Annotated in this window: 104 protein-coding genes and 1 pseudogene (2 of these 105 only partly in view); 70 read left to right on the top strand and 35 right to left on the bottom strand. The window is 73.5% G+C overall.

Going from position 1 to position 112,992, the window contains the following annotated elements; genetic code table 11:
• Positions 1-1,142: the 3' portion of a Wadjet anti-phage system protein JetD domain-containing protein gene (locus SM418_RS07250; protein ID WP_371939879.1), read on the top strand. Its footprint begins 136 nt before the window's first position; the window shows 1,142 of its 1,278 coding nt (coding positions 137-1,278); the start codon falls outside the window, past its left edge; it ends in the stop codon at positions 1,140-1,142.
• Between the two features lie 90 nt (positions 1,143-1,232).
• On the opposite strand, the gene SM418_RS07245 is transcribed toward SM418_RS07250, so the two are convergent.
• The 9 genes from SM418_RS07245 to SM418_RS07205 all read right to left on the bottom strand — a co-directional run bounded on the left by SM418_RS07245 (position 1,233) and on the right by SM418_RS07205 (position 13,204).
• The gene (locus tag SM418_RS07245; RefSeq protein WP_371939878.1) at positions 1,233-2,273 is read right to left on the bottom strand and encodes a beta propeller repeat protein; all 1,041 of its coding nucleotides are present in this window, start codon (positions 2,271-2,273) and stop codon (positions 1,233-1,235) included.
• 132 nt (positions 2,274-2,405) lie between these two features.
• The gene (locus SM418_RS07240) at positions 2,406-3,776 is read right to left on the bottom strand and encodes a phosphotransferase family protein (RefSeq protein ID WP_371939877.1); all 1,371 of its coding nucleotides are present in this window, start codon (positions 3,774-3,776) and stop codon (positions 2,406-2,408) included.
• A gap of 37 nt (positions 3,777-3,813) precedes the next feature.
• On the bottom strand, positions 3,814-4,734 hold the full coding sequence (locus SM418_RS07235) for a DUF7064 domain-containing protein (protein ID WP_371939876.1): 921 nt from the start codon (positions 4,732-4,734) through the stop codon (positions 3,814-3,816).
• 33 nt (positions 4,735-4,767) lie between these two features.
• Positions 4,768-6,423 carry a thiolase C-terminal domain-containing protein gene (locus SM418_RS07230; protein WP_371939875.1) on the bottom strand — a complete coding sequence of 552 codons (1,656 nt, stop codon included), beginning with the start codon at positions 6,421-6,423 and terminating at the stop codon, positions 4,768-4,770.
• Positions 6,424-6,519: 96 nt separating this feature from the next.
• The gene (locus SM418_RS07225; RefSeq protein WP_371939874.1) at positions 6,520-8,043 is read right to left on the bottom strand and encodes a FadR/GntR family transcriptional regulator; all 1,524 of its coding nucleotides are present in this window, start codon (positions 8,041-8,043) and stop codon (positions 6,520-6,522) included.
• 36 nt (positions 8,044-8,079) lie between these two features.
• Positions 8,080-9,534 carry a FadR/GntR family transcriptional regulator gene (locus SM418_RS07220; protein WP_371939873.1) on the bottom strand — a complete coding sequence of 485 codons (1,455 nt, stop codon included), beginning with the start codon at positions 9,532-9,534 and terminating at the stop codon, positions 8,080-8,082.
• 51 nt (positions 9,535-9,585) lie between these two features.
• Positions 9,586-10,308, bottom strand: a complete 723-nt coding sequence (locus SM418_RS07215) for an ABC transporter ATP-binding protein (RefSeq protein ID WP_371939872.1) — start codon at positions 10,306-10,308, stop codon at positions 9,586-9,588.
• A complete protein-coding gene (locus SM418_RS07210; protein WP_371939871.1) occupies positions 10,305-11,168 on the bottom strand; it encodes an ABC transporter ATP-binding protein in 864 nt (287 codons plus the stop codon). The genes SM418_RS07215 and SM418_RS07210 overlap by 4 nt, the downstream gene beginning before the upstream one ends.
• Positions 11,165-13,204 carry an ABC transporter permease gene (locus SM418_RS07205; protein ID WP_371939870.1) on the bottom strand — a complete coding sequence of 680 codons (2,040 nt, stop codon included), beginning with the start codon at positions 13,202-13,204 and terminating at the stop codon, positions 11,165-11,167. The genes SM418_RS07210 and SM418_RS07205 overlap by 4 nt, the downstream gene beginning before the upstream one ends.
• 270 nt (positions 13,205-13,474) lie before the next feature.
• On the opposite strand from SM418_RS07205, the gene SM418_RS07200 reads away from it, so the two are divergent.
• Entirely contained in the window at positions 13,475-14,746 is a 1,272-nt protein-coding gene (locus tag SM418_RS07200) for an ABC transporter substrate-binding protein (protein ID WP_371966049.1), read from the top strand.
• A gap of 24 nt (positions 14,747-14,770) precedes the next feature.
• Here SM418_RS07200 and SM418_RS07195 read toward each other — a convergent pair whose 3' ends face one another.
• The 5 genes from SM418_RS07195 to SM418_RS07175 are packed head-to-tail and all read right to left on the bottom strand — an operon-like array spanning position 14,771 to position 19,784.
• Entirely contained in the window at positions 14,771-14,992 is a 222-nt protein-coding gene (locus SM418_RS07195; protein ID WP_371939868.1) for a hypothetical protein, read from the bottom strand.
• A gap of 10 nt (positions 14,993-15,002) precedes the next feature.
• Entirely contained in the window at positions 15,003-16,148 is a 1,146-nt protein-coding gene (locus SM418_RS07190) for an amidohydrolase family protein (RefSeq protein ID WP_371939867.1), read from the bottom strand.
• A gap of 22 nt (positions 16,149-16,170) precedes the next feature.
• Positions 16,171-17,034: a mycofactocin-coupled SDR family oxidoreductase gene (locus SM418_RS07185; RefSeq protein ID WP_371939866.1), complete on the bottom strand. Its 864-nt coding sequence runs from the start codon at positions 17,032-17,034 to the stop codon at positions 16,171-16,173.
• Positions 17,035-17,084: 50 nt separating this feature from the next.
• Complete coding sequence (locus tag SM418_RS07180) at positions 17,085-18,563, bottom strand: aldehyde dehydrogenase family protein (protein ID WP_371939865.1); 1,479 nt, start codon at positions 18,561-18,563, stop codon at positions 17,085-17,087.
• Positions 18,564-18,593: 30 nt separating this feature from the next.
• A complete protein-coding gene (locus SM418_RS07175; RefSeq protein ID WP_371939864.1) occupies positions 18,594-19,784 on the bottom strand; it encodes a cytochrome P450 in 1,191 nt (396 codons plus the stop codon).
• 163 nt (positions 19,785-19,947) lie between these two features.
• Here SM418_RS07175 and SM418_RS07170 point away from each other — a divergent pair, with 163 nt between their 5' ends.
• Complete coding sequence (locus SM418_RS07170; protein WP_371939863.1) at positions 19,948-21,180, top strand: CaiB/BaiF CoA transferase family protein; 1,233 nt, start codon at positions 19,948-19,950, stop codon at positions 21,178-21,180.
• Between the two features lie 137 nt (positions 21,181-21,317).
• On the opposite strand, the gene SM418_RS07165 is transcribed toward SM418_RS07170, so the two are convergent.
• Positions 21,318-22,082 (bottom strand): crotonase/enoyl-CoA hydratase family protein, encoded by a 765-nt coding sequence (locus SM418_RS07165; protein WP_371939862.1) that lies wholly within the window; start codon positions 22,080-22,082, stop codon positions 21,318-21,320.
• 82 nt (positions 22,083-22,164) lie between these two features.
• Between SM418_RS07165 and SM418_RS07160 the strand changes: the two genes are divergently transcribed.
• Together SM418_RS07160 and SM418_RS07155 are read left to right on the top strand one after the other, a co-directional pair.
• Positions 22,165-23,676: a class I adenylate-forming enzyme family protein gene (locus tag SM418_RS07160; protein WP_371939861.1), complete on the top strand. Its 1,512-nt coding sequence runs from the start codon at positions 22,165-22,167 to the stop codon at positions 23,674-23,676.
• Complete coding sequence (locus tag SM418_RS07155; protein ID WP_371939860.1) at positions 23,664-24,740, top strand: acyl-CoA dehydrogenase family protein; 1,077 nt, start codon at positions 23,664-23,666, stop codon at positions 24,738-24,740. The genes SM418_RS07160 and SM418_RS07155 overlap by 13 nt, the downstream gene beginning before the upstream one ends.
• Positions 24,741-24,747: 7 nt before the next feature.
• Here the strand turns inward: SM418_RS07155 and SM418_RS07150 are convergent, their stop codons facing one another.
• Entirely contained in the window at positions 24,748-25,539 is a 792-nt protein-coding gene (locus tag SM418_RS07150; protein ID WP_371939859.1) for a FadR/GntR family transcriptional regulator, read from the bottom strand.
• A gap of 170 nt (positions 25,540-25,709) precedes the next feature.
• Here SM418_RS07150 and SM418_RS07145 point away from each other — a divergent pair, with 170 nt between their 5' ends.
• From SM418_RS07145 to SM418_RS07090, 12 genes are all read left to right on the top strand, one after another.
• Complete coding sequence (locus SM418_RS07145) at positions 25,710-26,867, top strand: acyl-CoA dehydrogenase family protein (protein ID WP_371939858.1); 1,158 nt, start codon at positions 25,710-25,712, stop codon at positions 26,865-26,867.
• The gene (locus SM418_RS07140) at positions 26,864-27,949 is read left to right on the top strand and encodes an acyl-CoA dehydrogenase family protein (protein WP_371939857.1); all 1,086 of its coding nucleotides are present in this window, start codon (positions 26,864-26,866) and stop codon (positions 27,947-27,949) included. Before SM418_RS07145 ends, SM418_RS07140 begins: the two co-directional genes overlap by 4 nt.
• Positions 27,950-28,014: 65 nt before the next feature.
• On the top strand, positions 28,015-29,205 hold the full coding sequence (locus SM418_RS07135) for an acyl-CoA dehydrogenase family protein (RefSeq protein ID WP_371939856.1): 1,191 nt from the start codon (positions 28,015-28,017) through the stop codon (positions 29,203-29,205).
• Between the two features lie 36 nt (positions 29,206-29,241).
• Positions 29,242-30,765, top strand: a complete 1,524-nt coding sequence (locus SM418_RS07130; RefSeq protein ID WP_371939855.1) for an AMP-binding protein — start codon at positions 29,242-29,244, stop codon at positions 30,763-30,765.
• 82 nt (positions 30,766-30,847) lie between these two features.
• The gene (locus tag SM418_RS07125) at positions 30,848-31,153 is read left to right on the top strand and encodes a hypothetical protein (protein WP_371939854.1); all 306 of its coding nucleotides are present in this window, start codon (positions 30,848-30,850) and stop codon (positions 31,151-31,153) included.
• Between the two features lie 24 nt (positions 31,154-31,177).
• Entirely contained in the window at positions 31,178-32,686 is a 1,509-nt protein-coding gene (locus tag SM418_RS07120; RefSeq protein WP_371939853.1) for a class I adenylate-forming enzyme family protein, read from the top strand.
• Positions 32,687-32,864: 178 nt separating this feature from the next.
• The gene (locus tag SM418_RS07115) at positions 32,865-34,790 is read left to right on the top strand and encodes an AMP-binding protein (RefSeq protein WP_371939852.1); all 1,926 of its coding nucleotides are present in this window, start codon (positions 32,865-32,867) and stop codon (positions 34,788-34,790) included.
• Entirely contained in the window at positions 34,787-36,073 is a 1,287-nt protein-coding gene (locus SM418_RS07110) for an FAS1-like dehydratase domain-containing protein (RefSeq protein ID WP_371939851.1), read from the top strand. Before SM418_RS07115 ends, SM418_RS07110 begins: the two co-directional genes overlap by 4 nt.
• Before the next feature lie 127 nt (positions 36,074-36,200).
• The gene (locus SM418_RS07105) at positions 36,201-36,326 is read left to right on the top strand and encodes a hypothetical protein (RefSeq protein WP_371939850.1); all 126 of its coding nucleotides are present in this window, start codon (positions 36,201-36,203) and stop codon (positions 36,324-36,326) included.
• Positions 36,323-37,138, top strand: a complete 816-nt coding sequence (locus SM418_RS07100) for an enoyl-CoA hydratase/isomerase family protein (RefSeq protein ID WP_371939849.1) — start codon at positions 36,323-36,325, stop codon at positions 37,136-37,138. Before SM418_RS07105 ends, SM418_RS07100 begins: the two co-directional genes overlap by 4 nt.
• A gap of 36 nt (positions 37,139-37,174) precedes the next feature.
• On the top strand, positions 37,175-38,185 hold the full coding sequence (locus tag SM418_RS07095) for a TIGR03617 family F420-dependent LLM class oxidoreductase (protein WP_371939848.1): 1,011 nt from the start codon (positions 37,175-37,177) through the stop codon (positions 38,183-38,185).
• Positions 38,182-39,795, top strand: coding sequence for an AMP-binding protein (locus tag SM418_RS07090; protein WP_371939847.1), 1,614 nt, complete (start codon positions 38,182-38,184; stop codon positions 39,793-39,795). The genes SM418_RS07095 and SM418_RS07090 overlap by 4 nt, the downstream gene beginning before the upstream one ends.
• Positions 39,796-39,886: 91 nt before the next feature.
• On the opposite strand, the gene SM418_RS07085 is transcribed toward SM418_RS07090, so the two are convergent.
• Together SM418_RS07085 and SM418_RS07080 are read right to left on the bottom strand one after the other, a co-directional pair.
• On the bottom strand, positions 39,887-40,645 hold the full coding sequence (locus SM418_RS07085; protein ID WP_371939846.1) for an SDR family NAD(P)-dependent oxidoreductase: 759 nt from the start codon (positions 40,643-40,645) through the stop codon (positions 39,887-39,889).
• 72 nt (positions 40,646-40,717) lie between these two features.
• Positions 40,718-41,491 carry an enoyl-CoA hydratase/isomerase family protein gene (locus SM418_RS07080; RefSeq protein WP_371939845.1) on the bottom strand — a complete coding sequence of 258 codons (774 nt, stop codon included), beginning with the start codon at positions 41,489-41,491 and terminating at the stop codon, positions 40,718-40,720.
• 387 nt (positions 41,492-41,878) lie between these two features.
• Between SM418_RS07080 and prpB the strand changes: the two genes are divergently transcribed.
• From prpB to SM418_RS07065, 3 genes are all read left to right on the top strand, one after another.
• Positions 41,879-42,814, top strand: coding sequence for a methylisocitrate lyase (prpB, locus tag SM418_RS07075; protein ID WP_371939844.1), 936 nt, complete (start codon positions 41,879-41,881; stop codon positions 42,812-42,814).
• Positions 42,815-43,042: 228 nt separating this feature from the next.
• Positions 43,043-43,405: a hypothetical protein gene (locus tag SM418_RS07070; RefSeq protein WP_371939843.1), complete on the top strand. Its 363-nt coding sequence runs from the start codon at positions 43,043-43,045 to the stop codon at positions 43,403-43,405.
• Positions 43,406-43,481: 76 nt separating this feature from the next.
• Positions 43,482-45,116, top strand: a complete 1,635-nt coding sequence (locus SM418_RS07065; RefSeq protein ID WP_371939842.1) for a T6SS phospholipase effector Tle1-like catalytic domain-containing protein — start codon at positions 43,482-43,484, stop codon at positions 45,114-45,116.
• A gap of 102 nt (positions 45,117-45,218) precedes the next feature.
• Here the strand turns inward: SM418_RS07065 and SM418_RS07060 are convergent, their stop codons facing one another.
• Positions 45,219-46,478 (bottom strand): hypothetical protein, encoded by a 1,260-nt coding sequence (locus tag SM418_RS07060; protein WP_371939841.1) that lies wholly within the window; start codon positions 46,476-46,478, stop codon positions 45,219-45,221.
• Between the two features lie 62 nt (positions 46,479-46,540).
• Entirely contained in the window at positions 46,541-47,392 is an 852-nt protein-coding gene (locus tag SM418_RS07055; RefSeq protein WP_371939840.1) for an LLM class F420-dependent oxidoreductase, read from the bottom strand.
• Between the two features lie 95 nt (positions 47,393-47,487).
• Between SM418_RS07055 and SM418_RS07050 the strand changes: the two genes are divergently transcribed.
• From SM418_RS07050 to SM418_RS07040, 3 genes are read left to right on the top strand one after another with little or no spacing between them, the layout of a single operon-like run.
• Complete coding sequence (locus SM418_RS07050) at positions 47,488-48,573, top strand: NAD(P)H-dependent amine dehydrogenase family protein (RefSeq protein ID WP_371939839.1); 1,086 nt, start codon at positions 47,488-47,490, stop codon at positions 48,571-48,573.
• A gap of 27 nt (positions 48,574-48,600) precedes the next feature.
• Positions 48,601-49,338, top strand: a complete 738-nt coding sequence (locus SM418_RS07045) for a glucose 1-dehydrogenase (RefSeq protein WP_371939838.1) — start codon at positions 48,601-48,603, stop codon at positions 49,336-49,338.
• Between the two features lie 44 nt (positions 49,339-49,382).
• Positions 49,383-50,867: an FAD-binding protein gene (locus tag SM418_RS07040; RefSeq protein WP_371939837.1), complete on the top strand. Its 1,485-nt coding sequence runs from the start codon at positions 49,383-49,385 to the stop codon at positions 50,865-50,867.
• 18 nt (positions 50,868-50,885) lie between these two features.
• Here SM418_RS07040 and SM418_RS07035 read toward each other — a convergent pair whose 3' ends face one another.
• From SM418_RS07035 to mftA, 7 genes are all read right to left on the bottom strand, one after another.
• A complete protein-coding gene (locus tag SM418_RS07035; RefSeq protein WP_371939836.1) occupies positions 50,886-52,040 on the bottom strand; it encodes a PP2C family protein-serine/threonine phosphatase in 1,155 nt (384 codons plus the stop codon).
• A 57-nt stretch (positions 52,041-52,097) separates the two neighbouring features.
• Positions 52,098-53,588, bottom strand: coding sequence for a mycofactocin biosynthesis glycosyltransferase MftF (gene mftF / locus SM418_RS07030; protein ID WP_371939835.1), 1,491 nt, complete (start codon positions 53,586-53,588; stop codon positions 52,098-52,100).
• Positions 53,585-54,343, bottom strand: coding sequence for a mycofactocin biosynthesis peptidyl-dipeptidase MftE (gene mftE, locus SM418_RS07025; RefSeq protein ID WP_371939834.1), 759 nt, complete (start codon positions 54,341-54,343; stop codon positions 53,585-53,587). Before mftE ends, mftF begins: the two co-directional genes overlap by 4 nt.
• A 1-nt stretch (position 54,344) precedes the next feature.
• Positions 54,345-55,547, bottom strand: coding sequence for a pre-mycofactocin synthase MftD (gene mftD / locus SM418_RS07020; RefSeq protein WP_371939833.1), 1,203 nt, complete (start codon positions 55,545-55,547; stop codon positions 54,345-54,347).
• A gap of 68 nt (positions 55,548-55,615) precedes the next feature.
• On the bottom strand, positions 55,616-56,863 hold the full coding sequence (gene mftC / locus SM418_RS07015) for a mycofactocin radical SAM maturase (protein WP_371939832.1): 1,248 nt from the start codon (positions 56,861-56,863) through the stop codon (positions 55,616-55,618).
• Entirely contained in the window at positions 56,860-57,135 is a 276-nt protein-coding gene (mftB, locus tag SM418_RS07010; RefSeq protein ID WP_371939831.1) for a mycofactocin biosynthesis chaperone MftB, read from the bottom strand. The genes mftC and mftB overlap by 4 nt, the downstream gene beginning before the upstream one ends.
• A 14-nt stretch (positions 57,136-57,149) precedes the next feature.
• Positions 57,150-57,269 carry a mycofactocin precursor MftA gene (mftA, locus tag SM418_RS07005; protein WP_371939830.1) on the bottom strand — a complete coding sequence of 40 codons (120 nt, stop codon included), beginning with the start codon at positions 57,267-57,269 and terminating at the stop codon, positions 57,150-57,152.
• Between the two features lie 116 nt (positions 57,270-57,385).
• On the opposite strand from mftA, the gene mftG reads away from it, so the two are divergent.
• Positions 57,386-58,936, top strand: a complete 1,551-nt coding sequence (gene mftG, locus SM418_RS07000; protein ID WP_371939829.1) for a mycofactocin dehydrogenase MftG — start codon at positions 57,386-57,388, stop codon at positions 58,934-58,936.
• A 20-nt stretch (positions 58,937-58,956) separates the two neighbouring features.
• On the opposite strand, the gene mftR is transcribed toward mftG, so the two are convergent.
• Complete coding sequence (gene mftR, locus SM418_RS06995) at positions 58,957-59,601, bottom strand: mycofactocin system transcriptional regulator MftR (RefSeq protein WP_371939828.1); 645 nt, start codon at positions 59,599-59,601, stop codon at positions 58,957-58,959.
• 43 nt (positions 59,602-59,644) lie between these two features.
• Between mftR and SM418_RS06990 the strand changes: the two genes are divergently transcribed.
• Positions 59,645-60,871 carry a CoA transferase gene (locus SM418_RS06990; RefSeq protein WP_371939827.1) on the top strand — a complete coding sequence of 409 codons (1,227 nt, stop codon included), beginning with the start codon at positions 59,645-59,647 and terminating at the stop codon, positions 60,869-60,871.
• Positions 60,868-62,271 (top strand): amidohydrolase family protein, encoded by a 1,404-nt coding sequence (locus tag SM418_RS06985; RefSeq protein ID WP_371939826.1) that lies wholly within the window; start codon positions 60,868-60,870, stop codon positions 62,269-62,271. The genes SM418_RS06990 and SM418_RS06985 overlap by 4 nt, the downstream gene beginning before the upstream one ends.
• 153 nt (positions 62,272-62,424) lie before the next feature.
• On the opposite strand, the gene SM418_RS06980 is transcribed toward SM418_RS06985, so the two are convergent.
• Positions 62,425-63,837, bottom strand: a complete 1,413-nt coding sequence (locus tag SM418_RS06980; RefSeq protein WP_371939825.1) for an MFS transporter — start codon at positions 63,835-63,837, stop codon at positions 62,425-62,427.
• 243 nt (positions 63,838-64,080) lie between these two features.
• Here SM418_RS06980 and SM418_RS06975 point away from each other — a divergent pair, with 243 nt between their 5' ends.
• Complete coding sequence (locus SM418_RS06975; RefSeq protein ID WP_371939824.1) at positions 64,081-65,223, top strand: sensor histidine kinase; 1,143 nt, start codon at positions 64,081-64,083, stop codon at positions 65,221-65,223.
• Positions 65,220-65,879, top strand: coding sequence for a response regulator (locus tag SM418_RS06970; RefSeq protein WP_371939823.1), 660 nt, complete (start codon positions 65,220-65,222; stop codon positions 65,877-65,879). Before SM418_RS06975 ends, SM418_RS06970 begins: the two co-directional genes overlap by 4 nt.
• Here SM418_RS06970 and SM418_RS06965 read toward each other — a convergent pair.
• Together SM418_RS06965 and SM418_RS06960 are read right to left on the bottom strand one after the other, a co-directional pair.
• A complete protein-coding gene (locus tag SM418_RS06965; RefSeq protein ID WP_371939822.1) occupies positions 65,843-66,520 on the bottom strand; it encodes an enoyl-CoA hydratase-related protein in 678 nt (225 codons plus the stop codon). The two genes, SM418_RS06970 and SM418_RS06965, sit on opposite strands and share 37 nt — an antisense overlap.
• Positions 66,520-67,668 (bottom strand): acyl-CoA dehydrogenase family protein, encoded by a 1,149-nt coding sequence (locus SM418_RS06960; protein ID WP_371939821.1) that lies wholly within the window; start codon positions 67,666-67,668, stop codon positions 66,520-66,522. Before SM418_RS06960 ends, SM418_RS06965 begins: the two co-directional genes overlap by 1 nt.
• Positions 67,669-67,933: 265 nt before the next feature.
• On the opposite strand from SM418_RS06960, the gene SM418_RS06955 reads away from it, so the two are divergent.
• The 6 genes from SM418_RS06955 (at position 67,934) to SM418_RS06930 (ending at position 74,053) form a co-directional block, all read left to right on the top strand.
• Positions 67,934-69,094 carry an ABC transporter substrate-binding protein gene (locus SM418_RS06955; RefSeq protein ID WP_371939820.1) on the top strand — a complete coding sequence of 387 codons (1,161 nt, stop codon included), beginning with the start codon at positions 67,934-67,936 and terminating at the stop codon, positions 69,092-69,094.
• 74 nt (positions 69,095-69,168) lie between these two features.
• On the top strand, positions 69,169-70,038 hold the full coding sequence (locus SM418_RS06950; RefSeq protein WP_371939819.1) for a branched-chain amino acid ABC transporter permease: 870 nt from the start codon (positions 69,169-69,171) through the stop codon (positions 70,036-70,038).
• A gap of 82 nt (positions 70,039-70,120) precedes the next feature.
• Complete coding sequence (locus SM418_RS06945) at positions 70,121-71,125, top strand: branched-chain amino acid ABC transporter permease (protein ID WP_371939818.1); 1,005 nt, start codon at positions 70,121-70,123, stop codon at positions 71,123-71,125.
• A complete protein-coding gene (locus tag SM418_RS06940; protein WP_371939817.1) occupies positions 71,122-71,895 on the top strand; it encodes an ABC transporter ATP-binding protein in 774 nt (257 codons plus the stop codon). The genes SM418_RS06945 and SM418_RS06940 overlap by 4 nt, the downstream gene beginning before the upstream one ends.
• Positions 71,895-72,623: an ABC transporter ATP-binding protein gene (locus tag SM418_RS06935; protein ID WP_371939816.1), complete on the top strand. Its 729-nt coding sequence runs from the start codon at positions 71,895-71,897 to the stop codon at positions 72,621-72,623. Before SM418_RS06940 ends, SM418_RS06935 begins: the two co-directional genes overlap by 1 nt.
• Positions 72,623-74,053, top strand: a complete 1,431-nt coding sequence (locus tag SM418_RS06930; RefSeq protein WP_371939815.1) for an amidase — start codon at positions 72,623-72,625, stop codon at positions 74,051-74,053. The genes SM418_RS06935 and SM418_RS06930 overlap by 1 nt, the downstream gene beginning before the upstream one ends.
• A gap of 61 nt (positions 74,054-74,114) precedes the next feature.
• On the opposite strand, the gene SM418_RS06925 is transcribed toward SM418_RS06930, so the two are convergent.
• Entirely contained in the window at positions 74,115-75,026 is a 912-nt protein-coding gene (locus SM418_RS06925) for a hypothetical protein (RefSeq protein WP_371939814.1), read from the bottom strand.
• Positions 75,027-75,244: 218 nt separating this feature from the next.
• Between SM418_RS06925 and SM418_RS06920 the strand changes: the two genes are divergently transcribed.
• On the top strand, positions 75,245-76,000 hold the full coding sequence (locus tag SM418_RS06920) for a FadR/GntR family transcriptional regulator (RefSeq protein ID WP_371939813.1): 756 nt from the start codon (positions 75,245-75,247) through the stop codon (positions 75,998-76,000).
• Between the two features lie 77 nt (positions 76,001-76,077).
• Here SM418_RS06920 and SM418_RS06915 read toward each other — a convergent pair whose 3' ends face one another.
• Positions 76,078-76,848 carry an enoyl-CoA hydratase/isomerase family protein gene (locus tag SM418_RS06915; protein WP_371939812.1) on the bottom strand — a complete coding sequence of 257 codons (771 nt, stop codon included), beginning with the start codon at positions 76,846-76,848 and terminating at the stop codon, positions 76,078-76,080.
• A 215-nt stretch (positions 76,849-77,063) separates the two neighbouring features.
• Between SM418_RS06915 and SM418_RS06910 the strand changes: the two genes are divergently transcribed.
• From SM418_RS06910 to SM418_RS06840, 15 genes are all read left to right on the top strand, one after another.
• The gene (locus SM418_RS06910; protein ID WP_371939811.1) at positions 77,064-79,457 is read left to right on the top strand and encodes a thiamine pyrophosphate-binding protein; all 2,394 of its coding nucleotides are present in this window, start codon (positions 77,064-77,066) and stop codon (positions 79,455-79,457) included.
• 191 nt (positions 79,458-79,648) lie between these two features.
• Positions 79,649-80,185, top strand: a complete 537-nt coding sequence (locus SM418_RS06905; protein WP_371939810.1) for a MaoC family dehydratase — start codon at positions 79,649-79,651, stop codon at positions 80,183-80,185.
• On the top strand, positions 80,182-81,216 hold the full coding sequence (locus SM418_RS06900; protein WP_371939809.1) for an LLM class flavin-dependent oxidoreductase: 1,035 nt from the start codon (positions 80,182-80,184) through the stop codon (positions 81,214-81,216). The genes SM418_RS06905 and SM418_RS06900 overlap by 4 nt, the downstream gene beginning before the upstream one ends.
• Positions 81,213-82,463 (top strand): CaiB/BaiF CoA transferase family protein, encoded by a 1,251-nt coding sequence (locus SM418_RS06895; RefSeq protein ID WP_371939808.1) that lies wholly within the window; start codon positions 81,213-81,215, stop codon positions 82,461-82,463. The genes SM418_RS06900 and SM418_RS06895 overlap by 4 nt, the downstream gene beginning before the upstream one ends.
• Positions 82,460-83,845 carry an MmgE/PrpD family protein gene (locus SM418_RS06890; protein ID WP_371939807.1) on the top strand — a complete coding sequence of 462 codons (1,386 nt, stop codon included), beginning with the start codon at positions 82,460-82,462 and terminating at the stop codon, positions 83,843-83,845. The genes SM418_RS06895 and SM418_RS06890 overlap by 4 nt, the downstream gene beginning before the upstream one ends.
• Positions 83,842-85,074: a RidA family protein gene (locus SM418_RS06885; RefSeq protein WP_371939806.1), complete on the top strand. Its 1,233-nt coding sequence runs from the start codon at positions 83,842-83,844 to the stop codon at positions 85,072-85,074. The genes SM418_RS06890 and SM418_RS06885 overlap by 4 nt, the downstream gene beginning before the upstream one ends.
• A complete protein-coding gene (locus SM418_RS06880; RefSeq protein ID WP_371939805.1) occupies positions 85,071-85,571 on the top strand; it encodes an FAS1-like dehydratase domain-containing protein in 501 nt (166 codons plus the stop codon). The genes SM418_RS06885 and SM418_RS06880 overlap by 4 nt, the downstream gene beginning before the upstream one ends.
• Complete coding sequence (locus SM418_RS06875; RefSeq protein ID WP_371939804.1) at positions 85,568-86,023, top strand: MaoC family dehydratase; 456 nt, start codon at positions 85,568-85,570, stop codon at positions 86,021-86,023. Before SM418_RS06880 ends, SM418_RS06875 begins: the two co-directional genes overlap by 4 nt.
• Positions 86,020-87,168, top strand: a complete 1,149-nt coding sequence (locus SM418_RS06870; RefSeq protein WP_371939803.1) for an acetyl-CoA acetyltransferase — start codon at positions 86,020-86,022, stop codon at positions 87,166-87,168. The genes SM418_RS06875 and SM418_RS06870 overlap by 4 nt, the downstream gene beginning before the upstream one ends.
• The gene (locus SM418_RS06865; protein ID WP_371939802.1) at positions 87,165-87,611 is read left to right on the top strand and encodes a Zn-ribbon domain-containing OB-fold protein; all 447 of its coding nucleotides are present in this window, start codon (positions 87,165-87,167) and stop codon (positions 87,609-87,611) included. Before SM418_RS06870 ends, SM418_RS06865 begins: the two co-directional genes overlap by 4 nt.
• On the top strand, positions 87,612-88,772 hold the full coding sequence (locus tag SM418_RS06860; protein WP_371939801.1) for an acyl-CoA dehydrogenase family protein: 1,161 nt from the start codon (positions 87,612-87,614) through the stop codon (positions 88,770-88,772).
• The gene (locus tag SM418_RS06855; RefSeq protein WP_371939800.1) at positions 88,769-89,638 is read left to right on the top strand and encodes an HpcH/HpaI aldolase/citrate lyase family protein; all 870 of its coding nucleotides are present in this window, start codon (positions 88,769-88,771) and stop codon (positions 89,636-89,638) included. The genes SM418_RS06860 and SM418_RS06855 overlap by 4 nt, the downstream gene beginning before the upstream one ends.
• A gap of 46 nt (positions 89,639-89,684) precedes the next feature.
• Complete coding sequence (locus SM418_RS06850) at positions 89,685-91,202, top strand: class I adenylate-forming enzyme family protein (protein WP_371939799.1); 1,518 nt, start codon at positions 89,685-89,687, stop codon at positions 91,200-91,202.
• A 76-nt stretch (positions 91,203-91,278) separates the two neighbouring features.
• Complete coding sequence (locus tag SM418_RS06845) at positions 91,279-92,043, top strand: enoyl-CoA hydratase/isomerase family protein (protein WP_371939798.1); 765 nt, start codon at positions 91,279-91,281, stop codon at positions 92,041-92,043.
• Entirely contained in the window at positions 92,040-92,933 is an 894-nt protein-coding gene (locus SM418_RS06840) for a TIGR03564 family F420-dependent LLM class oxidoreductase (protein ID WP_371939797.1), read from the top strand. The genes SM418_RS06845 and SM418_RS06840 overlap by 4 nt, the downstream gene beginning before the upstream one ends.
• Before the next feature lie 70 nt (positions 92,934-93,003).
• Here SM418_RS06840 and SM418_RS06835 read toward each other — a convergent pair whose 3' ends face one another.
• Both SM418_RS06835 and SM418_RS06830 read right to left on the bottom strand, forming a co-directional pair.
• Positions 93,004-93,606, bottom strand: a complete 603-nt coding sequence (locus tag SM418_RS06835; protein WP_371939796.1) for a cysteine hydrolase family protein — start codon at positions 93,604-93,606, stop codon at positions 93,004-93,006.
• A 14-nt stretch (positions 93,607-93,620) separates the two neighbouring features.
• On the bottom strand, positions 93,621-94,787 hold the full coding sequence (locus tag SM418_RS06830) for an acyl-CoA dehydrogenase family protein (RefSeq protein ID WP_371939795.1): 1,167 nt from the start codon (positions 94,785-94,787) through the stop codon (positions 93,621-93,623).
• Between the two features lie 201 nt (positions 94,788-94,988).
• On the opposite strand from SM418_RS06830, the gene SM418_RS06825 reads away from it, so the two are divergent.
• The 20 genes and pseudogenes from SM418_RS06825 to SM418_RS06730 all read left to right on the top strand — a co-directional run.
• Entirely contained in the window at positions 94,989-95,798 is an 810-nt protein-coding gene (locus tag SM418_RS06825) for an alpha/beta fold hydrolase (protein ID WP_371939794.1), read from the top strand.
• Positions 95,795-96,580 carry an enoyl-CoA hydratase/isomerase family protein gene (locus SM418_RS06820; protein ID WP_371939793.1) on the top strand — a complete coding sequence of 262 codons (786 nt, stop codon included), beginning with the start codon at positions 95,795-95,797 and terminating at the stop codon, positions 96,578-96,580. Before SM418_RS06825 ends, SM418_RS06820 begins: the two co-directional genes overlap by 4 nt.
• Positions 96,577-96,984 (top strand): hypothetical protein, encoded by a 408-nt coding sequence (locus SM418_RS06815; protein ID WP_371939792.1) that lies wholly within the window; start codon positions 96,577-96,579, stop codon positions 96,982-96,984. Before SM418_RS06820 ends, SM418_RS06815 begins: the two co-directional genes overlap by 4 nt.
• 183 nt (positions 96,985-97,167) lie before the next feature.
• A complete protein-coding gene (locus tag SM418_RS06810) occupies positions 97,168-97,860 on the top strand; it encodes a GntR family transcriptional regulator (protein ID WP_371939791.1) in 693 nt (230 codons plus the stop codon).
• Positions 97,857-98,693, top strand: a complete 837-nt coding sequence (locus SM418_RS06805) for an ABC transporter permease (RefSeq protein ID WP_371939790.1) — start codon at positions 97,857-97,859, stop codon at positions 98,691-98,693. Before SM418_RS06810 ends, SM418_RS06805 begins: the two co-directional genes overlap by 4 nt.
• The gene (locus SM418_RS06800; protein WP_371939789.1) at positions 98,690-99,505 is read left to right on the top strand and encodes an ABC transporter ATP-binding protein; all 816 of its coding nucleotides are present in this window, start codon (positions 98,690-98,692) and stop codon (positions 99,503-99,505) included. The genes SM418_RS06805 and SM418_RS06800 overlap by 4 nt, the downstream gene beginning before the upstream one ends.
• The gene (locus SM418_RS06795) at positions 99,502-100,551 is read left to right on the top strand and encodes an ABC transporter substrate-binding protein (RefSeq protein ID WP_371939788.1); all 1,050 of its coding nucleotides are present in this window, start codon (positions 99,502-99,504) and stop codon (positions 100,549-100,551) included. The genes SM418_RS06800 and SM418_RS06795 overlap by 4 nt, the downstream gene beginning before the upstream one ends.
• Positions 100,552-100,720: 169 nt before the next feature.
• Positions 100,721-101,029: pseudogene (locus SM418_RS06790) on the top strand (NAD(P)-binding domain-containing protein); the annotation flags it as partial.
• The gene (locus SM418_RS06785; protein ID WP_371940125.1) at positions 101,021-101,452 is read left to right on the top strand and encodes an NAD-binding protein; all 432 of its coding nucleotides are present in this window, start codon (positions 101,021-101,023) and stop codon (positions 101,450-101,452) included. The pseudogene SM418_RS06790 and the gene SM418_RS06785, both read left to right, overlap by 9 nt.
• The gene (locus SM418_RS06780) at positions 101,449-102,654 is read left to right on the top strand and encodes a mandelate racemase/muconate lactonizing enzyme family protein (RefSeq protein WP_371939787.1); all 1,206 of its coding nucleotides are present in this window, start codon (positions 101,449-101,451) and stop codon (positions 102,652-102,654) included. The genes SM418_RS06785 and SM418_RS06780 overlap by 4 nt, the downstream gene beginning before the upstream one ends.
• Complete coding sequence (locus SM418_RS06775) at positions 102,651-104,072, top strand: aldehyde dehydrogenase family protein (protein ID WP_371939786.1); 1,422 nt, start codon at positions 102,651-102,653, stop codon at positions 104,070-104,072. Before SM418_RS06780 ends, SM418_RS06775 begins: the two co-directional genes overlap by 4 nt.
• Positions 104,073-104,198: 126 nt before the next feature.
• A complete protein-coding gene (locus SM418_RS06770) occupies positions 104,199-105,371 on the top strand; it encodes an LLM class flavin-dependent oxidoreductase (protein ID WP_371939785.1) in 1,173 nt (390 codons plus the stop codon).
• Positions 105,368-105,841, top strand: coding sequence for a flavin reductase family protein (locus SM418_RS06765; RefSeq protein WP_371939784.1), 474 nt, complete (start codon positions 105,368-105,370; stop codon positions 105,839-105,841). Before SM418_RS06770 ends, SM418_RS06765 begins: the two co-directional genes overlap by 4 nt.
• Positions 105,842-105,937: 96 nt before the next feature.
• Complete coding sequence (locus tag SM418_RS06760) at positions 105,938-107,557, top strand: ABC transporter substrate-binding protein (RefSeq protein WP_371939783.1); 1,620 nt, start codon at positions 105,938-105,940, stop codon at positions 107,555-107,557.
• Between the two features lie 11 nt (positions 107,558-107,568).
• Positions 107,569-108,528: an ABC transporter permease gene (locus SM418_RS06755; RefSeq protein WP_371939782.1), complete on the top strand. Its 960-nt coding sequence runs from the start codon at positions 107,569-107,571 to the stop codon at positions 108,526-108,528.
• A complete protein-coding gene (locus SM418_RS06750; protein ID WP_371939781.1) occupies positions 108,525-109,439 on the top strand; it encodes an ABC transporter permease in 915 nt (304 codons plus the stop codon). The genes SM418_RS06755 and SM418_RS06750 overlap by 4 nt, the downstream gene beginning before the upstream one ends.
• Positions 109,436-111,115 (top strand): dipeptide ABC transporter ATP-binding protein, encoded by a 1,680-nt coding sequence (locus tag SM418_RS06745; RefSeq protein WP_371939780.1) that lies wholly within the window; start codon positions 109,436-109,438, stop codon positions 111,113-111,115. The genes SM418_RS06750 and SM418_RS06745 overlap by 4 nt, the downstream gene beginning before the upstream one ends.
• 112 nt (positions 111,116-111,227) lie before the next feature.
• Complete coding sequence (locus tag SM418_RS06740; RefSeq protein ID WP_371939779.1) at positions 111,228-112,268, top strand: LLM class flavin-dependent oxidoreductase; 1,041 nt, start codon at positions 111,228-111,230, stop codon at positions 112,266-112,268.
• A gap of 29 nt (positions 112,269-112,297) precedes the next feature.
• Positions 112,298-112,831 carry an NADPH-dependent FMN reductase gene (locus tag SM418_RS06735; protein WP_371939778.1) on the top strand — a complete coding sequence of 178 codons (534 nt, stop codon included), beginning with the start codon at positions 112,298-112,300 and terminating at the stop codon, positions 112,829-112,831.
• Positions 112,831-112,992 carry the 5' portion of an NtaA/DmoA family FMN-dependent monooxygenase gene (locus tag SM418_RS06730; protein ID WP_371939777.1) on the top strand. Its footprint extends 1,185 nt past the window's final position, so only the first 162 of its 1,347 coding nucleotides appear in the window; it begins with the start codon at positions 112,831-112,833; its stop codon lies beyond the right edge, outside the window. The genes SM418_RS06735 and SM418_RS06730 overlap by 1 nt, the downstream gene beginning before the upstream one ends.

Genomic DNA, 112,992 nt, shown 5'->3' with positions numbered 1-112,992 from the left:
ACCCGGTCACGTTCTCCGTCCCGCTCCGTCCCGGCGTGTCGACCGGTGGTGCGGTGGCGCGGGTCGGGTACCCCGCCTGGTACGCGTGGCGCATGCGCTGGCGTGAGCTCACCGACCGGCAACTCGCGGGCGTCGCGATCGTCCGCAAGCCGATGTCCGTCCAGGGCGTAACGGACGACTACCCCGCCACGCTCGTCGCGGACCTGGACGCCGCCGTCGCCCTCGTCTCCGGAACCGGACCGCCTGCCGTGGACGTCGCCCGCGCCCGGACGCTCGCGTCGTCGCTGCGGTCCGCCGGCGCGGTCGTGACCCCGGCCACCGTCCGGGCCGCCTGCCAGCTCGGAGCCGTCGACGCAGAGGTGCTGCTCAGCGCGGTGACCTGGCTGCGCCGGCACCCGGACGCGAGCGCGTGGACCGCACGTCAGCTCCCGATCCCCGGCATGCACACCAAGTGGCTCGACACCCATGGTGCGCTGCTGCGCGACGTCGCCGGACGCGACGTCCGGGATGAGGTCCGGCCCCGCCCGGCCGTGGTGCACCTGACCTACGTCGACCCCGACCATGCCGGGTCGGGCCGCCGCAGGCATGACGCCTGGACCACCGGCGACACGCACGACATCGCCTACCGGCCGCGGATCGTCCTCGTCGTCGAGAACCGCGACTCCCGGCTCTGGTTCCCGCCGGTGAGGGACACGATCGTCGTCGAGGGCGTCGGCAAGGCGGCCGCGGCCCTGCTCGCGAACGTGCCCTGGATCCGCGCTGCGGACCACGTCGTCTACTGGGGAGACATCGACGCGGACGGATACGCGATCCTCAACGGGTTCCGTGCCGCGCTGGCCGAGCCCGCACCGGACGACGCGCCACCGAAACCGGTCGCCTCGATCCTGATGGACGCCACCGACCTGCACCGCTACGCCCAGCACGGGCTGAACCATGACAAGGCGGGTCGCCCCATCAAGTCGTCCTCGGTGCCCCTGCCGCGCCTCACCGACGCCGAGGCGACCGCGTACGACACCATCGCGACCGCGGGCGTCACCCCGTTCCGCCGGATCGAACAGGAAGCCATACCCCTCGCCGACGCGGCGACCCGGTTGATGGAAGTCACCAAGAGAGCGCATCCGTATCCGGTCCCAAGCCGGTGACCTGTGTGGACGGGTTTCCGGCAAGTGCCGGGGCGGCCAGGCACCACGTGCGGTACCTCTGCGGCGGCCGCCCCGGGCGTCCAGCTCAGCTCACGAGTTGGTGATCGCCGCCGCGTTGCTGTCGCTGGAGCCGACGCCCCACACCGTGGACGTGCCAGGCAGGACGGTGACCCCCTTGACGCGCGTCCCGGACGGGACGGCGGCGAGTTCCCATGCACCGCCGCTGTACCGGTACAGGTTCGGGCTGCTGCCGGTGCCGGCGGCCACCCATGGGGTGCCGGACGCGTCGACCGCGAGGTCGTAGAGCATTTCGGTACCCGTGGGCGCGGGGACGACCGTCCACTCGCCGCCGCTCAAGTGGGCGAGGTAGCCGTTCATGATGACCCAGACCTCGTTCGCGGCCACGGGCACGACCCTGGTGATCCAGTCGTTGACGCCCGCCGGGAGTTCGGGGGGCGTGACGCTCGTCCAGGATGTGCCGTCCCAGTGGGCCAGGCCGGGCAGCGAGTGGTTCCCGAGGTCGGTGTAGCGGTCGCCGACGAGCCAGGCGTCGGTCGCCGTGCGCGCCTGCACATCGTTGATGGAGCGCAGCTCCCCGGGGATCGAGAACGGCGTCCACGCGCTGCCGTCACGCCGGTAGACGGAACCCGGTCCGTTGTACAGCCACGTGCCGGCCGGGCCTGTGCTGACCCGGTCCCCTTCGGCGTGGACCCCGGCCACGCGCTGGAAGGCCGATCCGTCGAACCGCGCGAGGTAGCCGGGCGTGTCCCCCCAGGTTCGGCGGGCGGAAGCCCAGGTCTCGGTGCCGTAGGACGAGATGGTGCCGACCCCTCCGTCTCCCGTCCATCCCTTCAGCGGGTACTCCTTCCAGGAAGAGCCCGTGTACCGCCGCAGGACCGGGTTGCCGTTGTAGGCCTCGCAGTAGTCGAGTCGCGGAATGCAGTAGGCGCCCTGGGAGCCTCCGGCCCACACGCCGCCTGCGCCGTCCGGAGTGACCTCGTCCAGCACTGCGGTCGGCCAGAAGAACGGCAGCGAGACGGCGTGGAAGTCGGTGACGGCCGCCTGCGCCGTCCCGGGCACGGCGAAGAGGGTGGCCGCCACCCCGAGAACGGTGATCATGGATCGCTTCATGGCAGCACTATGGAGCCTCGCAAGCGGATTGCGCCAGTGTTCACTGACATCTTTCTGTCGTGCGCCTCCTGAACCGCCCTCCCTCGGACGCCGCTCGCATACCCTCGGCGTTCGTTGATCAAATCGCCGCTCTCAGGAGAGGGGGTCGTAGTGGCGGTCCGCCAGACGGCCCATGGCCGGAAGGCAGACCTGCGTTTCCCGGAGCACCCACCGATGGAGTACCGGGAGTGCGGTGGGGATCGGCACCGCGCCCTCCCGCAGTGCCGCCGCGAGGGCGGCCTGGCCCGCTGCCACGCTCTCCGGGCGCGAGCCGAGCACGGATTCGAGGTCGTCGAGTTCCCGGCGGCGCTTGGCGTCCGCGAGCCGCTCGCTCTCGCGGAGGTACTTCAGGATGCGTGCCAGGCCCTTGCTGCGCAGGACGACGAAGGGGTCCTCGCTGCGCGGGACGATGATGTCCTTGATCTGGGCGATCGCCGCGTCGTAGAACCGGTCGTTGGCGCCGGGGGAGGGGGCCATCGGCGCCGGACTTTCGAGGGCGGCGCCGATGGCGTCCGCCAGAGCCTCGACGAACAGGCGGCGGTGCAGGGTCGTGTACACGAGGCCGTTGCCCACTTCGCCCAGGGGGTCGGGGTGTCCGGCCCCCCGGTGGGCCAGGATCAGGATGCGCAGTTCGGCCAGGACCCGGTAATAGCGGACGCGGTCCAGGTCCACGGAGCGTCCGGACGCCGCCGCGTAGTCGGCCAGCCGGTCGGGGATGTGGGTGAACGGCTCCTGCACGGCGCGCAGGGTGACCCAGGCGAGGTCGTCGTGGGGATCGCCCAGATGCGCCAGTTCCCAGTCGAGCACGGCGGTGACCCGGCCGTCCTCGTAGAGGAAGTTGCCGGGGCCGGTGTCACCCTGGACGATCACCACGGGGCCGGAGGCGTCGGGGACGTTGCCCCGCACCCAGGCGAGCCCGAGTTCGACGAGCGGGTCGGCGGGGGACGCGGAGGCCCGGTAGAGCGCCTCCCAGCGGTCGATCTCGGCGGTCAGCAGGTCGCGCAGGCCCGCGTCCGGGGCGGTGGGATGGATCCGGCGCGGGTCGACCGCGTGCAGGGCGGCGAGGATGCCCATGAACTCGCGGGCGACGCGGATCCGCTGCTCCTCGTCGCGCAACTGGGAGAACCAGGTCCGGCCGGGGACCCGCTCGGCGAGGATGGCCTGCTCGGTGGGGTGCACGGCATGGATGCGCGGCACCGGGACGGGCGTGTCCTGCAGCGCGAGGAAGAAGCGTGCCTCGTCGTGCAGGGTGAAGGACTCGTCCCCCTTGCCGCGGTCGTAGCGCAGGAACAGCTCCAGCCGTGTCCCGTCCGCGGTCTCCGCGTCGACGAACCAGGCTTCGCGGCGTCCCCCGCCGGGCCGCCGGTCATAGGAGACGATCTTTCCCTGGACGGCGCCGGCCATCCAGTCGACGAGGGCCTGGCTGAGCCCGGTGGCCGGCTCCTCCTCGGGGGACGCGGACATGCCCATCACGCTCCTCGGTTCCATGCGTCGGGGGTGGTCAATCCCGGGGCCATTCCTTCAGCGGCCAGACGTCCTGGTCCTCGCCGTTCAGGGGTCGCCCCTCGACGGTCCAGCGCAGGCAGGTGCACAGGCACAGCGAGGTGGCGCCCGGCAGGAACATCCGGCTCGTGCCGTCCGCGCGGCCCGCCGTGACACGGCCGAGTTCGTCGCGCACCTCCACGGAGATCGCGGTCACCCAGTTCTCGGTGGGGTGGCGTTCGACCTCGCGGCGGCCGTCCACGATGCGCGCCACGCGGCCGTCGCGCCGCACGTAACCGCTGTAGACGTGTTCGGCGCCGGCGCTGTCAGGGGCGGTGTAGGTCAGGAAGCTGAGGTCGGGGGACGCCGCCCAGGTGTAGCCGACCCGGCGGTAGCCGCGCTCGTGCCGCGGCCCCCAGGACCGGTCGCGCATGGCGTGGCAGTCGACGTCGATCCGCTCGCCGTCCAGGACGATGTGGCCGGTGATCCGTCCCGTCTGGTCGTAGTGGGAGGCCTTGGGGTAGGGCGGCTCGCCGCGGCGCAGCGGCACCGGTTCCTCGACGGCGTCGAAGCGGAACCGCGCCTGGACCCGATCGCGGTCGTCGTACCGCAGGTCGTAGGACATGCCGGGCTCCAGCGTCCGCACCGACAGGCCGGTGGGGAAGTCGAGGGTTCCGGGCCCGCGGGGGACCGGCGGCTTGAGATGGCCGAACTGCTGGAAGAACGGCAGGCCCCACGGGGCCGTCGCGGTTCGATCCCACATCCACATGCCGCCGCCCGTCGTCCCCGGGGTGCCGCGGACGGACGCGTACAGCCACCCGCCGAGGTCGCGCTCGGGGACGAAGAAGGAGTACCAGAAGGTCTCCGTCTCGTAGAAGTCGTCGCTCGGGCGGTGCAGGTCGTCGTCGGCGGGGGCGAAGCGGTCCTCGGCGTCGATCACGGTCGGGTGCCTTTCGTGAGGGGGACGGGGGCCTCAGCGGTCCGCGCGCAGCAGCAGGGCGCCCGACGGGACGCCGCCGCCGGCGGTGACGACCGCGACCCGGGCGTCCGGCACCTGCCGGGCCCCGGCCTCGCCGCGCAGTTGCAGCATTGCCTCGCGGACGAATCCGTAGCCGTGCGTCCGCCCGGCGGACAGCTGGCCGCCGTGGGTGTTGAGCGGCAGCCGCCCGCCGAGGGCGATGCCGCGGCCCTCGTCGACGAAGTCCGCGGCGCCGCCGAACTCGCAGAACCCGAGCGCCTCCAGCCACGAGAGGGCGTTGAAGGTGAACCCGTCGTACAGTTCGGCGACGTCGACGTCGTCCGGGCGCAGCGACGTGCGGCTCCACAGGTGGGCCGAGGGGCCGAGCGACTGCGGCAGGTGGGTCAGGGTGTCCTGGTCCCAGCTCAGCCGCTCGGTGATCTGGGTGCCGGCGGCCTCGACCAGCACGGCCGGCCTCGGCCGGTCCGGCGCCGTCTCCACGGCGGAGACGACGACGGCGACCGCTCCGTCCACCGGGACGTCGCAGTCGTACAGCCCGAAGGGGGAGGAGACCATCCGGGCCGCGAGGTAGTCGTCCATGGTCAGCGGGTCGCGGTAGACCGCCTCGGGGTTGCGGGCGGCGTTGCGCCGCGCGTTGATCGCGATCCAGCCGAGCGTCTCCCGGCCGCCCCCGTACCGGTGGAAGTAGTGGGACGCCTGGCAGGCGATCCAGTTCGCCGCCGACGCCGCGCCGAACGGGAGGCGCCACTCCATCATGCCGGTGGCCGGACCCTCCGGGACGGGCCACCGGCCGGAGCGGACCAGGGCCGTGTGGGAGGACTCCCACACCGTCCGGAAGCACAGCACGTGCCGGCACAGGCCGGCGGCGACCGCCAGCATCGCCGAGGTGATCGACCCGATCTGGCCGGGGGTCTCCGACCCTCCGTTGACCCACGTCGGGCGCAGCCGCAGGGCCTCCTCCAGGGCCATGATCCCGCCCTCCGACATGCCCGCGGGGGCCGGGCCGGGGTAGGTGGCCAGGCCGTCGATGTCGGCCGCGGTGAGGCCCGCGTCCTCGATCGCGTTCAGGCAGGCGTCCGCGGTGAGCGACAGGGGGTCGACCATGAGGCGGCGTCCGACCGCCGACTGCCCGACGCCGGTCAGGGCCACCCTGTCCTCGAACTTGCGCGGCGCGGCCATCGGGCGCGGCACGGGACGGCGCGCGGGCGGCCCGGGGACGTGCCCGGCCCGGCCCGGATGGTCCGGGTCCGGTTCGAACAGCGGGACGTGGACCTCGCCGGCCTTCTCGAACAGGACCCTGACCCGCATCCCCACGTGCACGTCGGACGGGTCGCAGTTGACGATGTTCGTGGTGAGGCGCGCCCCCTCGTCCTCGTCCAGGACGACGATCGCGATGACGTAGGGCGGCGGGAAGCCCGGCAGCCACTGCTGGTGGTTCACGGTGAACCCGGCCACCGCGGCCCTGCCGCCGACCGGCGTCATGGCCATCGCCGGGCTCCGGCAGGACCGGCACCGCGGCAGCGGCGGATGCGTGTAGGCCGAGCAGTCGCCGCAGCGGGCGATGCGCAGTTCCCCGTCCCCGCCAGCGGCCCAGAAGTCCGCGCTGGCGAGGGTCGGCTGCGGCACGGGCCGCGCCGTCGGTTGATCCATGGAGAAATTATAGTGCTCACAATTCAGCGAGCTCAAGGGATGATCAGCGAGCATCCGGGATATCCAGAGAATTGAGTGCTCTTAAAGCGCTTACGATCAGGCGGACAGGTGGCGCCTCATCCGGTACTGGGCCAGGCTGGCGTCGCCGTCCAGGATCGCGTCGAGGATCATCGGGTGCCGCGCGCCGCCGCGGTCCCCGCAGCCGCCGGGCGCCCCGGTGCGGCTGGACAGCTCCGTGATGATCCGCAGGAAGAGGGTCAGGACGGGGTTGCCGGCCAGTTCGGCGAGTTCGGCGTGGAAGTCCCGATCGGGCTCGGTGCCCCGTGGCCGCCCCAGCCGGTCGCGCGTCGCCGCCAGCCGCGCGGCGACCTCCGGCTCGTCCCGCCGGGCGGCCAGCTGCGCGACCAGCCCGACCTCGATCGCCTCGCGGACGACGAGCAGGTCGGCGGGCGCGGCGCGGCGGTAGGCCAGGTACAGCGCGGTGGCGTCGATGGCCGCCCTCGGCTCCTGGTGGGTGACGACCAGCCCGCCACCGGGGCCGCGCCGCGACATGGCGACCGAATGGTGCTCCAGCAGCCGGACGGCCGCGCGCAGCACCGCGCGGCTGGTCTCGTACCGCTCCATCAGCTCGGACTCGGATCCGAGAACCGTCCCGGCCTCCATGCGCTCCCGGACGATGTCCTCGTAGATGCGCATCGCGACCACCTCGGCCAGCGTGCGACCGGCGGCCAGACCCACCGGTTCCGGCGCCAGCCGGACCGCCGGCCCCTCGCCGGTCCCGTCTTCGCCGATCGCGTCGCGGAACCACCCGGTCACCTCGTCCAGGTGCTTGATCAGCTCGACCTGGGCGCGTGGCGCATCCCCGGCGACCGTGGCGTCGAGGATGGCGGCATGCCGGTGATGAGAGGTACCGGTGAAGCGGCGGACCTCGCCCTCGGGCATCGGCTGCGCGAGGGCCACGTAGCGGTAGGCGAGCTGCTCCAGAACTTCGATGAACACCTGGAGCACCGGGTTGCGGGTCATCTCGCTCAGCACCGTATGGAACAGCCCGCCCGCCCACTCGGCGGCCCGCGCGGGCGACAGTTCCGCCGCGTGGGTCTCGCGCAGCCTCGCGATGCCGTCCTCGTCGATGCGCTCCGCGGCGAGCCTGCCGAGCACGGGCTCGATGAGGCGGCGGGCGTGCAGCACGTCGCGCAGGTCGGTGCCGAGGTACTCGATGTAGACGACCATCGCCGCCACGGTAGGCTCGGCGTCCGGGGCGCAGACGACCAGCCCGCCGCCGGGGCCCCGCCGCATCCGGGCGACCTGGTGGTGCTCCAGCAGCCGTGCCGCCTCGCGCAGCACGGTGCGGCTCACCCCGTAGCGCTCCCGGAGCACCGGCTCGGAGTCGAGGACCTCCCCGACCGGCCAGCCCTGGGCGATCACCTCGGCCTCGATCCGCCGGGCCACCCGGGAGGCGAGCTTGTCCACGGCGCCGGCCGTGCCCAGCCTGCCCGCGGCGCCCGCCGTCCCGTCCGGGCCCCGGTCGCCGGGCGCGGGGCCCTCGTTCCGGGGGACGCGGACCGGCCGGGGCTCCGCGCGGGGCCCGGGCGGCTCATCCCTGACTTCCGTGGCGTCCACGCTCCGATCTTAGGTAGTCGGCCGGGACGGGAGGCGTCACCAGGCGTGGCATGCGGTGAGATCGCGGCGGACGCGATGCCGCGCCAGGCTCTCGTCCCCCGCGAGGATCGCGGCGACCACCTCCCGGTGCGCGCGCTCCCGCCCGCCCGCCGCGTGCGGCCGCGCGGCGTCGGCGCCCGCCCGCCCCGGCCGCAGCGCGGAAAGGATCCGGAGGAAGAGGGTGAGCACGGGGTTCCCGGCAAGGTGCACCAGTTCGTCGTGGAACGCCGCCGGAGGCTCGCCACGCACGGCGGCCTCCAGCCGCACGGCCGTTTCGGGCTCCCCTCGCCGCGCCGTGACCGGGCCCAGCGCGCCGAGCTCGATCGCCTCGCGGACGGCCCGCAGGTGCTCGGCCCCGGCGCGCCGGTGGCCGAGATAGAGGGCCATGGAGTCGATGCTGGCGGCCGGGTCCGGCGCGGTGACCAGGAGCCCGCCGCCGGGGCCGCGGCGCATCCGGGCGACGCCGTGGTGCTCCAGCAGCCGGACGGCTTCGCGCAGCACCGCGCGGCTGGTGCCGTACCGGTCCAGCAGGTCGGCCTCGGAGCCGAGCAGGGCGCCGACCGGCCAGCCGTCCGCCGCGATCGTGTCCTGGATCCGGGCGGCGACCAGCTCGCTGAGCTTGGCGCCCGGGGCCTCCAGCAGCTGCCACGCGATCGGGCCGTCCGCGCCGGGGCGGTTCTGCTTCAGCCATCCGGCGGCCTCGCGCAGATGCTCGGTCAGCGCGGCGCAGGCCCGCCCCGTGTCGCCGGCGATGACCGCCTCGACGATGACGGCGTGGCTGCGTCCCGCCACCTCCTTGTTGCGCACCGCCTCGGCCTTCGATTTGCGCCGGGCCGTGTGCGCGTACCGGTCGGTGAGCCGGGTGAGGACCTCGGTGAAGGCGAGCAGCGCCGGATTGCCCGACAGCTCGCAGAGCGCGGTGTGGACCGGGTCCTGCGACCAGATGCCCGGCTCGGCGCGCCGCCTCGCCTCCTGCCCGAGCAGGCCCCGCAGCAGCCGGACGCCCTCCTCGGTGAGCCGCTCGGAGGCCAGCACGACGGCGGGGGGCTCCAGCAGCAGCCGGGCGTCGGTGAGGTCGTCGACCGTCGTGCCGACGTAGTCGAGGTAGGTGACCATCGCGCGGGCGGCGGGCGCCACGTCCGGGGCCGTGACGAACAGGCCGCCGCCGGGGCCGCGCCGCATCCGCGCCACCCCGTGGTGCTCCACCAGCCGGACCGCCTCGCGCAGCACGGACTTGCTCACGCCGTGGCGGTCCTGCAGCTCCTGCTCCGAGCCGAGGTTGCGGCCGACCGGCCAGCCCGAGTGGACGATCTCGTCCTCGATCCGTTGTGCCACCCGCGCGCCCAGGGCGCCCGCCCGCACGCCGCTCCGGATCTCGGGCAGGACGGCGGGGACGTGCGAGGGGGCGTCGGCGCCGCCGGTCGGCGGGACTTTCGCAGCGGGCGTCGCCATGGAGTGGGAGCTCCCTCACAGGTGGTCGAATGCGCCCATTTTAGTGACCCGTCAGGCGCCGGCGGCCTCGCCGAGGTAGTGCCGCAGCACCTCGTCTCCGGCCGCGGACGCCGCCCCCTCCCACGCGACGCTCCCGCGCTGCAGGACCAGGCAGCGGTCGGCGAACTCCAGCGCCCGGTGCGCGAACTGCTCGATCATGATGATCGCGACGCCCGCCGCCCGCGCGCGCTCCAGGCTCTCGAACACCACGTCCACCAGCCTGGGGGCGAGGCCGAGCGACAGCTCGTCGGCGATCGCCAGCCGCGGTGTGATCATGAGGGCGCGGGCCAGGCTGAGCATCTGCTGCTCGCCGCCGGAGAGCGTGCCGGCCCGCTGCCGCCGCCGGTCGCCCAGCACCGGGAAGATCGCGAACGCGCGGTCGATCGCGTCCGCGCGCTCCGCCCCGGCCGCGATCAGCGCCATGCGGAGGTTCTCGTGCACGGTCAAGCCCGGGAAGACCCCCCGGCCCTCGGGCAGGTGGACCAGGCCGGACCGGCGGATCGCGTCGGGGGACGCGGACGCGATGTCCCGTCCGGCGAAGGTGATCCGTCCCGTGCTCGCAGGCACCAGCCCGCTCAGCGCCCGGGCGAGCGTGCTCTTCCCGGCGCCGTTCGCGCCGAGCACCGCCAGGGCGCCCTTCGCCGGGACGTCGAAGGACACCCCGGACAGCGCGAGGGCCGGACCGTAGCGGACTTGAAGGTCCCGAACCGACAGCAGGGGCGTGCTGGTGTTCAACGGCTCTCCTCGTCCGGGACGGCACCCTGGGCGGTGCTGATGCTGGGGCTGGTGCGGGACGGTCGCTCGGTCCCGAGGTAGGCGGCGCGCACGGCCGGGTCGGAACGGATCTCCTCGGGCGGACCCGACCGGATCATGGCGCCGAAGTCCAGGACGTAGACCGTCCCGCACATGCCCAGCACCATTTCGACGTCGTGTTCGACGAGCAGCAGGGAGACGCCGTGGTCGGCGTTGACCCGCGCGAGCGTCGCCGCCAGTTCCCCGGTCTCCCGCGTGTCGAGCCCGGACGAGGGCTCGTCCAGCAGCAGGACCTCTGGCCCCGTCGCCAGTGCCCGGGCGACCTCGACCAGCCGGCAGGCGCCGAGGGGAAGCCCCGACACCTCGCGGTTCCGCAGGTCTCCGAGGCGCAGCGCGTCCAGGACCGCGTCGACGCGCTCGTTCTCGGCGGCGCTCGGCCGCCGGAAGCCGCCGCCGGTCACCAGGTCGCGCAGGATCCGGCCCCCGCGGTGGCGGACGCGGTCGGCCAGCACGACATGCTCGCGGACGGTCAGGCCGGAGAACAGTTCGGGGCGCTGGAACGTCCGGGCCAGGCCGCGCCGGGCCCGCGCGCTGGCGGAGGCGCGGGTGACGTCCTCGCCGCCCATCCGCACCTGCCCCGCGTCCGGTCTGAGCAGGCCGGACAGGACGGCGAACAGCGTGCTCTTGCCCGCGCCGTTGGGTCCGACGAGCCCGACCACGGCGCCGGGCGGGACCGTCAGGTCCACGCCGTCCAGGGCGACGAGCCCGCCGAAGCGGACCGTCACCCCGCACGCCTCCAGCCGGGTCGTCATCGTGGAGGATTCGCCGGTCACGGTGCTCACGCGCGCTCCCCGCCGGTCAGTTCGGTTTCTGGCGAAGCCGCACGGCCGCCCGCGGGGTCATCCGCCGGGCGGGACTCGCCGGCCGGCGCCGGTCCGTCCGCTGGTTCGGGCCGGGGCTGGACGGCGTTCCGGCGTGCCCCGCGGTCCAGGACGCTCCGCAGTTGCCGCGCGTGCATCGCGAGGATCCCGTCCGGGTCCTTCGCGACCATGATCGCGCCGAAGCCGAACAGCAGCACCGGCACCTCGGCCCACCCGGTGGGCAGGTAGGTCTGGAAGACCCCCGGCAGGAGGTGGAAGCTCAGGCCCGCCACCAGCGCGGCGGCGGGGGAGCGCGCGCCGACCGTGACGAGGACGGCGAGCCAGACCAGCCCGCCGAAGACGTTGTAGGAGTCCAGCAGCGCGGCCTGGACGTTCATGGCGAGGAAACCGCCGCCGACGGCCGCGATGTAGGTCGCCATCGCCGACACCAGCAGCTTGGTCCGGACGATGCTCAGGCCGAGCGTCCGCGAGCCGTCCTCGCTCCAGCGCACCGCGCTCATCGCCAGCCCCCCGGTCGAACGCCGGAAGTTGGTGAGGAACAGCGCGAGGAGGACGAACGCCGCCAGCGTCAGGTAGGCGAACGCGCGGTTGTCCTCGGCGAAGCCGGGTCGGGGCATCGGCACCCCCTGCCCGTAGTTGTTGAAGCGGTCACGCGTGAACACCAGGGTCTGGACCAGCAGCCCGAACGTCAGCGTGACCAGTGCCACGTAGAGGTCGCCGAGCCGGATGGTGAGCAACCCGATGATCAGGCCGAGGGCGACGACCGGCAGCGCCCCGAGGAGGACGGCCGCCAGCGGGGGCCAGCCGTGGGAGGCCGCCAGTTCCGCCGAGACGAGCGCGCCCAGGCCCGCGAACGTGATCTGGCAGAGCCAGATCATCCCGCCTTCTCCCGTGGCGAGCGTGTACGACAGCAGGACCAGGCTCAGCGCCAGCCCGGTCACGGCGAGCCCGCCCCAGTACTCGTCCAGGACGAGGGGGAGCGCCGCGACCGCGACCACCCCGGCGGCGGCCGCCACCGTCGACGGCGAGCGCGGGCCGGGCCGTGCGCCGGCGCCGCCCGCGCCGCCGTCCTCCACCCGGATCGCCCGGTCCAGCGCCCCGCCCGCCGGCCGGTCCGCGGCCCGCCCGCGCAGCGCGTAGCAGAGCAGGAAGAGCAGCATGAAGCCGAACGGGATGCTCGGCACCACCTGCGCGGACAGCGCGCTCTCCGGATCCAGGTAGCGCTGGGTCACCGTGGTGACCACCCCCATGGCCAGGGCGGCGAGGACGGCGACGGGCAGGCTCGTCAGCCGCGCGGCGACGACGGCCGCGAACGCGGCGGCCATGAGGAAGGTCATTCCGTCGGTCGACAGGCCCGCGGTGGGCGCGACGAGGATCCCGGCGAGCCCGGCCAGGGCGGTGGTCGCGGCCCAGACCCCGAGCGACACGCGCGAGGCGCTGACACCGGACAGGCCGCTGAGGGCGGCCGAGTCGACCAGCGCGCGGATCCTGAGCCCGACGTCGGTGAACCTCAGCACCGCCACGCCCACGATGAGCACGATCGCGAGGCCGAGGTAGTTCACGACCTGGTCCATGGTGACGGTGGCGCCGAACGGGTGGAACACCCGCAGCGGTACGGGGGCGAGTCCTGGGGCGGTCGTGTTGGTCAGCTTGCCGAAGATCAGGTCGACGGCCGGCGGCAGCGCCACCGACACCCCGATCGTGGCGACGATCTTGATCAGCGGGGGGCGCAGCCGGAGGTGGCGGAACAGCAGCCAGTAGAGCAGCGCGCCCAGCAGGGGAGCGAAGACCCCCAGCGAGACCGCCGCCGCGGCCGCGATCGGCCAGCCGTTCTCGGTGTGCAGGAAGTAGTAGAACCGGGCGACGGCGAAGGCCGTCGCCCCGAAGGCGAAGTTGAAGACGCCCGAGGAGACGTAGGTGACGACGAGCGACGCCGAGGCGATCGCATAGATCGCGCCCAGTGCCAGACCGGCGAGGACGTACTGCAGCACGGACACCGCCCAGGGGCTTCGGCCGGACACGGTGGTCGGGCCACGGTGGTGTGATGGCCATCACTGTGGTCCACATACAGTGCACTTAGTTACCCAAGTGCGTCAAGGTGCGCCCGGTGTCCTCCGGCGAGTGCCCTGAGGTCCTCGGGCCACTCGGAGCGGTTTCGTGGTCCGGATGAATCCCCAGGTAACGCTTGCGTTACGGCTCTCGCCATAATTGTGTCCATTAAGTTTACTTAGCTACCTAGGTTAGCTGGCTCGGTGAAAGGGACGACGATGCCAAGACCCACGCCATGGAAGCCGCCGAAGAAGACGCCTCTCGCCCTCGGCGCCTCGGGCGCCGCCTGCGTCCTCCTGCTCGCCGCGACGGCGTGCGGCGGCGAGTCGGACGCCGGCTCGTCCGCCGCGAAGATCGGAGTCCTGACGTCGCTGAGCGGCTCGGCGAGCGCCGGCTTCACCGGCATCGAGGGCGGGGTCAAGGCCCGCCTGGCCGCCTACAAGCAGGAGCCCGGCGCCTGCAAGCGCGACTTCCAGGTCGTGATGGCCGACGACACCTCGACCCCCCAGGGGGCCCTGGCCGCCACCCAGAAGCTCGTCCGCCAGGACAAGGTGTTCGCGGTACTGCCGAACAGCTCGTTCTTCTTCGGCGCCGGCCAGTTCGCAGGCACCCAGGCCAAGGGCACCCCGTTCGTGGGAGCGGGCTTCGACGGGGGCAAGCAATGGCTGAACGGGGACTACCGGAACCTGTTCAACGTCCTCGGCAACGCCGACTACGAGAAGGTCGCCTCCACGATGGGCGCCTACTGGAAGAGCCTCGGCGGTACCAAGGCGGCCACGGTGAGCTTCGACACCGCGAGCTCGTCCGGTGCGGCCTTGGCCAGCGTCCAGTCCGCCGAGAAGGCCGGGTTGGGACGCGGCTATGTCAACGTCAAGGTGCCCTTCGGCAGCAAGGACGTCGGCTCCATCGTGCTCGGCATCAAGAACTCCGGTGCCGATGTGCTGTACCTCCCCGTCACGCCCGAGACCGCGTTCGCCATCGCGGGCGGCCTCGCGCAGGCGGGCGTCAAGATGAAGTCCGTGCTCCTGGCCACCGGCTACGGAGCCGACCTGCTGAAGTCCGAGCCCGCCGTTCAGGCCGCCCAGGGACTCGGCTTCGTGTCTCCCTCCGCGCCCGTCGAGGTGCCGACCGCCGGGGGCAAGGCGATGTCGGAAGGGCTCCAGAAGTACGCCGGGTCGGCGTCCCCGCTCCCGAGCTTCTCCCAGTCCCTCGGCTGGCAGACCGCCGACCTGCTGCTGCACGGGCTGAAGAAGGCGGGCTGCGACGCCACCCAGAAGCAGCTCATCGACGCGCTCCGCGTCAGTAAGGACTGGGACGCGGGCGGCCTGCTGCCGAAGCCGATCGACTTCACCCAGTACGGGACCATCGCCGGCAGCCACGGGCCCGGCAACTGCTTCTACGTCTCGTTCCTGCGCGGCAAGAAGTTCGAGCCGGACCCCAAGGCCAAGCCGGCCTGCGGCACCCTGCTCGACGAGAAGGTGAAGCGCTAGGACTCCGCGACCCGTCCGGCGCCCTCAAGCGCCGGACGGGCCGGAGGGCGCGGCGAAGGGGTGGGCGCGCAGCGCCGCGAGGCGCCGCTCCAGCGCCGCCCGCTCGTCGGCCCGCGGCGGGTCGGCCGCGTCCAGGAGCGCCTCGGTCTCGGCGATCTCGGCGCGGATCCGCTCACCCGCCTCATGGCGGGTGAGCAGGTCCTGGTCCGTCCAGTCGGAGCGCTCCGACTCCGGCGGCCCGCTCATCGGCCGGCCCTCACGCGCCGAAGTCGTAGAGCCGGCGGGTGTTCAGCTCCACGATCTTGTGGACCTCCCCGTCCGGGACGTCGGCGAGCCGCTCGGCCGCGACGGCGCGGCTCTTCGGCCAGTAGGAGTCGGAGTGCGGGTAGTCGCACTCCCACGTGATGTTGTCGATCCCGATGGCGTGCCGCGCCTGGATGCCGAACGAGTCGTCGATGAAGCACCCGTGGAAGTGCTCGGCGAACAGCTCGGAGGGCCGGACGTCCTGGTTGACGTTCTGGTAGAAGCGGTGCCGCTCCCAGGTGGTGTCGATTCGCTCCAGCAGGTAGGGCATCCAGCCGATGCCGCCCTCGGACAGGCCGACCTTCAGCCGCGGATGCTTGTGGAACACCGGCGAGAACAGCAGGTCGGCGGTGGCGTACATCGAGTTGCAGCCGAAGAGGGCGATCATCACGGCCATCGGCGCCTCGGGCGCGGTGATGGGGGCCTGCCCCGAGGTGCCGAAATGCATGGACAGCGGCATGCCGGTCTCCTCGGCGGCCGACAGCACCGGGTCCCAGTGGTCGGTGTGGAAGGAGGGGAGCCCCAGCGGGACGGGGTTCTCCGGAAACGCGATGGCCTTGGCGCCCTTCGCGGCGCACCGGTGGATCTCCGCCACGCACAGCTCGACGTCCCACAGCGGCAGGATGATCAGCGGGATGAAGCGGTCGGGCGCGGTCGCGCACCACTCGTCCAGGATGTAGTCGTTCCACGCCAGGACGCACAGGTGCGCCAGCTCGCGGTCCTCCCCTTCGAGGAACACGGTGCCGGCGAAGCGCGGAAAGGACGGGAAGCACAGGGCTCCCCACACGCCGTCGATGTCCATGTCCGCCAGCCGTGCCCGCGGGTCGTAGCAGCCGGGGATCATCTCGTCGTAGCGGGTCGGGTCGATCCCGAACTCCTCGGGGCGCTTCCCCGCGACCGCGTTGAGGCCGATCGTGGGGTAGAGCCGGTCCTCGTACCGCCACACCTCCGAGGGCGGCCCGCCGCCCGCGCGGGCCTGCTCGACGATGACCGGCCCGCGGTCGCGGAGCGCGGCCGGGAGCCGGTCCGACCACACGTGCGGAGGCTCGATCAGGTGGTCGTCGGTGGACAGCAGCTTCATCCAGGGCTGCAGAGGCATCGGGTGACTCCTCGTATAGGGGTTACAGGGCCGGCGGCTGCTGGGGGCGGCTCTTGACGTAGGCGCCGGCGTCCACCCGCAACTGCATGCCGGTCATGAACCGGGACTCGTCGGAGACCAGGAACAGGACCGTGGCGGCGACGTCCTCGGGCTCGACGTACCCGACCGGCATCGCGTTCATCATGGGGAAGGTGAGGAGCGCGTCCTCCCGGGTGGGGTTCTCCAGGTCCGGGCGGAAGACCCGGTACATCGGGTCGCTGTTGAGCATGTCGGTGTTGGTGTTGGTCGGGTGCACGGCGTTCGCGCGGATGCTGCGCGGCGCCAGCGTCACCGCGAGGTCGTGGACGAACGAGGCGACGCCCCGCTTGGCCCACGAGTAGCCGAGGCCCCCGAAGCCGTTGGCCGGGTTGTCGGTGCTGCCCGGCAGGAGCCCGGCCACTGACCCGGTGGCGACGATCGAACCGCCGTCGGGCAGGTGCGGCAGCGCCGCCTGGACGGCGTGCACGACCCCGTTGAAGTCCACCGCCACGGCGTCCAGGAACGCCTGCGGGTCCTGCGAGCCCAGCGGGCAGATGCCGGCCTGCGCGACGACGGCGTCCAGCCCGCCGAGTTCGGCGACGCCGGCGGCGACGGCGTCCCTCAGCTCGCCGGGCTCCCGCACGTCGGCCTGCCGGGCGACCATGCGGCGGCCCAGCTTCTCCACCTGGCGGACGGTCTCGTCGAGGTCGTCGCGGGTGGCGAGCGCGTAGCCGTTGGTGGGGATGTCGGCGCAGAGGTCCACGCCGATGATGTGCGCGCCCTCCTCGGCGAGCCGGAGCGCGACCGCCCGGCCCTGGCCCCGCGCGGCCCCGGTGATGAACACGACCTTGTCCTGTACACGGCCCATAGCCGTTCCCTTCTCGTCTTGCCCGGACGGGTTCACTGGGTGCCGCAGGCTCAGCCGGACCCCACCGACCAGGCGATGCTCTTGGTCTGCAGGAACTCGTCGAGGCCGTGCTCGCCCCACTCCCGGCCGAGCCCGCTCTGCTTGTAGCCGCCGAAGGCCACGTGCGGCGTGACCCCGCCGCCACCGCCGTTCACCGAGACCAGGCCGGCCCGGACGCGCGTGGCGATGCCGTACGCCCGGACGGGGTCGGCCGCCCACACCGAACCGGCGAGCCCGTAGGGGTTGTCGTTGGCGAGCCGCACGGCCTCGTCGTCGTCGTCGAAGGCGATGACGCTGCCGACCGGCCCGAAGAACTCGGTCCGCGCGATCGTCATGGCGTTGTCGACCCCGGTGAACAGCGTGGGCTCGAAGAAGTAGCCGCGGTCCAGGTGCGCGGGGCGGCGGCCGCCGAACGCGATCCGCGCGCCCTCCTCCTCGCCGGTGCGGACGAGCTTCTCGACCTTGTCGCGCTGCGCCCGGCTGATCAGCGGCCCCATGGCGGTGCCGGGATCGGCCGGGTCGCCCACCGTGATGAACTCCAGCGCGGCGACGGCCTTGCCGACCAGCTCGTCGTACCGGGAGCGGTGCACCAGGGTGCGGGTGAACAGCGAGCAGCCCTGGCCCGTGTTGACGGTGATCCCGGCCAGCATCTCGCCCAGCGCCTTGTCGAGGTCGGCGTCCTCGCACACGATGCTCGCCGACTTGCCGCCGAGTTCGAGCACGACCTTCTTGATGCCGCCGGCGGCCTGGGCGTACACCTGCCGGCCGACGGCGTCGGAGCCGGTGAAGCTGACAAGGTCCACCATCGGGCTGGTGGTGAGCTCGCGCCCGGCATCGATGCCGCCGGTGACGATGTTGAGGACTCCGGCGGGCAGGCCCGCCTCCTCGGCGATCTCCCCGAGCAGTACCACTTCCAGCGGAGCGGAGGGCGCGGGCTTGAGCACCGTCGTGCAGCCCGCGGCCAGCGCGGGCGCGAGCTTCATGACGCTCAGGAAGAGCGGGAAGTTGTACGCCGGGATGAGCGCGGCGACGCCGAACGGCTCGCGCCGCAGGACCCCCTGCCCGATGCCCAGCCCGGGGACGACGGTCGGCGGCATCGGCCGCTCCCACGCGAAACCCGGCATGATCCGCTCGGCCATGTCCCTGAAGTGCGCGATGGGTACGCCGACCTGGAGCGTCTCGGCCAGCATGCGGACCGAGCCCGCTTCGGCGATGTTGAGATCGGTGAGCTCGGCCGCGCGCCGCTCCATGATCTCCGCCATCCGGACCATGATCTGGGCCCGCTCCCGGACGGGCATCGACGGCCACGGGCCTTCGTCGAACGCGCGGCGCGCGGCCCGCACGGCCCGTGCCGCGTCCTCGCGCGTCCCGTCCGGGACGCGGCCGAGGACCTCCTCCGTCGCCGGGTTCACGACGTCGGTCCACGCGTCGCCGGTGCTCTCCGTCCAGCCGCCGTCGATGTAGAGCCGGTGGGTGGGCACTTCGCTCATGAGTCGCCTCCTCCTTGGCGCCGGCGGCGCTCAGACGTCCCAGCGCAGGGGCAGTTCGTTCAGGGCCCACACGCCGCCGGAGTGCTCGGTCGGCTCCCCGGCCAGTTCGTAGTCGGGGATGCGCCGGTGCCACTCGGTCAGCAGCACGGCCAGCTCCTGGCGGGCCAGGTGGGATCCGAGGCAGCGGTGCGGCCCGCCGCCGAAGGACAGGTTCTTGGTGGAGTCGCGGTCCAGGTCGACGCGGCGGGCGCCGGGGTGGACGGACTCGTCGCGGCCCGCGGCCGACAGCGGGAAGACCGCCATGTCGCCGGCCTTGACCGGGCAGCCGTGGAACACCTCGTCCTTCAGGGCCTTGCGGGCGGTCTGCACGATCGGGTAGGCGCGCAGGATCTCCTCCACCACGATCGGGACGTGGTCGGGGTCGGCCACCAGCCGCGCGCGGTCCTCGGGGTGGGCGGCCAGGTGCCAGAACGCGTAGGACGACTGGCTGGCGACCGTGTCGAGGCCCGCCATGAACAGCAGCAGCGAGCAGTTCAGCAGGTCCTCGTCGCTGACCGGCTGGCCGTCGATCTTCCAGTGCAGCGCGGTGCTGACGATGTCCTCGGCGGCGGGGTCGGGAGCCGCCCTGCGCTCGGCGATCAGCTCCATGAAGTACTGGATCACCAGGCCGACGCCGGCCGCCACGCGCTCCCGGTCCTCCCCGGAGTGCAGGATCATGCCCTCCCACTCCAGGAACTCCGGCAGCTTCGTCACCGGCATCCCCATGATCTCCAGGAAGACGGTGGAGGGGAAGACGCGCGCGACGTCGTCGACGAAGTTGCATTCGCCCCGGGCGGCGAGGTCGTCGATGATCTCACCGGCCAGCCGCCGCTGGTTGCCCGCCATGCTCCGGACGCGCCCGGGGGAGAAGTAGCCGCGGAGCAGGTGCCGCCACGGGGTGTGCTCCGGCGGGTCGAGCATCAGCGGGATCAGCTTGAACGGCGGGTTGGGCTCGGTCGGCGTGACGACCGAGCTGGACCACAGGTCGGTCCGGTGGAGGCCGTCGTGGATGGCCTCGTAGTCGGTGAAGACCCAGTAGCCGCCCGCCTCCTCGGAGCGCAACACCGGGCGGGCGCGGTCCTGGTAGCCGTCCATGCGCTCGAAGAACGTCATCGCCGGCGCTGTGCTGAAGGTCTTGTAGTCCTCGATGGGACAGGTCCGCGGGGTGGGGTCGGCGGCCATCTCGGCTCCTCGGTAGGCGGTCCGGACGCGATGCCCTGGATCGTACGACCGCCGTCTCGATTTGGGTAGTCTCAATTGCTGTTCTCAGGTGCGAGGCCTTGCTAGCTTCCCGCAATAACGATCTACTGAGTGCACACAATAGGGCTGCGGGAAGGCGGTATCCATGCATCGACCGATGGAGGGCGTGCGCGTCCTGGAGGTCGCCCAGTTCACCTTCGTGCCGGCCGCGGGCGCGGTGCTCGCGGACTGGGGAGCCGACATCATCAAGATCGAGCACGCCGAGCGGGGCGACGCCCAGCGGGGGCTGATCCGGGTGCTCGGGCTCGACGCCCTCGGCAAGGGCGGCTCGTTCTTCCCGATCATGGAGGGTCCGAACCGGGGCAAGCGCAGCGTCGGGCTCGCCCTGGAGAACCCGGCGGCGCGGCCGGTGCTGGAGCGCCTCGTCCGCGAGAGCGACGTGTTCCTGACCAACTTCCTGCCCGGTGCGCGCGCCAGGCTCGGTATCGAGGTCGAGGACATCCGGGCGATCAACCCCGACATCGTCTACGTCCGCGGCAGCGGGTTCGGCCAGCGCGGCGACGAGGCGGACAAGGGCGGGTACGACAGCACCGCCTTCTGGGCCCGGGGCGGCAGCGCCGCGGGAGTCACCCCGCCGGACTCGGAGTCGATGATGCGCATGCCCTCGGGCGCCTACGGCGACTCCATCGGCGGCATGACGATCGCGGGCGGGATCGCGGCCGCCCTGTACTCCCGGAAGGCCACCGGTGAGCCGTCGGTGGTGGACGTGTCGCTGCTCGGCGTCGGCGCCTGGGCCACCCAGTTCTCGGTCAACATGGCGCTGGCGATGGGCGGCCCGCTGCCAAGGATGGGGCACCCCAAGCACGGATCGGTGGCCAACCCGCTGATCGGCCCCTACCGCACCGCGGACGGGCGCTGGCTGGAACTGGCGATGCTGCAGCCCGGCCGGTACTGGCCCGAGTTCTGCACGGTCGCGGGACGCGAGGACCTGATCGCCGACGAGCGCTTCGACGGCGTCGAGAACATCATGAGGAACGCCGCCGAGGCGAGCGAGATCGTGGCGGGCATCATCGCCGGCCGCGACCACGCCGAATGGGTCGAGCTGCTCAAGGGGACGGACGGGCAATGGGCGCTGGTCCAGGAGCCCTGGGAGGTGGGGCAGGACCCGTCGCTGCGCGCCAACGGCCTCATCGCGCCCCTGGCGGACGCCGACGGGGTCCAGCGGGAACTGGTCGCGAACCCGGTCCAGTTCGACGAGACCCCGGCGGAACTGCGCCGCGCCCCGCAGTTCGCCGAGCACACCGACGAGGTGCTGCGCGAGCTCGGGTGGAGCGACGACGAACTGATCCGGCTCAAGGTCGAGGGCGCGATCACCTGAGCCGCCGGAAGCGATGGCCCCGCCCGACGCCGGGGCCCCGGAAAACGCGACGGACCGGCCGGAGGAGAGGGCTGGCGGCGGGGCGGACGTCACGCCCCGCTCCGGCTTCAGCGGTCCCGGGGACGGGTCCACGGGCGCTACTCGCCCCGCCAGACCGGCGGGCGCTTCTCGGCGAACGCGATGGCGCCCTCGCGGGCGTCGGCGGAGGCGAGCACCGGGCGGATGATCTCCTCCTGCCGGCCGAACGCCTCGTCGGAGGCCCAGTCGGCCTGGGCGTCCAGGATCCGCTTGGTGGCGGCGACGGCGAGCGGGGCGTTGGCGGCGATGGCCCCGGCGAGCGCGCGGGCGCCCTCCAGGGCCTTGCCGGGCGCGGTGATCTCCGTGACCAGGCCGTACCGCCCGGTCTCCGCGGCGGTGACGGGCTCGCCGGTCAGCGCCAGCCGCATCGCCACCCCGCGGGGGACGCGGCGGGGGAGCCGGACCAGCCCGCCGGCCCCGGCCACCAGGCCCCGCTTCACCTCCGGGAGGCCGAACCGGGCGTCCTCGGCCGCCACGATCAGGTCGCAGGCCAGCGCGACCTCGCAGCCCCCGGCCAGCGCGTAGCCCTCCACGGCGGCGATCACCGGCTTGGCCGGGGGACGCAGCGTGATCCCGGCCAGCCCGCGTTCGGGATGGGTGACGTTCTCGCCCGCCACGAACGCCTTGAGGTCCATGCCCGAGCAGAACGTGCCGCCGGCGCCGGTGAGGATGGCGACGGTCAGGTCCTTGCGGGACTCGAACTCCTCCAGCGCGGCGGCGATGCCGTCGCTCACCGCCCGGTTCACGGCATTGCGCGCCTCCGGGCGGTTGATGGTGACGACGGCGACGCCGTCGGCGTGCTCGACCAGGACCTCGTCCGGCATGGGGTCTCCTCGACCTCGTGAGGGATGGCGCGTGATGGCGTGATGAACCTAGAATACTTCGTAAACTATGTTGGAGGGCGTCATGGAGGTAGGGGACCTCGGCGGGGCCCTGCGCGCCGCGGCCGGACGGTACGGCTCCACGCCCCTGGTCTTCCACGGCCCGCGCGGCACCGAGACCACCCGGCTGGACGCGCTGCACCAGCGCGCCCTGCGCGTCGCGGCCGGGCTCGCCGATCTCGGTGTCGAGCCCGGTGACGTGGTGGCCCTCCAGTTGACCGGACGCGTGGAGAACGCCGTCGCCCATGCCGCCGTGCTGCTGCGAGGGGCGGTCGTGCTCCCGGTCGTCCCGATCTACGGCCTGCGGGAACTCGGCTTCGCGCTGCGCCAGTCAGAGGCCGCCGTCCTGATCACGTCCAGCGGACGGGCGGCGGAGGTGCGCGCGACGCGCACCGAGTTGCCGGCGTTGCGCCGCGTCATCGCCGTCGGGGACGAGGACTGGAACGCGCTGGAGGCGCACCGGCCGCTCGGCGCGCTGGCGCCGCCCGACCCGGACGAGGTCTGCGTTCTCGTCTACACCTCGGGCACGACGGCGGACCCGAAGGGCGTCCAGCACACCCACCGCTCCCTCCTCGCGGAACTGGAGACCATGCCGGGGCACGAGGACGGCTACGTCTACCTCGACGCGTTCCCGCCCGGTCATGTCGCCGGACTGTGCGTGCTGCTGCGGGTCCTGGTGCGCGGGGTGGCGACCGTCTTCATGGAGAAGTGGCACGCGGAGACGGCACTGGACCTGATTCACGAGCATCGGGTGACCGCCTCGGCGGGCGTGCCGTTCCACCTGTCGGGGCTGCTGGAGGCCGCCGAGCGGACCGGCCGCGGCGCCGGAACCCTGCGGGAGTACCTGGTGGGCGCGGCGAGCGTCCCGCCGGTGCTCGTCGAGCGGGCCGGGCGCGCCGGGATCGCCGCCTACCGGGCGTACGGCTCCAGCGAGCACCCCACGATCAGTTCCGGAGACGCGGACGACCCCGGCGGCAAGCGCGCCTCCACCGACGGCCGGCTGAAGCCCGGCACCGAGGTGCGCATCGTCGACCCGGAGGGCGGGGACCTGCCGGTGGGGGAGGAGGGCGAGATCTGGTCGCGCGGCCCCGAGGTCTTCGCCGGGTACCGCGATCCGGCACTGAACGCGCAGGCGTTCACCCCGGACGGCTGGCTGCGCACCGGCGACGTGGGACGCATGGACCGCGACGGGCATCTGACCATCACCGACCGGCTCAAGGACATCATCGTGCGCGGCGGGGAGAAGATCTCCTCCAAGGAGGTGGAGGACCTGCTTGCCGCGCACCCGGCCGTGGCCGAGGCGGTCGCCGTGGCCGAGCCGGACGAGCGCTACGGCGAACGGGTCTGCGCGTTCGCCGTCCTGCGCGAGGGCGGGAAGCTCGACCTCGGCGAGGTGCGCGACCACTTCGCCGCACTGGGCGCCGCCCGGCAGAAGACCCCGGAACGCCTGGTCGTCGTGGACGCGTTGCCGCGCACGGCCGCGGGCAAGGTGCGCAAGTACGAACTCAGGAGGGAAGTGCGCGGATGGACCTCGTGATCAGCGACGAGCAGGAGGCGCTCGCCGGGACGGTGCGCGACTGGCTGGCCGAGCGCACCGACCTGGCCGCGGCGCACGCCGACCGGGACGGCAGGCCGATGTCGGGTCCGGAGGACTTTCGGGCCGCGGCGGAACTCGGCCTGGTCGGGCTGCTGCGGGACGCGGAGGGTGGCGCGCACGCCGACCTCGCGCTGGTCGTGGAGGAACTGGGATACGCGGCGTCCCCGCTGCCGCTCGGACAGGCCGCGCTGGTGTGCCGCGCGCTCGACGACGCCGGGTTCGGCGGTGACATGGCCGACCGGGTGGCGGCCGGAGCCGCGCTGGTGGTGCCGGTGCTGCCCGAGCCGGGAGAGGAGCCCGTCCGCGCGTCGGCGGGCCCGGACGGCGCGCTCGCCCTGGACGGGCGGGTCGCCATCGTGGCGGGCGCCCTCGGCGCCGACGCCTTCCTGGTCGTCGCCGAGTCGGCCGATGGCGCCCCCGTGCTGGCGCTCGCCCCGGCCGATCTGCCCGGAATCGCTCTTACGGAGCGCACCTCGCTCGACATCACCCGGGACTTCGCCGCCGTGGCGCTGGAGGGGACCGCCGTCCAGGCCGGGTCGTGGACGGCGGTCGAGCCCGAAACCGCCGAGCGGCTGGGCGGCGCGCTGGCCCTGCACCACGCCGCCGACGCGGTCGGCGCGGCCGGCCGGCTGGTGGCGATGACGCTTCACTACGTCCGGGAACGGCGGCAGTTCGGACGGGTGATCGGCGGGTTCCAGGCCGTCAAGCACCACTGCGCCGACATGGCCGTGGACGTCGAGCGCGCCCGCGTGACCGTGCGCGCGGCCGCTCGCGCGCTGGACGCCGGCGATCCCGGGGCCCGGCGCCTCCGCATCGCCGAGGCGGCCGCGATCGCGGGCGAGGCGTGCTCGCGGGTCGCGGGCACCGCGCTGCAACTGCACGGCGGCATGGGCTTCACCTGGGAGCACGACCTGCACCTCTACCTGCGGCGCGTCAAGGCCGGAGAGCTGCTGGGCGGTCCGCCCCGGTACCACTACGCCCGGCTGATGGAGCTGGTGGGGTGAGGGCCGCTCACTCCAGGATGTCGATGACGGAGGTGGCCTCGCGGTCGCGCAGCACCATCTGGTCGGCGACCTGGAGGTGCCGGTGCCAGAAGCGTTCGGCGGCGGGCCCGTCACCGGCCCGGACGAGCTTGACCAGCTTCTCGTACGCGCGCAGCGCCCGCGCGTAGTCGCCGCGCGTGCCGGCCGCCTCGCCCGCCCGTACCGACGCCTGGGTCTGCCGCAGGATGATCTCGTGCACCATCCCGGCCATGAGCGCGAGGGTCTGGTTGCCGGACAGTTCGACGAGGCGCAGATGGAAGCGGGCGCTGCCGACCGCGAACCGCTCGGAGTCGGTGACCGAGGCGCGCGCGGGCTCCACCTCCTCCTCCAGTGCCGCGTACCGTTCCTCGTCACCGCTGACGGCGAGCAGCCGGGCCGCGGGCGGTTCGATCGCGCTGCGGGCCTGGTACACGTCGCCGAGCGTGGCGCCGCCCAGCTGGAGCAGGAGCCCGGCGGGCCGGGCGACCACCTCGGGTCCGGGCACGGTCACCCGGGCGCCGGTGCGGGAGCCGCGGCGCAGTTCGATCAGGCCCTCGGACTCCAGCACCCGGAACGCCTCGCGGAGCGTGGGGCGCGAGACCCCGAAGTGCTCCATGAGGGTGGCCTCGTTGGGCAGGTAGTCGCCGTCGGCGAGGGAGCCCTCCACGATGCGGCGCCGCAGCCGGCGTGCGACCAGCTCGCCCGTCTTGGGCGGGCGGACGCCGTCCGACGACGCGCCCGTGGTCAGGCCGCGCCGTACCCCTGACTCCGGCAGTGCCATGGATGTTCGCTCCCTGCTGGTGGCTGACCGTTGGTGGCTGACTAGGTGCACAAGGATAGCTACCGGGGGATCACCCGGCGTCATGTCGGGACTCGCTCCTCGTGCCGGCCTATGGTAGATAACCTAGTAAACCATGTACCCTTCGTCCGGACGAGGTGGAAGGAGTGTCCATGCCCCCCTGGCGGACCCGTTTGCGGGAGTTCCTGGCGGCGCACGCGGGGCCGCCTCCCCGCGACAGGGCCGAGCGGTCGGCCTGGGCCCGCGCCTTCCACGCGGACCTCCAGGACGCCGGGCTCGCCGCCCCTGGCTGGCCGGTCGAGGTGGGCGGCATGGGGCTGGCGCTGGCCGACCAGCTCGACTACCACCGCGAGATGACGCGCGCCCGCGCCCCCAAGCATCCGTGCGCGCTGTCGTTCATCGTCGCGCCCACCCTCATCAAGCACGGCACCGCCGAGCAGAAGGAACGTTTCCTGCGTCCCCTGCTGCGCGCCGACGAGTTGTGGTGCCAGGGCTTCTCCGAACCCGGAGCCGGAAGCGACCTCACCGCCCTGTCCACCAAGGCCGAACGGGACGGCGACCACTACGTGGTGACCGGCCAGAAGGTGTGGACGTCCATGGCCGCGCAGGCGCACTGGATGTTCGCGCTGGTGCGCACGGCCCCTCCCGGCCCGCGCGGCGCGGGCATCAGCTACCTGCTCGTCCCGATGGACGCCCCCGGCGTGACCGTGCGCCCGCTGCGCGACATCAGCGGCGGCGCCCACTTCGCGGAGGTCTTCCTGGACGAGGTGCGCGTGCCGGCGCGGAACCTGGTCGGGGAGGAGAACGAGGGCTGGGCGATCGCGCGCACCAGCCTCGGTCACGAGCGCGCCACCGCGTTCCTGTCCGACGAGTTCCGCTACCGCCGCATCGTGGACGAGCTGTTCGCGCTCGCCGGGACCACCGGGGCGAAGTCCGACCCGGTGGTGCGCCAGTCGCTGGCCCGGATCGAGGCGTCCGTGCGGGTGCTGGCCGCCAACAGCCGCCGCGCCCTGGACCTCGTGCTCGAAGGCCGGGATCCGGGTCCCGCCGCGTCGGTGAACCGCCTGGTGAAGGCCGAGTTCGACCAGCGCCTGCACGAGGTGGCGCTGCGCGTGCTGGGCCCGGACGCCGTGCTCGGCGCCCGTGCTCCGTCCGCGCCCGAGCGGGGCCGCTGGACCTTCGGCTTCCTCATGAGCCGCGCGTCCACGATCGGCGCCGGCACATCGGAGATCCAGCGCAACACCATCGCCGAGAAGGTGCTCGGCCTGCCGTCGCACCTGCAGGAACTTGCGGGGGAGGAGCGCGCGTGAGCAGCACGGTGGAGTTCGAGAACGACCTGCGGGAGGCGGTCGGCCGGCTGGTCGGCGAGCGCTGCGACTCCGGACGCGTCGCCGCCCTCGCGGACGCGGGCGAGCCCGCGGACCGCGAGCTGTGGGACGAGCTCGCGGCGATGGGGCTGCCCGGACTGGCCGTCCCCGCGGAGTACGGCGGCGAGGGGATGGGCTTCGCGCTCGCAGCCGCCGCACAGGAGGAACTCGGCCGCGGGCTCGCGCTCGTCCCGAGCGTGTCGACGGTCGCGGTGCAGGCGGCGCTGCTGTCGGCCGGCGACTCGCCGCCGGCGCGGCGCTGGCTGCCGCGGCTGGCGTCCGGAGAGGTCGCGGGCGCGGTGGCGGCCGGTCGCACGGTGGACGGCTGGACGGCCGCCGGTGTTCGCGCCGACCGCACGCCCGGCGGCTGGACGCTGAACGGAGAGGTGCCGGTCGTCACCGAGGCGCCCGCCGCCGGCGTGCTGCTCGTGCCGGCCGGAGCGGACCCGGCGCTGTTCCTGGTGGAGCGCGAGGCGGTGGCCGTCGATCCGATCGAGTCGCTGGACCCCACCCGCCCGCTGGGCGCGGTCCGGATGCGGGACGCCCCGGGCGAGGCGCTCGCCGGCCCCGCCTCGGCGGCCCGCGTCCTCGCGGCGGCCGAGCGGACGGCCCTGGTGATGCTCGCCGCCGACGTGGTGGGGGCGGCGGCGCGGGCCCTGGACATGGCGGTCGGCCATGCCCGGACCCGCCGGCAGTTCGGCCGCCCCATCGGGTCGTTCCAGGCGATCTCGCACCGCTGCGCCGACATGCTCGTCGCCGTCGAGTCGGCCCGCGCTCTGGTCGCCGCCGCTGCGGAGGCGCTCGACGCACCGTCCGACGACACGCCGGTCGCGGTCGACCTGGCCGCCGCGCACGCGCTGGACGCCGCGGTCGAGGTGGCCGGCGGATGCGTCCAGATCCACGGCGGGATGGGCTTCACCTGGGAGCATCCCGCACACCGGTACCTGCGCCGGGCCAAGGCCGCGCAGGCGCTGATCGCGCTCCCGGACCGGCTGCGCGATCGAGCCGTGAGCGGGCTGCGGTGACGGCCGGTGCCGCAGGACCGCCGGGTCGGACCCGCCGCCCTGTTCGAGTGAGGAGCAGCAACGCCATGGAATTCGGTGCCGGTACGCCGTTGGAGGAGTTCCGGGAGCGGGTGCGCGCGTTCGTGGCGGCCCGCGCCCCCGGCCACAAGGTGAGGTCCGGGGTGCGCAGCCCGGAGAGCGAGGCCGAGCTGAAGGAGCTGCGGCGCTGGACGGCCGAACTGTACGCGGCCGGGTACGTGGGCGCCGATTGGCCCGAGGAGTACGGCGGGGAGCCCGGTCACGACCCGCTGCGCCAGTTCGTGGTGGGCGAGGAGATCGCCCGAGCCCGCGCTCCGATGCCCGCGAGCGGCGGCTCGCTGGCCGCGAACGCGCTGATCAGGTTCGGGACGGACGAGCAGAAGCGGCGGTACCTGCCGCGGATCCGGTCCGCCGAGGATCTGTGGTGCCAGCTGTTCAGCGAGCCCGAGGCGGGGAGCGACCTGGCGTCCCTGCGGACCACCGCGGTGCGGGACGGCGACGAATGGGTGGTCAACGGGCAGAAGGTCTGGACCACCAACGGGCATTGGGCGCAGTACGGCTACCTGCTCGCCCGTACCGATCCCGACGTGCCCAAGCACCAGGGCATCAGCGCGTTCGTCCTGGACATGCGCCTGCCCGGCGTGCAGGTGCGCCCGCTGCGGGAGCTGACCGGCACCTCCGACTTCAACGAGGTCTTCTTCGACGATGTCCGGCTGCGCGCGGACGCCCTGATCGGCGCGCCCGGCCAGGGCTGGCTGATCGCCAGCGCGTCGCTCGCCGAGGAGCGCAACGGCGTCGGCGTCTCCGTCGTGCAGCTCCAGATGGCCTGGGAGGACCTGGTCGCCCTGGCGCGCGAGATCACCGTGGACGGGCGGCCGGCCCTGGACCTGGACGACGTCCGCCAGCAGCTCGCCAGGTTCCGCGCCGAGGTCGACGCGTGCGCACTGCTCGCCCACACGGCCATATCCCGGTGGCGCGCGGGCCGGGAACGGGTGATCGACGCCCCGGCCACGAAACTGACCTTCAGCGAGCTCAACCTGCGGATGGCCGAGTACGCCGTGTCGCTGCCCGGCGCCCTCGGCGTCCTGACCGAGGAGGACCCCGGCGCCGTCGCGGGGGGCCGCTGGCAGGACGCCTACCTGTACGCCCGCGCCTACACGATCGCCGGCGGCAGCTCGGAGATCATGCGCAACATCATCGCCGAGCGCGCCCTCGGCCTGCCCCGCGAACCCCGCTGACCAGGCTGACCATCCCCTTTCCGGACGGAGGACGCCGTGCACCTGTCCAGGATCGCCGAGCGCCATCCCGACAAGCCCGCCGTGATCGACGCGGCCACCGGTGCCGTCACCACCTACCGCGAGCTGGACGAGACATCGCTCCGTCTCGCCCGGCTGCTGGCCGACCGCGGCCTGGCGCCCGGCGACCACGCCGCCCTGCTCATGGACAACGGCCCCGGCTACTTCGCGGCAGCCTGGGCCTGCCAGCGGTCGGGCCTGTACTGGACGCCCGTCAACCACCACCTCACCGCCGACGAGGCCGCCTACATCGTCCGCGACTGCGGCGCGCGGGCGCTGATCGCGTCCGGCACACTGGGCGGCGCGGCCTGGGAGGTCGCGGAAAGCGCCGCGGACGTCCGGACGCGGCTCATCGACGGGTCCGGCGACCCGCCCGAGGGCTTCGAGAACCTGGCCGAGGCGGCGGCCCGCTTTTCCGGCGGCGAGCGGGAGGAGGAGCGCGAGGGCTACTACATGTTCTACTCGTCCGGCACCACCGGGCGGCCCAAGGGCATCCTGCCCGACCTCGCCGGCGACCCGTTCGGCACCGGGTTGAAGCTCGACCACACCCTTCCCCTGCTGTTCGGGTTCGGCCCCGACACCGTCTACCTGTGCCCGGCGCCGCTCTACCACGCCGCGCCCACGGGCTGGACGCTCGGCACGATGCGCGGCGGCGGCACGGTCGTCCTGATGGACCGCTTCGACCCCGAGCGGGCCCTGGCGCACATCGAGCGGTACAAGGTCACGCACGTCCAGTTCGTGCCGACGATGCTCGTCCGGATGCTCAAGCTTCCGGAGGAGACCCGGGCGCGCTACGACCTGTCCAGCCTGCGGACGGTGGTGCACGCCGCCGCGCCCTGCCCGGTCGAGGTCAAGCGGCGCGTCATCGAGTGGTTCGGACCCGTGGTGCAGGAGTACTACTCCGGCAGCGAGGGCAACTGCTTCTTCCTCATCGACTCCGAAGACTGGCTCGCGCATCCCGGCTCGGTCGGGCGGCCCGTCCTCGGGACGCCCCACATCCTGGACGACGACGGCCGCGAACTGCCCACCGGCGAGGTCGGCACGGTGTGGTTCGAGGGCACGTCCGCGTTCAGCTACCACAACGACCCCGCCAAGACCGCGGGCGCCTTCAACGACCGGGGCTGGAGCACGCTCGGCGACATGGGGCGCCTCGACGCCGAGGGCCACCTCTACCTGGTGGACCGCCGCGCCGACCTGATCCTCAGCGGCGGCGTCAACATCTATCCGCAGGAGATCGAGAACCTCCTGGCCGTCCATCCGGCGGTCGCCGACGCCGCCGTCGTCGGGGCGCCCGACCCGGACATGGGGCAGCGGGTCCGCGCCGTCGTGGAGCCCGCCGACCCGGCCGCCGCGGGCCCCGGGCTGGCGGACGAGCTGATCGCGTACTGCCGGGCGCACCTGGCCGGCTACAAGTGCCCGCGCGAGATCGAGTTCGCCGCCGAGCTGCCCCGCACCCCGACCGGCAAGCTGCTGCGCCGCCTCCTGGCGGCCCCCGCCCCGTGACCGTCCGCGCATGGAGGCCGCGACATCTTGGCTGATCACCCCGTACTAGGTAACCTAGTTACCCTTGTCTGAGGAGGGTCTCATGAAGCTGCGTCCCGGCCAGCAGCTGGCCAGCACCGTCGACGGCACCAGGATGATCGTGGTCCGCGCGCCCGCCGCCGAGGTCGCGGTGAGCTGCGGCGGCGCGCCGATGGTCGACGCCAAGGAGGAGGCGGCGCCCGGAACCGCCGATCCCGCCAGGCAGGACGGAACCCTCCTCGGCAAGCGCTACGCCAGCGAGGACCTCGGGCTCGAGCTGCTGTGCACCAAGCCCGGAGAGGGCACCGTCGAGGTCGACGGCGCGGCCCTGCCGATCAAGGACGCGAAACCGCTGCCCGCCTCCGACTAGACCGACCTGCGACTGGAGCGCGTGATGAACGTGACGATGCTGCTGGACATGGCGGCGGACGGCTTCGGCGACCGGATCGTCGTGGGATCCCGGAACGGCGGCCTGACCGCGTCCCGGCTGCGGGCGGCGGCCTCCGGCGCCGCCGCCCTGATCCGCGAGTCGGGCGCGGATGCCGTCCTCTACCTCGCCGTGAACGGCCCCGCCTTCCCGGTCGCGATGTTCGCCGCGGCCTTCGCCGGCGTCCCGCTGGTGCCGGTGAACTACCGGCTGGGCGAGGAGCAGCTCGCCAGGCTGCTGGCCGCCCACCCCAAGGCGTACGGCATCGCCGGGGACGGGCAGCACGAGGCCCTTCTCGGGGCGGGCCCGTCGGTCCGTACCCCCGAGGACTTCCTCCGGGAGGCCGGCGAGGCGGCGGACCGGGCGCGCGGGGAGGAGGCGCCCGCCGACCCCGACGCCACCGCCGTCCTGATCTACACGAGCGGCACCGCCTCGGCGCCCAAGGGGGTCGTGCTGCGCCACCGCAACCTCGTCTCGTACGTGCTGGAGACGGTCGAGTTCGCGGCGGCGGGCGAGGACGAGGCGGCGCTGATGAGCGTCCCGCCGTACCACATCGCCGCGGTGTCCAACGTGCTGACGAACCTGTACGCGGGGCGCCGCTGCCTGACCCTGCACTCGTTCACGCCGGACGGGTGGCTGGAGCTCGTGCGCGCGGAAGGGGTGACCAACGCGATGGTCGTCCCGACGATGCTGGCCCGCATCATGGACGCCCCCGTCCCGGACCGCTCGGCCCCCTCCCTGCGCGCCCTCGCCTACGGCGGCGCACGGACGCCCCGCCGCATCATCGAGCGGGCGCTGCGCGAATGGCCGCACGTCGGCTTCGTCAACGCCTACGGCCTCACCGAGACCAGCTCGACCATCGCCGTCCTCGGCCCGGACGACCACCGGGCGGCGCTGACGTCCGACGACCCGGACGTCCGGGCCAGGCTCGAATCGGCGGGCCGTCCCGTGCCGTCGATCGAGCTGGAGATCCGCGACGCGGACGGGAGCGTGCTGCCCGCCGGGGGGAGCGGGCGGATCTGGGTGCGCGGCGAGCAGGTCTCCGGGGAGTACGCGGGCCACGGCTCCTCGGTCGACGGGCGCGGCTTCTTCGACACCCGCGACCAGGGTCGCCTGGACGCGGAGGGCTACCTGTTCGTCGAGGGCCGCGTCGACGACACCATCATCCGGGGCGCGGAGAACATCGCTCCCGCCGAGATCGAGGACGTCCTGCTCCGCCACCCGGACGTGGCCGACGCCGTCGTGGTGGGCGTCCCCGACGAGGAGTGGGGCCAGCGCGTCGAGGCGGTCGTCGTGCCCGCCCCGGGCGCCGCCCTCAACCCCGGGGAACTGCGCGGTTACGTCAGGGAGCGGCTGCGCGGCTCGAAGACTCCCGACCGCATCGTCTGCTGGCCCGAGCTGCCCCGCACTCCGACCGGAAAGGTGATCAAACGCGACATCGTCGCCGGCCTGGCCGCGCCGCGCACCGGCGGCTAGCGCTGCGGCACGCCGTCGAGCCAGGGTTCGAGGGCGGCGAGGTGGCGGCTCATACCCCTCGTGTGGACGCCGGTGCTGCGGGCCGTGCTCGTGCTCGGCGTCGCGGGTCTCGTGGCGGCCGGGCTGAACGAAGCAAACTATGTTTGCGAAGTCATCTACGTGGATGTGAGGTGCGACCGTGACCGCGAGAGCGTGGCTGTTCGACGTCGACGGCACCCTGCTCGACTCGGTGACCGGCACGTCGCTGCGCCCGCTGGCCCGTGAGCTGCTCACGGCCCTGCGCGAGCGGGGGACGCCCGCCCTGCTGTGGAGCGCGGGCGGCGCGGACTACGCGCGCCGCCGCGCCGAGGCCGCGGGCATCGCCGACCTGGTCACGGCATTCCACGTCAAGGCCGAGCGGGACGGGCGGGGCCGCTGGGTCCTGCCCGCCCTGCCGCCGGAGCACGCCCCCGCCGTGCTGGTGGACGACCAGCCCGACGAGGTGCCGCCTGCGGGGGAGGTGCTCGGCGTCCCGCCCTACGTCGGGCCGAACCCCCGCGACACGGCGCTCGCCGCGCTGCTCCGGCGGCTACCCCCAGCGAACGGAAAGGAACCCATGAACGACGTCGGGCCGGACGCGGCCAGGCCGCTGTCCGCGCGGCTGCGCCGGATGGTCTCGATCGACCCCGCCGCGACCGCGATGACCTTCGGCGGACGCTCCTACCCCTGGGCCTTCCACCGGGAGGCCATCGAGGACCTGGAGCAGCTCCTGGACGGCACGGGTGCCCGCCGCGTCGGCATCGTCCTGCGCAACCGCCCCGCCCTCGTGGCCGCGCTGATCGCCGTGCTGGCCACCGGCCGCGAGGTGGTCACGCTGAGCCCCTTCCACGGCGACGTCGGGCTCGCCGAGGACATCGAGGGCCTGGCGCCCCAGGCCGTGATCGCCGAACCGGGCGACTGGGCCAGGAGCGGGGTGCAGGACGCCGCGCGCGCCGCCGGAGCCGTCGCCGTCCAGGCGGGCGAGGAGCGGGCGCTGGTCCGCCGCGAGGTGGACTGGGTCCCCGACCCCCGCCCGGTGGAGCCGTCGGACCTCGCCGTCCTGATGCTCACCAGCGGCACCACGGGCAAGCCCAAGCGGGCCGAGCTGACCTACGGCCGGCTCACCGCCGCGTACAAGGCCGCCGGCACCGTCCTGGACGGCGAGCCGCGCCTGAGCGGGCAGACGCAGATCCTCTGGACGTCCCTCGTCCACATCTCCGGCCTCTACTTCGCGGTCAGCTCCGTCCTGGACGGGCGGACGACCGCGCTGATGGACCGGTTCGAGATCGGGGAGTGGACGGGCCTCGTCCGCGCCCACCGCCCGAAGGTCGTCGGGCTGCCGCCGACCGCGATGCGCATGGTCATGGACGCCGGCGTGCCGGCGGACGTGTTCGACGGCGTCCGCGTCGTCCTGTCCGGCACCGCGCCGCTCGATCCCGCCGACGCCGAGCGTTTCGAAGCCCGCTACGGCGTTCCCGTCCTCACCAACTACGGTGCGACCGAGTTCGCCGGAGCCATAGCCGGATGGCACCTGAAACTGCGCCGCCAGTGGGGGGACGCCAAGCGCGGCAGCGCCGGCCGCGCCCACCCCGGCGTCGAGCTGCGGATCGTCGATCCGGAGAGCGGGACCCCGCTGGCGACCGGCGAGGTCGGCGTCCTGGAGGCGCGCGGCGCGCAGCTGCCCGGCGGCGGCGACCGCTGGACGCGCACCACCGACCTCGCCTCCCTGGACGAGGACGGCTTCCTGTTCATCCACGGCCGCGCCGACGACGCCATCAACCGCGGCGGCTTCAAGATCGTCCCGAGCGTGATCGAGGACGTGCTGAAGGCGCACCCGGCCGTCGCCGACGCCTCGGCCGTCGGCGTCCCCGACCCGCGGCTCGGCGAGGTGCCGGTCGCCGCCGTGACCCTCCGCTCGCCCGCCGACCCCGCCGAGCTGCGCGCCTGGCTGGGCGACCGGCTGGCCCGCTACCACCTGCCGACCGAGATCAGGATCGTGGACGAGCTGCCCCGCACGCCGTCCATGAAGATCAGCCGCCCGGGTGTCCGGGCCCTGTTCGCCGTCCCCGAAAGGACCGCCTCGTGAGTGAGACCACCGACGGGAAGACCGCCGAGGAGTTCGAGCGGGCGACCTCCGCCGAGCTGAACGACGCCGACATCGCCAAGGACCGCGCGATCCTCGGCCGTGACTGGGCGAATCGCTCGCAGGAGTTCCTCAGCACCGCCACTCCGGAGGCGATCCGCAACTTCGCCACCGGGTACGGGGACGACAATCCGCTGTTCACCGACCCCGAGTACGGCCGGGCGTCCCGCTGGGGCGGGCAGATCGCCCCGCCGATCATGGCGGCGGTGCTGAACGCCCCGCTGCGCGGCGAGCGCCAGACCAAGCAGGAGCGCGGCGGCAGCTACCGCGGCATCCACGCGTTCGTCTCCGGCGGCACCTGGGACTGGTACCGGCCGATCCGCCCCGGCGACACCCTGCACAGCTTCGGCGGCCTGGAGGCGATCGAGGTCAAGCGGTCGGAGTTCGCCGGGCGCTCGGTGGTGAAGGTGCACCGCCAGGTCAAGATGAACCAGAACGCCGAGGTCGTCGGCGTCTACCGGACCCTGGTCATCTACACCGAGCGCAAGAAGGCCCGCGAGCGCGGCAAGTACGCCGGCATCGAGGACCCCGCCTACACCGACGAGGACCTCGCGAAGATCGACGAGATCTACGCGGCGGAGGGCCCGCGCGGGCGCGAGCCGCGCCACTTCGAGGACGTCAAGGCCGGCGAGCCGCTGCCGCCGATGGTCAAGGGCCCGCTGACCACCACCGACATCGTCGTCTTCCACGCGGGTGGGTACGGTTTCGTCCCGTACGGGCTGAAGACGGGACGGCTCGCGCACCAGAACCGGCAGCGCATCGCCCCGTTCTACATCAAGAACGAGTACGGCATCCCGGACGTCGCGCAGCGCGTCCACTGGGACTCCGCGTGGGCGCAGGCGATCGGCAACCCGCGTGCCTACGACTACGGCGTGCTGCGCGAGTGCTGGGCGCACCACTACCTGACCGACTGGGCCGGCGACGACGCGTGGGTGGTCTCCCAGCACGACGAGATCCGCAAGTTCAACTACCAGGGCGACACGCAGTTCCTGTCCGGGGAGGTCACCGGCAAGACCGTCGCCGAGGACGGCCGCTGCCTCGTCGACATCGCGTTCAAGGCCACCAACCAGCGCGGCGAGGACACGATGAAGGGCACCGCGACCATCGCGCTGCCGAGCCGCGAGCACGGCGCCGCGCTGCTGCCCGCCGTCCCGGCCGAGCTGCAGCGCAAGGCGGCCGACATGATGGCCCGGCACGGCGAGCTGCTGCGCGAGGGACGGCGGTGACGGCTCCGGACGGCGTGCGGTGCGAGGTCGCGGGCGGCGTGCTGCGCGTGACCCTCGCCCGTCCGGACAAGGCCAACGCGCTGCGCTCCGAGGACATCGCGGGACTCTGACGATGGAGGAGCTAACCATGACCACCGCCTCCGAGCGGTCGTTCGGGACCCTGCGCGAGCACCGCAAGTTCAACTGCGTCGGGGACGTGACGTGGGTGCGCGAGAACCAGCGCGGGCTCGACCGTTACGGTGTCGCCTCATGAGCGGCGCCGTGCGGGAGGTCGGCTCCGGGACGGAGAACGTCCTCGGCCGGGTCGCGGACGGGGTCGGGGTGATCGAGCTGAACCGGCCCGAGCGCCGCAACGCCCTGCACCCCGACATGTACGACGCGATCCCCCGCCTGATCGAGGCGTACGAGACCGATGACGAGGTCGGCTGCGTCCTGGTCACCGCGGCGGGCCCGGCGTTCTGCGCGGGCGGGGACCTCCGCCTCGGCACGGGACGAGCCGGCGGCGACGGCGGCGACGGCGACGGCGGTGATGGGGCGGCCGCGCTCACCCGGCTGGCCCGCATGGTCGTCCTGCTCCGGGAGAGTTCCAAGATCTCGATCGCGGCGCTGCCCGGTCCGGCGGTGGGCGCCGGGCTCGGGCTGGCGCTGGCCGCCGACCTCCGGGTCGCCGCCGCTTCGGCGTCCCTCATCGGCGGGTGGTCGCGGCTGGCGTTCAGCGGTGACTTCGGCGGCGCCTGGGCACTGACCCGCATGCTCGGACCTGCCCGGGCACTGGAATTCCTCATCGGCACGGAGCCCATCGACGCCGCGACGGGGGAGCGCCTCGGCCTGTTCAACCGGGTCGTCCCCGACGCCGAACTGCGCGCCACGGCGCTGGCCTGGGCAAGGGAGATCGCGGCGGGGCCGCGCGGCGCGTACGCGCTGATGAAGGAGAACGTCCGGGACGCGCAGGTCATGGGGCTGCGCGAGGCACTGCCGCGGGAGAGCGAGCGGATGGCCCGTTCCGGCCGTTCACGGGAGCACCGGGACGCCGTACGGCGCCGGCTCTCCGACCGATCAACATAGAGAAGCGACTGCTTACCCAGGACCAGTGGAGTGCGGATGAAGATCGATGCCAATCTGGGCAGTGACCTGGCCGGGGCTCCGGCCGCGGCGGAGAAGCTGGAGCGGGAGGGGTACGGCGGCGTCTGGGTCGCGGAGGCGGGCAGCGACCCGTTCCTGCTGAGCCTGCAGGCGATCTCCGCGACCGGGTCGGTGACCGTCGGCACCTCGGTCGCCATCGCGTTCGCCCGCACCCCGATGACCCTCGCCACCGTGGGCTTCGACCTGGCGAGGCATTCGCGGGGCCGGTTCGTGCTCGGCCTCGGATCCCAGGTGAAGGCGCACATCGAGCGGCGGTACTCGATGCCGTGGTCGCGCCCGGCGGCGCGGATGCGCGAGCTGGTCCTGGCCATGCGCGCCATCTGGGCGTGCTGGCAGGACGGCGACAAGCTCGACTTCCGGGGCGATTTCTACACCCACACCCTGATGACGCCGTTCTTCGCGCAGCAGCCCCACGAGTACGGCCCGCCGCCGGTCTACCTGGCCGGAGTGGGGGAGCGGATGACCGAGGTCGCGGGGGAGGTCGCCGACGGCTTCTTCGTGCACCCGTTCACCACCGACCGCTACGTGCGGGAGGTCACGCTTCCCGCGCTGGAGCGAGGCCGGGCCAAGGCCGGCGAGGAGGGCTTCGACGGCTACACCGTGTGCGGTTCCGCCATGGTGGTCACCGGTCACACGGAGGAGGAGACCGCCAAGGCCGCCCGCGGCATCAAGCGGCAGATCGCCTTCTACGGCTCCACCCCGGCCTACCGGCCCGTACTGGACCTGCACGGGCTCGGCGACCTCCAGCCCGAGCTCACCGCACTGTCCAAGGAGGGCCGATGGCGGGAGATGACCGATCTGATCACTGACGACATCCTGGACGAGTTCGCCGTGACCGGGACGCCGGACGAGATCGGCCCTGCGCTGCAGGCCAAGATCGGTGACATCTACGACCGGGTGACCCTCTACACCCCGTACCGGATCGACCCGGCCTCGTTCTTCCCGGACGGCCGCGGCGCGAGCCGATGAAGCATCCCTGGGACCGTCCGCTGGGCATCTGGCACCTCGCCGAGCACCACCCCGACCGTGCGGCGATCCTCGGCTGCCCGTCCGGCGAATCGCTCACGTTCGCCGAGCTGGCGGCGCGGGCGCACCGGGCCGCGCACGCGCTGCGCGAACTGGGCGTGGGGCACGGCGATGTGGTCGGCATGGCACTGCCGAACGACCTGGACATCCTGGTGTGGCAACTCGCGGCCGCCGAGGCGGGCTGGCGCTACGTCACCCTCAACCCCAGGTCGCCCGCCGCGGAGGTGGCGGTGATCGCCGAGCACGCCGGGATGAAGGCGCTGATCGTCCACGCCGAGTACGCGGGGCGCGCGGGCGCGGTCACCAGCGTGCCGATCCGCGTCTCCGTGGGCGGCGGCATCGACGGATTCACCCCGCAACAGGAGGTGTTGCGCGGGCAGCCGGGCTCCCCGCCCCCCGACCGCACCGCCGGAATGGCCCTCGTCTACACCTCCGGTACGACCGGTAAGCCGAAGGGGATCTGGCGGGACCTGCCCGGCACGACCCCCGAGGTCATGGCGGACGCGATGAAGACGTTCGCGCACGCCTTCCGCTTCACGCCGCTGGAGGGGGCGCACCTGGTGTCGGCCGGCATGTTCCACGGCGGCTGCCAGGGCTTCTACCTCGCGGCGCTGAACGTGGGCCAGCCCCTGGTCATCATGGGTTCGTTCGACGCGGAGGAGACGCTGCGGCTGATCCAGGAGCACCGGATCACCACCGGCTACATGGTGCCGACTCAGTTCACCAGGCTCCTGCGGTTACCGCAGGATGTGCGGGCCGGTTACGACGTCTCCAGCCTGGAGTCCATCGTCCACTCGGCGGCCCCCTGCCCGCGGGAGATCAAGAAGGCGATGCTGGACTGGTGGGGACCGGTCATCTGGGAGACCTACGGCGGCACGGAGGGCGCGGCGACGATCGCGAAACCGCACCACTGGCTGGCCAGGCCGGGCACCGTGGGCCGTCCGATCAGGGGCATGACGGTCAAGATCATGGACGACGACGGCAACGAGCTTCCGCCCGGGCGGGTGGGCGCGGTCTACCTGGACGGCGGCGCGCCCGCCTTCTCCTACCACGGCGACCCCGAGCAGACCGCGGAGGTCTTCCGGGGGACGGCGTTCACCCTGGGCGACGCGGGCCGCCTCGACGAGGACGGATTCCTGTTCATCGTCGACCGCGTCAAGGACATGATCATCACGGGCGGCGTCAACGTCTACCCGGCCGAGGTCGAGGCCGTGCTGGCCGTGCACCCGGCCGTCCTGGACAGCGCGGTGGTCGGCGCCCCGGACCCCGAATGGGGCGAGCAGGTACGGGCCTTCGTGCAGTTGGCGCCCGGCCGCGACCCGTCCGAGGAGGTGGCGGCCGAGCTGATCGCCCACTGCCGGGAGCGGCTGGCGAGCCACAAGTGCCCGCGCGCGGTGGAGTTCCGTCCGGAACTGCCGCGCACCGAGACGGGGAAGCTCTACAAGCGCCTGCTCCGCGACGAGCTCCGCGCCCGAAGTGCCCGCAAGACCGACCGCGCGACCGACCGCGCGACCGACCGCGCGACCGACCGCACGACCGACCAGGCCGGATAGGGGAGGGCCGGCGCCACGGCCTGCCCCGCGGCCGGTGCCGGCCACCTCTCGTCCTGCGGCCGGGCCGGTCGGAACGGGGCGGCTGTTCCGGTCAGCGAGGGGCGAAGCGCTGGCCGGCGTCCAGGCGGAGGCACTGGCCGTTGAGCATCGGGTTGTCGACGATGGCCAGGGCGAGCTTGGCGTACTCCTCGGGGCGGCCCATGCGCTTGGGGAAGGCGGCGTCCTTGGTGAGGGCCTTGGCGAACTCGTCCGGGATGCCGGAGGTGATGCCGGTGGCGAAGAGGCTGGGGGCGATGGCGAGGACGCGGATGCCGAGGGAGCCGAGGTCGCGGGCCATGGTCAGGCACATCCCGGCGATGCCCGCCTTGGCGGCGGTGTAGGCCACCTGGCCGATCTGGCCCTCGAAGGCGGCGATGGAGGAGGTGTTGACGATGACGCCGCGTTCCTCGTCCTCGGGTTCGTTGGTGCTCATGTGGGCGGCGGCGATGCGGGAGATGTTGAAGGAGGCGACCACGTTGAGGTCGAGGACCTGGCGGAAGGCGTCCAGGTCGTGGGGCCCTTCCCTGGTGAGGGTTCGCTGGGCGATGCCCCCTCCGGCCGTGGTGACGATGGCGTGCAGGCCGCCCAGGTCGGCGACGGCGGCGTTGACGGCGCTCTCGGTTCCGGCGAAGTCGGTGACGTCGACGGGATGGAACGGCCCGCCGAGACTCTTGGCGACCTCGTCGCCGCCGGACCCGGGACGGTCGAGCACCGCCACGGAGGCGCCGCTCGCCGCGAACAGCTCGGCGGTGGCGCGGCCCATGCCGGACGCCCCGCCCACCACGATCGCCTTCTTGCCGCTGATCTCCATGGTTCCTCCATCCGCCGGCGAAACCGACCGGCGATTGCACTGGGTCAACTGGGCTGGTTCGGGAGGGGCGGCTCACCGCAGCGTCCACTTGCGGGTGGGCACGGCCGAGCGGTCGACCTGCGACTGACCGATCGGGTTGCCGATGTGCGTGTAGAGCATGCCGGAGCGCAGCGCCTCGGTGCGGGTCGAGTCCAGCGACTCCCACACGGCGCGGACGGTGCCCTGCACCGCCGCGGGCGGCTTGGCGGCGATGATCCGCGCGATCTCCTCGCCCCGCGCCCACAGCTCCTCGCGCGGCAGCACCTCGCTGACCAGCCCGATCTGGTGCGCCCGCTGCGCCGACATGCGCTCGTCCAGGCCGAGCAGCGCGATGCGCATCACCTCGCCGACCGGGATCTTGCGGGCGAGCCCGATCGGCTCCAGCGCGGCGGTCAGCCCGTAGCTCACGTGCGGATCGAAGAAGGTCGCGTCCTCGGAGGCGATGACGATGTCGGACTCGTTGATCCAGTAGAAGGCCCCGCCCGCGGCCATCCCGTGGACGCAGCACACCACGGGCTTCCAGACCCGGTTGAGCTTGGGCGACAGCCGGTCGCCGGGGTCTTCCTCCGTCCAGGCGTTCGCCGGCCGGCGGATGCCCTCCTTGACGTCCACCCCGGTGCAGAACGCCCGGTCGCCCGCCGCGCGGAGGAGGACCACGTGGACGTCGTCGTCTTCGCGGACCGTCTTCCAGAGCTCGGCGAACTCGTTGAGCATCGCCTCGTTGAAGCTGTTCATGGCCTCGGGCCGGTTCAGCGTGATCGTCGCGACGTGGTCGGCCACCTCGTAGGTCACCGTCGTGAAGACCATTCACCCTCCAGAATCGAAGCCGTGTGACTAGGTGCACTACGTTGACGTAGATAGCTGGGTCAGTCAACAGTTCCGGACCATCCGCGGCCGTGCCGGTGGTCGACGCGTCGGCTCGGGGAGATCTCCGGCAGGCCGGCTCCTCTCGGCCGGCGGGCGGGGTGGGCGACAGGGGCCGACGAACATCATGCCCTGGGCCGGACGGCGTACGGGAGGTCTGCGGAGGAGCGTTCCGCGGGATTCGCTCGAGCACTCGCGAAACTGGCAGAATTTCGCATCCGGCCGACCCCGGGCGCCCGGCGGCCGTGAAGAGTACAGCGTGAAGTCCCGCGGCCTCTGCGACGGCAGCGCCGGGCTCGACCCGTCCCCGACCCCCGGAGGGATCTTCCGATGCTGCACTCGACCGTCACGCCCGAGGCCAAACGGCGGGCGTTCCGCGACGCGCTGGCCTCCGGCGTCCTGGTCCGCATGCCCGGCGCGTTCAGCCCGCTGACCGCCCTGGCGATCGAACGCGCCGGCTTCGAGGGCGTGTACGTGTCCGGCAACGCGCTCGCGGCGGACCTCGGGCTGCCCGACCTCGGGCTGACCACCCTCACCGAGGTCTCCACCCGCGCCCAGGCCATCGCCCGGGTCACCGGCCTCCCTTCGCTCGTGGACGCCGACACCGGCTTCGGGGAACCGCTGAACGCCGCACGCACCGTGCAGATCCTCGAAGACGCGGGCCTCACCGGATGCCACATCGAGGACCAGGTCAACCCCAAGCGCTGCGGCCACCTGGACGGCAAGGCCGTCGTCGGCCTGCCGGACATGGTCCGCCGGATCGGCGCGGCCGTGGCGGCCCGCCGCGATCCCGGCTTCGTGATCTGCGCCCGCACCGACGCGCGCGGCACCGACGGGCTCGGCGCCGCGATCGAGCGGGCCAAGGCGCTCGCCGGCGCCGGCGCCGACATGATCTTCCCTGAGGGGCTGGCGGACGCCGCCGAGTTCGAGGCCGTCCGCAAGGCCGTGGACGTCCCGCTGCTGGCCAACATGAGCGAGTTCGGCAAGAGCACCCTTCTCACCGCGGACACCCTGCGCGACCTCGGCGTCAACGTCGTGATCTATCCGGTGACGCTGCTGCGGCTGGCGATGGGCGCCGTCGCCGAGGCGCTGGCCACCCTCGACGCGGACGGCACCCAGGCCGCGTTCGTCGACCGATTGCAGACCCCCGCCGAGACCAACGCGCTGCTCGGCTACGCCGACTACGCCGACTTCGACACCGCCCTGGTGGACGCGACCGTGTCTGACGGAACAGGGCACAGCCGCGACCACCAGAAGCAGCCCTGACCGCCTCCATCGTCGACCGGACGCCCCCACCGACTCCGTGGGGGCGTCCGTGTTCTCAGGGATTGCTGATTTCTGTCATGTGGCGGCCTTTAGTTGAAAAGCCGATCTAAAGGATTGTTTTCAGGACCTTGCCTCGGGGTTATCTGGACGGCTTTCACCGCGTGCGAGGATCGGCGTTGACGGAATGGAGAGATGTCGGCTGGCTGAAATGATCGACCGGGGGGCCGGATGCACGAGACCAAGCGGCACGGGCGCACCGTGGAGGGGGCTCCTCCGGCGGGCGGATACGAGCGCTACGTGGGCGGCAGTCCCGAGGCGGAGCGGGTGCACTTCGAGAAGCTCGCCCGCGACGTCATGCGGGTCCAGTCGAAGATCAAGAAGCGCGCCGGTGCGGCCAGGATCGAACGTGCCTTCCACGCGAAGGCGACCCTCGGTGTCGAGACGGATCCAGTTCCAGGTGCACGACTGGGTCGCGCAGAACGCAACGGCATGACGAGCGTCATCCTGCGCCACTGCCCCGAACTGGCCGCCGTCCTGCCGAGGGACACCAGCGCCTTCGCGCCGTGGCGGCGGACCGCGGTCGCGAGCTGACGGCGGGGACGATGCAGACCCGCGAAGCCCGAGCCGAAAGCTTCCGCCGGCGATGACGTCGTTCACGGAGGAAGGCATGCGTCATCTCATCGTGTGCTGCGACGGCACTTGGAACACGCCGGAGATGGAGTCCGTCACCAACGTGCGGCGGCTGTACAACGCCCTCGACCGTACGGACGAGGGCGGTCACCGGCAGTTGTCCTGGTACCAGCCGGGCGTCGGCAGCCTGCGCAACAGGCTGCTCGGGGGCGCCTTCGGGCTGGGGCTGTCGGACAACGTGATGGACGCCTACCGCTGGCTGGCCGGCGAATACCGTCCGGGCGACCGCATATGGCTGTTCGGCTTCAGCCGCGGCGCGTACACGGCGCGCAGCCTCGCCGGCATGGTCTCGGCCTGCGGGCTGATCGACACCGCCGCGCTGGACGAGGCGACGGCGCGAAGAAAGATCGAGCAGATCTACGATCACGGCTACCGGAAGCGCGGTGCCGACCGGAGATGGCGCCAAGGCCTGACCTTCCGGTACGACCCGGACGACCGGGAACGCATCCCGGTGCACTTCGTCGGAGTGTGGGACACCGTCGGCTCGCTCGGCGTCCCCGACTACCTGGGCTGGCTCAATCTGCTCGACCCGTCCCGCGGGGATGACTTCCACGACCTGAGACTCAACCCGCACATCAGGCACGCGCGGCACGCGGTGGCCATGGACGAACGCCGCGGCCCCTTCGTCCCGGCGTTGTGGGCCGAGCCGTTCGCCGACGGGCAGGACGTCAAGCAGGTGTGGTTCCCAGGCAGCCACCAGGACGTGGGCGGCGGCCACCCCCGTACGGGCCTGAGCGATGGCGCGCTCCGGTGGATGATCGACGAGGTGCGCGGCAGTGAACTCCCGCTGGGCTTCCGCAGGGCGACGGTGGACCAGATCCGGCCCGACCCCCTCGACGTCCTGCACGACGACGACCGCGGCCTGATCGGAGTGGCCGAGCCCTTGTCCGACCTCCAGCTCAGGCCGCTGCTCGAGGTCGCGCTCCAGCCGCGGCCGCGCGCGGTGCCCAAGATCGACCCGAGCACGCGCGAGCCGGACGTCCACCAGTCGGCGTACGACAGGCAGCGGACGCCGCCTATCTCCACGGGACCGTACCGGCCCACCAGGGTCCTCGCCCCGGGGCGGTCGGAGACCGTCGAGGTGTTCGCGGGCGAGCCGTGGAACGAGACGGGGCTCTACCTGGAGGCCGGCGACTACGACTTCGCCGCCGAGGGGGAGTGGCTGGACGGCGACATCGTGTCCGGTCCCGCCGGCACCTGCGGGCCGGGCCGCTTCAACCCGCTGACCGAGCGGCTCCGGCTCGTGCGAACCCTGCTCGGCGGGGTGGAGCGGCTCTTCGGCGCGGCGACCGGGAACCGGGCGGCCCGCTCGATCGGCGCTCGCCGCGACGTGCGCCTCCCGTGGATGTCGCTCGTGGGCGCCGTCGCCAACGACGCCATACGCGTCAAGGGCGACGCCACCGCCCATGAACGCATCGCGATCGGCGAGGGAACGCGCCATCGGGTGCGCCGGAGCGGCTACCTCTACACGTTCGCCAACGACGCCTGGGGGTCCAGCGGTAGCAACCGGGGCAGCGTGCGTCTCACCGTGACCATGGTCTCCGCGGACCATGACGAACGCCCCCGCGAGTCCCCCGCCCGGCTCGTGCCGGGACTCACGCCATGGCCATGAGCGGCGTGGTCGAGACGATCAGGGCGATCCTCACGCTCTCCGGCCACTGACCGCCTTCAGCGGCGGTGTCGGGCGCGGGTCCGGGAAGGCCCGGCCGGCCTTTCAGACGGGTGTGATCGGTAGTGAGCGGCGGGGTTCGAAACTGAAAGCGGAGCCGGTGCTGAAGCGTACGACGGCGACCTCGTTCGGCTCGGGTGCCGGGTGGTCGCGGCGGACGACGGTCAGCCGCCACTCCTCGGCGGTGCCGGTGGCCTCCACGTCGAGATGGGGGTCCACGGCGCGGACGATCGCCTGGAGCGGGGGCGTCCAGTCGGGGCCGCACAGCGAGATCCAGGCGGAGTCCTCGTGGGCGGGGGACGGGCGGACGACGATGCCGCCGCCGTCCATGTCGGCGTCGACGTAGGCCGCGGGGTTGAGGAGGGGGTGGAGCGCCAGGAGGCGGGTCGCGCCCTCGGCGCCGTCCGGCAGGTCGAGGGCGCGGGCGAGCCGCTCCGCGGCGATGCCGGCGATGCCCACCAGCTGCTTGCGGCGGATCCGGAGGAGTTCGCCGGCGTCGGCGGCCCGTTCGGCGACGGCGAGCGTGAAGGCCCGGTTGAGCAGGTGCATCTGCAGGCATACCTCGTCCGCGATCCGGGCGAGCGCGGAACGGGAGAAGGCGGCGAAGTCCAGGTCGCCGAGCAGCGGGCCGGAGTAGTCGGCGAGGCCGTCGTCGGCCGGGTCGATCGGTGCCAGCTCGAGGGTCGCGGCGCGGGAGCGCTCGTTCTCGGCCAGCAGCGGGATGCCCCGCACCTCCGGGTGGGACTCATCGATGATCACGGTCCACGCGCAGTGCGGGTGCCGGTCGGCCGGCCGGCGCGGGGGGCGGTGGATCGGCCGCACCTGCGCCTTCGGGTTGGTCGCGACAGCCGTCGCGTCGAAGGTGGGGTCCTCGATGTCGTGGCACATGGAGCGGACGTAGTCCTCGCCCATCGGCTCGACGTCCATCAGCGCGCCGCAGTGGTCGAGGTGGAACTCGCCGTTCCACCGGTCGTGGACGGTGTAGCGGAAGTCCATGAACTGCGGCGGAGCGCCGATGTCCAGTTGCAGGCCCTTGAAGATGGTCGGGACGTCGCCCTTCCCTGGGACCTCGGGGGCGTAGCCGAGCGCCCGCTGCATCCGCCGGGTGTAGATCGGGCTCGACGCCGCCCACTCCTCGATCGCGATCCGCGCCATCTGCTCCCGCCCGAACGCGGAGATGCACCACGCCATCCCGGAGCGGTCGATGAGCTGCCCGATGAGGAGCAGTTCGGGGACGACGACCGCGAGCTGCCCGCGGGTCAGGGCGGCGTAGCGGCTCGGGGGTGTCGCCGGCGGATGGGGCATCTGGGGTCTCCTTGGTAGGCCGGATCGAGGGGTGCGGGCGCCGTGGGGCGCGGGCCGGGCCGTCAGCCGGGGGTCAGGCCGAGCCGTGCGGCCGTCCTGTCCAGGTACTTGATCACCGTGGTCTCGTCGGCGTCCGGCACGCCCCAGATCAGCTCGGCGGCGCCGGCGGCGGCCCAGGCGGCGAAGTCCTCGGGCGCCGGCCTCTTGGTGACCAGGATCCGGATGTCGGGCTCGCCCGGCCGGCCCGCCCCGGCCCACTCCTCGCGCAGCAGGGCGGCCTTCTCGGTGATGCCGGTCTCGATCGGGGTGGTCATCCAGCCGTCGGCGTTGCGGGCGATCCACTTCATCGTCTTGGGGCCGCCGCCCGCACCGATGATCACCGGGATCCGGCCCTGCGGGGGCTTGGGGTAGGCCCAGCTCGGTCCGAACGACACGAACTCGCCGTCGTAGGACGCCTCCTCCTCGGTCCACAGGGCGCGCATCGCCTCCAGGTACTCCTTGAGGACGGTGCGGCGCCTGGCCGCGGGGACGTGGTGGTCGGCCAGCTCGTCGGTGTTCCAGCCGAAGCCGGCGCCGATCGTCAGCCGGCCGCCGGACAAGTGGTCCAGGGTCGCGAGCGTCTTGGCGAGGGTGATCGGGTCGGACTCCACCGGCAGCGCGACCGCGGTCGCCAGGCCGATCCGCTCGGTCACCGCCGCTGCGGTCGCCAGCGACACCCACGGGTCCAGGGTGCGCATGTAGCGGTCGTCGGGCAGGTCCTGGCCGCCGGTCGGGTGAAGCGCGTCGCGGCGCACCGGGATATGGGTGTGCTCGGGCACGTAGACAGTGTCGAATCCCCGCTCCTCGGCGGCCTTCGCGAGGGCCGCCGGCGTGATGCCGCGGTCGGAGGTGAAGAGCACGATTCCGTTGCGCATGGCGCCATGGTAGAACGTGTTCTACATGTCTTGGAATAGTGACTGGACAACTGTCCAGCAGACCGGCCGGCGTCGTCCCCCGATCGAGGAGCCCCATGGCCATCCGCGTCCTTCACGTGGCGACCGGCAACGTCGGCCGGATCGCCCTGTCGCAGTTGATCGAGGACCCTCGCTTCGAACTGGCCGGGCTGGTCGTGTCGAGCCCCGAGAAGGTCGGGCGGGACGCCGGTGAGCTCGCCGGCCTCGACGTGGTCACGGGCGTGGCGGCCACGGCCGACCTGGACGCGGCGCTCGCCCTGCGGCCCGAGTGCACGGTCCACTGCGCGCTCGGGGAGATCCGGTTGTTCGAGGCGCTCGACGACGTCCGGAAGATCCTCGCGTCGGGCAGCAACGTCGTCGCCTCCTCGCCGGTGCCCCTGATCCACCCCTGGGGCGTGCTGCCGGACCGCATGATCGCCCCGATCGAGGACGCCTGCCGGGCCGGCGGGACGAGTCTCTTCGTCACCGGGGTCGACCCCGGTTGGGTCAACGACCTGCTGCCCTTCGCGATCGCCGGCACCTGCCAGCGGGTGGAGCAGGTGCGCTGCTCGGAGATCGCCGACTACGCGACCTACGACGGCGGCCCGGTCATGTTCGACTTCATGGGATTCGGCCGGCCGGTGGGGGACCTGCCGAAGATGTTCAAGCCGGGGATGCTGGCGGCGTCCTGGGGGGTCAGCCTCCGGATGCTCGCCCGCGGGTTCGGTTTCGAGCTCGACGACATCACCGAGTGGTTCGAGCAGGAGCCGGCGCCGGAGGCGTTCGACGTGGCCGCCGGGCACATCCCCGCGGGCGGGGTGGCGGCGATGCGGTTCCAGATCCGCGGCGTCGCCGGCGGCAGGGAGGTCCTCGTCATCGACCACACGACCCGGCTGCGCGGCGACCTGCGTCCCGACTGGCCGCAGCCGGCGCAGGACGGCGGGTCCTACCGGGTCGAGATCGTCGGCGAACCGTCCTACCGCGTCGACGTCTGCCCGACCAGCGCCAGAGGGGACCACAACTACGCGGCGATCGCCTCCGGCGCCGGGCGCATCGTGAACTCGATCCCCGACGTCGTGGCGGCGCCGCCGGGCCTGCGGACGCCGCTCGACCTGCCCTTCAACACCGCCCGTGGCGTCTTCGCGACGGCACTGGCCGACTGAGACCCGCGGATGGAGAGGACACCTGCGATGGGACGTGTGGACGGGAAGGTCGCCCTGATCAGCGGGGGAGCGCGCGGCATCGGAGCGGCCAGCGCCCGGGCGCTGGCCGCCGAGGGCGCCAAGGTCGTGATCGGCGACATCCTCGACGACGCCGGCCGGGCCGTCGCGGACGAGCTGGGCGACGCGGCCCGCTACGTGCACCTCGACGTGACGAGCCCCGAGGACTGGACGGCCGCCGTCGAGACGACCGTCGGCGAGTTCGGCACCCTCAACGTGCTGTTCAACAACGCGGGCATCGCCAACGGCTCGGCCATCAACCGGTTCAGGCTGGAGAAGTGGCAGCAGATCATCGACATCAACCTCACCGGCCCGTTCCTCGGCATCCGCGCCGCCACCGACGCGCTGATCGCGGCCGGCGGCGGCTCGATCATCAACAACTCGTCCATCGAGGGGCTGCGCGGCACCTCGTGGGCGCACGGCTACGTGGCCTCGAAATGGGGGCTGCGCGGCCTGACCAAGTCGGTCGCCGTCGAACTCGCCCCGCACGGCGTCCGGGTCAACTCGCTGCACCCGGGCCTGATCCGGACCCCGATCACCGAGGGCATCCCCGACGACATGGTCCCGATCCCGCTCGGGCGTCCCGGCCTGCCCGAGGACGTCGCCTCCTTCGTGGTGTTCCTCGCCAGCGACGAGTCCTCCTACGCCACCGGATCGGAGTTCGTCATCGACGGGGGCACCGTGAACCAGATTCCGCACAAAGGCTGACCGCGGCCGGCGCCCGCCGCCGGCGACGATTGGGGTAAGGATCGATGAACGCACAACCCTCTTCGGGACTGGCCGTCCCCCAGGTGATGCCGACCGCGGATCTCGCCGACGCCGAGCGGTTCGACGTGGTCGTGGTGGGCTTCGGGATCGCCGGCGGCTGCGCCGCGCTGGAGGCCGCGCGCGCGGGCGCCCGGGTGCTGCTGCTGGAGCGGGCCGCCGTCCACGGCGGGACGTCGAGCATGTCGGGCGGCCACTTCTACCTCGGCGGGGGCACCGCCGTCCAGCGGGCCACCGGTCACGATGACACGGTCGAGGCGATGGCGCGCTACCTGATGGCGAGCACCAAGGATCCCGACGAGGAGAAGATCCGGGCCTACTGCGAGGGGTCGGTCGCGCACTTCCGGTGGTTGGAGGCGCTGGGGTTCGAGTTCGAGCGGTCCTACTTCCCCGGGAAGGCGGTGATCCAGCCCGGCACCGAGGGCCTGATGTTCACCGGGAACGAGAAGGTGTGGCCGTTCCGCGAGGAGATCCCGCCGGCGCCGCGGGGGCACAAGGTGCCGGTGCCCGGCGACACGGACGGCACCAGGGTCGTCATGGACCTGCTGCGTGACCGGATCCAGGAAGCCGGGGTCGAGGTCCGCTACGAGACGGGCGCGACCAATCTGGTGGCGGCCGAGGACGGCACGGTCGCCGGCGTCGCCTGGCGGAGGTTCGACCAGACCGGCGTCGTCGGCGCCGCCGGGGTGGTGATCGCGGCCGGCGGGTTCGTGATGAACCCGGACATGGTCGCGGCCTACACCCCGGCCCTCGGCGGGAAACTGTTCACGCTGGGCAGCAGCTACGACGACGGGCTCGGGATCCGGCTGGGGCAGTCGGTCGGCGCCGCGCTGGAGCACATGGAGGAGCCGTTCATCACCGCGCCGTTCTACCCGCCGTCGTCGCTGGTGAAGGGCCTGATCGTCAACAACCGCGGGGAGCGGTTCGTGGCCGAGGACGGCTACCACGCGCGCACGTCGTACTTCGTGCTCCAGCAGCCGGACGCGACGGCGTACCTGATCGCCGACAGCGACCACATGGAGGAGCAGCGGATGCCGCTGGTGCCGCTGAAGGACGGTTACGAGACGATCGAGGAGATGGAGGCGGGCCTCGACCTGCCCCGCGGCTCGCTCGCGCCGACGATGGCGCGGTACAACGAGCACGCCGCGCGGGGCGAGGACCCCGACTTCCACAAGCATCCCGACTGGCTGGCTCCGCAGACCAAGGGCCCCTGGGGCGTGTACGACCTGAGCCTCGGCACCGCCCTGTACGCCGGTTTCACGCTCGGCGGCATGGCCACCACGGTCGAGGGCGAGGTGCGGCGGGCCGACGGGTCGGTCGTGCACGGGCTCTACGCGGCGGGGGCCTGCGCGTCCAACATCGCGCAGGACGGCGCCGGCTACTGCTCGGGGACCCAGCTCGGCGAGGGCTCGTTCTTCGGCCGCAGGGCCGGCCGCGCCGCCGCGCTGCGTGCCCGGAGCACGTCCCGGTAGGAGCGGCTCGGCCGGGCTTCAGGACGGTTCACCGTCCGCGGACGGCGGCTGGAGGGTTCTTCTGCGGAGGACGAGGAGCGCCGTGTCGTCCGTCAAACGGCTCCGAGTGTGCTGCTGCAGTTCGTGGTGGAGGGTCGGGGCGATGTCGGCGGGAGGAACGTCGCCCCAGGCCGCCGCACGCTCTTCCAACGGGTAGAACGCGCCGGACGGGTCCCGGGCCTCGGTGACGCCGTCGGTGTAGAGCAGGAGCGTGGTCCCGTAAGGAAAGTCGAACCGTCTGACGGCGCGCGGCTGGGGATCGAGAGAGGCCAGCCCCAGCGGGACGGACGCCTCGCCGAGGGGGACCCGCCCGGACCGTCCGTCCCGCAGCAGGTAGGGCGGGACGTGCCCGCAGTTGATCGCCTCCACTTTCGTCTCGGAACCGATGCCGAGGACGAGCGCGGTGACGAAACGTTCCGCCTCTCCGGCTTGCGCGGCGAACGAGTTGTGCCGCAGCACGGAGTTCTCGAGGGCGTCCACGACGGCGCTGAGGGTGCTCTCCGCCAGGGCCGCCTCCCGGAACGAACTCAGCAGGGCGAAGGCCGTGCTGATGGCGGGCAGGCCCTTGCCCTGGACATCGGCGATGAGGACCCGGCTGCCGTACGGGGTCGCGACGACCTCGTAGATGTCGCCGCCGACCCGGCTGTCCTCCTCAAGAGGCTCGTACAGGCCGTAGACGAGGAGTTCGTCGGTGGCGAGGGGGAACGGGCGCAGGATCTGGCGCTGCAGGGCGGCCGCCGCGGAGCGCAGCCGCGTGATCTCCCCTTCGCTGCGGGCGCGCTGAACGGCCCGGGCCACGCTCAGGCCGTTCAGCGCGACGGCGAAGACGATCACGCTCGCGTTGCCCGCCGCCGTCTCCAGGGGGCTGCGGATCAGGGAGAGGAGGATCACCAGGGTCGCCCACCCGGCCGCCACCGCGGTCTGCCGGACCGTTCCCCGTCCGGCGATCAGGGTGGGCAGGAAGACCAGGAACGGGGCCAGCCCGGTCTCCCTGCGGAGGACGATGCCGGTCACCGCGAGCGCCGCCGTGATCCCCGCGAGCCACAGGATCAGGACCGGCCAGGTGAGGGGGGCGGCGCGTCCGCCCCGCCTCGCGCCCGCGTCCGGGCCGTCCGGATCGTTCGAGGTGCGCACCCTAGGCCCGGCCCTCCCCTCCCCGCAGACGATCGACCGGAGCATCCATTCTAGTGATCAGTTCATCGCCGACCGTGACGGCGTCCCCGTGGTTCGGCGCGGGCGGACGGACGAGAGCGCGCCGGGGAGGCGGACGTCCGGGAGCAGGGGAGCGGCGGAGCGGGAGCGGAGCGAGGCCGCCGTCACCCCGGACCCGTAGGCGACGTCCTCGGCGAGCCGCAGGGCGGTGTAGCGGACGGGATCGACGGCGGGGCGCTCGCGCAGCCATTCCAGCCCGATCGGCGCGATCATGGCCAGGGCCGCGGCGCGGGCCGTGCGGCTGCGCGGGCAGGCGGCCACGGCGAGCAGCCCGGCGGGCCACCACTCGCGGCGGAGCGCGTGCCCGAGCGAGGCCGCGTCGGCGACGGCGCCCTTGGCGACGACGGTCGCGGCCAGGCTCCGGCCGCTGGGCAGCCTGGACAGGCGTCCGGCGAGGAGCGCCGTGGCGAGGCCCGCGCACGCGGCCGCCGGTGCCGGGCGGCCCCGGGCGAGCAGGCCGAGGACGGCGAGGTTCCACAACGAGGGGCGGGCGGGCGCCAGCCTGCCGGGATGGCGGCGGGCCAGGTCGGCGGCGGACGTGCCGTACTGGTGGCGCCGCCGGGCCCAGTCCGCCGGGCGCAGCCGCGGCGTGTGGAAGACCTCGGCCGCGGGCTCGTAGCGGACGTTCCACCCCTGGTCTCCCAGGCGCCAGACCAGGTCGACGTCCTCGCCCAGCCGCAGCCGCTCGTCGAAGGGGGAGTCTCCCAGCGCCGCCACGCGGACCAGCAGCGTCGCCGTGGGGACGAAGCCGGGCCTGCCCCCCGGCCGGACCAGCGCGGGCCGGCGCCCCATGTCGAGCGCCGAGCGGGCGGCCTCGTACCGGGCCATGAGCCGGGTGTCGCCGGGCCGGGGCAGCACCCTCGGGGCGACGGCGGCGACGCGGGGATCGTCGAAGTGCGGCATGAGTACGTCGAGCCAGCCGGGCGCGGGACGGCAGTCGGAGTCCACGAGCGCGGCGAACGGCGTCTCCACGAGCCGCAGCCCGGTGTTGCGCGCCGCGGCGGGGCCGCGGTTGCGGTCGTGCCGGACCAGCCGCGCGTCGTGCGCGGCGGCGGCGCGGCGCAGCGGCCCGGGGTCCGGGGAACCGTCGTCGACGACGATCACGGGCAGGCCCTTGACCGCGGCCAGGCTCGCGTCGAGCTCGTCGGCCCGGCCGAAGGCCGGGATAACGACCGTCACGTCGTGCGGGCCGGGACGCGGCGCCGGGAGCGGCAGGGCCAGGCCGTGGTCGAGGAGCCGGCGGGCCAGTGCCCGCGCGACGGCGGAGTCGCCGGCCAGACCGCGCGAGCCCGCCCGGTGCAGAGCCGCCAGGTGCGGCAGGGCGGCGTCGCCGAAGCGGACGACCTTCCAGGGGACACCGCCGGTGGCGACCCGTCCGCCCGACCGGAGGGACGTCCGCGGGTCCAGCGCGATGCGGAAGCCGGGCGGGAGCGCGAAGGAACGGCGGTCGCCCCCGCCGGAGACGTTCATGCCCGCGGTCCCGGCGAGGGGGCGGCGCCCGGGGCGAGGAGGCGGCCGCGGGCGTCCGCGCGCCCGCCGCCGATCCGGCGCGCGGCCGACGCCGCCATCGCTTCCAGGATCTCGCGCCCCCGTTCGCCGGACGCTCCGGCCGGGTCGCCGAGGACGCCGGACGGGGAGACGGCCCGGACGCCCCGGGCCATCAGGTCGGGCATCAGCTCCACCAGCGGTCGCGCGTCGCCGGTGACCGCGTCGAACGGCCGGACGAGGTGCGGCGCCAGGTGCAGCATGACGGAGGTCTCGGTGAGTCCGGCGTGCGCGTCGCCGCCCGGGGCCTCGCATCCGGTCCAGGCGACGTCGTGGCCTTCGGTGCGCATCCGTTCCACGGCGGCGTCGAGGGCGGGGACGTTGCCGCCGTGCCCGTTGACGAAGACGGTCCGCCCCGCCCACAGCGCCAGCGAGCGCACGGTCTCCACCAGCACGACGTGCAGCGCTTCGTGCCCGATGGAGATCGTCCCGGGGAAGCCGGCGTGCTCGCCGCTCGCGCCGTACGGGATCGGCGGTGCGACGAGCACCGGCCGGTCGGACCGCGGGCCGAGGAGGCCGGCCGCCCGTTCGGCGACGGCCTGGGCGATCACGGTGTCGGTGCACAGCGGGAGGTGCGGTCCGTGCTGCTCGGTCGAGCCGGCCGGCACGAGGACCAGCGGTTCCGCCCCGACGCCGGGCCAGGCGGAACCCGCCAGCTCGCGGCTCGCGCCTGCGGGCACGTCAGCCCGCCGGAGCGCCGGGCGCCCCGCCGCCGAGCGTCAGGGCGAAGCCGGGCGGGACGACCAGGTCGTCCGGGCACAGCTCGTGGACGCCGGCGCGGCCGAGGCCGAGGACGGCCGAGTCGAGGCCGCCGCGCATGATGTCGAGGACGTTCTCCACCCCGGCCTGCCCGTTGGCGGCGAGGCCCCACAGGTACGCGCGGCCGATGAGCACGGCGCGGGCGCCGAGGGCCAGGGCCTTGGCGACGTCGCCGCCGCGCCGGACGCCGCCGTCGAGCAGCACCTCGACCTGGTCGCCGACCGCCTCGGCGATGGAGGGCAGGACGCGGATCGTGGCGGGCGTGGTGTCGAGGTTGTTGCCGCCGTGGTTGGAGACCGACAGGGCGGTGACGCCCGCGTCCACGGCCTTCCTGGCGTCGTCGACGCGGGTGACGCCCTTGAGCATGAACGGGCCGCCCCACTCCTTGCGGAGCCAGGCCACGTCCTCCCAGGTGGGCGGCGGCGTCTGCATCCATTCGCCGTAGGCGCCGAAGAAGGTGGGGGCCGGGCCGTCCGGCGGTCGGAGGTTGGGGGTGGTGAGGTCGGGCAGCCGTCTCGTCCTCGCGAACCGCCACAGCCAGCCGGGGTGGGGCAGGACGCTGGGCGCCAGCTTCATCGCGGTCTTCAGGTCGATCTTCTCGGGGATGCTGGGGCTGCCCCAGTCGCGCCCGTTGGAGAACGACCAGTCGAGCGTGGCGATCAGCCCCTTGGCCCCGGCCCGCCTGGCGCGGTCCATGCGCTGGACCATGGTGTCGCGGTCGCCGCTCCAGTACAGCTGGAAGAACAGGTTCGGGTTGGCCGCGGCGACCTCTTCGACGGGTTTGCTCGCGAACGAGCTGAGCCCCATGATGACGCCCCGGTTGGCGGCGGCGCGGGCCACCGCGGCCTCGCCGCCGGGGTCCACGGCCTGGACGCCGGTGGGCGAGATCAGGACCGGGAGGGACGTCTCCACCCCCATCACGGTGGTCGACAGGTCCCGGTCCGCGTGATGGCCGGCGACGCGGGGCGCGAAACCCAGCTCGGCGAACGCGGCGGTGTTGCCGTCGACCGTCCGGCCGCGCTCGGAGCCCGCGACCAGCGCGCCGTACACCATGGAGGGCAGCCGCTTCTTGGCCCTGCGCTGCGCCTCGGCGACGGTCTCGAACCAGGGGTTCTTCAACGGCATCGGTGTGTCTCCTAGCCAGGGAGGCGGCGGGCGGTCATGCCCCCCGCCAGGTAGAGATCGGACGTGGGTCAGTTGAGCCGCAGGCCCGCGAGGGGGTCTTCGGCGCAGTCGCTCACCGGGGGACGGTCGAGGCCGGGGCGGCGGGTGAGCGTCACCGGCACCGGCCCCGTCCGGCGCGGTCCGGTCCCGCGTGCGGCGGTGCGGCGCGAGTGGTCGGCGGACGGCCTGGGGATGCCCGCGCGATCGTCCGGCCGCTGTGCCAGCAGCTTCTCGCCGTGGCCCTGGACGCATTCGGGGTCGGGGCCGTCCAGGGGCAGGCCGGTGAAGAACTTGGCGGCCATGCAGCCGCCCTTGCAGGTGTCGTAGAACGCGCAGGACGTGCAGGCCCCGCCGTTCTGCGGCTCGCGCAGGCCCTGGAACAGCTCGGACTCGCGCCACACGTCGGCGAACCCGCCGGGCTGCCGGACGTTGCCGGCGAGGAACTCCTCGTGGATCGCGAACGGGCAGGCGTACACGTCGCCGACCGGGTCGATCAGGCAGACGACCCGACCGGCGCCGCAGAGGTTCAGTCCGGGGAGGGACTGCCCGTAGGCCGACAGGTGGAAGAAGGAGTCGCCGGTCAGGACGTCCTCGCCGTGCGCGACGAGCCAGTCGTACAGTTCGCGCTGCTGGGCGGGGGTCGGGTGCAGTTCGTCCCACACGTCGGCGCCGCGCCCGGACGGACGCAGCCGGGTCAGCCGCAGCTGGGCGCCGTGCTCGTCGGCGAGCGCCTTGAATTCGTCCATCTGCGGGATGTTGTGCCGGGTGCACACGACCGACAGCTTGAAGTTCTTCATGCCGGCGTCGGCGAGGTTGCGCATGGCGCGCACGGCGGTGTCGTAGGAGCCGGGGCCGCGGATCGCGTCGTTGACGTCGGCGGTCGCGCCGTCCAGGGAGATCTGCACGTCGACGTAGTCGTTGGCGGCCAGCCGCCGCGCGGCCTCCGGGGTGATGCGGACGCCGTTGGTGGAGAACTTCACGCCGACGTTGTGGGCGGTGGCGTAGTCCAGCAGTTCCCAGAAGTCGGAGCGGACGGTCGGTTCGCCGCCTCCGATGTTGACGTAGAAGACCTGCATGGCCTCCAGTTCGTCGATGACGGCCTTGGCCTCGTCGGTGGTCAGCTCGCGCGGGTCGCGCCGTCCGGAGCTGGACAGGCAGTGCGCGCAGGCGAGGTTGCAGGCGTAGGTGAGCTCCCAGGTCAGGCAGATCGGCGCGTCGAGCCCGTGCTCGAACAGGTCGACGAGCCGGGGCCCGGGCGCGGGTTCGGCGATGGTCATGGAGTCCTTTCGACGACCATCCGCGACCGGACCAGGGCGGCCAGCGCGGCGGCGTACCGGGCCTGGTCGGCGGCGGGGACCCCGGCCGCCGTGCAGGCGGCGCGGGCGGTGGGCGCGTCCTTCAGGGTCTGGACGACCTCGAGCAGGCGGCGGTCCTTCAGGAAGGACAGCTTGCGGGTGCCGAAGTGGTAGAGCAGCGCGCCGAAGGGTTCGGGCCGCACCGAGACCTGCGGGTGCAGGTCCCAGGCGCGGTCGATGTCGATCCCGGACATGCGGTCCGCGCGGTCTAGTAGACGCCGCACATGCCGTCGATCGAGACCTCCTCGATCAGCGACTCGGCTGCGGCGAGCTCCTCGGCCATGTCGTCGGCCTGGTTCTGGGCCTCGAGGTCGGGGGCGGTGTCCATGGATCCTCCTTCTGCCGGGCGGCGCCGGTCGTGCGCGGGTGAGGTGCGCCCGTGCCGCTTGTCCGGGATACTAATTGCATCGAGTGTCAAAAGGAAGACGCCAGGAAGGGGCCGCGGTGGAACCCGGTGGGCGCCGCCCCGACGTCATCGTCGTCGGAGCGGGCGGCAGCGGCGCCGTCCTGGCGGCGCGGCTCAGTGAGGACCCCGGACGCGAGGTCCTGGTCCTGGAAGCCGGGCCGGTGCCCGCCTCCCGGACGGCGTTCCCGCCGGAACTGCTGGACGCGCTCACCGTGCCCGGTGCGCGGCCGGGGAGTGCGGCGGTCCGCGTCCACCCCGCCAGCCTCGGGCCCGGCATGCCCTACGAGGCGGCCAGAGGGCGCTACCTCGGTGGCTCGACGACCGTCAACGGCGGCTATTTCGTCAGGGCCCGGCGCGAGGACTTCGCCCGCTGGTCCGCGGACGCGGACGGCGACCTCTGGTCCTACGAGCGGGCGCTGCCGCTCCTGCGGGCCCTGGAGGCGGACCTCGACCACGGCGCCACCCCGCTGCACGGCGATCGCGGGCCGATCCCCGTGCGCCGCACCGGGCTCCGGCACCCCGCCGTCGCGGCGTTCCAGGCCGCCGCCCGCGAGCTGGGCTATCCGGACGAACCCGACAAGAACGCCCAGGAGGCGCCCGGGTTCGGCCCGCTGCCGACCAACACGGTGGACGGCCGCCGGATCAACACCGGGCTCGCCTACCTGCTCGGTGCGGCGGCCGACCGGCCGAACCTCACGGTGGCGGGCGACTGCCCGGTGCGGTCGATCGCCGTGCGCCACGGCAGGGCGACGGGCGTCGTGACCGGGCGGGGGCTCCTGGAGGCCCCGGAGATCGTGCTGTGCGCGGGCGCCTTCGCGTCCCCGCATCTGCTGCACCTGTCGGGCATCGGCCCGGCGGACGACCTGGCCCGCGCCGGCATCCGCGCCGTCCACGACCTGCCCGCCGTGGGCGCCGCGCTCAGCGACCACCCGCAGGTGGTCGTGGAGTGGACGCCCCGGCGGCCGGTGGACGGACCGTCCGGCTCCTGGCTCGGCGGAGCCCTCCACCTGCGCTCATCCGGCGGGAACGCGGCCGGGGACCTGGAGATCCTCCAGTCGCTCGTGCCGATGGCCGGGCTGCTCGGCGGAACGGCCTCGGCGCCCGGCGCGCCGCTGCCGTTCCTCGTGTCCGTGCAGACCCCCCGGACCACCGGCGGGCTGCGCACCGTCTCGGCCGACCCCGGCGTGGCGCCCCGCGTCGACTACGGCTACCTCGGCACCGAGGCCGACCGGCGCCGGATGCGCGAGGCGGTCCGGGCGGCGGCCGGCGTGGTGGCCGCCGAGGCGTTCGGCGCGGTGTCCGGCGGCCTCGCCGAACTCGCCCCGGAGACGCTGCACGACGACCGGCTGCTCGACCTCTGGATACGGGCCCGTCTCGGCACGGCCCAGCACACCTGCGGCACCGTCCCGATGGGACCCGCCGGCGCCCCGTCCTCAGCCGTGGACGCCCACGGCAGGGTCCACGGACTGACCGGCCTCCGCGTCGCCGACACGTCCATCCTGCCGACCGCGCCGCTGCGCGGCCCGGCCGCGACGGCGGTCCTCATCGGCGAGGTGATCGCCCATGCGATCCGCCGCGAATCCGGCTGAGCCGCCCGCCTCCGGCGTTCCTAGGCTTCCTCCCCGGGAGCGGCCCCGTCCAGCATGGCCGCCAGGCCGCCCCCCACGTGCCGGATCGCCTCGTCCAGCAGGTCCGAGAGCGGCGGCGGCGTCTCGCACGACAGCCACTGCTCGTAGGCGGAGACGGCCGCGGCGAGGGTGACGTGCCCGGCGAGCCGAGGGGGCTGCGCCGATGCCGGCAGGCCGGTGCGCCCGGCCACGAAATCGCTGATCACCGCGCGCCACGCCGCGTAGCGCAGGGTGCCGTCGGCCTGCAGCGTCGGCACGCCCAGGATGAGCTCCATGCGCTGACGGTGCCAGGGGACGTCGGCGGGGTCGTAACGGTTGAACTCGACGACGGCGGCGCGCACCGCGTCCATCATCGGGGTGCGCGGATCGGCCTCGTCCAGCAGCTTCCGCAACCTGCGCAGGTGCGCCTCGAAGTCACCCCACACCAGGTCGTTCTTGGAGGAGAAGTAGCGGAAGAAGGTCCGCCGCGCGATCCCCGCCGCCCGCGCGATGTCGTCGACCGTGGTCTCCTCGAAGCCCTGCCGGGCGAACAGCTCGAAGGCCAGCCGTTCCAGGGCGGCCCGTGAGGTGACGCGCGGCCTGCCCATGACCGGTTGGAGGGCCGCCTCGCGATCGTCCGAACTCACAGGCACCAGGCTCCCACCCTTCGCCCCTCAGTATGGTCGGATCATGCGTGCCGGAATCGAGGCGACCGCGGCCTGGGCCGAGAGTGGAGCGGTCGCCCTCTCCGGCCGTCCGGGCGGCCCGCCGCTGCTGCCTCCCGGCCGGGCCGCGGCGGTGGCGCGGGAACTGGCCATGCGATTCGCCGCGACCACCGGCGCGCCCCCTCTCGACGGTGGACGGCTGCTGTCCGAACGCGCCGCGTTCACCGGTCACCGCCGGCGTGGGCGGGTATCGGCCGGCGGCGCGAGCCGCCTCCTTCCCACGGCGGACGGCTGGGCCGCCGTCTCCTGTGCCCGGCCCGACGATCCGGCCCTGCTCGGCGCGCTCGTCGGCGGCGACGTGGGAGACGATCCCTGGCCGGCGGTCGGGTCGTGGCTGCGCGGGCACACCGGCGCCGAACTGGCCGAACGCGCCGCACTGCTCGCAATCGCCGCCGGGCCCGTCCGGCCGCCCCAGAAACCGGTCGGCCTTCCGGAGCCGCTGGCGCCTCGCGCGGTCGAGGACGCGCTGGTCGTCGACTTCAGCGCCCTGTGGGCCGGGCCGCTGTGCGCCCACCTTCTCGGCCTGGCCGGTGCGCGCGTCGTGAAGGTGGAGACGCCCGCCCGCCCGGACGGCGCCCGCCGGGGCGACCCGGGGTTCTACGATCTCCTGCACGCCGGCCACCGCTCCGTCGTCCTGGACCCGGCGACGCCGGCCGGACGGCGGGCCCTGGCGGCGCTGGTGCGGGCGGCCGACATCGTCATCGAGGCGTCGCGCCCCCGGGCGCTCGCCGGCTTCGGCCTGGACGCCGAGGCCGCGGTCGCCGGCGGGACCCGGTGGGTCTCGATCACCGCGCACGGCCGGGCGTCCGAGCGCATCGGGTTCGGCGACGACGTGGCCGCCGGGGGCGGGCTCGTCTGCCGTGACGCGGACCTGTCCCCGCTCTTCTGCGGGGACGCCATCGCCGACCCCCTGACCGGTCTCACGGCCGCCGTCCTCGCCGCGACCGCCCCACCGGACGGCGGCGTCCTCTGGGACGTGTCGATGACGGACGTGGTGGCGGCGACGCTCACGCCCGGACCTCCGTCTCCCAGCAGGGCGGCCTTCCCCCACCGCGGCGGATGGGCGCTCGAATCGGACGGGGGCGTCGTCCCGGTGGCGCGGCCCGTGCCGCGGAAGCCGGGCGGCTCCGCTCCCGCCCCGGGCGCCGACACCTCGGCCGTCCTGCGGGAACTCGGAATCGGGACTCCATGACCCCGGCCGAGACCGGGGTCCTGTTCCGGAACGCCGAGGTGGCCGGGCTCGGCCGGACGGACGTCCGCGTCGCGGGCGCGGGCATCGCCGAAACCGGCCGCGATCTCGCGCGCGGGAAGGGGGAGCGGGTCGTCGACTGCCGTGGGGCGGCCCTGATCCCGGGCCTGTGGGACCACCATCTGCACCTTCACGCGATATGGGCGTGGCGGCGGTCGGTCCCGTGCGGTCCGCCTTCGGTCGGCGGGCGGTCCGCCCTCGCGGCGGCGTTGGACGCCGCGACACCTGACGAGAGCGGATGGGTCCGGGGCGTCGGTTACGTCGAAAGCGTCGCCGGTGACCTGGGCGCCGCCGCTCTCGACGCGCTCCGAGCCGACGTCCCGGTGCGGATCCAGCATCGAAGCGGAGCGCTGTGGATGCTCAACTCCGCCGCCGTCCGGCAGGCCGGGCTCGCCTCGGGCGGCCCCCCGGGAATCGAGCGCGACGCGCGCGGGAACCCGACGGGGCGGCTCTGGAGGGCCGACTCCTGGCTGCGCGAGCGGCTGCCGCCCGCCCGCCCCGCCGACCTGAGCGGCGTCGGGTGGGAACTGGCGCGGCTCGGGATCACCGGCGTCACCGACGCCACGCCCGACCTCACCCCCGAGGCGATCGCCTCGATCGAGGCCGGAGGGCTTCCCCAGCGTGTCCACCTGCTGGGGAGCCCGCTGGGATCTCCGCAGGGCCCGAACCCGCGCGTGACCACCGGCCCCTACAAGATCGTCCTGGCCGATTCGGGCCTGCCGGGCCTGGACGATCTGGCAGCGCGCATACGGGCGGCGCACGACGGCGGCCGGGCGGTGGCCGCGCACTGCGTGACCCGCGAAGCCCTGCTGCTGTTGCTGGCCGCGTTCGCCGAGGCCGGTGCGCGGGACGGGGACAGGGTCGAGCACGCCGCCCTCGTCCCGCCGGACGTCGTCGACCGGCTGATCTCGCTCGGGCTGCGGGTCGTGACCCAACCGGGCTTCATCGCCGACCGGGGCGACGACTACCTGCGCGACGTCCCCGCCGACGACCGCGACGACCTCTACCGCTGCCGCCGTCTGATGGGCGCCGGCGTCCCCGTCGCGCTGTCGAGCGACGCGCCCTACGGGCCGCTCGACCCCTGGCTGGTGATGGACGCCGCCGTCCGGCGCCGCACGAGATCCGGGGCGGCCGTGGGCCCGGACGAGTCGATCCCCGCGTCCGCGGCCCTCCGCTCGTACCTCTCGGCGCCGGACGATCCGGGCGGCTCGCCGCGGCGGGTCCGGCAGGGAGCCCGCGCCGACCTCGTCCTGCTCCACACGCCGCTGGACGAGGCGCTGCGCTCGCGCGACGCGGGAGCCGTCCGGCACACCATGATCGCCGGCCGGATCATCGACCCCTGAGCCCCGCCTCCCATGCCCCCTCAGCCGCTTGCCGCCGGGGCGGTCATCGCCCGCCCGCCTTCGTGAGGACCATGATGTTGCTGGGAGTGTCCAGCTGGATGCGGTGCCATCGCCGGTGGACGGCGGACGCGAACAGATCGATGGGGACGACGGTCACGCCGGGACGCCCTTCCTGCCGGTGCGGAGCGCGTCGTCCGCGTCGCCGCCCGGCTCGGCCTGCGAGCGTGTGCCCGTCCGGGGCAGGGCGGTGAGGGCGATGAGGACGGCGGCCAGCACGAGCGCGGCGGCGAGGGTCAGGCCGAGCGCGTACCCGTCGTTGAGGGCGGCGGGGGTGAGGCCGTCGCCGGTGCGGCTGTGCGCGGCGGTGCCGAGGGCGGCCAACCCGAGGGAGGCGCCGATCTGGCGGGAGCTGCTGAGCAGGGCCGAGGCCGTGCCGGTCTCGTGGTGCGCGACGCCCGTGGTGGCGGTGGACACGACCGGGGCGAGGCACAGCCCGATCCCGAGGCTGCCGACGACCGCGGGGCCGAGCACGTCGACGGCGTAGCCGCCGTCCGGGCTGATCATGCCGAACCAGGCGAACCCGGCCGCGGTCACCAGTCCGCCGGCGACGAGCAGGGTCCGCGGCGCGAACCGGTAGCCGAGCTTGACGGCGAGGACGGAGCCGGCGATCACGCCGAGGGCGAACGGCAGGAACTGGACCCCGGCCAGCGCCGGTCCCGACCCGAGCACGCGCTGCAGGTACAGCGACACGAAGTAGAAGGCCGAGGCCAGCGCCGAGCTGACCAGGAGGTTGTAGGCGTTGGCGCCGGCGACCGAGCGGTTGGCGAACAGGCCGAGCCGGACCAGCGGTTCGCGGGCGGTCGTCCGCTCGACGAGCAGGAACGCGGCCAGCAGCGCGGCGGCGGCCGCCAGGGTCGCGAGGGTGACCGGGGAGGTCCACGGGTACCGGTCGGTGCGGACGACGCCGAACACCAGCAGCGTCATGCCCGCCGTGGCCAGGACGGCGCCGAGGACGTCCGGGCGGCTGCCGCGCTCGGGGGCGCTCGCGGCGACGCCGCGCCAGGCCAGGGCGAGCGCGATGGCGGCCATCGGCACGTTCACGAACATCACCCAGCGCCAGCCGGCGTACTCGGTGAGCAGCCCGCCGATCAGGACGCCGAAGGCGCCCCCGGCGGCGTTCACCGCGCTCCACACGCCGAAGGCCCGGACACGGGCCCGGCCCTCCGGGAACGTCGTGGCGAGCAGCGCCAGCGCGGCCGGGGCCAGCGCGGCGGCCCCGATGCCCTGCGCGGCGCGGGCGGCGACCAGGTGGCCGGGTTCCTGGGCGAGGCCGCCGACGAGCGAGGCCAGTCCGAACAGTCCGAGTCCGGCCAGGAGCACCCGCTTGCGGCCGTACCGGTCGGAGGCCTTGCCGCCCAGCAGGAGCAGCCCGCCGAAGGTGAGCGCGTAGGCGTGGATCACCCAGGTCACGCCGACCGCGCTGAAGCCGAGACCGGTCGCGATCCGCGGGAGCCCGACGTTCACGACCGACAGGTCCAGCGACACCATGAACTGCACGACGGCCACCACGGCGAGCGTGACCCCGGGTCTCGGGACCGGCGGCGACGGCCGGCGTTTTTTCGGGCCCCGGTCAGGTGACCCGCTGTTGTCTCGGATCGTGTGCATGCCGGACATGGTGTTGTCCGGGCAGGCCGGCGGTCATCGTGCCAGGGGAGACTCCTGTGAGGCCCGACTACTCCGTGGGGAGTAGTGGTCTATCGCGACGTGAGGCGGAGGCCCTTGGCCAGAAGAACGCCTTAATCTACCGAGATGACCTTTATCGGCGGATGGCGGCCGCTTGTTCAGGACGTCCTGCGCGCCGTGGTGGTGGCGGTGCTGCCGACGGTCTTCGTGCTCGCCGCGCCGGGCGCCGGCGCCGTGGATCTCGTGCTCGTCGTCGCCGGCTGCCTCGCGCTCGTCCTCCGGGAGCGCGCGCCCCTGGCGACACTGCTCGTCAGCACGGCCTGCATGCTCGCGGTGACGGTGCACGTCGAGCCGGGCCCGTCGGCCGTCTTCCCCGTGCTCGTGGCGGTGTTCGTCGCGGTCCAGGCCGGCCACCGGCTGGCCCCGGCACTGGCGGCCGCGGCCTTCCTCGGCGCCGATCTGGCGGTCAACCTGCCCGGCACCGGCGGTGCGCTGGAGGATCTGGAGAACACCTCGCTGCTGCTCGGCTGGTTCGTGGCGGCCTCGGGGGCGGCGACGGTGGCGCGGCACCGGCAGGCGTACCTGGAGGAGGCCGAGCGGCGGGCCGCCGAGGCCGAGCGCACCCGCGAGGAGGCGGCCCGGCGCCGCGCGGGCGAGGAGCGGCTGCGCATCGCCAGGGAACTGCACGACTCGCTCACGCACAGCATCTCGATCATCAAGGTCCAGGCCGGGGTGGCCGTCCACGTGGCGCGCAAGCGCGGCGAGGACGTGCCGCCCGCGCTGCTGGCCATCCAGGAGGCCAGCGGCGACGCCATCCGCGAGCTGCGCGCCACCCTGGAGGTGCTGCGCGACTCCGACGGCTCCGACGGCGAGGCCGCGGCGAGCGGCCTCGACCGGCTCGACGACCTGGTGGACCGGGCCCGCTCGACCGGGCTGCCGGCCACGGTCACGGTCTCCGGCACGCGGCGCGAGCTGCCGGCCGAGGTCGACCGGGCCGCGTACCGGATCGTCCAGGAGGCGCTCACCAACGTCTCCAGGCACGCCGGCGCGGCGGCTGCCGAGGTCCGCGTCGACTACGCGGACGGGGAGCTGGTCGTGCAGGTCGACGACGACGGCAAGGCCGGCCCGGACGCGCCGCCCGTGCCCGGCACGGGCCTGCTCGGCATGCGCGAGCGCGTCGCGGCGCTCGGCGGCCGGCTGCGCGCCGAACCCCGCCCGGGGGGCGGCTTCACCGTCCGCGCCGAACTTCCCCTGGAGGGGGCGCGGTGATCCGCGTGCTGCTCGTGGACGACCAGGCGCTCATCCGCGGCGGTTTCCGCGCCCTGCTGGAGATCGAGGACGACATCGAGGTGGTGGCCGAGGCCGCGAACGGCGAGCAGGGCGTCGCGCTCGTCCACGAGCACCGGCCCGACGTCGCCCTCGTCGACATCCAGATGCCGGTGATGGACGGCATCGAGGCGACCCGGCTGATCGCCGCCGACGAGCGGCTGGCCGGCGTGCACGTCGTGATCCTCACCAACTACGGCCTGGACGAGTACGTCTTCAACGCGCTCCGCGCCGGCGCCTGCGGCTTCATGGTCAAGGACACCGAGCCCGCCGACCTGCTGCAGGGCGTCCGGGTCGCGGCCCGCGGGGACGCGCTGCTGTCTCCCGCGATCACCCGCCGGCTGATCGGCGAGTACGTCGCCCGCCGCCCGGGGCCCGCCCCCGGCGCGCTCGGCGTGCTGACCAACCGCGAACGCGAGGTCACCGCGCTGGTGGCCCGGGGCCTGTCCAACGACGAGATCGCCGCCCACATGGTGATCAGCCCGACGACCGCGAAGACGCACGTCAGCCGGGCGATGACCAAGCTGCGCGCCCGCGACCGCGCCCAGCTCGTGGTGTTCGCCTACGAATCAGGGCTCGTCACCGCGCGGCGTCCCTGACCGCGCGCCCGGGTCAGGAAGGCGGTCAGTTCGGCTTCGTATGCGGCGGCGGCCTGTTCCCGCTCTCCCCAGGTGCGGCGGGCCAGGGAGACGAGGTCGGGGGGCTTGCGGAGGACGCTCCGCGCCGCGCCCGCCGCGACCTCGGCCAGCTCTTCCGGCGGGCAGACGACGGCGGCGTCGATGCGCGAGGCCGGGATCCGCTCGGAGGTCAGGAAGGCGCGGCTCGCCATGGCGGGCGGGAGGAGGCGGCGCAGGACGGCCTGGCCGACCGTCACGCCCACGTCGAGTTCGGGGAGCTTCAGCCAGGCGCCGGACGCGATGACCGGGACGTCGGCGGCGGCCAGGAGCAGGGCTCCGGCGCCGATCGCCGGGCCCTGCGCCGCGACGACCACGGGCGCCGGGCAGCGCAGGACGGCGGCCAGGGCGGCGACGCCCGTGGCGAGGCTCTCGCCGTCGGGCGGTTCGCCGCGGTCGTGCCCGGCGCTGAAGACGTGGCCCGTGGCGTCGATCAGCAGGCACTCGTCCGGGCGCATGGCCGTGCAGGTCTCGGTGAGCCACCGGTAGGCCGCCGAGTTCAGGGCGTTCACCGGAGGGCGGGACAGCGTCGCCCTGACCAGGGCGCCCTCGCGCCGGACGCGCATCAGTAGGACCTCGGCAGCGACAGGCGTTTGTGCGCGACGTGGTTCAGCAGCATCTCGGAGCTGACCGGTGCTATCCGGAAGAGGCGGACCAGGCCGTGGAGTGTGGCCAGGCCGTACTCGCGGGACATGCCGTTGCCGCCGAGGGTCTGCATGGCGGCGTCCAGGGCGGCGGAGGCGGCCTCGGAGGCGGTGAGCTTCGCCATCGCCGCCTCCACGCCGCCGGTCTCGCCGCGGTCGAAGGCGCGGGCGGCCGAGGCGGTCAGGAGGCGGGACGCCGTGAGGGCCGTCTCGGCTCGCGCCAGGGGGTGGGAGACCGCCTGGTGCGCGCCGATCGGAACGTTCCAGACGGTGCGCTCGCGGGCGTAGGCCGCGGCGACGTCGATCGCGTACCGGGCGATGCCGTTCAGGAGGGCGGCGCTGACGATGCGTTCGGGGTTGAGGCCCGCGTACAGGACCGCCATGCCGGCGTCGGGGCCTACCAGGGCGGACGAGTCCAGGCGGACCTCGTCGTAGAAGACGCTGTACTGGCGCTCGGGTGAGAGGATCTCGACCTTGATGGGGCTGCTGGTCAGGCCAGGGGCGCCGGTGGGGACGATGAAGACCTTCAGTTCGTCCTCGCCCAGTTCGTCCTCGGCGCGCGCGACGGTGAGCAGCGCGTCGGCGTTGTCCACGTGGGAGACGTAGTACTTCTGGCCGGAGAGCACCCAGGAATCGCCGTCCCGGCGAGCGCGCATGCGGATGTTGTGGGTGTTGGAGCCGGCGTCGGGTTCGGTGATGGCGAAGCCGAGCACCCGGGAGCCGTCCGCGAGGCCCGGCAGCCACTCGGCCTTCTGGGCGGGCGAGCCGAAGCCGTCGATCATGGTCGCGCAGACCGCGGGGGAGAGCGCGACGAGCATCAGCGGCAGACCGGCCTCGGCGATCGATTCGGCGACCACGGAGAGCGCCTCGACGCCCGCGCCCGCTCCGCCGTGCTCCTCGGGGATGCCGGCCCCGAGGGCGCCGATGCCGCCGAGAGCGCGCCACAGCTCGCGCGCGTTGTCCCCGGCGTCGGACGCGCGGACGTAGTACTCGTGCCCGAATTCGCGGCAGGTCCGCAGGACGGTCTCGCGCAGTTCGCGCAGTTCCGCCGCCGATGGTGTCGGACGCACACAGGCCTCCCGTAGGTCGGGTCCGGCCCGGCCCGTTCCTCCGCGTGGCGGAGCGCATCGCCGGGCGCGTTACGTGGATGTAAAAGACTGATGTATTGCACCCTAGGCTACGGCCGAGTCTCCGGTCGAACCTCTTTCACCAGGAACGAAGCCAACGGGGGGCTTGTCTTCGCCGGACTTCGTCCTGCAAACTCTGACGTATTCACCCCCCGTTCCGGCGAGGGGTGCCCGGTTCGCCGATCAAGGCGATCAATGAGGAGACACCATGAGAGCAGCCCTGCGTAGCCATGCGGTTATCGCGGCCCTCACGGCTTTGGCCCTGACAGCGACGGCCTGCGGGTCGTCCGATTCGGATACGTCAGATGCTTCGGGCGGAGACACCTACACGATCGGCGTCCTCAACTCGACCACCGGTGCTCTCGGGGCGGTCGGGCAGCAGGAGGCCAAGGGCATGCGGCTGGCCGTCGAGGAGATCAACGCGGCGGGCGGCGTCAAGGGCCGCAAGCTCAAGCTGGAGGAGGTGGACGACCAGGGCTCGGTGAACCTGACGACCGCCGGGTTCAAGAAGCTCGCCACCGACACCAAGGTGCCGATCGTGATCGGCCCCGGCATCTCCGCGAACGCCAAGGCGGTGGCGCCGCTCGCCGACCAGTACGGCGTCACGCAGATCCTGCTGGTCGCCCAGCCCGACGTCGCCAACGGCACCGAGCACGTCTTCCAGACGCCGCTGCCGGGCAAGGCCAACTCCGAGGCCATGGTCGAGTACGCCAAGACCAAGGGCGCCAAGAGCGCGGCGATCATCTGGGCGAACAACCCGTACGGCCAGGCGGGCAACGCCGACATCTCCAACGCCGCCAAGGCCGCCGGGATCTCGATCGTCAGCTCCGAGGGCTTCGACCCGGGCAAGTTCGACTTCACCGCGCAGGCGGGCAAGGCGGCCGGCAAGAAGCCCGACGCGATCTTCCTGTACGGCGCGGGCGGCTCCAGCGACGCCCTCGTGCTGAAGAGCGTGGGCGCGACCGGCTACGACGGCCACATCATCGGCGACCTGACCTACTCCGCCGACTTCATCCCCGAGACCGCCGGTCCCGCGGCCAACAAGGTCGTCTCGCTGACGGCGGTCAACTACGGCGCGCCCGAGCCGGAGACCAAGAAGTTCCTCGACGCCTACCGGGCCAAGTTCGGCGACGAGGCCACGGTGCTCGGCGCGTACGCCTACGTGGCGGTGAAGCTCGCCGCCGCGGGCATCGAGAAGGCCGGCGCCTACAAGGGCGACGACATCTCCAAGGCGATCGAGTCGCTCAACTACAAGAGCATCGTCGGGACGCTCGCCTACACCGACAAGTACCGGGGCGGCCCGAGCGCCGACGCCTTCAAGCCGGTCACCTTCAAGGACGGCAAGTACGCGGCCCCGGACCAGGGCTGATCCCGTCCCGCAGCCGATGACGGCGGCCGGGCCCGCACCGGCCCGGCCGCCGTCCGTCCCAAAGGAACCAGCCCGTGCGCATCATCGACCTTCTCGTCTCCGGTCTCACGCTGGGCGCCGTCTACGCGCTCGTCGCCCTGGGCTTCCACCTCGTCTTCAAGATGACGGGGGTCATCGACTTCGCCCAGGGCGACAAGGTGATCATCGGCGGACTGATCGGCCTCACCCTGGTCAACCGGGGGCTGTCCACGATCCTGCTGGTCGCGCTGATCGTGCTGGCCGCGGGGATCGTCCTCGGCCTCGCCTATGACGCGATCGTGATCCTGCCGACGCAGGGCAACGGGCCCATCGCCGCGATCGCGGCGACCGTCGGGATCACCCTGGTGTTCGCCAACGGAGGCCAGATCATCTGGGGGCCGGACGGCAAGCCCTTCCCGCCGGTGCACGGCGGCGCCCTCGAACTCGGCGAGCTGCGGGTCGGCTACCAGGACCTGCTGATCTGGGCGGTCGTCCTCGCCGTGGGGATCGGGCTCGCGGTGCTGCTCGGACGGTCCCGGACCGGCCGCGGCATGGTCGCCGCCGCGACCGACCCGCTCGCCGCCACGGCGGTCGGCATCAACGTCTCGCGGATGCGCGCCATCGCGTTCGCGCTGGCGTTCGGGCTGGCCGCGCTCGCCGGCGTGCTGGTCGCGCCGATCACCCTCGCCGGCGGGGCGCTCGGCACGGCGCTGACGCTGAAGGGCTTCACCGGCGCGGTGCTCGGCGGCCTCGCCAGCACCCGGGGCGTCCTCGTCGGCGCGGTGCTGCTCGGCGTGCTGGAGAGCGAGCTGGCCGCGGTGATCCCGAACAGCTACGTCGACCCGATCGTGCTGCTCGCCCTGATCGTCATTCTGCTAGTGATGCCGAACGGCCTGTTCGGCCTGAGGAGGCAGCGCCTTGCCTGACAAAGCCTTGCCTGACAACGCACTGCCTGACAACGCACTGCCTGACAAAGCACTGCCTGACAAAGCATTGCCTGACAAAGCATTGCCTGACAGAGCCCTCCGCGCGGGGCGGCAACTGGGTCCGACCGTCGTCGCGGCCGTGATCCTCATCGGCTTCGCGTTCACGAACCCGGGCGCGACCGACCTGGCCCTCGGCGTGAACATCGGCGTCGCGGCCATCGCGTCGGTCGGCCTGACCCTGACCATCGGCGGCGCGGGGCAGCTCGCGCTCGGCCAGGCGGGGTTCATGGCCATCGGCGCGTACGGCACCGCCTACCTGATGCTCGACCGGGAGATGGCGTTCCTGCCCGCGCTGGTCATCGGCGTCGTGCTGGCGCTGGCCATCGGCGTGCTGGTCGGCTACATCGCGCTGCGGCTGCGCGGCAACTACCTCGCGATGGCGACCCTCGCGGTCGGCACCGGCGTGCACGCGCTCCTGATGCTGCCCGGCCCGCTCGGCGGCGCCAACGGGTACGCGCCGATTCCGTTCCCGGAGATCTTCGGGTACCGGCTGCTGGACCCGCGCGACCAGTACCTGCTCGTCGCGGTCACGCTGATCCTGGTGCTGCTCGGGTCGCGGTGGCTGCTGTCCGCCCGGATGGGCCGGGAACTGGCGGCGCTCCGCGACGACGAGGTCGCCGCGCGGGCGGTCGGGGTGAACATCACCGCCCGCAAGGTGCAGGTGTTCGCGATCTCCGCCGGGATCGGCGCGCTGGCGGGCGGCGTCAACGCCCCGCTGCAGACGGCCATCGACCCGTCGCTGTTCTCGACGGCGGTCTCGCTTCAGCTGTTCGTCATGGTGATCCTCGGCGGTCTCGGCAACATCTACGGCGCGGTGCTGGGCGCGGCGCTCGTCACCTGGCTGATCTCGGAGGTGCCGGGCGGCGGCTCGTGGGCGCTGACCGTCCTCGGCGTCGTCGTCATCGCGTTCATGGCCCTGCTCCCGGACGGGCTCGCGGGGCTCGGCAGGACGGCCCGCGCGGCGCGGGCCCGATGGTCACGGCGCCGGGGCGGGCCCGGGGCAGTGGTCACGGAGGTGGCGGAATGAGGACGCCGGGAACCGCGGAGGCGCGCGGCGTCACGCGCCGCTTCGGCGGGCTGACGGCCGTGTCGGACGTGAGCTTCTCCGTCGCCCGGGGCGAGATCCACGGGATCATCGGCCCGAACGGCGCGGGCAAGACGACGCTGCTGAACATCCTGAGCGGCCTGCAGCGCCCGTCGGGCGGCGCGGTGCTGATCGGCGGCGAGGACGTCACCCGCTGGCCGAGCCACCGGCTGGTGAAGCGGGCGCGGCTGGTGCGGACGTTCCAGACCGTCCGGCTGTTCTCCAGCATGTCGGTCCGGCAGAACATGGCGATCGCGGCGCGGACGACGACCGGCCCGGCGCAGGCCAGGGAGCGGGTCGAGGACGTCCTGTCCCGGCTGTCGCTGGACGGGCTCGCCGACGAGCCGGCCGCGGCGCTGTCGTACGGGCTGCAGCGGCGGGTCGAGCTGGCGCGGGTGCTGGTGGCCGACCCGGCGGTCGTCCTGCTGGACGAGCCCGCCGCCGGCCTCAGCCCGCAGGAGCGCCACGATCTCGCGGACATGCTGCGCGAGATGCGCGACTCGGGGGTCACGGTGATCCTCGTCGAGCACCACATGGACCTCGTGCACGCGGTCTGCGGGGCGTGCACGGTGCTCGACTTCGGGAAGGTGATCGCGCGCGGCACGCCGGCGGAGGTCACCGAGGATCCGGCGGTCCTGGAGGCCTACCTGGGCGGCAGGCACCACCGGGCGTCGGACGTCGACGTTCCCGTTTCCACGGGCGAGGAGGACTGATGGCGCAGGCGGAGGCCGGGCCGCTGCTCGAGGCGCGCGGCATCGTCTACCGGTACGGGGCGATCAGCGCGCTGCGGGGCGTGGACCTGCGCGTGGACCGGGGCGAGGCGGTCTGCGTCATCGGCCCGAACGGCGCGGGCAAGACGACGCTGGCGCGCGTCGCCGGCGGGCTGTACCGCCCGGCCGAGGGCGCGCTGCTGGTGAACGGCGAGCCGCTGTCCAGGCGCCCGCACGAGGCCGTCGCGCGCGGCATCGGCAGCGTCCTGGAGGGCCGGCACCTGTTCGTGGAGCAGACCGTCCGGACGAACCTGGAACTCGGCTGCTACCACGGGAAGGTGCCGAAGGCGGTCGTGGAGGAGCGCCTGGAGAAGGTCATGGACCTGTTCCCGGTGCTGCGCAAGCGCGCCGGGCAGCAGACCTCGACGATGTCCGGCGGCGAGCAGCAGATGGTGGCGGTGGGCCGCGCCCTGATGGCCGAGCCGGAGATCCTGATCCTGGACGAGCCGTCCATGGGCCTCTCCCCGAAGATCACCGGCGAGGTGTTCGACGCGCTCGCGGCGCTGCGCGAGGGCGGGCTGTCGATCCTGCTCATCGAGCAGAACGCGCCGCTGGCGTTCGAACTGGCCGACCGCGGCTACCTGCTGCGGCAGGGGGCGGTCGTGGTCGAGGGGAGCATCGAGGAGCTGACCGACGACGACGTCGTCCGTGCGGCCTACCTGGGGGCGTGATGGGCTCGGGGACGGGGGCGCCCCTGTCGGGCGGCCCCCTCCACGCCGACCTGGAGCGGCTCTACCGCATCCCGCTGGGCGAGGCGGGCCTGCCGGGCGCGCTCTTCCAGTCCGACCCTCCCGCCGGTGCCGCGTTGCCCGTCCCCACCGGCGGAGGGCGTGAACCGGGCGGACTTGTGGAGCTAGCGCTGGAGCGGATCGCCGCCACCGACGGCGAGGTCCGTGCCTGGGCGCTGGTGGACGCCGAAGGGGCCCGCGCCCAGGCGAGGCAGGAGCCGGACGGACGGCCGCTGAGCGGCGTCCCGGTCGGGGTGAAGGACCTCATCGACGTGGCCGGGCTGCCGACCGGCGGCGGTTCCCGGCACCTCTCCGGCCCCGGCCGGGAGCGGGTTCCGGCGGCCGACGCGGGATGCGTGGCGCGGCTTCGCAGCGCCGGCGCCGTGGTCGTCGGCAAGACCACCACGCACGAGTACGCGTTCGGCGGCACCACGCCCCCGACCCGCAACCCGCACGACACCGCGCGGATTCCGGGCGGCTCGTCCGGCGGCTCGGCGGCGGCCGTCGCCGCCGGGCAGGTGCCGCTCGCCCTCGGCAGCGACACCGCCGGATCGGTGCGGATCCCGTCCGCCTACTGCGGGACGGCCGGTCTCGTCCCGTCGCCGGGGCGGCTGCCCGGCGACGGCGTGCTGCCGCTCGCGTGGTCCCTGGACCGGGTCGGCGTGATCGCCGCGACCGCCGCGGACCTCGCCGGGGCGGCGTCCGCCCTCGGCGTCGTCTCCCCGGCGGCCGGGGACGCCCGGCCCGCGGGGTTCGAGGGCCTGCGGGTGGGCGTGCCCGGGGGCACGCTGGACGAGCCCATCGACCCCGACATCGGTGCGGCGGTCGAGCGCGCCCTCGCCGCCGTCCGCGACCTCGGCGGCGAGATCGTGGACGTGGAGATCCCGCACGGCTGGGCGGCCGTCGCCGCGGGCATGACGATCATCCTCGCGGAGTGCCTCGACTACCACCGGGAACGGCGCGCGTCCGGCGGTGACGGGCTGTTCGGCGCGGACGTGCGCGCCATGCTCGATCTCGCCGCCGAGGTCCCCGCCGGGGCGTACGTCCGCGCGCAGCGGGTGCGGCGGGTCCTGCGCGGTGAGGCCCTTTCCGCGCTGTCGGGCGTCGACCTCCTCGCGATGCCGACGATGCCGTGCGTCGCGCCCCGCGTGGACGCCGTCGCGGACGGGATGGTCCCCGTCGGCGGAACGGAGGTGACCATGGCGGAGGCGCACCTGCGCTACAACGTCCTCGCGAACCTGGCCGCGCTCCCATGCGGGACCCAGCCGCTCGGCGTCGACGGCCAGGGCCTCCCGATGGGCCTGCAATGGGTCGCCGCGCCCGGCCGCGACGACACGCTGATCAGCGCCATGACCACCTTCGCGTCCCGTTGACGCGGCACCGCCGGAATCAGCACCGCCGGAATCAGCACCGCCGGAATCAGCGCCGCCGGAATCAGCGCTGCCAGAAGTGGAAGCGGGCGCCGTAGTGGGAGCGCAGGCCGAGCTGTCGGCCTTCGGCGGTCTCGATGATGCCGGTGGACGCGCCGTGCTCGCCGGTGGCGAGCCGGGCGGCGAGGGCGTCGAGATCGCCCATCGCGCAGCCCGCGACGACCCGCGGGTAGGCGTGCGGCGGCCGGGGGACGGCGGGCGGGAGGTGCTCGATGAACTCCAGGCGGGCGTTGCGGGACGCCGGGCCGCGGGCGATGACGGCGTCGAAGCCCTCGCCGGGGGCGAGCCCGAGCAGCCGCTCCACCGCGGGGCCCTCGAAACGGCCGGAGAAGTAGACGCGGCCGCCGAGGACGTCCGTCACGAACGTCCGCGCGCCCGCGAGGTCCCCGGTGGCGAACACGACGGCGTTGACCTCGCTGACGCCGAGGCCGGGCCGCTCGCCGAGGACGCACCGCGTCCGGCCCTCCCGGTACTGGACGAACGCGTGCCGCAGCCCCGAGCGGGTCTGGTCGAGCATGCGCTCCCTGACGGGGTGCTCGGTGCCGGGGAGGAGATAGTCGACGGGGCCGGCGACGAACGTCCACCCCCGCTTCTCGACGGCGTCCTCGGTGGCGGCGGGGTCGCGCAGGTAGAAGTCCAGCGCGTAGGGGCCGGGACGGTCGGGGACTCCGGCGGCGTCCGGGGACGGCAGGCCGGGCACGCCGACGAGCCGGATCCACCCGCCCTTGCTTCCGGGCTTGCCCAGCAGGAGCGACTCGGCGGGAGGCAGGGGCAGGTCCCACAGGCGCGCCCAGAGCCCCGGGTCCCGGACGGGCCCGGCCTCGACGACCTCGAAGCCCATCGCGTCCACGTACAGTTCCCGCGGCGGCCCGGTGTCGGCCACCGGGAGCACCGCGATGTCGATGCCGTCGAACACTTACCCGACCTCCCACCGCCGCCGGCGACCGTCGATGACCAATTATGTCTGATGTATTCCGGTATTGCCCAGGCAGCGTACCGGACCCGGCAATGGCAGACCGGCAGCCGGACACGCATGATGTCTGATGTATGCTCGAAACTGCTGTGAGTCCCGGTGGCGCGGAGTTCCCGACTCGCTATCCAGCAGCACGAAGGCCCGACCAGGGGGACGAGGACGTGTCCAGCACCAAAGGCAACAACTCCGGCCGCTCCGGCGCCGGGGCGGCGACCGCACTGCCGGTCAGCCGGCTGCGCCCGGCCTACCAGCAGGTCGCCGACCAGCTGCGGGACCTGATCCTGGACGGGTCGCTCGCGCCCGGCGACCGCCTCCCGCCCGAGGGCGAGATCGGCGGCAACTTCGGGGTGAGCCGCAGCACGGTCCGCGAGGCGCTGCGCGTGCTGGCCTCCCAGGGGCTGGTCAAGACGGTCCGCGGCACCACCGGCGGCACGTTCGTCTCGCACATCGAGCCCGACCAGATCAGCGACTTCCTGGAGGCCGGGATCGGGCTGATGTCGGGCTCGGACGCCCTGCCCCTGGCAGCCATCCTCGAAGCCCGCGAGATGCTGGAGGTGCCCGCCACCGCCGTCGCGGCCGAGCGGCGCGAGCAGCGGCACATCGACGCGCTGCACGCGGCGACGGAGCGCGAGAAGCACTCCCGGGGCCGGAGCATGAAGTTCCAGGAGCACCGGCACTTCCACGGCATCATCATGGAGGCGACCGGCAACGGGCTCCTCACGATGATGACCCAGCCGGTCTTCCACGTCCTGCGGACGCGGTTCCTGAACACCGACTCGCCCGCCGAGTTCTGGGCGCAGGTCGACGACCAGCACGAGCGGATCATCGAGCTGCTCGAGGCGGGCGACGGCGAGGCCGCCAGCGCGGCGATGCGCGACCACCTGCGGCACATCCGCGGCGCCTACCGCGAAGTCTGACCGTACCGCGAGGTCTGGCCGCCCGCCCCGGCCCGGTCGGCCGGGGCGGTCCGGGGGTCAGGCCCCGGCGGCGGCCGTCAGGCCCAGGAGGGCGGACGGTTCTCGCGGTAGGCGCGGAAGCCCTCCTGCCCGTCGGAGTCCGGCGGCGTGACGTAGGCGACGAACTCCTCGATCTCGGGTCCGACCGCCTCGGCGACGGGCAGCCCCTCGGCCGCGGCGAGCTGCCGCTTCATCGCGGCCATGCAGGCGCGCGACTTCCCGCTGAGCTCGGCGGCCAGCTCGTCCACGGCGGCGCCCAGCTCGGCGGCGGGGACGGCCTTGAGCGCGATCCCGAGCTCGACCGCCTCGGCGGCGGAGATCCACCGGCCGGTGAGGAAGATCTCCCTGGCCCGCTGCCGGCCGACGATCCGCGGCAGCCGCGCCGTCGAGCCGCCCGCCGGGACGACGCCGAACTCGGCGTGCGCGTCGGCGATCCGCGCCGAGTCGGCGATCAGCACCAGGTCGCAGGCGAGCAGCAACTCGAATCCGCCTGCCCGGGCCAGCCCGTTGACCGCGGCGATCACCGGCATCGGCAGCCGCTCCAGCCGCAGGGTGAGCGCCGCGAGCCGGGTGGCGATCCGCTCCCAGACGGCCGCGTCGGCGAACGCCTCGTCCAGCAGCGCGAGGTCGAGCCCCACGCTGAACGCCCGGCCCGTCCCTCCGACGACCAGGACGCGGACCTCGGGGTCGGCCTCCGCCGCGTCGATCGCGGCCTCCAGGTCGTCGAGCGCTCGCAGGGTGAGGCTGTTCAGCGACTCCGGGCGGGTGAAGGTGACGCGCGCCACCCGCCCCGTCACCTCAAGGGTCATGGTCTCCAGCGTCGGCACGTCGCCTGCCCCCTCCCAGCGGCCGCCCGGGGCCGCCCTGCTATATATCTGATGTTTCGATTCCGCAGGGTATCCGTAGCCGCCGTCCACGCGTCAACCGAGCCTCCGGGCATCGGCAGGGATGACAACGGACCGCTTCTCGGTTAAAAATCGGACATATGCATGCCGTAGCCGACCGCGATCAGGCAGGTGACGCCGTGACCGAGTCCAGCACGTTCCCAGCGGGCCCGACGCCGGCCGTGCTGGAGGAGATCCAGCGGCGCGTGCTCTGGCTCGCGACGCGCGTCGTGGACGCCGCGAACCGGGAGCGCGACACCGGGGACGGGCTCAAGGTCGGCGGGCACCAGGCGTCCAGCGCCTCGCTCGCGACCGCGATGACCGCGCTGTGGTTCGCCCATCTGGACGCCGCGGACCGCGTGTCGGTCAAGCCGCACGCCTCGCCCGTCTTCCACGCGATCCAGTACCTGCTCGGGAACCTCGACCGCGCCTACCTGACGCGGCTGCGCGCACGCGGCGGCCTTCAGTCGTACCCGAGCCGGACGAAGGACCCGGACGGCGTGGACTTCTCCACCGGCTCGGTCGGCCTCGGCGCCGCCGCGCCGCTGTTCGCCTCGCTCACCCGCCGGTACGTCGACGCCCATTTCGGTGCGCGGCCGGCGTCCCGGTTCGTCGCGCTGATCGGGGACGCGGAACTGGACGAGGGCAACGTCTGGGAGGCCGTCGCGGAACCGGCCGCCGCCGGGCTCGGCAACGTGATGTGGGTGGTGGACTTCAACCGCCAGTCCCTCGACCGGGTGGTGCCCGGGGTCCGCATCGGCCAGTGGCGCGGGCAGTTCGCGGCGGCGGGCTGGCATGTGGTGGAGGTCAAGTACGGGCGGCGGCTCCAGGCCGCCTTCGCCCGTCCGGGCGGGGAGCGTCTGCGGGAATGGATCGACGCGATGCCCAACGAGCAGTACCAGTCGCTGTTCGGCCTGGACGGGGCCGCCCTGCGCGACCGGTTCCTGGACGGCGCTCCGCCGGAGGTCGGCGAGTTCGTCGCGAAACTGCCCGACGCGGAGCTCGGGCCGCTGGTCACCGACCTCGGCGGGCACGACCCTGAGGCCATGCTGGACGCGTTCCGCGAGTGCGACGCCGTCCGGGACCGGCCGAGCGTGGTGTTCGCCTACACGGTGAAGGGCTGGGGGCTGCCGCTGGCGGGCGCTCCCCGCAACCACTCGGCACTGCTCACCGGCCGGCAGATCGACGAGCTGCGCACCCGGACGGGCCTGACCCCCGAGACCGAGTGGGACCGGCTGGACCCCGCCTCCAGCGCAGGCGTCTGGGCCGCCCGGAGGCGCACGCACCTGGCGCGGCCGGCACGCCCGGCCCGCCCGCCCGTCGCGGTGCCCGCGGCGACCGGGGCGCGGGCGGCGAAGCCGGTCTCCACCCAGGAGGTCTTCGGCCGCGTGCTGACCGACCTGGCCCGGGACGAGGGCGTCGCCCCCCACCTGGTCACGACGGCGCCGGACGTCGCCACGTCCACCAACCTCGCGGGGTTCATCAACAAGACCGGCGTGTTCTCGCCCGCGCGGCGGCGGGCGTGGTCGCAGGACGGCCCGCTGCGCTGGGCGGAGAACCCGGCTGGCCAGCACATCGAGCTGGGCATCTCGGAGATGAACCTGTTCCTGCTGCTCGGCCAGCTCGGGCTGGCGTGGGACCTGTCGGACCAGCCGCTGCTGCCCGTGGGCACCGTCTACGACCCGTTCGTCCTGCGCGGCCTCGACGCCTTCCTGTACGGCGCCTACTCGGGTTCGCGGTTCGTCGTGGCGGGCACGCCGTCGGGAATCTCCCTCGCTCCCGAAGGCGGCGCGCACCAGTCGTCCATCACGGCGTCGGTGGGGATCGAGCTGCCGGGCGTCACGTTCATCGAGCCCGCCTACGGCGCCGCCCTGGACTGGCTGCTGTGCGACGCGCTCGGCCGGATCGCCGCCGATCCGAGCGGCTCGGCCGGCTCGGGCGGCGACGAGGGCGCGTACTACTTCCGGCTGACGACCCGCCCGATCGACCAGGCCCCGCTCGAGGCGGCGCGGGCGAGGCTCGGCGAGGACGCGCTCCGCGCGCGGGTGCTCGCGGGCGCGTACCGGCTCAAGGACGCCCACCACGACCGGCCGGACCTGCGGGAAGAGCGGGCGCCGGTCGTGCATCTCGCGGCGTCGGGCGCGGTGATGCCCGAGGTCCTGATGGCGGCCGGCGAGCTGGCGGACGAGGGGATCGCCGCCCACGTCGTGGACGTCACGTCCGCGGGCCGGCTCTACCGTTCGTGGCAGCGCGGGCTGCGGGACGGAGTGCGCACGGCGTCGGCCCGGCCCGTCCCGGACGTGCTGCGCGACGCGTTCGCCGAGCGGGCGCCGGTCGTGACCGTCCAGGACGCGGCGTCGCACGCGCTGGCGTGGCTCGGCTCGGCGCTCGGCGCGCCGGCGGTCCCGCTCGGCGTGGACGGGTTCGGGCAGTCCGGGAGCATCCCGGACCTGTACGAGCTGCACGACCTGCGTCCCGGTTCGATCGTCAACGCCGCGCTGGCGGCACTTCATCTGGCAGGCGATCTGCCCTGATACCTCTGATGTTTAGGTGAACGGCACCGTCCGGCCAGCGGAGCGGCCGCGACCGGAATGATGAAATGTGCAGGTACAACACTGATCGCGAGTCGGTCCGGACGGTCGCGGAGCTTGGACAAGGAACCCCGCCGTACCCTAGAATCTATATGTCTGACTTTAACCGACCAGTGCGATGCGAGAGGGCGGCCATGACGCTCAAGGACGGGTGGAACGGACGGTTCTACGAGGACTTCCAGGTGGGTGACGTCTACCGGCACCCCCTCGGGCGCACGGTCACCGAGAGCGACAACACCTGGTTCACGCTGCTGACGATGAACACGAACCAGATGCACTTCAACGGGGAGTACGCCGCGAAGTCGGAGTTCGGCCGGCCGCTGGTCGTGTCCACGCTGACCGTCGCGATCGCGGTGGGGCAGAGCGTCATCGACACCACCCAGAACGCGTTCGCCAACCTCGGCTGGGAGGACATCAAGCTGCCCCACCCGGTGTTCGCCGGCGACACCCTGTTCAGCGAGTCGATCGTGCTGGAGAAGCGCGAGTCGTCGAGCCGCCCGCACGCCGGCATCGTCACCATCCGCACCCGCACCCTCAACCAGGACGGCGACGAGGTCTGCACGTTCCGCCGCACCTTCTACGTCTACAAGCGGGGCGCCGAGCCGCTGAACGACCTGTTCCCGGAGGCGAAGAAGCCGCTGACCCTCGACGGCGAGGAAGAGCGCGGATGAGGATCACCTTCGCTCCCTGGGGCGAGACGCTGGCCGAGCTGACCGACGCGGCGCGCCGCGCCGAAGCGGCCGGAGCCGAGGTCATCTGGGTGCCCGAGCTGCACCGCAGCGCCACGGTCGCCGCCGCCGCGCTCGCCGCCGCGACCGAGCGGGCCCGGATCGGCACCGGGATCGCGCTCGCGTTCACCCGCAGTCCCATGACCACCGCGCTGGAGGCCCTGGACCTGGACGAGCTGTCCGGCGGGCGCTTCGTCCTCGGCCTCGGCACCGGCGTCCAGCGGCTCAACGAGGACTGGCACAACGTCCCGTTCGGCAAGCCCGTCCGGCACATGCGGGAGACCGTGCGGAACGTCCGCCGGTTCTGGGAGTCCTGCACGACCGGCGAGCCGATCGACCTCCCGGGCGAGGAGGAGCCGATGCGGATCCGCGGCTACCAGCGCCCCTTCGGTGTCCAGCGGACCCGCATCCCCGTCTACCTCGCCGCGATGGGCCCGGCCATGACGCGCCTCGCCGGGACGATCGGCGACGGCTGGATCAGCCACGAGCTGTGCTCGCCGCGCTACCTGGCCGAGCGGGTGCTGCCGGAGCTGGAGACCGGGATCGGCCGCGCCGAGGGCAAGAAGCGCGAGGACCTCGACGTCGTCGTGTCCGCCTGCTGCTCGGTCGCGGGCGACCGCGCCACCGCGCTGCGCCGCGTGTCCGGGCTCGTCGGCTTCTACGCCAGCGTCCGCACCTACACCGACTTCTTCGCCTTCCACGGGCTGGCCGAGCAGCAGCAGGCCGTCATCGACGCGTTCCGGAACGGGACCGGCGCCGAACATCTCGCCGAGACGGTCTCCACCGACATGATCGACGCGCTCACGATGGCCGGCGGGCGCGACGAGGTCGCCGAGCGCGTCGCCGGCTACGCGGGCCTCGCCGACTCGGTGAAGCTCAGCCCGCCGACCCACGGCCTCACCGCCGCCGAGACCCGCGCGGCCCAGGACGAGCTCCTGGCGCTGCTGCCCGACCTCACCGGGAGTGCTTCGTGAAACCGCTGGAAGACGTCCGCATCATCGCCGTCGAGCAGTACGGCGCCGGCCCGTTCGGCAGCGTGCACCTCGCCGACCTCGGCGCCGAGGTGATCAAGATCGAGGAGCCGCGGTCGGGCGGCGACGTCGGCCGTTACGTCCCCCCGTACGGCGAGGGTGAGGACTCGCTGTTCTTCGAGACGTTCAACCGCAACAAGCGCAGCCTGTCCCTCGACCTGTCCACGGACGCGGGCCGCCGGGTGTTCGAGGACCTCGTGAAGGTGTCCGACGTCGTCTACTCCAACCTGCGCGGCGACGTCCCGAAGAAGATCCGCATCACCTACGACGACCTGAAGCACCTGAACCCGGCCATCGTGTGCTGCTCGCTCACCGGGTTCGGCATGACGGGCCCGCGCAGCAAGGAGCCCGGCTACGACTACGTCCTGCAGGGCCTCGCCGGATGGATGGACCTGACCGGCGAGCCGGACGGGCCGCCCACCAAGTCGGGGCTGTCGCTGGTCGACTACTCCGGCGGGTTCGTCGCCGCGATCTCGCTGCTGGCCGGACTGCACGCGGCGCGCCGCGACGGCGTCGGGATGGACTGCGACGTCAGCCTGTACGACACGGCGATCGGGCTGCTGACCTACCCGGCGACCTGGCACCTGAACGCCGGGTTCGAACCGGTCCGCACCAGCCACTCGGCGCACCCGTCGCTGGTGCCGTTCCAGGCGTTCGAGGCGAGCGACGGCTGGTTCATCGTCGGCTGCGCCAAGGAGAAGTTCTGGACGCGGCTGGCCTCCGTCGTGGGCCACCCCGAGTGGGCCGAGCCCGAGTCCGGGTACGGCTCGTTCGCCGACCGGCAGCGCAACAAGGACACGCTGCTCCCGCTCCTGGAGGACATCTTCCGGCAGCGCACCGTGGACGCCTGGCTGACCGAGCTGTACGCGGCCGCCATCCCCTGCGGCCCCATCAACGACGTCGAGCAGGCCATGCGGGAGGAGCACACCAAGGCGCGCGGGCTGCGGGTGACGACCGAGCATCCCCGCTTCGGGACGGTCGAGCAGCTCGCCTCGCCCGTCCGGGTCGGCTCCGAGCGGCCCGAGTACCGCCGGGCGCCGCTGCGCAACGAGGACTTCGACCTGGTGGTCCGCGAGATCGCCGGGTATGACGACGCCACCGTGGCGGAACTGCGGGCCGGGGGAGCCTTCGGCGAGGCCGCCGAGCCGGCCGAGACCGCGGCGGGCGAGGCGGAGGCGGCGTCGCGATGATCGCACGGGAGCTGGCGGGCTGGGCGCTCGGCCTGGACCGGGTGCCGCGGGAGGCCGAGGCGGCCGCGACCCGGCACCTGCTGGACGGGTTCGGCACCGCGCTCGGCGCGCTGCGGACCGGCGCGGCCGATCCCGCGATCGAGGTGGCGCGCGGGCTCGGCGGCCCGCCGGAGGCGGCGCTGCTCGGCTCCGCCGACCTGCTGTCGGCGCCCGCCGCCGCGCTCGCGAACGGCACCCTCGTGCACGCCCTCGACTTCGACGACACGCACGCGGGCGGGCTGGTGCACGCTACCGCGGTGGTGCTGCCCGCCGCGTTCGCCGTCGGCCAGCAGACCGGCGCCCCCGGGCGGGAGATCCTCACCGCGGCGGTCGCCGGGTACGAGACGGCCTGCCGGGTCGCCGCCGCCGCGCCGCACGGCTTCCACGCGCGCGGCCTGCACGCGACGATGGTCGCCGGGGTGTTCTCCTCGGCCCTGGTCGCGGCGCGGCTCCTCGGCCTGGACGCCGACCGGGCGGCCAACGCGCTCGGGATCGCGGGCAGCCAGGCGGGCGGCCTGCTCGCCTTCCTCGGCACCGGCGCGTCGACGAAGCAGCTCCACCCGGGGTTCGCGTCGCAGTCCGGGATCACCGCGGCCCGGCTGGCGGCGGCGGGCGCGACCGGCCCCGAGACCGTCTTCGACGGCCCGCACGGCGTGTTCGACGCCCTCTCCGCCAACCCGGCCGACCCGGCGTCCATCCTGGACGGGCTCGGCGAGCGGTGGGAGACCACCCGGATCGGGATCAAGCCGTACGCGGCGTGCCAGCTCTCGCACGCCACGATCGGCGCGGTCCTGGACGCGATGGCGCGCGAACGGTTCGGCCCCGGCGACGTCGCGGGCGTGCACGCCCGCGTCCACCCGGACTCGGCGCCCGTCGTCTGCGACACCTCCCGCGACCTGACCCGTCCCGCGAGCCCGTACGCGGCGAAGTTCTCGCTGCCCTGGACGGTCGCGGCGCTGATCGCCGACCGGGGGCTCACCCTGGAGACCTTCGAGCCGGACTCGATCGCCCGGCCCGAGGTGACCCGGCTGGCCGCCCGCGTGCGCTGGGACGTCGCCGGCGGCCCCGGCGTCGTCGCCGCCGACGCGCCCGGCCATGTCACGATCACGCTGACCGACGGCCGGGAGGTGACCGGTTCGGTGCCGCGCAGCGAGGGCGGCGGCGACTTCCCGCTCAGCCGCGCGTCGCTGCTCGCCAAGTTCACCGGCAACGCCGGCGTCCCGGAGCCGGAGGCGCGGGAGTTCGCGCACCTCGTCGAGACGCTCGGCGAGCAGCCGGACGCCGCCGCCGTCATGCGGGCCGCCGCCCGGCTCGCCCAGCTCACCCAGCAGGAGAACGGATGACACTGCAAGCGATCAAGCCCGCCGAGTTCCCGTGGTTCCCCTACGAGGGGTTCACGTTCTGCCTCGGCCTGTCCGAGGACGGCGGCGCGTGGTCGTCCGGGCACACCGCCGCCGCGCACGACGAGGCGGTCGGGAAGATGACCGTCTCCGGGACGATGGCCGAGCAGGCGCGCATCGCCTACCGGAAGGTCATGACGATCATCGAGGCCGCCGGGTACGGGCCCGGCGACGTCGTGCACGTGACGGAGAACGTCACGGTCGCCGGGCTCGCCGACTACGAGGCCGCCGCGGCGATCCGCAAGGAGGTCTTCGGCGCGCACGAGCCCACGGTGACGACCGTCGTCGTGGAGCGCCTCGTCCGCTCCGCCGCGCTGCTGGAGATCGAGATGCACGCCGTGCGGGGCGGGGGAGCCGAACTGCTCGCGGCGAGCGAGCGGCGCGAGGCCGGCACCTGGGCGCCCTCGCCCGTCCGCGAAGGCCACGACGGCACCGTGCACCTGCCGACGATGGTGCCGCTGGACGAGTCGGGCGACATCGTCAGCCCGGGAGACTTCGTCGGGCAGTACGCCTACTGCCTCGACCAGGCGGACGTCCTGCTCCGCAAGGCGGGCCTGTCGCTCGACAACGCGGTGACGACCTACGACTACTCGACGCCCGGCAGCCGCGACGTGTACCGCAAGACGCACCGCGTGCGGAAGGAGCGGCTCGGCGGCGCCGGCGTGTACCCGGGGGCGGGCGGCATCCTGATGAGCCGGCTGCACCATCCCGAGGCGCTCGTCGCGATCGACGTCACCGCGTCCCGGCATCCGCTGGAGCTGGTCAACCCGGGCTGGTCCCGCTACGACACGCTGACCTACGCGCCGGGCGTCCGGGCCGGCCGGACGCTGTTCATGTCGGGGTTCGCGGCGCTCGACATGGAGACGCAGAAGGCGCTGCACCCCGGCGACATCGGGGCGCAGGCCGAGGCCACCTACGGCGCCGTCCTGCACCTGCTGGAGTACGCGGGCCTCGGCCCGGCGGACCTGCTGTCCACCATCGAGTTCTGCGTCGAGTCGGCGCTGCGCGACTACCGGGCCGTCGCACCCGTCCGGGAACGGCTCCTGTCGCCGCCCTGGCCCGCCTCGACCGGGGCGATCTGCAAGGAACTGCTCCGCCCCGAGTTCCTCCTCGAAGTGTTCCCGACCGCCCTGTACCCCGAGGGCGCCGCGACCGTGAAGGACGCCTCATGACGCTGCTCACCGAGGAGATCCGGGCGCTCGTCGGCCGGACGAAGGCCTACACCGCGCCCGAGCCGATGGGCGCCGCCGCGGGCCGCTACTTCGGCCTGGCGATCGGCGACCACAACCCGCTCTACTCCGACCCCGGGTACGCGCGGGCGCAGGGGCTGGCCGACGTGACCGCGCCGCCCACGCTGATCTGCGAGACCAACCAGTACGCGAACCTGCCGATCGGGCCGGACGGCGACGCGGGCCACAACTGGGGCATCGAGATCCCCGGCACCCGCAAGGTGCGCGGCGGCAACCGCTACGTCTTCCACCGCCGCATCCTGCCGTCCGATGTCGTCACCGCCACCTGGGAGATCACCGACGTCGCCGGCAAGACGAACCGGGCGGGCGCGGAGATGCTGATCATCACGTCGCGGGCGACCTACACGCAGCAGGACGGGGAGACGCTCGCGGAGAACGAGGAGACGATCATTTTCGTCTCGCTGGAGGTGGGGGCATGACCGCCGCGAAGGCCGCGCACGAGGCCGGGGACGTCGTCCCGCCGCTGGAGCGCCGGATCGGGCTCCCGGACATGATCGCCTACGCCGGGGCCACCTGGGACTGGTACCGGCTGCACTACGACACCGAGTTCGTGAAGGCGTCGAAGCTGCCCGGCGTGGTCGTCGACGGCCAGGTGTTCGGCGCGCTGCTGGTCGAGCAGATCCAGGACTGGCTCGGGCCGCGGTGCTTCGTCCGCGAGCTGGAGTTCGGCTTCAGGGCGCTGGTGTTCGCCGAGGAGACCGTCCGCTGCGAGGGGACGGTCACCGAGGCCGGCGACGGGTTCCTCGACCTCGACCTCCGGGTGGTCGTGGTCGGCGACGACGGCGCGGCCGACCGCGTCGCCGTGGCGCCGGCCCGCGCCCGCGTCCTGCTCGGCACGGCCGACGGGCCCGGCTCCGCGGGGGCTCCATGAGCACGGGCGTCGCGATCGCCGGCGCCGCCGAGTGCGACCTCGGGGTGACGAACCGGTCGATCCTCGGGCTCCAGGCGCAGGCGGTCAAGCGGGCGCTGGACGACGCGGGCCTCGTCCCGGGCGACGTCGACGGCATCGCCACGACCGGGGTGTCGCGGTTCTCGGCGACCCAGCTCGCCGACTACTTCGGCATCGAGCCCCGCTGGACGGACTCGACGTACGCGGGCGGCTCCGCGTTCGAGATGTTCGTCGCCCGCGCCACCCAGGCCATCCAGGCGGGCCAGGCCGAGACGGTCGTGATCAGCTTCGCGTCCAACCAGCGGTCGGCCCGGTCCCGCTCGCTCGGCGGGGTGGTCGAGGACCACACGCCCGAGGCGCAGTTCGAGACGCCGTACGGGCCGCTGTACCCGCTGTCGTACTACGCGATGGCGGCGCAGCGGTACCTGCACGCCTACGGCGGGTCGCGCGAGCAGCTCGCCGAGATCGCGGTGGCGGCGCGCGAGTGGGCGCTGCTGAACCCGGTCGCGTTCCGCTACGGCAAGGGCCCGCTCACCGCGGCGGACGTGCTCGGCTCCGCGCCGATCTCCAGCCCGCTCACCGCGCTGGACTGCTGCCTGGTCACCGACGGCGGCGGCGCGATCGTCCTGACGTCCCTGGAACGGGCCCGCGACCTGCGCCGCACGCCCGTCGAGGTGCTCGGGTACGGGGAGCGCACGACCAACACCTCGATGACCGCCGTCCCCGACCTGACCGTCACGGGGGCGGTCGGCTCCGGCGCCGACGCGTTCGGGCGGGCCGGGGTCGCCCCGGCCGACATCGACGTCGTGCAGGTCTACGACTCGTTCACGATCACGGTCGCGCTGACGCTGGAGTCGCTCGGCTTCTGCGGGCGGGGCGAGGCGCTGGACTGGATCGCCGGCGGCCGGATCCGTCCCGGCGGCGACTTCCCGCTCAACACCTCGGGCGGCGGGCTGTCCTACTGCCACCCCGGCCAGTTCGGGGTCCTCCTGCTGGTCGAGGCGGTGGCGCAGCTGCGCGGCGACGCGGGGGACCGGCAGGTCGCCGGCGCGCGGCTCGCGGTCGCCCACGGCACCGGCGGGATCCTGTCGACGCACGCCACGGTGGTCCTGGGGGTGGACCGATGACCGGCTCCGACGGCTTCGCGCCCGACGTCCCCGCGCCCGACGAGATCACGGCCCCGTGGTGGGAGGCCACCAGGGAGCACAGGCTGGTGCTCCAGACGTGCCCGCGCTGCGTCCCGCGCGTTCAGCATCCGCCGCGCGCGCTCTGCGTCCGCTGCGGATCGGACGAGCTGGACTGGGCCGCGTCCGAGGGCCGGGGCATCGTCGACTCCTTCACGGTCGTGCATCGCGCCCCGCGCCCGGACCTCGCCGTCCCCTACGTCATCGCCCGCGTCCGGCTGGCCGAGGGGGCCGTCCTCCTCACCCGGCTCCAGGAGCGGGAACCGGACGCCTGGCGCATCGACGACCCCGTCCGGGTCGCCTGGGTCGACCTCGACGACGGGCGCGCCCTCCCCGTGTTCGTCCCGGACGCCGGGCCGTCCCACGACACCGAGAAAGGCAGCTAAGTGGATTTCCAGCTCAATGAGGACCAGCGCGAGTTCCGCGCCGTGCTGCGCGACTTCGTGGACCGGGAGATCATCCCGGTCGCGCGGGACTGGGAGCACTCCGGCCGCTACCCCACCGAGATCGTCAAGGGCATGCGGGACATGGGGCTGTTCGGGATCACGGTCCCGGAGGAGTACGGCGGACTCGACCTCGACCCAGTCTCGTTCGCGCTGGTCTTCGAGGAGATCGCGCGAGGCTGGATGGGCATCGCGGGCATCCTCGGCAGCCACTCGCTGGCCTGCCGCATGATCGCCATGCGCGGCACCGAGGAGCAGAAGCGCAAATACCTGCCGGATCTCGCGACGGGCGCGCGCCGCACCGGCATCGGCCTCACCGAGCCGGACGCGGGCACCGACCTGCAGGGCATCCGCACCACGGCCCGGCTGGAGGGCGACCACTACGTCGTCAACGGCACCAAGATGTGGATCACCAACGCGCGGCACGCCGACCCGCTGCCCGTGCTGGTGAAGACCGACCCGTCCGCGTCCCCGGCGCACCGGGGCATGAGCGTCCTGCTCGTGGACGCCGGCTCGGACGGCTACGAGATCACCAAGGACATCCCGAAGCTCGGCTACAAGGGCACCGAGTCCTGCGAGATCGTCCTCGACAACGTGCGGGTGCCGAGGGAGAACCTGCTCGGCGGCGTCGAGGGCAAGGGCATGCAGCACGCGCTGTCCGCGCTGGAATGGGGCCGGGTCAACATCGCCGCGCGGTCGGTCGGCATCGCCCAGCGCGCCCACGACGAGGCGCTCGCCTACGCCGGGCAGCGCAAGGCGTTCGGGCAGCCGATCGGCGACTTCCAGGCCGTCCAGCTCCAGCTCGCGACGGTGGCGACCCAGCTGCAGGCCGCGCGGCTGATGGCCTACTTCGCGGCGGACGCGGTCCGCCGGGGCCGCGCCGACGGCCAGACCGGGATGGCGAAGATCTTCTGCTCGGAGGTCGCGCTGCAGGCCGCGATCGACGCCATGAAGATCCACGGCGGCTACGGCTACTCGACCGAGTACGAGGTCGAGCGGCTCTACCGCGACGCGATCCTGATGAGCATCGGGGAGGGCACGAACGACGTCCTGCGGACGGTCGTGGCCAAGTCCCTGCTGCGCGGCGAGACGGTCGTGCGGTGACCGTCCCGGACCGGCTGCCCCGCAGCTACCTCTACGTCCCGGGCAACGCCCCGGACAAGCTCGGCAAGGCGCTGGCGCGCGGCGCCGACGCGCTGATCGTCGACCTGGAGGACGCGGTCCCGCCGGGCGGCAAGGACGCGGCGCGCCGCGCGGTCGCCGGCTGGCTGCGCTCGGGCCTTCCCGCCGGCGGCGCCGAGCTGTGGGTCCGGATCAACGGCGGCGCGGCGGGGGAGGCGGACGTGCGGGCGCTCGCGGGGCTGCCCGCGCTGACCGGGCTCGTCCTCGCCAAGGCCGAGAGCGCCGGGCAGGTCACCGCGGTCGCCGGGACGCTGGACGATCTCGGCGATGCGACCACCCTGCTGATGCCGCTGCTGGAGACCGCCGGGGCCGTCCTGGACGTGCGGGAGATCGCCCGCGCGCGCCGCGTCCACCGGCTCCAGATCGGCGAGGTCGACCTGGCCGCCGACACCGGGATCGATCCGGGGCCCGAGGAGACGGAGCTGCTGTTCGCGCGGAGCATGACCGTGTTCGCCAGCGCCGACGCCGGCATCCACCCGCCGGTCGGCCCGGTGTCGACGATCACCGCCGATCCGGTGGCGCTCGCGGAGTCCACCGAACGGGTCCGTCGGCAGGGCTTCGTGGGGCGGGCGTGCATCCACCCGGTGCAGATACCGGTGGTGCACGAGGCGTTCACTCCGTCCGAGCAGCAGGTCGCGCGGGCCGAGGACCTCCTGGCGAGGTTCGAGGCGGCGACCGCGGCCGGAGCCGGCGTCGCGCTGGACGCCGAGGGACGGCTGATCGACGCGGCCGTGATCCGGCTGGCCCGCCGCACGCTGGCCACCGCCGGCCGCGCCGCCGCGAGATGACGACGAGAGCCCGAGTTCGGCACGCGAGGGAAAGAGACGGGCAGCCATGGCACAGATGAACATCGCCAGCGGGATCCGCGAGTTCGCGCGCAGCACGCCGGGGGCCACCGCGCTGATCGACGGCGACCGGCGGCTCACCTTCGCCGAGCTGGACGACCGCAGCAACCGCTTCGCCGGCCTGCTGGTGGACGCCGGGTTCCGCGCCGGCGACCGCGTCGCCGTCCTGCTCGGGAACCAGCTGGAGTACGTGGAGGTCGCGGCGGGCGCGGCGAAGGCGGGCGTCGCCATGGTCCCGCTCAACCCGCGCGGCACCGCCGCCGAGCACGGCTCGCTGATCACCCGGTCGGGCGCGTCCGGCCTGGTCGCCGACGCGGTGTTCGAGGCGAACGTCCCCGAGCTGGTCGAGGACCTGCCGCTGGCGCTCGCCGTCGGCTCGCGGGCCTGGGGGCGCCCCTACGACACGGCCCTCGCCGGGGCGCGGTCGGTGGACCCGCGCGTCCAGGTCGCCGAGACGGAGCCGTTCTGCGTGCAGTACACCTCCGGCACGACCGGGCAGCCGAAGGGCGCGCTGCTCACCCACCGGTCCCGGGTGCTCACCATGTTCGGCTGCGCGGTCGACTACGGACTCGGCCCCGGCAAGCGGACCGCCGCGGTCGCGCCGATGGCGCTCGGCGCGGGGTTCTGCTTCGCCTACGCGGGCCCGTTCATGGGCGGCCGGACGTCCATGCTGCCGCGCTGGGATCCCGAGCGGCTGCTCGACATGATCGAGCGCGACCGGCTGCAGACGATCTTCCTTGTCCCGACGCACGCGCTGACGCTGCGGCAGGTCATGGAGCAGTCGCCGCGCAAGTGGGACCTGTCCAGCCTGGAGACCCTCTACTTCAACGCCGCCGCGCTGCCGGTCCCGCTGAAGGAGTGGGTGGTCGAGACGTTCCCGCACGTCGGCGTGCACGAGCTGTACGGGTCCACCGAGGCGGGCGTCGTGACGGACCTGCGCCCCGCCGACGCGCTGCGCAAGGCCGGGTCGGTCGGGCACCCCTGGTTCATGACCGACGTGAAGCTGCTCGACGACGACGGCCGCGAGGTCGGGCCGGGCGAGCCGGGGGAGCTGTTCGGGTACTCGCCGTACAACATGATCGGCTACCTGGACGACCCCGAGTCCACCGCCGCCGCGATCAGGCCGGACGGCTACCTGTCGTCGGGGGACGTCGCCGTGCGGGACGAGGAGGGCTTCATCACCATCGTCGACCGCAAGAAGGACATGATCATCTCGGGGGCGGCGAACATCTACCCCCGGGAGATCGAGGGCGTCCTCATCGGCTGCGACGGGGTGGCGGAGGTCGCCGTAGTCGGCCTTCCCGACGAGAAGTGGGGCGAGACCGTCGGCGCGTTCGTCGTCCCGCGCCCCGGCCGCGACGTCGACTTCGGCTCCCTGGAGGCCGCCGTCCGCGCGCGGCTCGCCGGCTACAAGACGCCGAAGGTGTGGGAGAAGGTGGACGAGCTGCCGAAGAACGCCAACGGCAAGATCCTCAAGCGGGTCATCCGCGACACCTACGGGAAGTGAGCGCCATGCCCGGCCGCCCCCTCGGCTCCGGCTCCGCCGCGGCGGGCAACGCGACGCCGGCCGTCGGGGGCTCCGCATGACGTACGAGACCCTGGACGTCTCCCGCGACGGGCCCGTCCTCATCGTGGTCATGAACCGTCCCGGCGTGCTCAACGCCTACGACCGCCGCATGGTGGCGGAGCTGCGGGAGGTCTGGCGGGCCTTCCGGGACGACGGCGAGCTGCGCGTTGCCGTGCTGACCGGCGCGGGCGACCGGAGCTTCTCCACTGGGCTCGACGTGGACGACGCCCTCGCGGGCGGCGTCGCCAGCCCGTCCCTGGACGAGGACGGGCGGGTCGCGCTCACCTCCCGCGACCTGCGCGTCTTCAAGCCGGTCGTGGTCGCCGTCAACGGGCACTGCTGCGCCGGCGGATGGCATTTCGTCAACGACGGCGACATCGTCCTCTGCTCGGACAACGCCACGTTCTTCGACACCCACATCGACGTCGGGCTGGCGAACCCGGTGGAGGCGGTCGGGCTGCTGAGCCGGCTGCCGCTCACCGAGGTCCTGCGCATGGTCACGAGCGGGCGCGCGTACCGGCTGGGCGCAGAGCGGGCCCGCGAGCTCGGGCTCGTCACCGAGGTCGTACCGCCGGCCGATCTCGTCCCGCGCGCCCTGGAGATCGCGCACGTGGTCGCCCGGCACCGTTCCGATCTGCTGGCCGCCAGCCTGGAGACCGTCTGGACGGCCGTCGAGGACCAGCGCGCCCGCGCCGAGGCGCTCGGCTTGGCGCTGCTCATGCGCGCGTCCGGCCGCGACCTGCTCGCCTTCCGCGACGCACCGCCCGGCGGCGGCTCGTGAAGATCGGGATCTTCGACCGGGTCGGGAGCATCGAGCGCACCGCCGCCGACCTGCGCGCGGCGGCGCGGGACGGGGTCGACAGCTACTGGCTGACGCAGGCGTTCGGGACCGACACGCTGACGGTGATCGGCGCCGTCGCCCGCGACCTTCCCGGACTGCGGGTCGGCACGGCCGTCGTCCCCGTCCAGCCCCGGCACCCGATGGCCCTCGCGCAGCAGGCGCTCACCGCCAACCTGCTCGTGGGCGGACGGCTCGCGCTCGGCATCGGCCCGTCCCACCCGTCCGTCGTGGAGCCGTGCTGGGGCATGCCGTACGACCGGCCTGTCCGTTACATGCGCGAGTACCTGGAGGCCCTCAACGGCGCGCTGGCCCAGCGCGTCCGCTTCCGGGGGGAGGTGCTGACCGCCCGCGGCGACCTGGACATCCCCGGCGCGCCCGTTCCGCCGGTGCTGGTCTCCGCGCTCGGTCCCCGGATGCTGGAGGCCACCGGCGCGCTGGCCGACGGCACGATCACCTGGATGGTCGGACCGCGCACCCTCCGGGAACTCACCGTGCCGACGCTGCGCCGCGCCGCCGCCCGCGCCGGCCGCCCCGATCCGGAGATCATCGCCGCGCTCCCGGTGTGCGTGACGGACGACGTCCCCGCGGCGCGGGCCGTCGCGGAGGCGGAACTGGAGTGGTACGGGACGCTCCCGTCCTACCGGGCGATGCTGGACCGGGAGGGCTGCGCGACGCCGGGCCGGCTGGCGCTGATCGGCGACGCCGGCACGGTGGCCGGCGAGATCCGCGCCTTGGCCGGCCTCGGGGTGACCACCTTCGCCGCCAAGATCTTCGGCACGGACGGCGAGCGGGCGGCCGCCCGCGAACTGGTCGCCGGCCTCGCCCGCTGACGGAACCCGCGGCGGCCGTCCCTCTCGGCTGCTGAAGAGGGGACGGCGCGCCGCGGGTCGATCGTGGGGGTCAGCGCCAGGCGGCGAGGACGTCGGCCACCGAGTCGACCCACCCGAACAGGAAGCCGATGCCGGTCAGCGCGTGCTCGTGCCGGGCCTTGTCGAACTCGGCGGTCGCGTCGGCGATCACGTGGACGAAGTAGTCGCGCTGGCCCGCGTCCCGCGCCGTCGTCTCGACGCAGATGTTGGTCGTCACCCCGCAGATGACCAGGGAGCGGATGCCGAGGTTGGTGAGCACCGGCTCCAGCCGGGTGCCGTAGAACGAGCTGGGCCGCGACTTGTCGATGACGATCTCGCCCTCGGCGGGCGCCAGCTCGTCGATGATCTCCGCGTCCCAGCTGCCGGCCGCGAGCGAGCCGACCTCCTTCATCGCCGGGACGATGTGGTTCGGCAGCACGCCGCCGTCGGCGTACCCGGGCTGGAAGACGTACCGAGTGTAGATCACCGGGACGTCGGCCGCGCGGGCGGCGTCGATCAGCGTGCGGCAGCCCGGGATCGCGCGGCGCAGCTCCTCGTGCGGCAGGCCGACCGCCGCCATCGACCCCTTGGCCTCGGTGAAGCCGTTCTGCATGTCGACCACCAGCAGCGCGGTGTTCTCTCGCGTGATGTCCACCCGGACCCCCCGACTCAGTAGCTTCTCGGGAGCCCGAGCGACTCGCCGAGGATGTTGCGGATCATGTCGTTGCTCACGGGACTGAACAGCTGGAGCCTGGCGTCCCGGAAGTACATCTGCATCGCCGACTCCTCGGCGAGGCCCTGCGCCGCCATCGCGCGCATGCCGCGGTCGACGATGCGGGCGGTCGACTCGGCGGCGACGAGCTTGGCCATCCCGGTCAGCGCGGTCGACGGCCGGCCGTCCTCGATGGCGCGGACGGCGGTGTCCACGAGCGCGCGGGACGCCGACAGGTCGGCGATCGAGTCGGCGGCGGCGTGCTGGAGGGCCTGGAACCGGCCGATCGCGCCGCCGAACGCCTCGCGCTCGCGCAGGTGGGCGAGGTGCAGGTCCAGAGCGGCGCGCCCGATGCCGAGGCTGAGGCCGGCGGCGAGGACGCGCTCCACGTCCAGCGTCCGGCCGAGGAGCGACATCGCTCGGCCGCGCTCGCCGACGAGGTTGCCGAGCGGCGCGGTCGCGCCGTCGAAGGAGATCTCGCAGGTGCCCGCGGCGCGCATCCCGGCGAGGCGGACGCGGTGGACGGCGACTCCCGGCTGGTCCAGCGGGACGGCGATCACGCTGAGGCCGCGTGCCCGCCCGCCCTCCTCGGGCGGGTCGGTGCGGCACACCGTGAACGCGATCTCGGCCTCGTGCGCGAGGGAGATCCAGAGCTTCTGCCCGCGCAGCACCCAGCGGCCGTCCTCGATCCGGGCGGACGTGCGGAGGTTGAGCAGGTCGGTGCCCGCGTCGGGTTCGCTCATCCCGAACGAGCAGATCATCTCGCCGGACGCGATCTCGGGGAGCCAGGAGCGGGCCGCCGTACCGGTCACGTCGGCCAGCATCCGCATGGCCATGCCGCACAGGACGTAGTCGACGGCGAGGCTCGGGAGGACGCGGGCGATCTCCTCCACGACGGCGACGGCGTCGCCGGCCGTCCCGCCGGTTCCGCCCGCCGACTCCGCGCCGCCGAGGCCGAGGAGCCCGGCCGCGCCGAGCGCGGACCAGGCGGCGGAGGGGAAGGCGCCGTCCCGGTCGGCGGCGAGCGCCCGCTCGCGGGGCAGTTCCCGGGCGAGCAGCGTCCCGACCATCTCGCGCAGGTCGCCGCGTTCGGTGGCCTCCTCGAACGGCCTGGTACTGAGCACGCCCTCTCCTTCGCCGGTTAGCGATAAATCTGAGGTATGGCATCTGGGATGTCAAGTGCCTGGTAGAGGCCGTTGACAAGCCCTTACCCGGCACAGCTATCCTTATGTCTGATGTATTTGCCCCGGTGGAGGTCCGGTGCCGGGCGACCCCTCGCTCGCGACCGACGCGGGCGCTCGACCGCTGGTGAAGGTGGGAACGCGTTGAGGACCAGAGGCGGATACGCCGACACCGACTGGGGCCAGGTCCACTACCGGGTCAACGGCGACTCCGGCCCGTGGATCAGCCTGTTCCACGAGTCGCCGCTCTCCTCCCGGGTCTACGAGGACCTCCTGCCCCTGCTCGGCCGGCACGCCCGGGCGGTCGCGTTCGACACCCCCGGCTACGGCGCGTCCGACCCGCCGCCCGGACCCGGGTTCGAGATCCCCGACTACGGCCGCGTGCTCGCGCAGGCGGCGGCCGGGATCGGGATGGAGCGGCCCGTCCTCGGCGGAGTGCACAGCGGGGCGTCCCTCGCGCTCGCGGCCGCCGCCCACCTGCCGGCCTCGGGCCTCGTGCTGAGCGGCGTCCCGCTGTTCGACGCCGACGAGCGGGCCGCGTTCCTCGCGAACTGGACGCCCGAGGCGCCGGTGGACGGCGCGGGCTCGCAGTTCGGCTGGGCCGTCGAGCGCTACCTGCGCACGTGGGGGCCCGACCTGCCGCCCGCGATGCTGCACCTGGCCGTGGTGGAGCTGATGCGGGTCGCGACGCGCTACGAGTGGGGCTACCAGGCGGCGTTCCGGTACGACCCGTCCGACGCGCTCGCCGCCGCGGACGTGCCGGTCCTCCTGCTCGACGCCGAGTCCGACATCCTCGCCCCCAAGGACCCGATCGCGATGGAACTGGCGCGCGACGCGCGCCTCGTCGTCCTGCCCGGCCTGCCCGGGCAGCCGCACCTGCGCGCCCCGGACGGCTACGCCGAGGCCCTGCTGGCGTTCGTCCGGGAGACCGCCGCCCTCGACGGGGACTCATGACCAGGGTCGAGGTGGCGGTGACCGGCACGGTCATGACCGTCACGCTGAACGGGCCGGACCGGATGAACAGCCTGTCCCCGGACACCCTCGACGGCCTGGACGCCGCCCTGGACGCCGCCGAGCGGGACGCCTCCCTGACCTCCCTGGTGATCACCGGGGCGGGCCGGGCGTTCTGCGTCGGGATGGACATCGGCTTCCTCGGCGAGTGCTTCGCGGACCCGCCCGGGGTGTTCCTGCCCTTCATCCGCCGCTACCACGAGTTCCTCGACCGGCTGGAGGCGTGCCCGCTGCCGAGCGTCGCCGCGGTCAACGGCCTCGCCCGCGCGGGCGGCTTCGAACTGCTGCTGGCCTGCGACTTCGTCATCGCGGCCGACGACGCGAAGGTGGGCGACACGCACAGCGACTTCGGGATCGTGCCCGGCGCCGGCGCGTCCCAGCGCGCCCCGCGCAAGATCGGGGACCAGCGCGCCCGCGCGCTGCTGCTCGCGGGCCGCTGGCTGACCGGCCCCGAGATGGTGGACTGGGGCCTCGCCCTCTCCAGCGTCCCGCCGGCGGAGCTCCCGGACGAGGTGGCCCGGCTCACCGGCGCGCTCGGCGACCGGTCCCGCGCGGTCACCGCGATCATCAAACGGCTGCTGAACGCCGCCCCCGACGTGACCCTGGCCGAGGGGCTGCGGCTGGAGCGCGAGCTGTTCACCCGCTTCCACGAGGAGGTCGCCGACGCGGACGAGGGGTACCGCGCCTACGTGGAGAAGCGCAGCCCCGTCTGGAACCGCCGATGACGTTCAGCACGCCGCCGGTCGAGATCACCCAGCCCCTCATCGACGGGCTCGTCGGCCTCGGCGGCTACACCCACCCGCTGTTCCATCCCGGCGACGGCGGCGGCGCGCCGATGCCGGGCCAGGGCGTCCTCCTCCTGATGGGCGGCCTGGTCGAGCAGTCGGGCCTGCTCGACCGCGCGATCGCCCTCCTCGAACTGCGCGAGGTCCGGTTCCTGAAGATGCTCAAGGCGGGCACGACCCTGCACGTCGAGCTCGCGCCGGGCCACTCGGAGCGGACCTCCGGCGGCAAGGTCGTCCGGCATTACCGGTGGACCGCCGTCGACGCCGCGGGGGACGCGATCCTCGAAGCCCGGGCCCTGATGCTCATGCGAGGCCCCGCCGAGCCGGAGGCGGCGGGGCCCTGACCGTTCGCTGATCGCCGGTCGTCCTACGGGCCGGGCCGGTGGTTCACGGGGGCGGGGCCGTTGTGACCAGCGTCACCTACTTTTCCTACTTAAAATATGGGAAAAGGTGATTGAATTGCATGCATCATGTAGCCGCCCCCCCGGTGAGGTTCCGTGCAACCCGACTCGTCGCGCCTTCCCGAGATGCCTCCCGTCGTGCTGGGGGAGGCCCTGACGGAGCAGTCCTACCTGCGGCTCCGTGAGGCGATCCTCCAGCGGAGACTGCCGGCCGGGGCCCGGCTCTCGGTGCCCGCCGTCGCGCGGCGGCTGGGCGTCAGCCGCAGCCCCGCCCGCGAGGCCATCGCCCGCATCGCGGCCGAGGGGCTCGCCACGTTCGTCCCGCGCAAGGGCGCCGTGGTCGCCCGGATCACCGCCGCCGACCTGCTGGAGATCTACGAGCTGCGCGAGGTGCTGGAGGGCCTGGCCGCCCGGCTCGCCGCCGAGCGGATCGCCGCGGACGGCCTGGCCGGCCTCCGCGCGCTGCTCGACCGGCATCGCGCCGCCGTCGAGGACGGCGACGTGGCCCGGCACATGGAGCTCGACCAGGCGTTCCACCGGGCGCTCCGGCACGCCGCCGGCAACCGCCGCCTGCTGGAACCCCTGGACCGGCTGCAGGCCCAGGTGAGGATCGCGATGGACACCACGCACCGCTCACCGGGCGGCATGCCGCAGGCGCTCGCCGAGCACGAGGAGATCCTCGCCGCGCTGCGGGACCACGACGCCGTCCGGGCGGAGGCGGTGGCCCGCGCCCACATCATCCGGCTTCGCCAGAGCATCGCGAGCTCCGGGGACGTCCCGGCCGGCGGCGCCGGGAGCTCACGGGGAGGGGCACGATGACGTCCGCACCGACCGTCGCCGCGGCGGCGGAGGCGCCGCCGCGCGACCGGCCCGGGTGGCCGCGCGTCCGGGAGGGCCTCGGACGCGCGGGATACGGGACCGCCGGCTTCGCGCTGCTGATCGCGGCGTGGTACCTGCTGCACGGGTCCGGGATCGTCGCGAGCGGGCTCCTGCCCCGGCCGGACGAGGTCGTCCGCGCGGCCTGGCGGGGGTTCACCGAGCAGGGGCTGCTGCTGGACGTCCGGGTCAGCGTCACCCGCGTGTTCCTCGGCGTGGCCATCGGCACGGCGGCGGCCGTCCCGGCGGGCTTCCTGCTCGCCTGGTACCGGCCGATGCGGGCGATGTTCGACCCGCTGATCGGCTTCTTCCGCGCGCTGCCGCCGATCGCGCTGATCCCGCTGGTCATCGTGTACTTCGGGATCGGGGAGCCGGCCCGGGTGTCGGTGCTCGTCTACGCCTCGTTCTTCACGGCGGTCATCGTCGTGCACGAGGGGGTCGCCTCGATCGACCCGATCTACGTCAAGGCGGCGCGGTCGCTCGGCGCGAACCGCGCCGAGGTGCTGGTCCGCTGCGTCCTGCCGCTGGCCGTGCCGCAGTTCCTCGTCGCGGTCCGGGTCGCGCTCGGGGTGTCGTGGGCGACGCTGGTGGCCGCCGAGCTGGTCGCGGCGGAGCGGGGGCTCGGCGCCGTCATCCAGGACGCCGGCAGCTTCATGAAGATGACGGACGTGTACGTCGGCATCGCCCTCATCGGCATCGTCGCGCTGGTCATGGACCGGGCGCTCCAGGTGCTCATGCGGAGGGCGACGCGCTGGCAGGAGAGGGCGGGCCGATGAGCGAGTCCGGCGCCGAGAACACCGAGGCCCTCGCGTTCCGCGGAGTGCGCAAGTCCTTCGGCGGACGGGGCGGGACCCTGCGGGTGCTCGACGGGGTCGACTTCGCGGTGGACCGGGGCGAGTTCGTCTCGGTGGTGGGGCCGTCCGGCTGCGGCAAGTCCACCCTCCTCGGCATGGCCGCCGGGTTCGAGTCGCCGGACGAGGGGCGCGTGCTGGCCGGCGGCGCCGGGGTCACCGGCCCCGACCCCGCGCGCGGCGTGGTGTTCCAGCAGTACGCGATCTTCCCCTGGCTGACCGTCGCGGACAACATCGCGTTCGGGCTGCGCCTCAAGGCGTGCCGCGTCCCGCGTGCCGAGCACGCCGGCATCGTCGACCGCTACCTCGAACTGATGGGGCTGACCGGGTTCGCGCGCGCCTACCCCCGGGAGCTGTCGGGCGGGATGCGGCAGCGGGTGGCGATCGCCCGCGCCTACGCGCCCGGCCCCGAGCTGCTGCTGATGGACGAGCCGTTCGCCGCGCTCGACGCGCAGACCCGCGAGTTCCTGCAGGAGTCGCTGCACTCCACGCAGCTGGCCGAACGCAGGACGGTGCTGCTGATCACGCACTCCGTGGAAGAGGCGATCTTCCTGTCCAACCGCGTCGTCGTCATGTCCGCGCGGCCCTCGCGGGTCCGGGACGTGGTGGACGTGGACATCGACATGCCGCGAACGCCCGAGACGCGGCTGACCCCCGAGTTCATCGAACTGCGCCGCCGCCTCGAAGGGGTGCTGCGGTCGCAGTCCTCGACCGTCCGGAAAGGAACCCCCGCATGATCGTCACCCGGAGAGGGCGGCGGCCGCTGCCGTTGCTGCTGTCGGCGCTCGCCCTCCTGCTCGCCGTCGCGGGCTGCGCGCTCGAGAGCGACGGCTCGGACGGCGCCGAGTCGTCCGGCGGCCTCAAGGTCGTCAAGGTCGGCTACCTGCACACGGTGGCGGTCGACGCGCATCTGTGGCTCGGCCAGGTGAATGGAACGTTCGAAAAGCACGGGCTGAAGCTCGAGCCGGTCAAGTTCGACACCGGCATCGCCGAGAGCCAGGCGCTGACCGGCGGTTCCATCGACGTCGCCATCATGGGCGCGGTCGCCGCGAACTTCCCCGCCCGGGGGCAGGGCAAGGTGTTCCTGCTCAACGACGTCGAGTACGACACGGCGCAGCTGTGGGTGCGCAAGGACTCGGGCATCGACTCGATCGGAGACCTGGCGGGCAGGAAGGTGGCCACGACCGAGGGCACCACCGCGCACGTCTTCCTGCACAACGCGCTGAAGGCCGAGGGGGTCGACCCCGGCAAGGTGTCGATCGTCAACTCCCCGATGCCCGCCGCGGTGAACGCCTTCGTCAGCGGCGCCGTGCCCGCCGTGGCGCTCTGGGTGCCGTTCGACCTCCAGGTGACCGAGAACGTGCCCGGCGCCAAGAAGATCACCTCCGCCGGGAAGTACTACCCGCAGTCGGCCATCACCGGCGGCTGGGTCGCCCGGAACTCCTACTACGCCAAGGAGAAGGACACCCTGAAGAAGATCGCCGCCGCCTGGCTGGAGATCAACGAGGCGCTCGTGGGCGACCCGGACGCGAGCCTGAAGAAGGTGCACGAGCACGCGTACCGTAACGACGCGCCGCTCGAGCAGCTCAAGCACAACTTCGGATACGAGAAGACGTTCACCGGCGAGCAGTGGGCCAAGTACTACACCGACGGCACCGCCGCGGGCTGGCTCGGCCGCACCACCGACACCTTCGTCGAGCTGGGCGGGCTGCCCGACGCCAAGAAGCCCGCGGAGTACTTCGACCCGCAGATCTTCCTGACCGCGCGCGAGGAGGCCGCGTGACCGCCGCCGAGCAGCCCGCTCCCGCGCCGACCGCCGGGGTGATCGGGCTGGGCGCCATGGGCGGCCGGGCGGCCGCCCGGCTGGCCGCCGCCCGCCCGACCCACGGCTACGACCTCGACCCGGCGCGGACCCGCGCGGCCGCGGACGCCGGGGTGCTCCGGCGGGCGACGCCGGCGACGTCGCCGAACGCGCCGACGTGCTGGTCGTCTCGCTGCCGGAACCGGCCGACGTGGTGCGCCTCGCGGAGGAGACCCTGGCCGGGCGGCTCCGGCCGGGCGGCGTCGTGGTCGACATCTCCACCATCGACCCGGACAGCGCGCGGGCGGCGGCGCGGGCCGTGGAGTCGGCGGGCGCCGCCTACCTGGACGCGCCCGTCCTCGGCCGCCCGGACAGGTGCGGCGCCTGGACGCTGACGGCCGGCGGGGACCCCGCCGCGGTCGAGCGCGTCCGCCCGGTCCTCGAAGGGACGATCGCCGCCGCCGTCGTCCGCATCGGGGAGGTCGGCGCGGGCAGCGTCGTGAAGCTGCTGAACAACCTGATGTTCGGGGCGATCAACGCGGTCACCGCCGAGGCCCTGGCGATCTGCCGGGCGGCCGGCGTCGACCCGGAGGTGTTCGCCCGCACGGTGGCGGACTCCGGCGCCGCGACCGTCAGCAACCTGTTCCGCGAACTCGCCCCGAAGATCGTCCAGGGCGACCACGCGCCGACGTTCGCGCTCGCGCTGCTGGAGAAGGACAACCGGCTCGCGCTCGCGCTGGCCCGGGAGAGCGGGTCGCCCGCCTTCATCGCCACGGCCGTGGACCAGCTGAACCGCCTCGCCCTGTTCCGGGGGCTCGGCGCCGAGGACACCGGCGCCGTCCACCGCCTCTACGCCGAACTCGCGGCGCAAGCGCGGGCATGAGCGAACCGCTCCCCGACGGGCCGCAGCACGGGCCGCCGCAAGGGCCGCTGCCGATCGACGAGGTGCGGGTCAGGGTCCTGGAGGCGCCGCTGCCCGACCCGGTGCGGATGTCGTTCGCGGCGCTGGCCGCCCGGCGCGCCTGCCTCGTGGAGATCCGGTCCGGTGACCTCGTCGGCATTGGCGAGAGCTGGGTCAACCATCCGGCGTGGGCCTGGCGGGAACGGGTCGCGACGCTGGCGGAGGGCGTCGTCCCGCTGCTGCTCGGCGCGGACGCGTCCGGGATCGGCGCGCTCCGCGCCCGGCTGGCCGGGCGGCTCCTCCCGCTCGGCCGGCAGTGGGGGGCGCCCGGCCCGGTGTGGCAGGCGATCAGCGGCGTGGACATGGCGCTGTGGGATCTGGCGGGGAAGGCGGCGCGGCGGCCGCTCGCGGCGCTGCTGGACGGCGCGCCACCGCGTGACGTGCCCGTCTACGCCAGCGGGATCGGCCCGGACCGGGTCGAGGAGCTGACCGAACGCGCGCTGGCCCGGGGCTTCCGCGCGGTCAAGGTCAAGATCGGCTTCGGTGCGGAGCGGGACGCCGCGATCGTGCGCGCCGCCCGCGCCGTGGCCGGCGACGACATCGCGCTGTTCGCCGACGCCAACCAGGCGTGGACGGTCGGGGAGGCCGTCCGGATGTGCGCGATCCTTCGCGACCACGGCGTCCGATGGTGCGAGGAACCGGTGGACGGCAACGCCCTCGCCGACCTGGAGGACGTGCACGCGAGGACCGGCATGCCCCTCGCGACCGGCGAGAACGTGTACACCCCGGAGGACTTCGCCCGGTACTCGGCGTCCCCGGCCGTGGCCTACATCCAGCCCGACACCGCCAAGACCGGCGGCGTCACCACCGCACTGGACGTCGGACGCGCCGCTCCCGCGCACGGCACCGCGCTCGCCCTGCACTGCTACTCGGGCGCGCTCGGCGTCGCCGCCGCCGCGCACGTCGCCGCGGCGGCGGGCGCCGCCTGGGTGGAGCTGGACGTCCGGGACGACCCGCTGCGCACCGAGCTGGCGGTCACGGCGCCGGAGCCGTCGGACGGGAGGCTCGCCGTCCCGTCCGGCCCCGGGCTCGGCCTGGTGATCGACGAAGAGCGGGCGGCGTCCCGCACCGTGCATTCCGCCCGGTGGGACCGGGCCGGCCTGAAGGAGAAGGACACCCCATGAGCATCACCCCGGTACCCGGCGCCCGGTTCGGCGGCGACGCCCTCGGCGGCGGCGAGCGGCTGGACGTCGTCGATCCCGCCGCCGGCGAGCCCTTCGGCGCGATCGCCGCGGCCGGCGCGGTGGACGCCCGCACCGCGGTGGACGCCGCCGCCGCTGCCTGGCCCGGCTGGGCGGCCACGGCCCCGGCCGAGCGCGCGAAGCGGCTGCGGGCGGCGGCCGCCGCCCTGCGCGACCCCGGCACCGCCGCGGAACTCGCCCTGCTGACCACGCGGGAGACCGGCAAGCGGCTGGCCGAGGCGCGCGGCGAGGTGGGCTTCTCCGCGGCCTTCCTCGACTGGTTCGCGGACGCGGCCGGCGCCCTGCACGGCGACCAGCGGCTGACCGCGGAGCGCCGCTTCCTCATCGGGCACCGCCCGCTGGGAGTGGTGGCGGCCGTGAGCCCGTGGAACTTCCCGCTGTCGATCCCGGCCCGGAAGGTCGGCGCGGCGCTCGCGGCCGGCTGCGCGGTCGTGCTGAAGCCGTCGGAGCTGACGCCGCTGTCCGGCCTGCGCTTCGCCGAGATCCTCGAACGGTTCCTCCCGGCGGGCACGCTGACGACCGTGGCCGGGGACGGGGCGGAGGTGACGAACGCGCTCCTGGACGACCCGCGGGTGGCCGCCGTCAGCTTCACGGGATCGACCAGGGTCGGGCGGCTGGTCGCCGAGCGGTCGGCGGCGACGCTCACCAAGCCGCTGCTGGAACTCGGCGGCCGGGCCCCCTTCGTCGTGCGCGCCGACGCCGACCTGGACGCCGCCGTGGAGAACCTCCTGGTCGCCAAGTACCGCAACAACGGCGCGTCCTGCATCGCCGCCAACAACGTGTTCGTCCACGAGAGCCTGTACGCGGCCTTCGTCGAGGCGTTCACCGCCCGCTCCCGGGCCCTGCGCGCCGGGGACCCGCGCGACGAGGCGACCACGCTCGGCCCGGTGGTCGACGCCTCGCACGTGAAGCGGCTGGACGCCCTGGTCCAGGGGGCGCGCGACTCCGGGGCCGATGTCCGGCAGGACGGACTCGTCCCGTCCGCCGGCTTCTTCGTCGCTCCCGCCGTCGTGGCGGACCCCGGCGATGTGCCCGTCTGGAACGAGGAGGTCTTCGGCCCCGTCGTCGGCGTCCGCCCGTACTCGGGCGAGGACGCGCTGGTCGAGGAGATCAACGGGTGGGACTACGGCCTGGGCGGATACGTGTGCGGCGCGGACGTGGCCGCCGCGGTCCGGCTGGCCGAGCGGCTCCGGATCGGCGTCGTCGGGATCAACAACGGCGCCCCGAACTCGCCCGAGGTGCCGTTCGGCGGTTTCGGGCAGAGCGGCTACGGCCGCGAGGGCGGCCTGGCCGGCCTCCTGGAGTTCACCGGACCGCAGACCGTGTCGATCGGCCGCTGAGCGGCGTCCCGTCGGAAATGTCACATTGACCACGGGCGGGACGGCAGCGCACAATCCTCACTAAGCATGTAGGAAATAGGGAATATCGGGCCGGGGCTCCCCGGGCCCTGAGAAAGGAAGCAGCACGTGACCCTCGCCTTCCACTGGTTCCTGCCCACCTACGGCGACTCGCGCTTCATCGTGGGCGGCGGCCACGGCCAGCTCGCCGGGGCCGCCTCGGGCGACCGGCGCGCCTCGATCGGCTACCTGTCCTCGATCGTGCGGGCCGCCGAGGAGTTCGGCTTCACCGGCGCGCTCACGCCCACCGGCGCGTGGTGCGAGGACGCCTGGCTGACCACCGCGATGCTGGCGCGCGAGTCCGAGCGGCTGGCGTTCCTCGTGGCGATCCGCCCCGGGCTGCTCAGCCCCACGCTCGCCGCCCAGATGGCCGCCACGTTCAGCGCGCACGCGCCGGGGCGCCTGCTGCTCAACGTCGTCACCGGCGGCGAGGCGCACGAGCAGCGCGCCTACGGCGACCACCTGTCCAAGGACGAGAGGTACGCCCGCTGCGACGAGTTCCTGTCGGTCGTGCGGCGGCTGTGGGACGGCGAGACCGTCACCCACCGCGGCGCGCACCTGGACATCGACGCCGCGCGGCTGCCGACCCTCCCGGGCCCCGTCCCGCCGCTGTACTTCGGCGGCTCGTCCGCCGCGGCGGGCCCGGTCGCCGCCGAGCACGCCGACGTGTACCTGACCTGGGGCGAGCCGCCGGAGGCCGTGGCGAAGAAGATCGAGTGGATCCGCGGGCTCGCCGCCGCCCGGGGACGCAAGCCGCGCTTCGGCATCCGGCTGCACGTCATCGCGCGCGACACCGCCGAGGAGGCGTGGCGGCAGGCGGGACGGCTCGTCGAGGCGCTGGGGGAGGACACCGTCGCCGAGGCGCAGGCCTCGCTCGCCCGCAGCGAGTCCACCGGCCAGAGCCGCATGCGCGAACTGCACGAGCGCAGCCGCGCCGACGGCTCCTGGCGCGACCCGCACGCGCTGGAGGTGGCGCCGAACCTGTGGGCCGGCGTCGGCCTGGTGCGCGGCGGCGCGGGGACGGCGCTGGTCGGCAGCCACGCCGAGGTGGCCGAGCGCATCGCCGAGTACGCCGAGATCGGCATCGACGAGTTCGTCCTGTCCGGCTACCCCCACCTCGAGGAGCTGTACTGGTTCGGCGAGGGCGTGCTGCCCCAGCTGACCCGGCGCGGCCTGTTCCACGACGTCTCCGGCGGAGGCGCCGGCCATACGGCCTTCCTGCCCAAGGAGGGCGCGCGATGACGGCACTCGGGCTGAACCTGCGCCGGGTGTACGGCGCCTACCCGACCGGGGTGGCGGTCGTTGCGGGACTGGCCGGCGGCCGGCCCGCCGGCATCGCCGCCAGCTCGTTCGTCCCGGTGTCCCTGGCCCCGCCCCTGGTGTCGGTGTGCGTCGCGCACACCTCGACGACCTGGCCGCTGCTGCGCGAGCTGCCCCGGATCGGCATCAGCGTGCTCGGCGCCCACCAGGAGCACGTCGGCCGGAGTCTCGGCTCCCGCGACGGCGACCGGTTCGCCGGCGTGGGCTGGCGGTCGACCGCGGACGGGTGCGTGCTCGTCGACGACGCGTCCGCCTGGTTCGACTGCTCCGTCGAGGAGCAGTTCCGCTCCGGCGACCACGACATCGTCGTCTTCCGCGTCCACGACCTGGACGCGGCGGCCGACGTCCCCCCGCTGGTCTTCCACGCCAGCGCCTTCCGGAGGCTCGGCTAATTCCTACTTTGTTGGTAGGTATTGACGGATACATGATCGTCCGCTTACGTTGGCGATGACCGGCTGATCGTGATGGGAGAGAGCCACGTGAGAGCGATGCCGAGCCCATGGAGAACCGCCACCGTCCTGGCGCCCGTCCTGGCATGCGTCATGGCGCTGGCCGCCTGCGGGTCCGGCGGCGGTGCGTCCGATGGCGGTGCCTCCGGCGGTGGCGCGGGCGCCCCGAGGAGCGGTGGCACGCTCACCTTCGCGGTCGGGTCGGACGCGGGCTGCGTCGACCCGCAGCAGGTCGGCAGCAACGACACCATCTACTCGGTGCGGCAGCTGGTCGACTCGCTCACCGATCAGGACCCGTCCACCGGCAAGATCGTCCCGTGGCTGGCGCGGAGCTGGACGGTCGGCGACGACGCCCGGAAGTTCACCTTCCGCCTGCGGCCGGGAGTGACCTTCAGCGACGGGACCGCGCTGACCGCCGAGGTCGTCAAGGCCAACTTCGAGGCCGTCCCGAAGCTCGGCCCGCTGGCCGGGCTGGCGGCGGGCTACCTGAGCGGGTACGAGGGCACCCGCGTGGTGGACGACCTCACCGCCGAAGTGCGGTTCAAGGAGCCGAACGCCCAGTTCCTCCAGGCCACCACCACCCACTCGCTCGGGATCGTGTCGGCGGCCAGCGCGCGCATGACCCCGCAGCGGCGGTGCAGCGAGGGGATCATCGGGTCGGGGCCGTTCACCCTGGCGAGGTACGCGCCCAACCAGTCCATCGAACTGGCGAACCGCAAGGGCTACGCGTGGGGCTCGTCGCTCTGGAGGAAGCAGGGCGGCGCCTACCTCGACCGCCTCGTGTTCAAGATCCTCCCCGAGGCGGGCGTGCGGACGGGCGGGCTGCAGTCCGGCCAGCTCGACGCCATCGGCAGCGTCGGGCGGGCGGACGAGGCGGCGCTCAAGGCGTCCGGCGTCCGGCTGCAGGCACGCGCCAATCCCGGCGTGGTCTTCGGACTGGCCCCGAACAACGAGCGCTTCCCGCTGGACGACGAGAAGGTGCGCCAGGCGATCACACTGGCGATCGACCGGAGACAGGTCGCCGAGACCGTCTTCCCCTCCGGGACGCGGCCCGCGACGAGCGTCCTCGCCCACACGACACCGGGATACGTCGATGTCGGGACGCTGGCGCCCGACCGGGCGCGGGCCGGGCGACTGCTGGACGCCGCCGGCTGGACGGCCGGGAGCGACGGCGTCCGGCGGAAGGACGGCCGCAAGCTGAGCCTGACCGCGACCTGGTTCGCCATCGCGGCCACCAACCGGCCGTCGCTCGAGCTGATCCAGCAGCACCTCAAGGCGGTGGGCGTCCAGCTCGCCCTCAAGGAGGTGCCGATCGCGCGGATCGCGCAGGTGCAGCAGTCAGGCGACTTCGACCTGCTGTGGGTGAACGTCACCCGCGCCGACCCCGACATCCTGCGCAACTCGTTCTCGTCCAAGCTCGCCAACGCCTACCGGGTGCCCGCCACCGACCTCGATGCCCTCCTGGACGGCCAGGCCGCCGCGTCCGACCAGGCCGAGCGGTGGGACCTGGTCGCCAGGGCGCAGCGGCAGATCGTCCAGCACGCCTACACGATCCCGGTCGTGGAACTGCAGACCGAGCTGGGCACCGCCAGGAAGGTGCACGACCTGCGGTTCGACGCGTCGAGCCGCATCCAGCTCCACGACACCTGGATCGGGTAGGCGCGCCGCACATGCGACGTTACGTGGTCCTGCGCCTCCTGCAGGCCGCCATGGTGCTGTGGGCGGCCTACACGCTGTCGTTCCTCATCCTCGACGTCCTGCCCGGCGACCCGGTCTCGGCGATGGCCGTGTCGAGCGCCGACCAGGGGGTGGTCGATCCCGCGCGGATCGAGCACCTGAAGAGCGAGTACGGCTACGACAAGCCTCTCCCGCTGCGGTACGCCGGCTACCTCGGCGCGGCGCTGCACGGCGACTTCGGCGACTCGGTGTCCACCGGCCGGCCCGTCACGTCCGTGATCGCCGACGCGCTGCCGCAGACCGTGCAGCTGACCGGGGCGGGGCTGCTGGCCGGGGTGGCGGCCGGCGGCGGGCTGGCGATGGCCGCGACCTGCACCTCGGCGCGGTGGTTGCGGCAGCTGCTGCTCTCGCTGCCGCCGCTCGGCGTGTCGGTCCCGACGTTCTGGGCGGGCCTCATGCTCGTCGAGGTGTTCTCGTTCCGCGCGCGGCTGCTGCCCGCCTTCGGGAACGACGGGCTGCGGGGGCTGGTGCTGCCCGCCGTCACGCTGGCGATCCCGACCGGCGCGATCGTGGCGCAGGTGCTGTCCAAGAGCCTGCTCACCGTGCTCGACGAGCCGTACGTCCAGACGGCCAGGGCGAAGGGGGCCGGACGGGCGCGGATCCACCTGCGGCACGCGCTGCGCAACGCGTCGCTGCCCGCGCTTACGGTCATCGGGCTCCTCGTGGGGCAGCTCATCGCCAACGCGGTCGTGGTCGAGACGGTCTTCTCCCGCAACGGGCTCGGACGCGTCACCGCCGCCGCGGTCGCCGTCCAGGACCTCCCGCTCGTGCAGGGCGTCGTGGTGTTCGCCTCGCTGGTGTTCGTCCTGGTCAACCTCATCGTCGACCTCGTCTACCCGCTGCTCGACCCGCGCATCGTCGTCGCGGGCGGCCGGCACTGGAGTTCAGCATGAGCAGCATCCTGGACAAGGGCGTCACGGCGGAGGCCGCCCTCCGTACCTCGGACGCCGCCGCGCCGGCCGTCCGCCGCCGCGACGGCGGGGCCCGGGCCGTCCGCTTCCTACTGAGACGTCCTGGCCTGGTGCTCTCCATCCTCGTGATCGCGGCGGTGGTGCTGGCGTCGTTCTGGCCCGGACTGCTCACCTCGCGGGACCCGCTCACCGGGGTACCGGCGCAGAGCTTCCGCGCGCCGGGCGGAGCGCACTGGTTCGGCACCGACGAACTCGGCCGCGACCTGTACGCGCGCGTCGTGCACGGCGCGGCGCTGTCGATGAAGGCGACGCTGATCGCGGTCGCGGTCGCGTTCGCCGCCGGCGGGCTGCTCGGCCTGCTCGCCGGGTTCGCCGGCCGCTGGATCGACGACGTGCTGATGCGCTTCGTCGACGTGCTGCTGTCCATTCCCGCGCTGTTCCTGTCCCTCGCCCTGGTCACCGCCCTCGGCTACGGGACGGTGAAGGTCGCGGTCGCCGTCGGCGTCGCCGGGGTCGCCACGTTCGCGCGGGTGATGCGGTCCGAGGTGCTGCGGGTCCGCCAGGCCGTCTACGTCGAGGCGGCCAGATCCTGCGGAACCCGCTGGTACGGCGTGCTCGGGCGGCACGTCCTGCCGAACGCGACGGGGCCGGTGCTCGTCCTGGCCACCCTCGACTTCGGCACGTCGGTGCTCGCCGTCTCTTCGCTGAGCTTCCTCGGCTACGGGGCGGCGCCGCCGGCCCCCGAATGGGGGACGCTGATCTCCGACGGCCGCAACTACCTGGCCAACGCCTGGTGGATGACCGCCCTCCCCGGCCTGACGATCGCGGCGACCGTGCTCGCGACCAACCGGATCGCGCGGGCGCTGGACGGCGAGTGGGCGGGGCGGCGATGACCGGCCGGGACGCCCCGCTCCTCGAAGTCACCGACCTGTCCGTCTCCTACCGCGCCAGGAGGGGCCGGGTGGAGGCCGTCCGGGGCGTCGCCCTCGACGTGCGCCCCGGCGAGATCGTCGCGCTGGTGGGGGAGTCGGGGTCGGGGAAGAGCACCACCGCGCACGCCGTCACCCGGCTGCTGCCCGGCAACGCCTCGCTCGACGCGGGCCGGGTCCTGTTCGGCGGACGTGACCTGGCGGCCCTGTCCGAACGGGAGCTGCGCACCGTCCGCGGCGCCCGGATCGGCCTCGTCCCGCAGGACCCGGGCGTCTCGCTGAACCCGGTGAAGCGGATCGGCGAGCAGGTGGCGGAGGTGCTGCGGCTGCACGGGCGGGCCACCCGCCGTACGGCGGCGCCGGCCGCGGTCGAGGCGCTGGAGCTGGCCGGGATGCCCGAGCCGCGGGTCAGGGCGCGGCAGTACCCGCACGAGCTGTCCGGCGGGATGCGGCAGCGCGCGCTGATCGCCATCGCGATCGCCGCCGGACCGGAGCTGATCGTCGCGGACGAGCCCACCAGCGCCCTCGACGTCACCGTCCAGCGCCGCATCCTCGACCACCTCCAGTACCTGACCGGCGAGCTCGGCACGGCCGTCCTGCTCGTCACCCACGATCTCGGCGTCGCGGCGGACCGGGCCGAGCGCGTCGTCGTGATGTCGGAGGGCCGCGTCGTCGAGGCCGGCCCCACCCGGCGGGTCCTCGACGACCCGGCGGACGCCCGCACGCGTCGGCTGCTGCGCAGCGCGCCGAGCCTCGCCGTCGCCCGGCCGCGCGCCCGTCCCGCCGTGCCCGCGCCGCAGCCCTCCGCCGAGACGCCGCTGGTCACCGCCGAACATCTCGGCAAGGAGTTCCCGCTGCCGCGCGCCCGGGACGGTGCCCGGACGGTGCGGGCCGTGGACGACGTCAGCCTCACCCTGCACCGGGGGCGGACGCTCGCTTTGGTCGGCGAGTCGGGATCGGGCAAGTCGACCACGGCCCGCCTGATCCTGCGGCTCGTCCAGCCGACCTCGGGACGGATCGTCTTCGACGGCGAGGACGTCACCGCGACGGGCGGGGAGCGGCTGCGGCGGCTGCGGCGGCGGGCCCAGCTCGTCTACCAGAACCCCTACGCGTCGCTCGACCCCCGCTTCACCATCGGCGAGGCGATCACCGAGCCGCTGCGGGCGTTCCGGGTCGGCGACCGGGCGTCCCGCACGGCCCGCGCCCGCGAGCTGCTCGACCGCGTCGCGCTCCCCGCTGCGACGCTGGAGCGCCGGCCCGCCGAGCTGTCGGGCGGGCAGCGGCAGCGGGTCGCGATCGCCCGTGCGCTCGCGCTTGAACCGGACCTGGTGGTGTGCGACGAGCCGGTGTCCGCCCTCGACGTGTCCGTGCAGGCGCAGGTCCTGGAGCTGCTCGCCGAACTGCAGGCCGGCCTCGGGGTGGCGTACCTGTTCATCTCGCACGACCTCGCCGTCGTCCGGGAGATCGCGCACCGGGTCGCGGTCATGAAGGACGGCCGGGTGGTCGAGACGGGCGCCACCGGCGCCATCTTCGGCGGCCCGTCCCACGACTACACCCGCGAGCTGCTCGCCGCCATCCCGGGCGGCGGCGGCGCTCACGTCGAGGACCCGGGCGCACGCCCGAGGAAGGAACGGACATGACCGCACGGACTACCGCGGGCGTCCCCACCCGCGCCCACGCCTACGCCTGCGCCCACGCCTACGCCTACGCCCACGCCTATGCCCGCGCCGAGGACACGGGCACGGCTGACCGATGACCGCGATCCGCAGCCTGTCCTTCCTCACCCCCGGCAACTATCCCGACGACGACCCGCGCGCCGGCCTTGAGGCGACGCTCCGGCTGTTCGAGTTCGGCGAGGCCGAGGGGTTCGACGGCGCCTGGATCCGGCAGCGCCATCTGGAGCACGGCGTCTCGTCGGCGGCGGTGTTCCTGGCCGCCGCGAGCCAGCGCACCGACCATGTCGAGCTCGGCACCGCGGTGATCCCCATCGGCTACGAGAACCCGTTCCGGCTGGGCGAGGACCTCACGACCGTGGACGTCCTCTCCGGCGGCCGGCTGCAGGCGGGGTTCAGCACCGGGATGCCGCACGCCGAACTGCTGGGCGATCTCGTCCACGACGGCGACTGGCGCGACCACGACCTCTCCTACGGACGGATCGCCCGGCTGCTCCACCATCTGCGCGGCGAGTACCTCGGCGGACCGGACACGGTCGTCCACTCGCCGGGCAACGTCCAGCGGCCCCGGCTCCAGCCGCACAGCCCCGGACTGCTGGACCGCGTCTGGTACGGGGGCGGGAGCCTGCGCTCGGTCCGCTGGGCGGCCGAGCACGGCCTCAACCTGCTGACCGGCAACATCGTCCAGGGCGAGGGCACCGACGACTTCGTCGAGGCGCAGCTCGCGCTGATCGCCGAGTACCGCCGGCTGCTTCCGCCGGATCGGCCGGGACGGATCGCGCTCGGCCGCGTGGTCGTCCCGCTGGACGGCGCGGACGCCGCGACCCGCGAGCGCTACCGGCGGTACGCGGCGAGCCGGCACGAGCGCACCCTGAAGCCGATGGGGGAGCGGCGGATCCTGTTCGCCCCCGATCTCGTCGGCACGTCCGCCGAGATCGTCGAGCGGCTGAAGGCGGACGCCGCCGTGGCCGCCGTCTCCGAGCTGCGCCTGGAGCTGCCCTACGAGTTCGACGAACGCGACTACGAGCAGATCCTCTACGACACGCGCACCCTGATCGCGCCCGAGCTGGGCTGGCGACCCGCGTCGTCCTCCGGGAGACCGCGGCCCGTCCCGGCCTGACGGCACTCCCTCGACACGATTGGCGAAACATGAAACTTGTCGTTCTGGTGGGAAATCCCCGGCCGGGGTCCCGCACGCTGCAGGTCGCGCTCCAGGCCGCCGACGCGGTGGCCGAGCGGATCGGGCACACAGGCGCCGCGGACGTCGTCGACCTCTCCTCGCATGCGCCCGGACTGCTCGACGCGTCACCACCGCCGGACGTGCGGGACGCGCTGGAGCGGGTCGCCGGCGCCGACGTCCTGGTGGTGGCCAGCCCCACCTACAAGGCCACCTACACCGGCCTCCTCAAGGTGTTCCTCGACCGCCTTCCCGGCGGCGCGCTGGCGTCCGCGGTGGCGTTGCCTCTGTTGGTGATGGGGGATGCCAAGCATGCGCTGGCGGTCGAGGTGCATCTGCGGCCGCTCCTGGTGGAACTCGGCGCGATCGTGCCGACACCCGGCCTGGCCTTCCTAGAGTCACAGATTCCCGGCGCCGCCGAAGTACTCGGTGCCTGGGCCGGCCAGGCCGCCCCCCAGGTGTCGGCGGCGCTCACGAGCAGGATCGCTTTGGAGGAGGTCCGGTAATGCCCGTCAAGCAGATCCATCTGGCGGCCCATTTCCCAGGCGTCAACAACACCACCGTCTGGTCGGATCCCCGGTCCGCCAGCCAGATCGACTTCGCGTCGTTCGTCCACCTGGCCGAGACCGCGGAACGCGGGAAATTCGACTTCTTCTTCCTGGCCGAG

The sequence above is a fragment of the Actinomadura chokoriensis genome (genome assembly GCF_041463665.1).
GTDB classification, from domain to species: Bacteria; Actinomycetota; Actinomycetes; order Streptosporangiales; family Streptosporangiaceae; genus Spirillospora; species Spirillospora chokoriensis_A.
This window is presented reverse-complemented; position numbering and strand designations above follow the sequence as displayed.

What these genes read in the sequence shown, in the direction of transcription:
- SM418_RS07245 (WP_371939878.1), bottom strand. Translation starts at nt 2,273, where the DNA reads ATGAAGCGATCCATGATCACCGTTCTCGGGGTGGCGGCCACCCTCTTC.
- SM418_RS07240 (WP_371939877.1), bottom strand. Translation starts at nt 3,776, where the DNA reads ATGTCCGCGTCCCCCGAGGAGGAGCCGGCCACCGGGCTCAGCCAGGCC.
- SM418_RS07230 (WP_371939875.1), bottom strand. Translation starts at nt 6,423, where the DNA reads ATGGATCAACCGACGGCGCGGCCCGTGCCGCAGCCGACCCTCGCCAGC.
- SM418_RS07220 (WP_371939873.1), bottom strand. Translation starts at nt 9,534, where the DNA reads ATGGCGACGCCCGCTGCGAAAGTCCCGCCGACCGGCGGCGCCGACGCC.
- SM418_RS07200 (WP_371966049.1), top strand. Translation starts at nt 13,475, where the DNA reads ATGCCAAGACCCACGCCATGGAAGCCGCCGAAGAAGACGCCTCTCGCC.
- SM418_RS07195 (WP_371939868.1), bottom strand. Translation starts at nt 14,992, where the DNA reads ATGAGCGGGCCGCCGGAGTCGGAGCGCTCCGACTGGACGGACCAGGAC.
- SM418_RS07190 (WP_371939867.1), bottom strand. Translation starts at nt 16,148, where the DNA reads ATGCCTCTGCAGCCCTGGATGAAGCTGCTGTCCACCGACGACCACCTG.
- SM418_RS07185 (WP_371939866.1), bottom strand. Translation starts at nt 17,034, where the DNA reads ATGGGCCGTGTACAGGACAAGGTCGTGTTCATCACCGGGGCCGCGCGG.
- SM418_RS07180 (WP_371939865.1), bottom strand. Translation starts at nt 18,563, where the DNA reads ATGAGCGAAGTGCCCACCCACCGGCTCTACATCGACGGCGGCTGGACG.
- SM418_RS07175 (WP_371939864.1), bottom strand. Translation starts at nt 19,784, where the DNA reads ATGGCCGCCGACCCCACCCCGCGGACCTGTCCCATCGAGGACTACAAG.
- SM418_RS07170 (WP_371939863.1), top strand. Translation starts at nt 19,948, where the DNA reads ATGCATCGACCGATGGAGGGCGTGCGCGTCCTGGAGGTCGCCCAGTTC.
- SM418_RS07165 (WP_371939862.1), bottom strand. Translation starts at nt 22,082, where the DNA reads ATGCCGGACGAGGTCCTGGTCGAGCACGCCGACGGCGTCGCCGTCGTC.
- SM418_RS07160 (WP_371939861.1), top strand. Translation starts at nt 22,165, where the DNA reads ATGGAGGTAGGGGACCTCGGCGGGGCCCTGCGCGCCGCGGCCGGACGG.
- SM418_RS07155 (WP_371939860.1), top strand. Translation starts at nt 23,664, where the DNA reads ATGGACCTCGTGATCAGCGACGAGCAGGAGGCGCTCGCCGGGACGGTG.
- SM418_RS07150 (WP_371939859.1), bottom strand. Translation starts at nt 25,539, where the DNA reads ATGGCACTGCCGGAGTCAGGGGTACGGCGCGGCCTGACCACGGGCGCG.
- SM418_RS07145 (WP_371939858.1), top strand. Translation starts at nt 25,710, where the DNA reads ATGCCCCCCTGGCGGACCCGTTTGCGGGAGTTCCTGGCGGCGCACGCG.
- SM418_RS07135 (WP_371939856.1), top strand. Translation starts at nt 28,015, where the DNA reads ATGGAATTCGGTGCCGGTACGCCGTTGGAGGAGTTCCGGGAGCGGGTG.
- SM418_RS07125 (WP_371939854.1), top strand. Translation starts at nt 30,848, where the DNA reads ATGAAGCTGCGTCCCGGCCAGCAGCTGGCCAGCACCGTCGACGGCACC.
- SM418_RS07120 (WP_371939853.1), top strand. Translation starts at nt 31,178, where the DNA reads ATGAACGTGACGATGCTGCTGGACATGGCGGCGGACGGCTTCGGCGAC.
- SM418_RS07105 (WP_371939850.1), top strand. Translation starts at nt 36,201, where the DNA reads ATGACCACCGCCTCCGAGCGGTCGTTCGGGACCCTGCGCGAGCACCGC.
- SM418_RS07100 (WP_371939849.1), top strand. Translation starts at nt 36,323, where the DNA reads ATGAGCGGCGCCGTGCGGGAGGTCGGCTCCGGGACGGAGAACGTCCTC.
- SM418_RS07095 (WP_371939848.1), top strand. Translation starts at nt 37,175, where the DNA reads ATGAAGATCGATGCCAATCTGGGCAGTGACCTGGCCGGGGCTCCGGCC.
- SM418_RS07090 (WP_371939847.1), top strand. Translation starts at nt 38,182, where the DNA reads ATGAAGCATCCCTGGGACCGTCCGCTGGGCATCTGGCACCTCGCCGAG.
- SM418_RS07085 (WP_371939846.1), bottom strand. Translation starts at nt 40,645, where the DNA reads ATGGAGATCAGCGGCAAGAAGGCGATCGTGGTGGGCGGGGCGTCCGGC.
- SM418_RS07080 (WP_371939845.1), bottom strand. Translation starts at nt 41,491, where the DNA reads ATGGTCTTCACGACGGTGACCTACGAGGTGGCCGACCACGTCGCGACG.
- prpB (WP_371939844.1), top strand. Translation starts at nt 41,879, where the DNA reads ATGCTGCACTCGACCGTCACGCCCGAGGCCAAACGGCGGGCGTTCCGC.
- SM418_RS07070 (WP_371939843.1), top strand. Translation starts at nt 43,043, where the DNA reads ATGCACGAGACCAAGCGGCACGGGCGCACCGTGGAGGGGGCTCCTCCG.
- SM418_RS07065 (WP_371939842.1), top strand. Translation starts at nt 43,482, where the DNA reads ATGCGTCATCTCATCGTGTGCTGCGACGGCACTTGGAACACGCCGGAG.
- SM418_RS07060 (WP_371939841.1), bottom strand. Translation starts at nt 46,478, where the DNA reads ATGCCCCATCCGCCGGCGACACCCCCGAGCCGCTACGCCGCCCTGACC.
- SM418_RS07055 (WP_371939840.1), bottom strand. Translation starts at nt 47,392, where the DNA reads ATGCGCAACGGAATCGTGCTCTTCACCTCCGACCGCGGCATCACGCCG.
- SM418_RS07050 (WP_371939839.1), top strand. Translation starts at nt 47,488, where the DNA reads ATGGCCATCCGCGTCCTTCACGTGGCGACCGGCAACGTCGGCCGGATC.
- SM418_RS07045 (WP_371939838.1), top strand. Translation starts at nt 48,601, where the DNA reads ATGGGACGTGTGGACGGGAAGGTCGCCCTGATCAGCGGGGGAGCGCGC.
- SM418_RS07040 (WP_371939837.1), top strand. Translation starts at nt 49,383, where the DNA reads ATGAACGCACAACCCTCTTCGGGACTGGCCGTCCCCCAGGTGATGCCG.
- mftF (WP_371939835.1), bottom strand. Translation starts at nt 53,588, where the DNA reads ATGAACGTCTCCGGCGGGGGCGACCGCCGTTCCTTCGCGCTCCCGCCC.
- mftD (WP_371939833.1), bottom strand. Translation starts at nt 55,547, where the DNA reads ATGCCGTTGAAGAACCCCTGGTTCGAGACCGTCGCCGAGGCGCAGCGC.
- mftC (WP_371939832.1), bottom strand. Translation starts at nt 56,863, where the DNA reads ATGACCATCGCCGAACCCGCGCCCGGGCCCCGGCTCGTCGACCTGTTC.
- mftB (WP_371939831.1), bottom strand. Translation starts at nt 57,135, where the DNA reads ATGTCCGGGATCGACATCGACCGCGCCTGGGACCTGCACCCGCAGGTC.
- mftA (WP_371939830.1), bottom strand. Translation starts at nt 57,269, where the DNA reads ATGGACACCGCCCCCGACCTCGAGGCCCAGAACCAGGCCGACGACATG.
- SM418_RS06990 (WP_371939827.1), top strand. Translation starts at nt 59,645, where the DNA reads ATGCGTGCCGGAATCGAGGCGACCGCGGCCTGGGCCGAGAGTGGAGCG.
- SM418_RS06985 (WP_371939826.1), top strand. Translation starts at nt 60,868, where the DNA reads ATGACCCCGGCCGAGACCGGGGTCCTGTTCCGGAACGCCGAGGTGGCC.
- SM418_RS06975 (WP_371939824.1), top strand. Translation starts at nt 64,081, where the DNA reads ATGACCTTTATCGGCGGATGGCGGCCGCTTGTTCAGGACGTCCTGCGC.
- SM418_RS06965 (WP_371939822.1), bottom strand. Translation starts at nt 66,520, where the DNA reads ATGCGCGTCCGGCGCGAGGGCGCCCTGGTCAGGGCGACGCTGTCCCGC.
- SM418_RS06955 (WP_371939820.1), top strand. Translation starts at nt 67,934, where the DNA reads ATGAGAGCAGCCCTGCGTAGCCATGCGGTTATCGCGGCCCTCACGGCT.
- SM418_RS06940 (WP_371939817.1), top strand. Translation starts at nt 71,122, where the DNA reads ATGAGGACGCCGGGAACCGCGGAGGCGCGCGGCGTCACGCGCCGCTTC.
- SM418_RS06935 (WP_371939816.1), top strand. Translation starts at nt 71,895, where the DNA reads ATGGCGCAGGCGGAGGCCGGGCCGCTGCTCGAGGCGCGCGGCATCGTC.
- SM418_RS06930 (WP_371939815.1), top strand. Translation starts at nt 72,623, where the DNA reads ATGGGCTCGGGGACGGGGGCGCCCCTGTCGGGCGGCCCCCTCCACGCC.
- SM418_RS06915 (WP_371939812.1), bottom strand. Translation starts at nt 76,848, where the DNA reads ATGACCCTTGAGGTGACGGGGCGGGTGGCGCGCGTCACCTTCACCCGC.
- SM418_RS06905 (WP_371939810.1), top strand. Translation starts at nt 79,649, where the DNA reads ATGACGCTCAAGGACGGGTGGAACGGACGGTTCTACGAGGACTTCCAG.
- SM418_RS06900 (WP_371939809.1), top strand. Translation starts at nt 80,182, where the DNA reads ATGAGGATCACCTTCGCTCCCTGGGGCGAGACGCTGGCCGAGCTGACC.
- SM418_RS06890 (WP_371939807.1), top strand. Translation starts at nt 82,460, where the DNA reads ATGATCGCACGGGAGCTGGCGGGCTGGGCGCTCGGCCTGGACCGGGTG.
- SM418_RS06885 (WP_371939806.1), top strand. Translation starts at nt 83,842, where the DNA reads ATGACACTGCAAGCGATCAAGCCCGCCGAGTTCCCGTGGTTCCCCTAC.
- SM418_RS06880 (WP_371939805.1), top strand. Translation starts at nt 85,071, where the DNA reads ATGACGCTGCTCACCGAGGAGATCCGGGCGCTCGTCGGCCGGACGAAG.
- SM418_RS06875 (WP_371939804.1), top strand. Translation starts at nt 85,568, where the DNA reads ATGACCGCCGCGAAGGCCGCGCACGAGGCCGGGGACGTCGTCCCGCCG.
- SM418_RS06870 (WP_371939803.1), top strand. Translation starts at nt 86,020, where the DNA reads ATGAGCACGGGCGTCGCGATCGCCGGCGCCGCCGAGTGCGACCTCGGG.
- SM418_RS06865 (WP_371939802.1), top strand. Translation starts at nt 87,165, where the DNA reads ATGACCGGCTCCGACGGCTTCGCGCCCGACGTCCCCGCGCCCGACGAG.
- SM418_RS06850 (WP_371939799.1), top strand. Translation starts at nt 89,685, where the DNA reads ATGGCACAGATGAACATCGCCAGCGGGATCCGCGAGTTCGCGCGCAGC.
- SM418_RS06845 (WP_371939798.1), top strand. Translation starts at nt 91,279, where the DNA reads ATGACGTACGAGACCCTGGACGTCTCCCGCGACGGGCCCGTCCTCATC.
- SM418_RS06820 (WP_371939793.1), top strand. Translation starts at nt 95,795, where the DNA reads ATGACCAGGGTCGAGGTGGCGGTGACCGGCACGGTCATGACCGTCACG.
- SM418_RS06815 (WP_371939792.1), top strand. Translation starts at nt 96,577, where the DNA reads ATGACGTTCAGCACGCCGCCGGTCGAGATCACCCAGCCCCTCATCGAC.
- SM418_RS06810 (WP_371939791.1), top strand. Translation starts at nt 97,168, where the DNA reads ATGCCTCCCGTCGTGCTGGGGGAGGCCCTGACGGAGCAGTCCTACCTG.
- SM418_RS06805 (WP_371939790.1), top strand. Translation starts at nt 97,857, where the DNA reads ATGACGTCCGCACCGACCGTCGCCGCGGCGGCGGAGGCGCCGCCGCGC.
- SM418_RS06800 (WP_371939789.1), top strand. Translation starts at nt 98,690, where the DNA reads ATGAGCGAGTCCGGCGCCGAGAACACCGAGGCCCTCGCGTTCCGCGGA.
- SM418_RS06795 (WP_371939788.1), top strand. Translation starts at nt 99,502, where the DNA reads ATGATCGTCACCCGGAGAGGGCGGCGGCCGCTGCCGTTGCTGCTGTCG.
- SM418_RS06780 (WP_371939787.1), top strand. Translation starts at nt 101,449, where the DNA reads ATGAGCGAACCGCTCCCCGACGGGCCGCAGCACGGGCCGCCGCAAGGG.
- SM418_RS06775 (WP_371939786.1), top strand. Translation starts at nt 102,651, where the DNA reads ATGAGCATCACCCCGGTACCCGGCGCCCGGTTCGGCGGCGACGCCCTC.
- SM418_RS06765 (WP_371939784.1), top strand. Translation starts at nt 105,368, where the DNA reads ATGACGGCACTCGGGCTGAACCTGCGCCGGGTGTACGGCGCCTACCCG.
- SM418_RS06760 (WP_371939783.1), top strand. Translation starts at nt 105,938, where the DNA reads ATGCCGAGCCCATGGAGAACCGCCACCGTCCTGGCGCCCGTCCTGGCA.
- SM418_RS06755 (WP_371939782.1), top strand. Translation starts at nt 107,569, where the DNA reads ATGCGACGTTACGTGGTCCTGCGCCTCCTGCAGGCCGCCATGGTGCTG.
- SM418_RS06750 (WP_371939781.1), top strand. Translation starts at nt 108,525, where the DNA reads ATGAGCAGCATCCTGGACAAGGGCGTCACGGCGGAGGCCGCCCTCCGT.
- SM418_RS06745 (WP_371939780.1), top strand. Translation starts at nt 109,436, where the DNA reads ATGACCGGCCGGGACGCCCCGCTCCTCGAAGTCACCGACCTGTCCGTC.
- SM418_RS06740 (WP_371939779.1), top strand. Translation starts at nt 111,228, where the DNA reads ATGACCGCGATCCGCAGCCTGTCCTTCCTCACCCCCGGCAACTATCCC.
- SM418_RS06735 (WP_371939778.1), top strand. Translation starts at nt 112,298, where the DNA reads ATGAAACTTGTCGTTCTGGTGGGAAATCCCCGGCCGGGGTCCCGCACG.